The 114,088-nt window shown below is 65.7% G+C and carries 105 protein-coding genes, 3 tRNA genes and 1 pseudogene (2 of these 109 running past the window's edge); 34 read left to right on the forward strand and 75 right to left on the reverse strand.

Features of this window, described 5'->3' with window-relative positions:
- Together O5O53_RS09880 and O5O53_RS09885 are read right to left on the reverse strand one after the other, a co-directional pair.
- Positions 1–84, reverse strand: partial view of a D-alanine--D-alanine ligase family protein gene (locus O5O53_RS09880; protein ID WP_269511762.1) — the start only. Its footprint begins 957 nt before the window's first position; only the first 84 of its 1,041 coding nucleotides appear in the window; the start codon lies at positions 82–84; the stop codon falls past the left edge of the window.
- A 21-nt stretch (positions 85–105) separates the two neighbouring features.
- On the reverse strand, positions 106–1,104 hold the full coding sequence (locus O5O53_RS09885; protein ID WP_269511764.1) for an NAD(P)H-dependent glycerol-3-phosphate dehydrogenase: 999 nt from the start codon (positions 1,102–1,104) through the stop codon (positions 106–108).
- Between the two features lie 102 nt (positions 1,105–1,206).
- Here O5O53_RS09885 and O5O53_RS09890 point away from each other — a divergent pair, with 102 nt between their 5' ends.
- The 3 genes from O5O53_RS09890 to O5O53_RS09900 are packed head-to-tail and all read left to right on the forward strand — an operon-like array spanning position 1,207 to position 3,174.
- Positions 1,207–2,217: an NUDIX hydrolase gene (locus tag O5O53_RS09890; protein ID WP_269511766.1), complete on the forward strand. Its 1,011-nt coding sequence runs from the start codon at positions 1,207–1,209 to the stop codon at positions 2,215–2,217.
- A gap of 25 nt (positions 2,218–2,242) precedes the next feature.
- Complete coding sequence (locus tag O5O53_RS09895; RefSeq protein ID WP_269511768.1) at positions 2,243–2,707, forward strand: YbjN domain-containing protein; 465 nt, start codon at positions 2,243–2,245, stop codon at positions 2,705–2,707.
- A 5-nt stretch (positions 2,708–2,712) separates the two neighbouring features.
- Positions 2,713–3,174: a hypothetical protein gene (locus O5O53_RS09900; RefSeq protein WP_181888319.1), complete on the forward strand. Its 462-nt coding sequence runs from the start codon at positions 2,713–2,715 to the stop codon at positions 3,172–3,174.
- Positions 3,175–3,177: 3 nt separating this feature from the next.
- Here the strand turns inward: O5O53_RS09900 and leuD are convergent, their stop codons facing one another.
- Both leuD and leuC read right to left on the reverse strand, forming a co-directional pair.
- Positions 3,178–3,768, reverse strand: a complete 591-nt coding sequence (gene leuD, locus O5O53_RS09905; protein WP_269511770.1) for a 3-isopropylmalate dehydratase small subunit — start codon at positions 3,766–3,768, stop codon at positions 3,178–3,180.
- 12 nt (positions 3,769–3,780) lie between these two features.
- Complete coding sequence (gene leuC / locus O5O53_RS09910; RefSeq protein WP_269511772.1) at positions 3,781–5,202, reverse strand: 3-isopropylmalate dehydratase large subunit; 1,422 nt, start codon at positions 5,200–5,202, stop codon at positions 3,781–3,783.
- Positions 5,203–5,263: 61 nt separating this feature from the next.
- Between leuC and O5O53_RS09915 the strand changes: the two genes are divergently transcribed.
- Positions 5,264–5,950, forward strand: a complete 687-nt coding sequence (locus O5O53_RS09915) for an IclR family transcriptional regulator (protein ID WP_269511774.1) — start codon at positions 5,264–5,266, stop codon at positions 5,948–5,950.
- 37 nt (positions 5,951–5,987) lie between these two features.
- Here the strand turns inward: O5O53_RS09915 and O5O53_RS09920 are convergent.
- Positions 5,988–6,482: pseudogene (locus O5O53_RS09920) on the reverse strand (type III PLP-dependent enzyme domain-containing protein); the annotation flags it as partial.
- On the opposite strand from O5O53_RS09920, the gene O5O53_RS11815 reads away from it, so the two are divergent.
- The 3 genes from O5O53_RS11815 to O5O53_RS09935 are packed head-to-tail and all read left to right on the forward strand — an operon-like array spanning position 6,451 to position 11,411.
- Complete coding sequence (locus O5O53_RS11815) at positions 6,451–6,606, forward strand: hypothetical protein (RefSeq protein WP_181888315.1); 156 nt, start codon at positions 6,451–6,453, stop codon at positions 6,604–6,606. The pseudogene O5O53_RS09920 and the gene O5O53_RS11815 overlap by 32 nt on opposite strands.
- A gap of 27 nt (positions 6,607–6,633) precedes the next feature.
- Positions 6,634–9,225 (forward strand): YhgE/Pip family protein, encoded by a 2,592-nt coding sequence (locus tag O5O53_RS11785; protein WP_269511776.1) that lies wholly within the window; start codon positions 6,634–6,636, stop codon positions 9,223–9,225.
- On the forward strand, positions 9,222–11,411 hold the full coding sequence (locus O5O53_RS09935) for a YhgE/Pip family protein (RefSeq protein WP_269511778.1): 2,190 nt from the start codon (positions 9,222–9,224) through the stop codon (positions 11,409–11,411). Before O5O53_RS11785 ends, O5O53_RS09935 begins: the two co-directional genes overlap by 4 nt.
- A gap of 88 nt (positions 11,412–11,499) precedes the next feature.
- Here the strand turns inward: O5O53_RS09935 and O5O53_RS09940 are convergent, their stop codons facing one another.
- A complete protein-coding gene (locus O5O53_RS09940; RefSeq protein ID WP_269511780.1) occupies positions 11,500–13,194 on the reverse strand; it encodes an alkaline phosphatase D family protein in 1,695 nt (564 codons plus the stop codon).
- Between the two features lie 136 nt (positions 13,195–13,330).
- Between O5O53_RS09940 and O5O53_RS09945 the strand changes: the two genes are divergently transcribed.
- Positions 13,331–15,322 (forward strand): purple acid phosphatase family protein, encoded by a 1,992-nt coding sequence (locus tag O5O53_RS09945; protein WP_269511782.1) that lies wholly within the window; start codon positions 13,331–13,333, stop codon positions 15,320–15,322.
- A gap of 73 nt (positions 15,323–15,395) precedes the next feature.
- Here O5O53_RS09945 and O5O53_RS09950 read toward each other — a convergent pair whose 3' ends face one another.
- The 11 genes from O5O53_RS09950 to gltX all read right to left on the reverse strand — a co-directional run bounded on the left by O5O53_RS09950 (position 15,396) and on the right by gltX (position 25,473).
- Entirely contained in the window at positions 15,396–16,838 is a 1,443-nt protein-coding gene (locus O5O53_RS09950; protein WP_269511784.1) for an FAD/NAD(P)-binding protein, read from the reverse strand.
- A 10-nt stretch (positions 16,839–16,848) separates the two neighbouring features.
- On the reverse strand, positions 16,849–17,424 hold the full coding sequence (locus O5O53_RS09955; RefSeq protein ID WP_269511786.1) for an HD domain-containing protein: 576 nt from the start codon (positions 17,422–17,424) through the stop codon (positions 16,849–16,851).
- Between the two features lie 80 nt (positions 17,425–17,504).
- On the reverse strand, positions 17,505–18,326 hold the full coding sequence (locus O5O53_RS09960; protein WP_269511788.1) for a PhzF family phenazine biosynthesis protein: 822 nt from the start codon (positions 18,324–18,326) through the stop codon (positions 17,505–17,507).
- A gap of 62 nt (positions 18,327–18,388) precedes the next feature.
- Positions 18,389–18,461, reverse strand: a tRNA-Glu gene (locus O5O53_RS09965).
- Between the two features lie 74 nt (positions 18,462–18,535).
- Positions 18,536–19,585 (reverse strand): ABC transporter ATP-binding protein, encoded by a 1,050-nt coding sequence (locus O5O53_RS09970; RefSeq protein WP_269511790.1) that lies wholly within the window; start codon positions 19,583–19,585, stop codon positions 18,536–18,538.
- On the reverse strand, positions 19,585–21,195 hold the full coding sequence (locus O5O53_RS09975) for an ABC transporter permease (RefSeq protein ID WP_239306866.1): 1,611 nt from the start codon (positions 21,193–21,195) through the stop codon (positions 19,585–19,587). The genes O5O53_RS09970 and O5O53_RS09975 overlap by 1 nt, the downstream gene beginning before the upstream one ends.
- Before the next feature lie 6 nt (positions 21,196–21,201).
- Positions 21,202–22,272 (reverse strand): ABC transporter substrate-binding protein, encoded by a 1,071-nt coding sequence (locus O5O53_RS09980; protein ID WP_269511792.1) that lies wholly within the window; start codon positions 22,270–22,272, stop codon positions 21,202–21,204.
- Between the two features lie 85 nt (positions 22,273–22,357).
- The gene (locus O5O53_RS09985; protein ID WP_269511794.1) at positions 22,358–23,590 is read right to left on the reverse strand and encodes an alpha/beta hydrolase; all 1,233 of its coding nucleotides are present in this window, start codon (positions 23,588–23,590) and stop codon (positions 22,358–22,360) included.
- A 63-nt stretch (positions 23,591–23,653) separates the two neighbouring features.
- A tRNA-Glu gene (locus O5O53_RS09990) sits at positions 23,654–23,726 on the reverse strand.
- A gap of 30 nt (positions 23,727–23,756) precedes the next feature.
- Positions 23,757–23,828: transfer RNA gene (locus tag O5O53_RS09995), tRNA-Gln, on the reverse strand.
- Between the two features lie 157 nt (positions 23,829–23,985).
- Positions 23,986–25,473 (reverse strand): glutamate--tRNA ligase, encoded by a 1,488-nt coding sequence (gene gltX, locus O5O53_RS10000; RefSeq protein WP_269511796.1) that lies wholly within the window; start codon positions 25,471–25,473, stop codon positions 23,986–23,988.
- A 718-nt stretch (positions 25,474–26,191) separates the two neighbouring features.
- On the opposite strand from gltX, the gene O5O53_RS10005 reads away from it, so the two are divergent.
- A complete protein-coding gene (locus O5O53_RS10005) occupies positions 26,192–26,620 on the forward strand; it encodes a hypothetical protein (RefSeq protein ID WP_269511798.1) in 429 nt (142 codons plus the stop codon).
- Between the two features lie 360 nt (positions 26,621–26,980).
- Here O5O53_RS10005 and O5O53_RS10010 read toward each other — a convergent pair whose 3' ends face one another.
- Positions 26,981–28,045 carry a CE1 family esterase gene (locus O5O53_RS10010; RefSeq protein ID WP_269511800.1) on the reverse strand — a complete coding sequence of 355 codons (1,065 nt, stop codon included), beginning with the start codon at positions 28,043–28,045 and terminating at the stop codon, positions 26,981–26,983.
- Positions 28,046–28,130: 85 nt separating this feature from the next.
- Between O5O53_RS10010 and O5O53_RS10015 the strand changes: the two genes are divergently transcribed.
- The gene (locus O5O53_RS10015) at positions 28,131–29,246 is read left to right on the forward strand and encodes an isochorismate synthase (RefSeq protein WP_269511802.1); all 1,116 of its coding nucleotides are present in this window, start codon (positions 28,131–28,133) and stop codon (positions 29,244–29,246) included.
- Between the two features lie 5 nt (positions 29,247–29,251).
- On the opposite strand, the gene O5O53_RS10020 is transcribed toward O5O53_RS10015, so the two are convergent.
- The 8 genes from O5O53_RS10020 to O5O53_RS10055 are packed head-to-tail and all read right to left on the reverse strand — an operon-like array spanning position 29,252 to position 38,630.
- On the reverse strand, positions 29,252–30,043 hold the full coding sequence (locus O5O53_RS10020) for a fumarylacetoacetate hydrolase family protein (protein ID WP_269511804.1): 792 nt from the start codon (positions 30,041–30,043) through the stop codon (positions 29,252–29,254).
- A 34-nt stretch (positions 30,044–30,077) separates the two neighbouring features.
- Entirely contained in the window at positions 30,078–30,638 is a 561-nt protein-coding gene (locus O5O53_RS10025; protein ID WP_269511806.1) for a 3'-5' exonuclease, read from the reverse strand.
- Position 30,639: 1 nt separating this feature from the next.
- A complete protein-coding gene (locus O5O53_RS10030; RefSeq protein WP_269511808.1) occupies positions 30,640–32,505 on the reverse strand; it encodes a DUF294 nucleotidyltransferase-like domain-containing protein in 1,866 nt (621 codons plus the stop codon).
- Between the two features lie 42 nt (positions 32,506–32,547).
- A complete protein-coding gene (locus O5O53_RS10035) occupies positions 32,548–33,996 on the reverse strand; it encodes a cell wall-binding repeat-containing protein (protein ID WP_269511809.1) in 1,449 nt (482 codons plus the stop codon).
- 10 nt (positions 33,997–34,006) lie between these two features.
- Positions 34,007–35,023: a 3-isopropylmalate dehydrogenase gene (locus O5O53_RS10040; protein WP_269511811.1), complete on the reverse strand. Its 1,017-nt coding sequence runs from the start codon at positions 35,021–35,023 to the stop codon at positions 34,007–34,009.
- Between the two features lie 60 nt (positions 35,024–35,083).
- Positions 35,084–35,941 carry a hypothetical protein gene (locus O5O53_RS10045; RefSeq protein WP_269511812.1) on the reverse strand — a complete coding sequence of 286 codons (858 nt, stop codon included), beginning with the start codon at positions 35,939–35,941 and terminating at the stop codon, positions 35,084–35,086.
- Entirely contained in the window at positions 35,942–37,711 is a 1,770-nt protein-coding gene (locus tag O5O53_RS10050) for a DUF262 domain-containing protein (protein WP_269511813.1), read from the reverse strand. It abuts the gene before it with no gap.
- A 22-nt stretch (positions 37,712–37,733) separates the two neighbouring features.
- Entirely contained in the window at positions 37,734–38,630 is an 897-nt protein-coding gene (locus O5O53_RS10055; RefSeq protein WP_239305900.1) for a cation diffusion facilitator family transporter, read from the reverse strand.
- A gap of 270 nt (positions 38,631–38,900) precedes the next feature.
- Between O5O53_RS10055 and O5O53_RS10060 the strand changes: the two genes are divergently transcribed.
- A complete protein-coding gene (locus tag O5O53_RS10060) occupies positions 38,901–39,539 on the forward strand; it encodes a hypothetical protein (RefSeq protein WP_269511814.1) in 639 nt (212 codons plus the stop codon).
- A gap of 130 nt (positions 39,540–39,669) precedes the next feature.
- On the opposite strand, the gene ilvC is transcribed toward O5O53_RS10060, so the two are convergent.
- The 3 genes from ilvC to O5O53_RS10075 form a co-directional block, all read right to left on the reverse strand.
- Entirely contained in the window at positions 39,670–40,686 is a 1,017-nt protein-coding gene (gene ilvC / locus O5O53_RS10065; RefSeq protein ID WP_269511815.1) for a ketol-acid reductoisomerase, read from the reverse strand.
- A gap of 73 nt (positions 40,687–40,759) precedes the next feature.
- Positions 40,760–41,278: an acetolactate synthase small subunit gene (gene ilvN, locus O5O53_RS10070; RefSeq protein WP_181888292.1), complete on the reverse strand. Its 519-nt coding sequence runs from the start codon at positions 41,276–41,278 to the stop codon at positions 40,760–40,762.
- Positions 41,279–41,280: 2 nt separating this feature from the next.
- Entirely contained in the window at positions 41,281–43,143 is a 1,863-nt protein-coding gene (locus O5O53_RS10075; protein WP_437177855.1) for an acetolactate synthase large subunit, read from the reverse strand.
- Positions 43,144–43,385: 242 nt separating this feature from the next.
- Between O5O53_RS10075 and O5O53_RS10080 the strand changes: the two genes are divergently transcribed.
- Positions 43,386–43,934: a PH domain-containing protein gene (locus O5O53_RS10080; protein ID WP_269511817.1), complete on the forward strand. Its 549-nt coding sequence runs from the start codon at positions 43,386–43,388 to the stop codon at positions 43,932–43,934.
- A 5-nt stretch (positions 43,935–43,939) separates the two neighbouring features.
- A complete protein-coding gene (gene ilvD, locus O5O53_RS10085) occupies positions 43,940–45,778 on the forward strand; it encodes a dihydroxy-acid dehydratase (RefSeq protein ID WP_269511818.1) in 1,839 nt (612 codons plus the stop codon).
- On the opposite strand, the gene O5O53_RS10090 is transcribed toward ilvD, so the two are convergent.
- Positions 45,779–46,639: a DoxX family protein gene (locus O5O53_RS10090; protein ID WP_269511820.1), complete on the reverse strand. Its 861-nt coding sequence runs from the start codon at positions 46,637–46,639 to the stop codon at positions 45,779–45,781. It abuts the gene before it with no gap.
- 178 nt (positions 46,640–46,817) lie between these two features.
- Between O5O53_RS10090 and O5O53_RS10095 the strand changes: the two genes are divergently transcribed.
- The gene (locus O5O53_RS10095; RefSeq protein WP_269511822.1) at positions 46,818–48,221 is read left to right on the forward strand and encodes a YkvI family membrane protein; all 1,404 of its coding nucleotides are present in this window, start codon (positions 46,818–46,820) and stop codon (positions 48,219–48,221) included.
- Positions 48,222–48,418: 197 nt separating this feature from the next.
- Here O5O53_RS10095 and gatB read toward each other — a convergent pair whose 3' ends face one another.
- Both gatB and O5O53_RS10105 read right to left on the reverse strand, forming a co-directional pair.
- Complete coding sequence (gene gatB / locus O5O53_RS10100) at positions 48,419–49,921, reverse strand: Asp-tRNA(Asn)/Glu-tRNA(Gln) amidotransferase subunit GatB (protein WP_194560203.1); 1,503 nt, start codon at positions 49,919–49,921, stop codon at positions 48,419–48,421.
- Positions 49,922–49,957: 36 nt separating this feature from the next.
- Positions 49,958–50,905 (reverse strand): GNAT family N-acetyltransferase, encoded by a 948-nt coding sequence (locus O5O53_RS10105; RefSeq protein WP_269511824.1) that lies wholly within the window; start codon positions 50,903–50,905, stop codon positions 49,958–49,960.
- A 76-nt stretch (positions 50,906–50,981) separates the two neighbouring features.
- Here O5O53_RS10105 and O5O53_RS10110 point away from each other — a divergent pair, with 76 nt between their 5' ends.
- Both O5O53_RS10110 and O5O53_RS10115 read left to right on the forward strand, forming a co-directional pair.
- Positions 50,982–51,503, forward strand: a complete 522-nt coding sequence (locus tag O5O53_RS10110; protein WP_269511826.1) for a hypothetical protein — start codon at positions 50,982–50,984, stop codon at positions 51,501–51,503.
- Positions 51,503–52,306 (forward strand): PrsW family glutamic-type intramembrane protease, encoded by an 804-nt coding sequence (locus O5O53_RS10115; protein ID WP_269511828.1) that lies wholly within the window; start codon positions 51,503–51,505, stop codon positions 52,304–52,306. Before O5O53_RS10110 ends, O5O53_RS10115 begins: the two co-directional genes overlap by 1 nt.
- On the opposite strand, the gene O5O53_RS10120 is transcribed toward O5O53_RS10115, so the two are convergent.
- From O5O53_RS10120 to O5O53_RS10145, 6 genes are all read right to left on the reverse strand, one after another.
- Entirely contained in the window at positions 52,264–52,788 is a 525-nt protein-coding gene (locus O5O53_RS10120; RefSeq protein ID WP_269511830.1) for a mismatch-specific DNA-glycosylase, read from the reverse strand. The two genes, O5O53_RS10115 and O5O53_RS10120, sit on opposite strands and share 43 nt — an antisense overlap.
- The gene (locus O5O53_RS10125; protein WP_269511832.1) at positions 52,789–53,820 is read right to left on the reverse strand and encodes a 6-phosphofructokinase; all 1,032 of its coding nucleotides are present in this window, start codon (positions 53,818–53,820) and stop codon (positions 52,789–52,791) included.
- 10 nt (positions 53,821–53,830) lie between these two features.
- The gene (locus O5O53_RS10130) at positions 53,831–55,141 is read right to left on the reverse strand and encodes an MFS transporter (RefSeq protein WP_269511834.1); all 1,311 of its coding nucleotides are present in this window, start codon (positions 55,139–55,141) and stop codon (positions 53,831–53,833) included.
- The gene (gene gatA, locus O5O53_RS10135) at positions 55,116–56,597 is read right to left on the reverse strand and encodes an Asp-tRNA(Asn)/Glu-tRNA(Gln) amidotransferase subunit GatA (protein ID WP_269511836.1); all 1,482 of its coding nucleotides are present in this window, start codon (positions 56,595–56,597) and stop codon (positions 55,116–55,118) included. Before gatA ends, O5O53_RS10130 begins: the two co-directional genes overlap by 26 nt.
- A 6-nt stretch (positions 56,598–56,603) precedes the next feature.
- Positions 56,604–56,903 (reverse strand): Asp-tRNA(Asn)/Glu-tRNA(Gln) amidotransferase subunit GatC, encoded by a 300-nt coding sequence (gatC, locus tag O5O53_RS10140; RefSeq protein WP_070474874.1) that lies wholly within the window; start codon positions 56,901–56,903, stop codon positions 56,604–56,606.
- Between the two features lie 67 nt (positions 56,904–56,970).
- A complete protein-coding gene (locus O5O53_RS10145; protein WP_269511837.1) occupies positions 56,971–58,110 on the reverse strand; it encodes a cytochrome P450 in 1,140 nt (379 codons plus the stop codon).
- 82 nt (positions 58,111–58,192) lie between these two features.
- Between O5O53_RS10145 and O5O53_RS10150 the strand changes: the two genes are divergently transcribed.
- From O5O53_RS10150 to O5O53_RS10165, 4 genes are read left to right on the forward strand one after another with little or no spacing between them, the layout of a single operon-like run.
- Positions 58,193–58,858, forward strand: coding sequence for an ACT domain-containing protein (locus O5O53_RS10150; RefSeq protein ID WP_269511839.1), 666 nt, complete (start codon positions 58,193–58,195; stop codon positions 58,856–58,858).
- A 51-nt stretch (positions 58,859–58,909) separates the two neighbouring features.
- Entirely contained in the window at positions 58,910–59,374 is a 465-nt protein-coding gene (locus O5O53_RS10155) for an ArsR/SmtB family transcription factor (RefSeq protein ID WP_269511840.1), read from the forward strand.
- Positions 59,374–60,387, forward strand: a complete 1,014-nt coding sequence (locus O5O53_RS10160) for a serine hydrolase domain-containing protein (RefSeq protein ID WP_269511841.1) — start codon at positions 59,374–59,376, stop codon at positions 60,385–60,387. Before O5O53_RS10155 ends, O5O53_RS10160 begins: the two co-directional genes overlap by 1 nt.
- A complete protein-coding gene (locus O5O53_RS10165) occupies positions 60,384–60,662 on the forward strand; it encodes a hypothetical protein (RefSeq protein WP_269511842.1) in 279 nt (92 codons plus the stop codon). The genes O5O53_RS10160 and O5O53_RS10165 overlap by 4 nt, the downstream gene beginning before the upstream one ends.
- On the opposite strand, the gene ligA is transcribed toward O5O53_RS10165, so the two are convergent.
- Positions 60,607–62,634, reverse strand: coding sequence for an NAD-dependent DNA ligase LigA (gene ligA, locus O5O53_RS10170; protein ID WP_269511843.1), 2,028 nt, complete (start codon positions 62,632–62,634; stop codon positions 60,607–60,609). The genes O5O53_RS10165 and ligA overlap by 56 nt on opposite strands.
- A gap of 30 nt (positions 62,635–62,664) precedes the next feature.
- Complete coding sequence (locus O5O53_RS10175) at positions 62,665–63,423, reverse strand: cyclase family protein (protein WP_269511844.1); 759 nt, start codon at positions 63,421–63,423, stop codon at positions 62,665–62,667.
- A gap of 372 nt (positions 63,424–63,795) precedes the next feature.
- Here O5O53_RS10175 and O5O53_RS10180 point away from each other — a divergent pair, with 372 nt between their 5' ends.
- Positions 63,796–64,470 carry a 3'-5' exonuclease gene (locus tag O5O53_RS10180; RefSeq protein WP_239356211.1) on the forward strand — a complete coding sequence of 225 codons (675 nt, stop codon included), beginning with the start codon at positions 63,796–63,798 and terminating at the stop codon, positions 64,468–64,470.
- A 7-nt stretch (positions 64,471–64,477) separates the two neighbouring features.
- On the opposite strand, the gene O5O53_RS10185 is transcribed toward O5O53_RS10180, so the two are convergent.
- Genes O5O53_RS10185 through mnmA form a run of 3 tightly spaced genes read right to left on the reverse strand, consistent with a single transcriptional unit; the run spans position 64,478 to position 66,805 of the window.
- Entirely contained in the window at positions 64,478–64,861 is a 384-nt protein-coding gene (locus O5O53_RS10185) for a hypothetical protein (protein WP_239356210.1), read from the reverse strand.
- The gene (locus O5O53_RS10190; protein WP_269511846.1) at positions 64,858–65,715 is read right to left on the reverse strand and encodes a uroporphyrinogen decarboxylase/cobalamine-independent methonine synthase family protein; all 858 of its coding nucleotides are present in this window, start codon (positions 65,713–65,715) and stop codon (positions 64,858–64,860) included. The genes O5O53_RS10185 and O5O53_RS10190 overlap by 4 nt, the downstream gene beginning before the upstream one ends.
- A gap of 10 nt (positions 65,716–65,725) precedes the next feature.
- Complete coding sequence (gene mnmA / locus O5O53_RS10195; protein ID WP_269511848.1) at positions 65,726–66,805, reverse strand: tRNA 2-thiouridine(34) synthase MnmA; 1,080 nt, start codon at positions 66,803–66,805, stop codon at positions 65,726–65,728.
- A 175-nt stretch (positions 66,806–66,980) separates the two neighbouring features.
- On the opposite strand from mnmA, the gene O5O53_RS10200 reads away from it, so the two are divergent.
- Together O5O53_RS10200 and O5O53_RS10205 are read left to right on the forward strand one after the other, a co-directional pair.
- Positions 66,981–69,113, forward strand: a complete 2,133-nt coding sequence (locus O5O53_RS10200) for a heavy metal translocating P-type ATPase (RefSeq protein ID WP_269511849.1) — start codon at positions 66,981–66,983, stop codon at positions 69,111–69,113.
- A 31-nt stretch (positions 69,114–69,144) separates the two neighbouring features.
- Complete coding sequence (locus O5O53_RS10205; protein WP_070844118.1) at positions 69,145–69,432, forward strand: metal-sensitive transcriptional regulator; 288 nt, start codon at positions 69,145–69,147, stop codon at positions 69,430–69,432.
- Positions 69,433–69,491: 59 nt separating this feature from the next.
- Here O5O53_RS10205 and O5O53_RS10210 read toward each other — a convergent pair whose 3' ends face one another.
- Together O5O53_RS10210 and O5O53_RS10215 are read right to left on the reverse strand one after the other, a co-directional pair.
- Positions 69,492–70,154, reverse strand: coding sequence for a hypothetical protein (locus O5O53_RS10210; protein WP_269511851.1), 663 nt, complete (start codon positions 70,152–70,154; stop codon positions 69,492–69,494).
- A 5-nt stretch (positions 70,155–70,159) separates the two neighbouring features.
- On the reverse strand, positions 70,160–70,348 hold the full coding sequence (locus O5O53_RS10215; RefSeq protein WP_269511852.1) for a hypothetical protein: 189 nt from the start codon (positions 70,346–70,348) through the stop codon (positions 70,160–70,162).
- Between the two features lie 187 nt (positions 70,349–70,535).
- Between O5O53_RS10215 and O5O53_RS10220 the strand changes: the two genes are divergently transcribed.
- Complete coding sequence (locus tag O5O53_RS10220; RefSeq protein WP_269511853.1) at positions 70,536–71,357, forward strand: spermidine synthase; 822 nt, start codon at positions 70,536–70,538, stop codon at positions 71,355–71,357.
- Here O5O53_RS10220 and O5O53_RS10225 read toward each other — a convergent pair.
- Together O5O53_RS10225 and O5O53_RS10230 are read right to left on the reverse strand one after the other, a co-directional pair.
- Positions 71,272–73,680 (reverse strand): bifunctional lysylphosphatidylglycerol flippase/synthetase MprF, encoded by a 2,409-nt coding sequence (locus O5O53_RS10225; RefSeq protein ID WP_269511854.1) that lies wholly within the window; start codon positions 73,678–73,680, stop codon positions 71,272–71,274. The genes O5O53_RS10220 and O5O53_RS10225 overlap by 86 nt on opposite strands.
- The gene (locus O5O53_RS10230) at positions 73,677–74,897 is read right to left on the reverse strand and encodes an alpha/beta hydrolase (protein WP_269511855.1); all 1,221 of its coding nucleotides are present in this window, start codon (positions 74,895–74,897) and stop codon (positions 73,677–73,679) included. Before O5O53_RS10230 ends, O5O53_RS10225 begins: the two co-directional genes overlap by 4 nt.
- 20 nt (positions 74,898–74,917) lie before the next feature.
- On the opposite strand from O5O53_RS10230, the gene O5O53_RS10235 reads away from it, so the two are divergent.
- Positions 74,918–75,532 carry a PGAP1-like alpha/beta domain-containing protein gene (locus tag O5O53_RS10235; RefSeq protein ID WP_269511856.1) on the forward strand — a complete coding sequence of 205 codons (615 nt, stop codon included), beginning with the start codon at positions 74,918–74,920 and terminating at the stop codon, positions 75,530–75,532.
- On the opposite strand, the gene O5O53_RS10240 is transcribed toward O5O53_RS10235, so the two are convergent.
- Genes O5O53_RS10240 through O5O53_RS10260 form a run of 5 tightly spaced genes read right to left on the reverse strand, consistent with a single transcriptional unit; the run spans position 75,529 to position 80,582 of the window.
- Entirely contained in the window at positions 75,529–76,593 is a 1,065-nt protein-coding gene (locus O5O53_RS10240) for a glycoside hydrolase family 25 protein (protein ID WP_269511857.1), read from the reverse strand. The two genes, O5O53_RS10235 and O5O53_RS10240, sit on opposite strands and share 4 nt — an antisense overlap.
- 51 nt (positions 76,594–76,644) lie before the next feature.
- Positions 76,645–77,754: a cysteine desulfurase family protein gene (locus O5O53_RS10245; protein ID WP_269511859.1), complete on the reverse strand. Its 1,110-nt coding sequence runs from the start codon at positions 77,752–77,754 to the stop codon at positions 76,645–76,647.
- A 10-nt stretch (positions 77,755–77,764) separates the two neighbouring features.
- The gene (locus O5O53_RS10250; RefSeq protein WP_269511861.1) at positions 77,765–78,904 is read right to left on the reverse strand and encodes a THUMP-like domain-containing protein; all 1,140 of its coding nucleotides are present in this window, start codon (positions 78,902–78,904) and stop codon (positions 77,765–77,767) included.
- On the reverse strand, positions 78,894–79,769 hold the full coding sequence (locus O5O53_RS10255; RefSeq protein WP_269511862.1) for an NUDIX hydrolase: 876 nt from the start codon (positions 79,767–79,769) through the stop codon (positions 78,894–78,896). Before O5O53_RS10255 ends, O5O53_RS10250 begins: the two co-directional genes overlap by 11 nt.
- Before the next feature lie 18 nt (positions 79,770–79,787).
- On the reverse strand, positions 79,788–80,582 hold the full coding sequence (locus O5O53_RS10260) for an ABC transporter ATP-binding protein (protein ID WP_194989535.1): 795 nt from the start codon (positions 80,580–80,582) through the stop codon (positions 79,788–79,790).
- Positions 80,583–80,721: 139 nt separating this feature from the next.
- Here O5O53_RS10260 and O5O53_RS10265 point away from each other — a divergent pair, with 139 nt between their 5' ends.
- Both O5O53_RS10265 and glgB read left to right on the forward strand, forming a co-directional pair.
- Positions 80,722–82,749, forward strand: a complete 2,028-nt coding sequence (locus O5O53_RS10265) for a maltotransferase domain-containing protein (protein WP_269511864.1) — start codon at positions 80,722–80,724, stop codon at positions 82,747–82,749.
- An 8-nt stretch (positions 82,750–82,757) separates the two neighbouring features.
- The gene (gene glgB / locus O5O53_RS10270; protein WP_269511866.1) at positions 82,758–84,947 is read left to right on the forward strand and encodes a 1,4-alpha-glucan branching protein GlgB; all 2,190 of its coding nucleotides are present in this window, start codon (positions 82,758–82,760) and stop codon (positions 84,945–84,947) included.
- Here glgB and O5O53_RS10275 read toward each other — a convergent pair.
- The 19 genes from O5O53_RS10275 to rho form a co-directional block, all read right to left on the reverse strand.
- On the reverse strand, positions 84,944–85,777 hold the full coding sequence (locus O5O53_RS10275; protein WP_269511867.1) for a tetratricopeptide repeat protein: 834 nt from the start codon (positions 85,775–85,777) through the stop codon (positions 84,944–84,946). The two genes, glgB and O5O53_RS10275, sit on opposite strands and share 4 nt — an antisense overlap.
- 1 nt (position 85,778) lies before the next feature.
- Positions 85,779–86,081: an MTH1187 family thiamine-binding protein gene (locus O5O53_RS10280; RefSeq protein WP_034999836.1), complete on the reverse strand. Its 303-nt coding sequence runs from the start codon at positions 86,079–86,081 to the stop codon at positions 85,779–85,781.
- A gap of 10 nt (positions 86,082–86,091) precedes the next feature.
- Positions 86,092–86,379 (reverse strand): Rv1322 family protein, encoded by a 288-nt coding sequence (locus tag O5O53_RS10285; RefSeq protein ID WP_269511868.1) that lies wholly within the window; start codon positions 86,377–86,379, stop codon positions 86,092–86,094.
- A complete protein-coding gene (nucS, locus tag O5O53_RS10290; protein ID WP_269511869.1) occupies positions 86,379–87,071 on the reverse strand; it encodes an endonuclease NucS in 693 nt (230 codons plus the stop codon). Before nucS ends, O5O53_RS10285 begins: the two co-directional genes overlap by 1 nt.
- Positions 87,072–87,093: 22 nt before the next feature.
- Positions 87,094–87,558: a DUF2550 domain-containing protein gene (locus tag O5O53_RS10295; RefSeq protein WP_070474850.1), complete on the reverse strand. Its 465-nt coding sequence runs from the start codon at positions 87,556–87,558 to the stop codon at positions 87,094–87,096.
- A gap of 140 nt (positions 87,559–87,698) precedes the next feature.
- Complete coding sequence (locus O5O53_RS10300) at positions 87,699–88,067, reverse strand: F0F1 ATP synthase subunit epsilon (RefSeq protein WP_194989527.1); 369 nt, start codon at positions 88,065–88,067, stop codon at positions 87,699–87,701.
- An 11-nt stretch (positions 88,068–88,078) separates the two neighbouring features.
- Positions 88,079–89,590 carry a F0F1 ATP synthase subunit beta gene (atpD, locus tag O5O53_RS10305; protein ID WP_236883397.1) on the reverse strand — a complete coding sequence of 504 codons (1,512 nt, stop codon included), beginning with the start codon at positions 89,588–89,590 and terminating at the stop codon, positions 88,079–88,081.
- A 3-nt stretch (positions 89,591–89,593) separates the two neighbouring features.
- On the reverse strand, positions 89,594–90,562 hold the full coding sequence (locus O5O53_RS10310; protein ID WP_269511871.1) for a F0F1 ATP synthase subunit gamma: 969 nt from the start codon (positions 90,560–90,562) through the stop codon (positions 89,594–89,596).
- Between the two features lie 51 nt (positions 90,563–90,613).
- A complete protein-coding gene (atpA, locus tag O5O53_RS10315) occupies positions 90,614–92,278 on the reverse strand; it encodes a F0F1 ATP synthase subunit alpha (RefSeq protein ID WP_269511872.1) in 1,665 nt (554 codons plus the stop codon).
- An 8-nt stretch (positions 92,279–92,286) separates the two neighbouring features.
- Positions 92,287–93,120 (reverse strand): F0F1 ATP synthase subunit delta, encoded by an 834-nt coding sequence (locus O5O53_RS10320; RefSeq protein WP_239356190.1) that lies wholly within the window; start codon positions 93,118–93,120, stop codon positions 92,287–92,289.
- A gap of 5 nt (positions 93,121–93,125) precedes the next feature.
- Entirely contained in the window at positions 93,126–93,698 is a 573-nt protein-coding gene (locus O5O53_RS10325) for a F0F1 ATP synthase subunit B (protein ID WP_269511873.1), read from the reverse strand.
- A 45-nt stretch (positions 93,699–93,743) separates the two neighbouring features.
- A complete protein-coding gene (locus O5O53_RS10330; RefSeq protein WP_034999811.1) occupies positions 93,744–93,989 on the reverse strand; it encodes an ATP synthase F0 subunit C in 246 nt (81 codons plus the stop codon).
- A gap of 97 nt (positions 93,990–94,086) precedes the next feature.
- Entirely contained in the window at positions 94,087–94,881 is a 795-nt protein-coding gene (gene atpB, locus O5O53_RS10335) for a F0F1 ATP synthase subunit A (RefSeq protein ID WP_181888242.1), read from the reverse strand.
- Between the two features lie 355 nt (positions 94,882–95,236).
- Entirely contained in the window at positions 95,237–95,635 is a 399-nt protein-coding gene (locus O5O53_RS10340; protein WP_269511890.1) for a Cg1360 family ATP-synthase-associated protein, read from the reverse strand.
- Between the two features lie 19 nt (positions 95,636–95,654).
- Entirely contained in the window at positions 95,655–96,818 is a 1,164-nt protein-coding gene (locus O5O53_RS10345) for an MraY family glycosyltransferase (protein WP_269511874.1), read from the reverse strand.
- A 6-nt stretch (positions 96,819–96,824) separates the two neighbouring features.
- Positions 96,825–97,481 (reverse strand): L-threonylcarbamoyladenylate synthase, encoded by a 657-nt coding sequence (locus tag O5O53_RS10350; RefSeq protein ID WP_239356187.1) that lies wholly within the window; start codon positions 97,479–97,481, stop codon positions 96,825–96,827.
- Positions 97,482–97,506: 25 nt separating this feature from the next.
- Positions 97,507–98,352 (reverse strand): peptide chain release factor N(5)-glutamine methyltransferase, encoded by an 846-nt coding sequence (gene prmC, locus O5O53_RS10355; RefSeq protein ID WP_269511875.1) that lies wholly within the window; start codon positions 98,350–98,352, stop codon positions 97,507–97,509.
- Positions 98,339–99,418: a peptide chain release factor 1 gene (prfA, locus tag O5O53_RS10360; protein ID WP_181888238.1), complete on the reverse strand. Its 1,080-nt coding sequence runs from the start codon at positions 99,416–99,418 to the stop codon at positions 98,339–98,341. The genes prmC and prfA overlap by 14 nt, the downstream gene beginning before the upstream one ends.
- The gene (gene rho / locus O5O53_RS10365) at positions 99,418–101,142 is read right to left on the reverse strand and encodes a transcription termination factor Rho (protein WP_437177857.1); all 1,725 of its coding nucleotides are present in this window, start codon (positions 101,140–101,142) and stop codon (positions 99,418–99,420) included. The genes prfA and rho overlap by 1 nt, the downstream gene beginning before the upstream one ends.
- Positions 101,143–101,418: 276 nt before the next feature.
- On the opposite strand from rho, the gene O5O53_RS10370 reads away from it, so the two are divergent.
- The 4 genes from O5O53_RS10370 to O5O53_RS10385 all read left to right on the forward strand — a co-directional run bounded on the left by O5O53_RS10370 (position 101,419) and on the right by O5O53_RS10385 (position 105,963).
- Positions 101,419–103,149, forward strand: a complete 1,731-nt coding sequence (locus O5O53_RS10370; protein WP_269511877.1) for a long-chain fatty-acid--CoA ligase — start codon at positions 101,419–101,421, stop codon at positions 103,147–103,149.
- Positions 103,150–103,178: 29 nt separating this feature from the next.
- Positions 103,179–104,324, forward strand: coding sequence for a glycerol dehydrogenase (locus tag O5O53_RS10375; RefSeq protein ID WP_194989515.1), 1,146 nt, complete (start codon positions 103,179–103,181; stop codon positions 104,322–104,324).
- Between the two features lie 331 nt (positions 104,325–104,655).
- The gene (locus O5O53_RS10380) at positions 104,656–104,796 is read left to right on the forward strand and encodes a hypothetical protein (RefSeq protein WP_269511878.1); all 141 of its coding nucleotides are present in this window, start codon (positions 104,656–104,658) and stop codon (positions 104,794–104,796) included.
- A gap of 132 nt (positions 104,797–104,928) precedes the next feature.
- Complete coding sequence (locus O5O53_RS10385; protein WP_269511879.1) at positions 104,929–105,963, forward strand: HNH endonuclease signature motif containing protein; 1,035 nt, start codon at positions 104,929–104,931, stop codon at positions 105,961–105,963.
- Here O5O53_RS10385 and thrB read toward each other — a convergent pair whose 3' ends face one another.
- The 4 genes from thrB to argS all read right to left on the reverse strand — a co-directional run bounded on the left by thrB (position 105,964) and on the right by argS (position 111,361).
- The gene (gene thrB / locus O5O53_RS10390) at positions 105,964–106,893 is read right to left on the reverse strand and encodes a homoserine kinase (RefSeq protein WP_269511880.1); all 930 of its coding nucleotides are present in this window, start codon (positions 106,891–106,893) and stop codon (positions 105,964–105,966) included.
- A gap of 11 nt (positions 106,894–106,904) precedes the next feature.
- Positions 106,905–108,257: a homoserine dehydrogenase gene (locus O5O53_RS10395; protein WP_269511881.1), complete on the reverse strand. Its 1,353-nt coding sequence runs from the start codon at positions 108,255–108,257 to the stop codon at positions 106,905–106,907.
- A gap of 86 nt (positions 108,258–108,343) precedes the next feature.
- Entirely contained in the window at positions 108,344–109,708 is a 1,365-nt protein-coding gene (gene lysA / locus O5O53_RS10400) for a diaminopimelate decarboxylase (protein WP_269511882.1), read from the reverse strand.
- The gene (gene argS / locus O5O53_RS10405) at positions 109,709–111,361 is read right to left on the reverse strand and encodes an arginine--tRNA ligase (protein WP_269511883.1); all 1,653 of its coding nucleotides are present in this window, start codon (positions 111,359–111,361) and stop codon (positions 109,709–109,711) included. It abuts the gene before it with no gap.
- A gap of 166 nt (positions 111,362–111,527) precedes the next feature.
- Between argS and O5O53_RS10410 the strand changes: the two genes are divergently transcribed.
- From O5O53_RS10410 to O5O53_RS10420, 3 genes are all read left to right on the forward strand, one after another.
- Positions 111,528–113,198 carry an L-lactate permease gene (locus O5O53_RS10410; RefSeq protein WP_181888231.1) on the forward strand — a complete coding sequence of 557 codons (1,671 nt, stop codon included), beginning with the start codon at positions 111,528–111,530 and terminating at the stop codon, positions 113,196–113,198.
- A 91-nt stretch (positions 113,199–113,289) separates the two neighbouring features.
- Positions 113,290–114,075, forward strand: a complete 786-nt coding sequence (locus O5O53_RS10415; RefSeq protein ID WP_181888230.1) for a (Fe-S)-binding protein — start codon at positions 113,290–113,292, stop codon at positions 114,073–114,075.
- A protein-coding gene (locus O5O53_RS10420; protein ID WP_269511884.1) for a LutB/LldF family L-lactate oxidation iron-sulfur protein crosses the window boundary here: on the forward strand, positions 114,072–114,088 show its beginning. It continues 1,537 nt past the right edge of the window; only the first 17 of its 1,554 coding nucleotides appear in the window; its start codon is at positions 114,072–114,074; the stop codon falls past the right edge of the window. Before O5O53_RS10415 ends, O5O53_RS10420 begins: the two co-directional genes overlap by 4 nt.

Consider the following 114,088-nt stretch of genomic DNA (forward strand, 5'->3'; position numbering starts at 1 on the left):
GTGGGACATGACCGAGTCGGCGGAGATGCAGGAAATCGAGTGCTCGGTGGACATGCCACCGTACAAAACAGCTATGCGGATCACGGGGAGCTAGCCTACCGGGCGCTACTCCGCTTTCTTGCTGCGACCCATCAGCGCGGCGATGACGTCGGCGACTTTCATGCCTTCGTGGCATACCGAGTACACGCCCTGGGTGATCGGCATCTCCACGGAGTGCTTCTCCGCGAGCTGGAAGATGCTGCGCGAGGACACCACGCCCTCGGCGACCTGGCCCTTGGTGGTGGCCCGGGCCTCGTCCATGGTCGCGCCGCCGCCGAGCGCGGCGCCGAAGGTGCGGTTGCGCGACAGCGGGGAGACGCAGGTGGCTACCAAGTCGCCCATGCCAGCGAGGCCGGCGAAGGTGCGCGCGTCCGCCCCGAGTGCCGCGCCCAAGCGGGTGATTTCCGCCAGGCCGCGGGTGATCAGGGTGGCCAAGGTGTTGTCCCCCAGGCCTTGCCCGGCCGCCATGCCGCAGGCGAGCGCGATGACGTTTTTGGTGGCGCCGCCGATCTCGCAGCCCACCACGTCGGTGTTGGTGTACGGGCGCAGGTAGGTGGTGGCGCACGCGGCTTGGACGAGCTTGGCGCGGTTTTCGTCGGCGCAGGCAATCACGGTGGCGGCCGGCTGTTCCTCGGCGACCTCGCGCGAGAGGTTCGGGCCGGACAACACGGCGATTTGCCCGCTTTCCGCCCCGGTGACTTCCGCGATGATCTCGCTCATGCGCATGTGCGTGCCGGATTCCACGCCTTTGGAGATGGAGACCAAGGTGGCGTCGCCGGGCAAGTCCGGCGCCCAGCGGGTGAGGTTGTCGCGCATGGTCTGGCTGGGCACGCCGAAGACGGCGATCGCCGCGTTTTCGAGGGCTTCGGCGGCGTTCGAGGTGGCCTGGATGGCCGCCGGCAGCTCGATGCCGGGCAGGTACTCGGGGTTTTCCCGCGTGTTTTGGATTGTGCGGGCGAGCTCTTCGCGCCGCGCCCACAGGCTCACGGGGTTGCCCCCGTCCGCGAACACCTTGGCGAGGGTGGTCCCCCAGGAACCGGCGCCCAGTACTGCCACGTTGACCATCAGTGCGTCCTCCCAGCGTTTTTCAACCGCTTCAACGTACCACCCCTCCCGGACCCTGACCGGACCTAGCGCGCCCGCCGAGTCTGCGACACAATGGAACGTATGCCAAATGACGACCGCCAACTGCACGAGCAGGACAAGGACACGCGCGGTGAAATGTTCCTCACCGGGCGCCTGCAGCAAATCCCCAACCACCCGCAAAGCGAGTTCAAGCGCACCACGCTTGCCGCCGGAGCGGTGCTGTGGCGCGGCGACCTGAACAACACCGACTCGCTGGAGGTGGCGTGCATCCACCGCCCGCACTACGACGACTGGTCTTTGGCCAAGGGCAAGCTGGACCCGGACGAGTCCCTGGTGCAGACCGCGGTGCGCGAGATCAAGGAAGAAACCGGCTTCGACGTGCGCCTGGGCAAGCTTTTGGGCAAGACCGTCTACCCGGTGAAGAAGACCACGAAGGTGGTCTACTACTGGACCGGTGAGGTCACCGGCGGCGAGTTCGAGCCCAACGACGAGGTGGACGAGATCCGCTGGTTGCATATCGACGACGCCTGCGAGCTGATGACCTACGACCTGGACCGCCAGGTGCTGCGCAAGGCTCAGAAGCGCTTCGGCACCCCGGCGGACGCGCGCGTTTTGTACGTGCGCCACGCCCACGCGCACGAGCGCGAGAAGTGGTCCGGCGACGACAACTTGCGCCCGTTGGACAAGAAGGGCCGCCGCCAGTCCGAGATGCTGGTCCCGCTGCTCAGCGCGTTTTCTCCTGAGCGGATCTACTCCGCCGCACCGGAGCGCTGCCAGACCACCGTCGCCCCGCTTGCGGACGAGCTGGGCATCGATGTGGCCGTAGACGAGCGCTTCGGCGACGAGGCGTGGCTGTCCGACATGGTCGGCGCGCAGCGCGCCTTCACCGAGGTGATCGAGCAGGGCGGCACATCCGTGGTCTGCGCCCAGGGCGATGTCATCCCCGGCATGATCGCCTGGCTGTCTGCGCAGGGCACCCTGCCCATCGACACCGAGATCCACGCGAAGAAGGGCTCCGTGTGGGTGTTGAGTTTCCACGGTGGCCAGCTCACCGGAGCCGACTACGTCCCGTCCGCACTGCCGGTGCTGTAACAGAAGAAAGGAACGGATTTTTCTTATGACTTCTCCCACCCCCACCGCTTTCCCGCCGGTGACGCAGGAACGCATCGCCTCCACGCTGGAAGGCATGGATTTGAAGTACTTCCGCGAAGACGGTGGCGAGGTCCGCACCGCCTTTCCCGGCCTGGTGGTCTTTTTCGAGGTCGAACGCGAGGGCTTTAAGGCCACGTCCAGGTGGATGGCTGTTGTGGATCAACCGGAGGACGTCGAGAAGCTCCGCGAGTTCGCGAACGTGATGAACCGCACCCTGCCGCTGGTGCGCGTGCACCCGGTGCTGCGCGAGGACGGCACCGCCATCGCGATCATCGAGGCGCCGTTCTTCTCCGGCGACGGCTTCGCCGACACCCAGCTGCGCGAGATGTGTGAGTACTTCTTCTCCGCCATCCACCACGTGGCCGGCCAGCTGCGCGGGACCTTCCCGGGCCTCGAAGAATCCTTCAACGACGGCGCTAAGGAGGCGTAACACCCATGAGCAACGACACCCTCAAGCCCCTGTCCATCCAGCGCGTGAAAGATGTCTTTGCCAAGCAGGGCTGGCAGTACGACGAGGCGAGCGAGTTTGCCATCCGCACCGGGTTTGCCCGCATCGGCCTGGAAATCGCGCACATCGCCCCGAACATCAACGTGATCTCCTCGGTCGCGGTGGATTCCATCGGCGCGGATCGCTACGAGGACATCCGCAACTGGGCCGAGCAGTACAACTACACCAAGGCCTACCCCACCGTCACCGCGCTCAAAGACGAGGAGCGCGGGGTGACTGCCCTAGGCGTGGCCTACAGCCTGCCCGGCCACTGGGAGTACACGGACAACCAGTTCGAGTCCCACATCCTCACCGGCATCCAGGGCGTGGTGGCCGCCTCGCGCGACTTCCTCACCGAGTTCGCGCCGGAGGTCACCCAGCGCCTCGACGAGGAAGCGGCGCAGGACTAGCGCTTACCGCACGGCCGGCTTGAACGCCGGCCGTTTCGCTTCGAAGGCCTCGATCGCGTCTTCGTCGCGAAGCGTCAGCCCGATGTCATCGAGGCCTTCCATGAGGCGCCAACGGGTGTAGTCGTCCACCTCGAAGACGAACGTGTTGTCGCCGACGGTGACCGTGCGGTCTTCCAGCGACACGGTGGCGGTCTCACCCGGGTGCTGTTCCAAGTGCTTCCAGATCAGCTCGATGTCGCTTTCCGGCAGGTTCGCGGCCAAAAGCCCGGCCTTGCCGGAGTTGCCGCGGAAGATGTCGGCGAAGCGCGGGCTGAACACGGCGCGGAAGCCGTAGTCCATCAGCGCCCACACGGCGTGCTCACGCGAGGAGCCGGTGCCGAAATCGGGCCCTGCGAACAGCACGGAGCCGTTGGCGTAAGCGTCCTGGTTGAGCACGAACCCGGGTTCGCTTTCGCGCCAGTTGGAAAACAGGCCGTCCTCGAAGCCGGTGCGGGAGACGCGCTTGAGGTAGCGCGCCGGAATGATCTGGTCGGTGTCCACGTTCGAGCGCGTCAGCGGCACGGCGACACCGGTGTGGGTGGTGAATTTCTCCATCGGGGTGCTCCTTTACAGGTCTGTGGGGCTTGCGAGGTGGCCGGTGACAGCGGTCGCCGCAGCGACCAGCGGGGAGACAAGGTGGGTGCGCCCGCCGGGGCCTTGCCGTCCCTCGAAGTTGCGGTTGCTTGTCGACGCACTCCGCTCCCCCGGTTTCAGTTGATCCGGGTTCATGCCCAGGCACATCGAGCACCCGGCAGTGCGCCACTCGGCGCCGAAGTCCGTGAAGATCTTGTCCAGGCCTTCCTCCTCCGCCTGCTGCTTGACCAGCGTGGAGCTGGGCACCACCAGCATGCGGGTGTTTTCCGCGATGGTGCGGCCCTTGACCACCTCGGCGGCGGCGCGCAGGTCCTCGATGCGGGCGTTGGTGCACGAGCCTAAGAACACGGTGTCGACGGCGATGTCGCGCAGCGGCGTGCCCGGGGTCAGGTCCATGTAGTTCAGTGCCTTGGCGGCGGCCTGCTTGGAGGTCTCGTCGGTGAAGTCCTCCGGGTCTGGCACATTCTCGCCCAGCGGCAGGCCCTGGCCGGGGTTGGTGCCCCAGGTGACAAACGGAGTCAGCGACGCGCCGTCGATCTCCACCACGGTGTCGAACGTGGCACCCTCGTCGGTGGGCAGCGTCTTCCAGTACTCCACCGCGGCGTCCCAGTCGGCGCCTGTCGGGGCGTACTCGCGGCCTTGGACGTAGTCGAAGGTCTTCTGGTCGGGTGCGACCATGCCGGCTCGCGCGCCTGCCTCGATGGACATGTTGCAGATGGTCATGCGCGCTTCCATGGACATCTTCTCGATGGCCTCGCCGCGGTACTCGATAATGTGGCCCTGGCCGCCGCCGGTGCCGATCTTGGCGATAATCGCCAGGATCAGATCCTTCGCGGTGACGCCTTCCTGCAGCTCGCCGGTGACCTCGATGGCCATGGTCTTGAAGGGTTTCAGCGGCAGGGTCTGGGTGGCCATGACGTGCTCCACCTCGGAGGTGCCGATGCCCATGGCAATCGAGCCGAACGCGCCGTGGGTGGAGGTGTGCGAGTCGCCGCAGACGATGGTCATGCCCGGCTGGGTGATGCCCAGCTGCGGGCCGACGGTGTGCACGATGCCCTGCTTGACGTCGCCCATCGGGTGCAGGGTTACGCCGAACTCCTCGCAGTTCTCGCGCAGCGTGGCAACCTGGGTGCGCGAGGTCGGCTCCGCGATCTCGAGCAGTTGGCCGGAGACGATCCCCTCGGTGGGCACGTTGTGGTCCTCGGTGGCCAGGTGCAGCTCCGGGTGGCGCATCGTGCGCCCGGCCAAGCGCAGCCCCTCGAACGCCTGCGGCGAGGTGACCTCGTGCAGAAGCTGGAAATCGATGAAGATGAGGTCGGGCTCGCCGTTTTCGCCCTGCTTGACCACGTGGTCGCGCCACACCTTCTCCGCCAACGTCAACGGTGTATCCGCCATAGCAAACTCCTTCGCGTTTCCTCCCCACCTTCCCACATAATGAGATGATAGGATTCGAACTGTGAGACAGTATAACGAAGGATCAGGCATCAAAGTGCTCGACCGCGCAGTCGCCATCGTGGCGGCCGTAGCCAGCGGCGACAAATCGCTCGCAGAGCTCAGCGACGCCACCGAGCTGCCCCGGGCCACCGCACACCGCATCGCCACGGCACTCGAGGTGCACCATGTGCTCGCCCGCAACGAACGCGGCGAATGGTCGCTTGGGCCCGCGTTGCCCAGCTACACCGGTGGGCCGTCGCCGAGACTGCTCGCGGCCGCGGCCCCGGTGCTTCGAGATCTCGTCGAGACCACTGGCGAGTCCGCCCAGCTCTACCAGCTCACCGGCACCACGCGCACCTGCATCGCCGCCGCGGAACCCGAAAGCGGACTGCACAACGTGGTCCCGGTCGGCTCCCACCTGACCTTATCCGCCGGCTCCGCCGCCCGCGTGTTCGCGGCTTTTGCCCCCGTCGACGCGCCTTTCGACGCCGCTGACCTGCAGCAAGTCCGTGACGACGGCTTCGCTGAATCCGTGGCCGAGCGCGAAGTCGGGCTCGCATCGGTGTCCACGCCGGTGTTCCAACCGGACGGTGCGCTGGTGGCCGTGCTGTCTATTTCCGGCCCGGCCGAGCGGCTCGGACCGAGCCCCGCAGCCAAGTGGGGCGCCGCGCTCAAGGACGCCACCGCTCGGCTGAGCGCCGAGCTCTAGCCGAGCTCCGGCCTGGTACTGGGGGCGCCAACGGGCCTCAGCGAACGTCGATGTCGTCCAAGCGCCCCGCGGGCCACACCACGTTCTTCGCCAGCGGGATCTGGTGCGACGCGCTCGCCAGGATGCGCATGAAGTAACCAGCGGTGTTCGGGATCGCGACGAGGTCCCCCGCCGCCACACCGCGGGGGAAGCGGATCTTCCGCCGCAGGATCAGTTCGTCCTCGATGCAGTAGGCGCCGACCAAGAACACCTCGATCTCCTCACTCGGCGGGGTCCGCTTGACCAGGTAGGGGTCGATGAGGAAGTTATCCGAGGCCGTGCGGCACTGGATGCGGTTCATGGTTAGGCCCACCAGGGGCACGCCGTCGGAACGGGTCTTGGTGAAGGCGACTTCGGCAAGGGTTAGCCCGCAGCCGTCGACAAGCGAGCGCCCCGGCTCAAGATACAGACGCAACCCGCGCTCGCGCAGCGCCTCTGCGACGCCACCGGAGAGTACCTCGGTGAGCCACGCGCCGCGCGTCGGCTCCTGCCAGTCCCGGGCCGAGCACGCCGCGCTCGAGGGCGTCGGCGACGAGGGCGCGGGCTCTGCGGTCCTTGGCGCTGCCGCCGGGGTTGAAGGACTCGAGTTTGGCCCAGACCCGGGGCGTTTCCCCTAACGCTCTATTTGAGGGTACGCTCGCCACGTGAGAAAGAGCGGGCAGATTCTTGTACGGGACATTCGTCGTCTACTGCGCGTTCCCCGGGCCTTCATCATCATCGTCGGCGTGCTCATCATCCCCGCGCTCTACGCGTGGTTCAACATCAACGCCTTCTGGGCCCCCTACAACCACACCCAGAACATCCGCATCGCGGTGGTCAACAACGACCGTGGCGCCTCCGCCGAACGCGTCGGCGAGGTCGACGTCGGCGAGCAGATCACCGAGCAGCTCAAGGGCAACGACAAGATCGGGTGGGTGTTCCTCCCCGAGGACGAGGCCCGCGACGGGCTCATGCGCGGCGACTACTACGCCATGTTCCTCATCCCGCCGGAGTTCAGCGAGGACCTGCTGAGCCTGGTCAGCGGCACCTACACGCAGCCGGTGCTGGAGTACTACGTCAACGAGAAGAGCAACGGCGTCGCCCCCTCGATCACCGACGCCGGCGCCTCCGCCGTCGACACGGCCGTGTCCGAGGCCTTCAAGAAGAAGGTCGGCGAGGCCGCGGCGACCGAGCTGCGCAACAAAGGATTCGCGACGCGCGCTAACGCCGAGGAGGCCCGAGGCAAGGCCTCCGGGAGCTTCGGCCAGATCGCCGCCGACCTCGACGCCTCCCAGGGGCGGGTGGCCACGATGAAGCAGAGCATCATCGGGGCGCGCCCGGTCGTCGCCGAGCTGAACACCCTCGTCGGCTCCGTCGACGACACCCTCCGGTCCGTGGACTCCTCCCTCGGCGAGGCCGAGGGGATCATCGCCGAGCTGCAGAAGTCCTCCGCCGGTTTCAGCGCCGACACGTCGGCCGCGCTCGTCGAGTCCACCAACGCACTCAGCCTCGGCGCCGCCTCCGCCAGCGCCTCCATCGCGGAGGCGACGGGCCAGCTCGGCACCGCCCAGGGGCGGGTGCGCTCGGCCGTCGGCGAAGTCGACGGCGTGGTCAAGCAGGGCGAATCCGCCGCCGCGCAGCTGCGTGCCATGTCGGCCGGGGCGGCCCTATCGCCCGAGGTCCGCGCTCAGCTCGACGCCGCGGCCAGCGCGCTGGAGGAGCGTACCGCCGCCTCCCGCGCCGTCCTCGACGGCCTGAACAACGTGGACCGCAGCGCGGGCGCCGCGCTGGCGTCGATAGGCGAGCTCGGCGACTCCCTCGAGGCCGCGACCGCCGACTCCAACGCCGCAGCGCGCGACGCGAGCAAGCAGCTCGGCGAGTCCGTGCCCGCGATCAACGCCTCGCTCGCGCAGGCCTCCGGCAGCGTCGCCTCCGTGCGCGGCGCGCTGAGCAGCCAGCGTGCCCTGCGCGAGGAAACGACCTCCCTGCTCGCCGGGGTGGACAACCAGCTCGCGGCCAGCCTCGGCATCCTCGACGAGGTCTCGGGCAACCTCGGCACGCTTGCCGACGGCGCCCGCTCCGCCCAGTCCGACATCAACGCCCTCCTGGCCACCTCCGACTCGAAGGCCCTCAACACTGTCACGAACCTCAACTCCGCGAAGATCGGCGAGTACATCTCCTCGCCCGTCACCGTCGAGCAGCAGGCCGTCTTCCCCACGGAGAACTACGGCAGCTCCATGGCCTCCTTCTTCACCAACCTGGCCCTGTGGATCGGCGCGTTCGTGCTGACGATCATCTTCCGCGTCGAGGTCGACACCGAGGGCTTCCGCCGCCTCACCGTCGGCCAGGCCTACCTCGGCCGCTTCCTCCTCTTCGCCACGCTCTCGGTGCTCCAGGCCGTCGTGGTGACGCTCGGCAACGTGGCCTTCGGGGTGCAGATGCAGTCCGTCACGGCCTTTCTCGCCACCGCAATCGCCATCGGGGTCGCCTACACGGCGATCATCTACTCCATCGTCTCCGCGCTCGGCCACATTGGCCGCGGCATCGCCGTCTTCCTCGTCGTCATCCAGATCCCGGGCGCGTCGGGCCTCTACCCCATCGAGCTCATGCCCGACTTCTTCCGCCACATCTACCCCTTCCTCCCCTTCCGCTACGGCATCGACGCGATGCGCGAGACCATCGCCGGGTTCTACGACCACCACTACCTCCGCTTCATGGCGGCGCTTCTCGCCATGTCCGCCGCGGCCTTCGCCCTGGGGTGGCTGTTCCGACTCACCTCCTCGCACGCCAACCTCCTGTTCAACCGCCAGCTCGCGCGCACGAACCTGATCACCAACGAGAAGGTGGAGGTCATGGGCTCGCCCTACCGCGCGTCCGACATCATGGCCGCCCTGTCGGACCGGGATGAGTTCCGCGGTGGCGTCGAGAAGCGGGCGCGGATGCTGCGGGAGAACTACCGCACCCTCATCTTCGGCGGGATCGTCGTGGGCGTTGTCGGCATCGCCATCATCACCCTGCTCACCATGCTCCTGCCCACCGACAAGACGATCATGCTGGCCATCGTCGTCGCCTGGTCGCTGCTGGTCACCCTCTACCTCGGCGCGGTGGAGTACTTCACGCAGAGCCTCGTCGACGCCGAACAGGTCTCACGCCTCGGCGAGGCCGAGCTGCGCGACGCCGTGATCCACCGCCACGACTCCGCCGGCACCAGCGTCACCATCGGGCCCGCGGACGCCGAAAGCGAGGACACCAAGTGAGAACCGTCTTCTCCATCGCCTACAACGACCTGCGCCGGCTCTACACCAACGTCATGGCGGGCATCGTCATGGTCGGCCTCATCGCCATCCCCTGCCTCTTCGCCTGGTTCAACGTGCTGGCCGCGTGGGACCCATTCGGCAACACCGATCGCCTCGAGGTCGCGGTGGCCAACACCGACCGCGGCCACACGAGCGACCTCACCCCGCTGGCCGTCAACGTCGGCGACATGGTGCTCTCCCAGCTCTACCGCGACGACTCGATGGACTGGGTCATCACCGACGTCGACGACGCCATCGAGGGCGCGAAATCCGGCGAGTACTACGCCGCCATCGTCCTGCCTCCCACGCTGAGCGACGACATGTTCACCTTCTACGCCGACGACGCCGAACCCAGCCGGATCGACCTCTACATCAACGAGAAGAAGAACCCCATCTCCCCGCTGCTCATCTCCAGCGGCACGCAGGGCGTCAGCGCCCAGATCAGCGCGTCGTTCACCAGGGCCCTCTCCGAGGTGTCATTCGGGTTGATCGAGACGACCTCGGACTACTTCAACGAGGCGGAGGCCAAGCAGGCGCTCGACTCCATCGCGACCCGCACCGCCAACGCCCGCGACCAGCTGCTCTCCAGCGCCAACACCGTCGACGCGCTCGCCTCGCTCACAGAGTCGAGCGTGCCGCTCGTCGACAGCGCCGAGCGGATCTCCGGGGCGCTGGGCGACTCTCTCGGGCAGGTCCACCCCGTCGACCTCGGGGTCACCGGGGCGAGCCTCGGCGGAGACGGCGCGGCGCTTGCGGCGGCGCTGGGGGCGACGTCGGTAAGCTTCGCCGCCGTGAGCGACCGTGTCGGCCAGCTGCTGGCGGACTCCTCCGCCACCTCCCAGGCCACCGCCGCGAACCTGACGGACATCGCCGCGCGCGTCGATGTCCAGGTGAAGCAGTACACGGCCCTGCGCGACACCATCAACGGGCATGTCGGCCCGGTGCTTCCCCCCGACGCCCAGCCGGGGGTGCGCGCGGTGGTCGGCGACCTCAACGACGCCATCGCCCGCCAGACGGCCGTGCGCGACCGACTCAACGACGCCGCCGCGCACCTCACCGCCGGGCAGGGCGGCCGGGACGGGAAGAACGCAGACCGGCAGGAGATCGAGGACTCGATCGCCCGGGCCCGCGAGGCGATGGACTCGGCCAAGAATTCCTACGACACCGGGATCCGCCCGCGCCTCGAGGCGCTGTCGGGCTCGCTGGACAACGTCCGCGCGAACGTCGACAAGGCCCGCTCGGACATGGACGGCGTCTCCTCTGCCCTGGCCAACCGGCCCGGCTCGCTGCGCGACACCCTCGCAGCCTCCGGTTCAAACCTGCGCGGCACGGCGGAATCTCTGCGCGCCAACGCGGCGAGGATGCAGGAGGCGAAGCAGTCGATCGCGCAGGCGCGCTCGAGCGGGGACCTGACGAAGCTGGCCGACCTCGTCTCCAGCCACCCGGAAGTGCTCGCCGACGCCCTCGTCGACCCAGTCAAGGTGGAGCGCAAGGAGGTCTTCCCCCGCGTCAGCTTCGGCGCCGGCATGGCCCCGCTCTACACGGTGCTCGCCCTGTGGGTGGGCGCCCTGTTGACGTCGGTGGCCGTGCGCACGGACGATCGCTCCATCGAACAGAACGTGGTCGATCCCGACCGCCTCACCGCGGGCCAGAAGTACTTTGGCCGCTACCTGACGTTCGTGACCACCGGCCTGGCCCAATCCACGCTCCTCATGGCGGGGCTCATCGTCTACGTGGGCATCGAGCCCGCGCACCCCTTCCTCCTCTACATGGCGGGGTGGGTCTCGAGCCTGGTCTTCCACCTGATCTGCTACACGCTGGTGCTCTCCCTGAGCAACGCCGGCAAAGCCGTGGGCGTGCTCATCCTGGTGCTCCAGGTCTCGGCTGCGGGCGGAGCCTACCCGCTGCAGCTGCTGCCGGGCTGGACGCAGGCGATCAGCCCCTGGCTGCCCGCGACCTACTCGATCCGCGCTATGCGCGCCGCGGTCTTCGGCACCTACGGCTGGGACTTCTGGCGAGCCCTCGGTTGCCTCGTCCTCTTCGTGCTGCCTTTCCTCTTCCTCGGCCTCTGGCTGCGTCACCGGCTGCACCACGCGATCGGCCGCATGGACGAGGCGGTCGCCCAGACCAAGGTGATGATGACGTAGGCCGCCCGCCTACAGCTCGATGGTGCCACGCACGCGCGCGGTGACCAGCCCGCCCACCCAGATTTCGCGACCGTCGTCGATAAGCAGCTTATGCTTCGACGAACCCCTCGCCGATGCGCCACTGGCGCTTCGTGCCGAGGCTGACCGCGGCGTCCGGGTCCTCCACGTCCGAGACGCGGTAGTACAGCATGTCCACGTAGTCGTAGTGGATGCTGGCGATGCCGTAGCCGTGCGCGTCAAAGTCGATGTGGTTGACCCACGGGTTGTAGTCCCGGATAACCTTCTCCACCAGCAGCGAGGTGGAGTTGTCTTCCTTGTGGTAAGTGCCGAACGCGGTGGTCAGGATCTCGTCCACATTCGGCGCAGAGATGGAAGTGGTGACCATCTCGCAGCCGATCTCGCCGAAGCCGGACGGCGAGGCGATCGAGTTCGCCCACTCCGAGTGAATATCGCCGGTGAGGAACAGTGCGTTCGACTCCTGCTCATCCAACATGGTGAGCAGGCGGTCGCGCTCCGCGGCGTAGCCGTCCCACTGATCCGAGTTCACCGCGATGCCCGTTGCGCGCTCCTTCATATAACCTGCAGCGATGTTGGCCTTCTCGTCGTCCGGGATGGTGACAAATCGCATCGGCGAGACCATCACCGAGTTGCCCAGCACATCCCAGCGGGCCGTGGACTCCTGCAGCTGCTGTGCCACCCAATCGAACTGAGCCTTGCCCAGCATCGTGCGGTCGTCGTTGGCGAAGTTCGCGCCGGAGGTCTCCGCGTCGCGGTAGGTGCGCAGATCCATCATGGTCAGCTTCGCCAAATCGCCGAACGTGAAGCTGCGGTAGAGCAGCTGCTCCTCGCCCGCGGACTGCGCGCGCACCGGCAGCCACTCAAAGTAGGCCTGCTTCGCGGCACTCAGGCGTTCCGGCCACTCGCCCTCCACGCGGCCGTCGGTGTGGTTCTCCGCACCGTTGAGCCAGCTGTTGTTCGCCGTTTCGTGGTCGTCCCAGATGACAATCCACGGGCACGCCGCGTGCGCGGCCTGCAGGTTGAAGTCCGTGCGGTAGCGGCCGTGGCGCTGGCGGTAATCCTCCAGCGTCGTGATCTCCCACTCCGGGTGATGCATGCGCGCGACGCCACTCTTGCCGGCATACTCGCCGGTCGGGTACTCGTAGATGTAATCGCCGAGGAAGACCACGTGGTCGATCTCGCCTGCGCGGGCGCGCTGCGCCATGTCGCCGTACGCGGCGAAAAAGCCGGACTCCCAGTTCGCGCAAGAGGCGATGGCCAGGTTGAGGTTGTCCACGCTCGCGTCAGCCTCAGGCGCCGTGAGGGTGCGGCCGACCGGGGAGGTCGCGCCCTCGAACTCGCCACTCTTGACGACGAAGCGGTAGAAGTACTCCGTCTCCGGCTCCAGGCCCTCCGGGTCCACGTGGACGGTGTGGTCCGAATCCGCCGAGGTGGTCACGGAGCCCGACTGCGGGTTACCAAAGTCCTCAGATGTGTCGATCTGCCACTCCAGCTCCACGTCCTCACCGAGGCCGGAGCCCGGCAGCGCCTCGCGCGACGGGGTCACGCGGGTCCACAGCACCACGCGGTCCGGCAGCGGGTCGCCCGATGCGACGCCGTGGAGGAACGGCAGGTCCCACTCGCTTGCCGGGACCGGTTCTTCAGGGGTGGACACCGTGCCGCGCCGAGCGGCGTAGGCGCCGCCGGTGCCGATGGCGGTTGCGGCGGCTGCCGCTGCGACAGTTTGCAGGAACACACGACGATTGACACGGAACTTTGAGCTCATGGAGCTAACTCTCAACCAGCTGTAAACTTGGTGCAAGAACAGCAGACCGATGTCACCTGATATTCATTTTCAATTCACCGAGGTGTCCGATTACTTGTAACCGCCTGTTAAAAGCGGGTGATTTAAGTGGGCAACCATGACTCTCCTGCGTACCCACCGTTCCCTGCGCCGCAGCGCTGTTTCCACCGCCGTCGTTGTCTCCCTATTCGCACCGATGACCACCGCTGTGGCTGCGGACGCGGTCAACACCAAGATCAGCCGCATCGTGCTCGGCATCGGCTCCGACGCAACCGAGGCCAACCTGGCATGGCAGTCCAAGACCAACGAGCTGCAGTACCTGGAGTACTGGCCGGCAGACAACCCGGGCGACGTCACCAGCGTCGAATCCCCGCGCGGCCCTTACAACGCCGCGATCTTCTACCCGCACGAGGCCACGATGACTGGCCTGAAGCCGGACACGGAGTACGTCTACCGCGTAGGCAACGACGACCGCGGCTGGAGCGAGGAGCGAACCTTCACCACCGGCACTGATTCCGACACCTGGAACTTCCTGGCCATGGCCGACGCGCAGATCGGCGTGGACGCGAAGATCGCGGAGCAGTCCGCCGCATGGAACAAGGCAGTCAACGTCGCCACCGGCGAGCACCCGGATTCTGCATTCCTCATGCACCTGGGCGACCAGGCTGAAGGCTGGGGCGCACCGGTGAAGCAGCTCGAGGAGTTCACCGCTCCGGAGGCGCTGCAGAAGTACCGCCTGGCGGTGCTGAAGGGCAACCACGAGACCTACGCTCCGGACCGCCACTTCCAGGACACGTACTTCCTGCCCAACGAAGACGGCACCAGCGCCAACTATTACTTCAACTACAACAATGTTTTGTTCATCGGCCTCGACGGCAACCGCTCGAGCGCAGCCGACATCGAGGCCCACGCGAAGTTTGTCAACGACGCAATCGCGGACCACGGCGCGGACGCGGACTGGGTGATGGTGGGCATCCACCAGGCCCCGTTCTCGCAGGGCACCCACTACACCGACAGCGATGTGGTGCGCCTGCGCGAGCAGCTCACGCCGAAGCTGTCCGAGGCCGGCGTGGACCTGGTACTGAGCGGCCACGACCACATCTACACCCGCTCCCACCTGATGAACGGCTTTGACCCGGTGATCCCGGAAGGCGCTGCAAAGTCCGGCGATGTGCTCATCCCGGAGGACGGCGAGGTGCTCTACCTCACCTCCACCACCGCAACCGGCGGCAAGTACTACGACTTCCAGGACAAGTTCGGCGAAACCCACCCGCGCGTCCGCGAGGAGTACGCCCGCGACCTGGCGCACGACACCACCGCCCGCTGGCGCCAGGACTACAACCCGGACTACACCAACATCAGCGTCTCCCCGACCGAGCTAAAGCTGACCACCTACAACATCAACACCCCGTACGTGGTGGACCAGGTCACGCTGCAGAAGAAGGACGCGGAGAAGCCGACGACCGAGCAGAACCCGACGACCGAGCAGAAGCCGACCTCTGAACAGGCAACCACCGAGCAGGCAACCGCCGAACAGAAGCCTGCTCCGGAGACAATCACGACGACGCAGACCTCCGAGAAGCTGGTCACCACCACGAAGACTTCCGTCGGCACCGCAACCGAGACCGAGACGTCCGTGCAGACCGCACCTGCAACCAAGACGGTGGAAAAGACCAAGGAAGTGCCGACCACGGTGAAGGAAACCGTGACGAAGACCGAGACGGTTGAGGTACCGACCACCATCACCAAGGGTGCTGAGCCGGAGGTCACCACCAAGACATCCGTCGCCACCGCCACCGTGACGGAGACGTCCACGCAGACCTCGCCGGAAACCAAGGTCGTGGAGAAGACCAAGACGGTTCCTACCACGATCAAGGAGACCATTACCAAGAATGCCGAGCCGCAGGAGCCGACTGAGAATCAGGGCGCAGGCGAGGACACGGAGAACACCGGCAAGGACGCCGCGGGCAGCGTGTCCGGCAGCAGCACCGGCGGCATCATCCTCACCGTGCTGGCGATCCTGATCGCTGTCCTGGGCGCGATCTTCGCGGCACTGTCCTACGTCCACCCGCAGTGGATTCAGGACATCCGCAAGCAGTTCAACATCTAGCGCGAAATGCTTAACCCGTCACCGCGATCACCCGGATCGCTGTGGCGGGTTCTGTGTTTTTCAGCAGCCGTTTCTAGCGCTCTGCTGCAGCGGCGCTCACGCGGTCTGCCCAGCGTTCAATGCCGTGCTGCTTGGTGCGCTTCAGCGTGTCGTGGCCGAGCACCAAGCCTTCGTTCATGCGGCCGGCCGCCGCGAGGTGTTCCTGCCCCACAAGCGTGGCGTCCGGCTTCACGTGCAGCGCATTCGTGTCGGCGTAGCACAGTCCGATGCCGGCCTCCACCAGGTTGCCCACCAGGGTTCCTTCGACAATTCCGGGCGGCGCCTGGACTGCGTCGATGACGACGGTCGCGCCAACCTCCTCGGCCAAGTCGCGGAGGTCCTCCTCACCGCGGGCGATGAGCTCGGTGCGGATCCGGCCTTCGTCGATAAGCTCGAGCATGATCTGCGCGGACTCCACCGGTGGGCCGAAACCGACGCGCTCCAGCGTGGACACGAAGGCGTCGAAGTCCTTCCCACCCAAGGTGTGGCGGCCGCCGTAGGAGGCGCGGTCGATCACCGCGTCGTAGGTGTCGCGGAAAGCCAGCGCCACGGCGAGCGCCGGCGTCCAGGGGCGCTCCCCTCGGGCCGCCGCAACGGATGCGCGGAGCTCCGCCACTGGGTCTCCGGTGAAGTCTTCGCCGCGCAGCACGTTCCGGATGTCGTCTTTCCCGCCTTCGCCACCGGCGATGCGGAGCAGCTCCGTGGCGCAGTCCGCGAGGATGTCTTGTAGCTCGTCGAGGCCTTCGCAGTCGAGGATTTTCTGCGAGGCCGCCTCGATGTGCGGCTGCGCCGCTTCCTTCGCCTCGCCTTCGAAGTACGCCTTGACCTCCATGAAGCGGCCCGACCGGGTCACGGGATAGAAGACTTTCGCGTCGGCGTACTTCACCACGTCAATGAATGTCAGCGCGGCGCCGCGGACCAACGCGACGTCGTCCGGGCTCACCGCGTCCAGGTTCGACGCCGGGTAGGCAGGAGCGACTACCTTGAGGTCGCCGAGGTCCGCATGCGCGAGCGAACCGGGCCAGTCGTGCGCATGGCCGGTGACCACGAGCACCTCGTCGAAGTGCTCGCCGAGCACGTCTACCCCGCTGTCGGTGGGCTCGACCATCTCGATGTTCTCCACCCGGTGGGTGAGGCTGCAGCGCGGCGGCAGGTTCTTCTCGAGCGCGCGCCACGACTTATCCAGGTGTTCGCCGACATGCTTTCGGCTGGGAAAATCGCCGGGAAGCTCATCGTTCGGGTCGAGTGGGCCGAGTTTCGTCTCCACAATGGACTTCGGTGCGTTGAGGATGAACTCCTCCGGCACCGAATCACTAAACGCCCCGGGCGCGGAGGACTCTTCCAGCGGCTTGGCGTCGAACACCGTCACGTCGATAGCAGCGCCACGCTCCCGCGCCCGTTCCATGAGCTCTTCTGACGCCCACAGACCGCGCGGGCCGGCACCAATTATCGCTACCTTCATCACCGAATTTTGCATGCGCCCCAGCTTATGCGCCGCGTGCCTCCAGCCGCTCCACCTGGCGGGCTAGCTCCTCTCCCAGCGGGTTGCCGGGCAGCCGTTCCTGCACCAGGTCCGCCACGGAGCGGTACCACCACAGCTGGCGCTCTTTGCCGGAGTTGAAGCGGCCCCACAACTCGTCGCCGAGCGCATCGAGGTCCGCGTGGATGGACAGCAGGTTGTGCAGTTTGTCGGCGGCGGAGATGAGCACGCTGCCGTCGTCCGCCTCACGCAAGTGCGCCAAGTACGCGTCCGAGCGGTCCTGCCAGCTGGAAAGCGTGCTGTTCTTGGTCACTCCGCGCACCAGCTCCACCACCCGGTCGCCGAACTCTTCGGCCATGCGTTGCGGACTGTACTCCTCGGGCACATCCTCCAAAATGTCGTGGAACAGCGCCGCGATAAGCACGTCCTCGTCGTCGGTGACCTGGGAAACGAGGTGCATCACGCCGACAACGTGGGAGACGTACGGGATGTCGGTTCCTTTGCGGACGTGGTCGCGGTGCGCCCACGCTGCGGTGTTGATTGCCTGGATAAGTCGCGGGGACGCGACGGGAGCATTGGTCATGCCAGACCCCTATCTGTCGGGAACGCTTCACACGATACGAGCGCCGTCGACATCACCACCCCGCTATTCGCACACCCGTTCTATCCCGCCTCCAGCGTCCCCCGCACCCGCACCTGCGCGCGACCACCAACCCAGATGTCCTCCCCGTCGTCGGTAATCTCCACCCGTCCGTCGCGCCCGAGCGCCGTGCCCTGCGAGACCGTGTACTCCGCCGGCACATCTCCCCTCCCTCGCAGCCACTGCGCCATCGCACCGTTGGCGCTACCGGTGACCGGATCCTCGAACGTCGGCGTGAAAGCTCGCAGCTCATAGGCCGGATCCGCACTCCCCGTCAGCGCCACAAACGCCACCTTCAAGCCGCTATCCGCCGGCTTCTCCAGCGCCCGCAACGCGTCCAATCCATCCAGCAGCGCCAGCTTCCAACCGGGGCCGTTGTCACCGAAGGCGGCGTCGACAAGCAATTGCTTCTCGACGCCAAAGGTGTCACACACCTCGTCCTTTTCCTCCTCCGAGAGCTGGTCGTCGCGTTTGAGCGGCGGGGTGGCGAACGCGAGGGAGTCGCCCTGGATGCGGACCTCGACGTTGCCCACGCCGCACTCCTGGATCACGCGGCCCTGGTTGCGCGGCTTGTTACCGAGCTCCAGCCACGCACGCGCCGTGCCGAGGGTGGGGTGTCCGGCGAAGGCGTACTCCTCCACCGGCGTGAAGATACGCACGCGGTAGTCCGCCTCTTCGGTGGTCGGCTCGAGCAGGAACGTCGTCTCGGAAAAGTTGGTCCACGACGCAATTCGCTGCATCTGTTCGTCGCTCAAATCATCCGCGCCACAGATGACGGCGAGCGGATTGCCGGTGAATGCGCCGGTGGCGAAGACGTCGATTTCAAAGAAGTTCAGGGAAGTCACCCGGCCAAGGCTACCAACGCGAAAACTCCCGACCCGGAGTCCGGATCGGGAGTTGTACCTTGTACCCCGTACGGGATTTGAACCCGTGTTACCGCCGTGAGAGGGCGACGTCCTAGGCCGCTAGACGAACGGGGCGCGCTCGCTTGTTTGCGACTTGTTAAAGATAAAGGACGTTACTGCAAACCTACAAATCGCCTGTTCAGACCTCTTTACCTAGGGTAAACGAGCGGATTGTGAATACCGATGCCGACACGATCCCCGACCTTTGGGTTCATACGGGCTGAAGCGCGAGCGCGAAACTCCACCCCGTCCACATCGATGGTGAGCGAGTAGACGGACACCTCAAATAGCGAGGAGGTGACCCGGCCGTTTAGTACGTTCCGCTCCCCTGGTGCTGCCACTTCTACCGCCTCAGGTAACACCGCAACGGTGACATCACCTCTATGGCCTGATGCGCCAACCATCTCCACATGCGCAGTCGGCCATTCCATGGCAGGCGTTGTGACGACCACGCGGCCGTCGATAATTTGTCCCTCTAACAGCGTCGCGTCAGCGATAAAGGAGGCCACCCACGGCGAAGCTGGTTGAGCGACGATATCCCTCGGCGAGGCAAACTGCTCGAGCTCGCCGTCTCGCAGCAATGCGATGCGATCGGCGATGGCAATCGCTTCCTTGCGGTCGTGGGTCACGTGCACTGTAGTTAGAGAAGACCGCTTGGTCAGTGCAACAAGCTCTCGGCGAAGACTGTCTCGCAGTGGTTCGTCGAGGGCCGACAAAGCTTCGTCGAGCAGCAGCACTTGCGGCTTGGCCACAATCGCACGCGCGAGTGCGACTCGCTGCCGCTGACCGCCAGACAACGTTGAAGGTTTCCGGTCTCCGTAGCTCTCCAGCCCCACGGTGCGCAACGTCGATTCGACGAGCTGTTGTTGTTGTTTCTTGCTCGTACCTGCACGTTTGAGCGGGTAGGCGACATTATCCGCAACACTCATGTGTGGCCAGACTGCGTGCTGCTGAAACACCATGCCCATCCGCCGCTTTTCTGGCGGTGTGCGAGTCACGTTTGTGCCGTCGAGGGAGACCGTGCCTGTGGAGGGCTGCACAAACCCGGCGAGGGTGCGCAGCAGCGTGGTTTTTCCCGAGCCGGACGGGCCGACTAGCGCTACGAACTCGCCGCTACCAACGCGTAGGTTGATGTCGTCCAACCCAACGGCACCGTCTGGGAATACGACGCTGAGGCCGTCAATCGCAATGTCACTCATCAGGACTCCTTGTCAGGGTTGCGCACAGTCAGTGCCAGGGCGGCAATACCGATTACTGCAAACATCAAAGCAAGCGCTGAAGCTTGGTTGTAGTTTCCGGACTGTTGGAGGTTGAACAGTTGCACACCAATTGTTGTGGTGCCCGGAGCAACGAGCAGAATTGACACGGTGAGCTCGCGCACCGCGGTAACTGCAACGAGAACTGCCCCGGAGAACGCCGCTGGTACAGCCATTCGCCCCGAAGTATCCACGATTGAGCGCACCCTACCCGCGCCAGAGATTCGTGCCGCTTCTTCCACTGCAACCGGAATCTTGCTCATCGGTGCGCGCACAGCCTGCAGCACCAAGGCTGTGAAGGCGCAGACGTAGGCCAACAGGATCACCCAACGGGTGTTGTAGAGCCCCGTGTACCTGCCCACAATGAGCCACCCGACGCCAATGATCAGTCCAGGGAGTGCAGCCGGAAGCAATGTAGCCAGAGATAGCGGCGTGTTAGTACGCGCGCGGGTGCGGGTGACCAAGATGCCGATCGCCCAACCCAGCAGACCGCACAGTAGTGCGGCACCGCCTGCGAGAGCGACCGAGTTAGTGAAACCATCAACCACCCGCGGGTTGCTCAGGGTGCGCTGAAAATTCGACAGCGAGATTGTCTCCAACGTAAACGGCACACCCGGGGCCGGAAGCAGCGCACGGTGAGCGAGCCCCAAGATCGGACCGAGGGTAACCGCGAGTGCAAGGACCCAGGACACCACGGTGACAGGAACTCTCGCCACACCGAGTGAAAGTTTCATCGTGCTGGCACCACTGACTTGCGAGGAGGCTCGGCGCGACACCGCGTAATCTGCCACCACGGCGATAATGCCCAGCAGCATCAACACTGCTCCAACTGTGGACACGACCTGCAGCGGGTTGCTTACCGTGCCTGATTCCATAAACCGGTAACACATTGTCGCTAATGTCTCGAACTGCACCGGCGACCCCAGAATCGATGGAATACCGAAGTCGGCGAGGTTCGACACTGCCGTCAGGGTGAAGGCGCTCAAGAATGCTGGCCCCAACAGCGGGATGGTCACAGTGCGCAGCACCGTGCCACTGCCCGCGCCACTAACGCGTGCAGCCAGTTCGAGATCAGAGGGGATCTGGCGCAACGCTGCGGCCACAATGACGTACACAACCGGGTACGAGTGCAACGTCATCAGAAAGACAATGCCGTCGGCTCCGTACAGGTCCCACAGCGGCCGGTCGAACAGCGCATTGAGCCCCTGGTTTCGGCCAAACAGCTGCAGCCAGGAAATGGCACCGACGAACGGTGGGACTAACAGCGGCGAGAGCAGAAATAAGCGTAATCCCGTTGCTCCACCAACATCGGTGCGCTCCAAAACAATCGCAATCGTGCCGCCGATTAGTACCGCGCCCATAGAAGACAGCACGGTGGTAATCACGGAATTCCAAGTGGCGCGCGCCAGGCCTTGTTCCACAAGTACCGGAAACTGATTTCCCCCGAGCGCGAGTGAGACCACCATCGCGAGAGGAACAATGAAAATCGCCGCGGCAACCAACCACACCCCTAGGCGAGCGAGGTTGAGCCCCGGCGAAGAAACGCGTTGCATTGCCACCTAGTTCATCGCGCTCTGGAAGAACTCTACGGAACGTGCGCGATCGTCCGTCAGTGTCTGCAGATCAGCATCCATCAACGCGATATCATCAAGCTCCGGGGCATCACCCGGCGTACCGACGCCGTCAATGATCGGCAAGTAGTTCTGCTCGACTGCTAGTTCTTGGCCCTTCTTCGACAGCACAAAGTTAATAAACAACTCCGCCGCAGACTGGTTCTTCGAATCCGCGAATACTGCGATCGGCTCGGTGATGTACGGCGAGCCTTCGGTGGCGTAGACCTCCTTAACCGGGGATCCCTGTGCCGCCAGATCGCGCACGAGGTAGTCCACCACTACGCCGACCGGGTGGCCACCACCCGCAATCTCCTGCGAGGTCGGGCCGTTGGATGCAGCAATCATCGGTGCGTTCTCACCCAGCGCGGTGAGCCAGTCCTCACCGAGCTCGTCGTTGTTCATCCACACCGTGGCGTTGTATGCGGCTGCGCCGGAAACTGCCGGGTCCGGCATGACGATCTTGTCGCGGAACCGTGCGTCGGTCAGATCAGTCCAAGACTGTGGTGCATCAGCTTCATCGATCACTGAGGTGTTGTACGCAAGAACGGTAGAGATGATGCGGGTGCCAACGTAGTACCCTTCCGGGTCCACGGCGCTGTCGATAACCTCACCAGCTTCCACATCATTCAACTGTGCAAGCAGGTCTTCAGACTTGAAGGCCTCAAAAGTTGGTGCGTCCGCCGCCCAGATCAGGTCGGCCTCCACGGAGCCAGATGCCTTTTCTGCCTCGATACGCGCTTTGAGGTCACCGGTGCCTGCACGATAAACCTGCACGTCTACATCCGGGTGCTCCTCATTAAACGCTGCGATAATTTCGTCGACCTTCTCCTCCGGCTCGGAAGTGTAAAGCGTGAGCGAACCGGTGGCAGAATCCTTGGCCGCGTCTTCAGCAGCATTCCCGCCGGAGGTTCCGTTGCTAGATGCTGTGTCCTCTGTAGGCTCAGAGCAACCAGCGAGAGCGAGCATCGCGGCGCTGAGGGTGGCAATTGCAGACAGGGACTTTCGTGTGAATTTCATTAAGAACTCCTTTGCGCACGGTAAAAACAGCGCTTACCTTAACACCGCATCCCACTGCACGCTCGCCGAACAGCAGCGCCAGTTGCTACCCACTCGACCCTGCAGACCCACCGACAGGCTGCGGCGCCTCCTCCGGAACCGGCGTCTTCGTCACCGGGGTCTCCCGCTCGAAGGGCTGTACGTCGAGCGCCGGGCCGATCACCGACCAGCTTTTGCGCATGGACTTCTCAAACAGACCCCAACTGTGCGTGCCCTCCACCTGCGGATACCACTGCACGTCCAGGCCGGCGCGCTGCGCCCTATCCACGAAGTATTCAGAGCACGCGTACGACGCCGACTCAATCGCCACGGGCGGACCTATGCGTTCGGAGGACGTCTTTGTGTCGTCGATCGCACCGGGCACTCCCTGCGCGGCGGAAATGAACAACTTCGTGTTTTCCAGCGCATCGAGGTGCAGCACGGGTGAGTGCGCCATCCACGCCGGGTTGGAGGACATACCCCACATCTTGCGGGGATCCGCCCCGTTGAGCTTCAAGGCCTGGCGCACGTATGTGTCGCCAAGGACACCGGAGGTGGCCGGGCACCCGGAGTACGACGCCGCGGCGGCAAACCGCTCCGGTTCCAACGACGCAATATTGAGTGCCGGCCCGCCAGACATGGAAATGCCCGCGATGGCGTCGGTGCCGGTGCCGTGGAACTGCTCGTCCATAAGCGGAGGCAGCTCTTTGGTGAAGTACGTGAGCCACTTGTTGCGCCCCGTCGCATCGTCCTCGCGGTACCAGTCAGCCTGCATTGAGGAGACTGAGCCGATCGGAGTGACCACATTGACCAGTTTGTCCTGGAAGAACTCCTGATAATCGGACGAGTTGCGCCAGGACCAGCCGTTGGCGGCACCGTCCGCACCCATCAGCAGGTAAAACGTGGGCCGCGGAGTGTCGTTATCCGGCCCGCCGGGCAGGATTACCTCGTTTTTGACCTCTCTATCCATCGATGGCGAGTACACGACGACCTCGTAGACGTCGTTTTCAATGTGCGTCACTGATTTCAGGGTCGCGGGCTTGGCGTCCGGTTCCGGGAACGTCTCGGCGACGTTGCTGGAGCCATCGCCTATCGACGACCCGCTTGCCGTCGACCCCTCATAGAGCGGCGCGCCGAAGACACCCCCGCCCAGCGTCGCGAGGAACAGCGCCGGCACTGCGAGCAGTGGAATCGAAGACGACAGGCTCGACGCTGCCGCCGGCACACTAAACGCGTCGATGAGACTGGATCCACCCTGACGAATTTCACCGCTGAACAGCGACGACAACTTCCAAACCATGCGCTCACAGTACCGGAAGCGAAAAACCTCCGACCCATTTGCTGGATCGGAGGTTTTGCGTTGTACCCCGTACGGGATTTGAACCCGTGTTACCGCCGTGAGAGGGCGACGTCCTAGGCCGCTAGACGAACGGGGCATTAGGACACAGAACTTACAAGCTCTGCAGCTGGCCTACCAGGACTCGAACCTAGAATGACGGTACCAGAAACCGTTGTGTTGCCAATTACACCATAGGCCATCGTTTTCCAGTCTGACCTGCGCTTTCCCTCTCGGTGTTGCGCCTGTCTGCTGAACAACGTGGATTACTATAACCATGGATAGCTAAAGCAACCAAATCCGCAGGCCACCGCGCAAATCGCGGCGGCCTTTGTTGCGCTATAACAACAGCGTTGTAACTACTCCGCTGCCTGGTAGGGAGTCACCTCTCGAGCGGCACGGAGGCGCTTCAGCGTGGACTCGCGTCCCAGCAGCTCCATGGACTCGAACAGCGGCGGGGACACTGCAGCACCGGTTGCGCCGACGCGCAGGGCACCGAATGCGACGCGCGGCTTCAAGCCGAGGTCGTCGATAAGCGCCTTGTTCAACGCCGCCTCGATGTTCGGGGTGGTCCACTCCTCCACCGCTTCCAACGCGGCGATGCCCGCGTCCAGCGGCTCGATGGCGGTGTCCTTGAGGTTCTTCTTCGCGCTCTTCTCGTCCAGCTCCAGGTCCTCGTCGGCGGTGACGAGGAACTTCAGCAGGTTGTAGCCCTCGGACAGCACCTTGATGCGCGTCTGCACCAGGTCCGCAGCGACGGCGAACTTGTCCGCCGGGTAATCCTCCGGAAAGTCGGTGTGCTCGGTCAGGTAGGCGCGCAGACGGTCGCGGAAGTCCTCCGGTTCCAGCAGGCGGATGTGGTCGGCGTTGATGGCCTCAAGCTTCTTCTGGTCGAAGCGGGCCGGGTTGCCCAGCACGTCGTTGACGTCGAAGGCCTTGACAAACTCGTCGACGCTGAAGATGTCCTGGTCCGCGGACAGCGACCAGCCCAAAAGCGCCAGGTAGTTGATCATGCCCTCCGGGATGATGCCGTTGTCCCGGTGGTTGAACAGGTTGGACTCCGGGTCGCGCTTGGACAGCTTCTTGTTGCCCTGGCCCATCACGAACGGCAGGTGGCCGAACTCCGGGGTGAACTCGGCCACGCCGACGCGCTTGAGCGCCTCGTACAGTGCCATCTGACGCGGGGTGGACGACAGCAGGTCCTCGCCGCGCAGGACGTGGGTGATGCCCATCAGCGCGTCGTCGACAGGGTTGACCAGCGTGTACAGCGGCGCGCCGTTGGAGCGCGCGACAACGAAGTCCGGCTGCGTCTCGGACTTGAACATCACCTCGCCGCGCACCAGGTCATTCCAGGTCCAGTCCTGGTCCGGCATGCGCAGGCGCCACACCGGCTTGCGGCCTTCCGCCTCGAACGCGTCGATCTGCTCCTGCGTCAGGTCGCGGTCGAAGTTGTCGTAGCCCAGCTGCGGGTCGCGGCCGGCGGCCTTGTGGCGCTCCTGGACCTCTTCGTTGGTGGAGTACGCCGGATACACCTCGCCGGCCTCAATGAGCTTGTTCAGCACGTCCGTGTAAATCTCGGAGCGCTGGGACTGGCGGTACGGCTCGTGCGGGCCACCCACGTTGATGCCTTCGTCCCAGGTCAGGCCCAGCCACTCCAGCGACTCGATGATCGCCTGGTAGCTCTCCTCCGAGTCACGCGCGGCATCCGTGTCCTCGATGCGGAACACAAACGTGCCGCCGGAGTGGCGCGCCTGCGCCCAGTTGAACAGTGCCGTGCGCACCATGCCCACGTGCGGGGTTCCGGTTGGTGACGGGCAAAAACGTACGCGCATTGAAGAGTCAGTCATGTGCGCAATCGTAGCGCGCAGAGCCCCTTGCTTATCGACGTCCTCCGGTGCACCAGTATTTGAAAGTTCAACTGACTCGAGACCCCCCGATTGGACAAGTCAACTCAACTAGATCCTCCTGCGTCCAAACTGACCCTGCCAACGGCGCGCAATACGGCGACGCCTCATTCTCTAGGGCGTGCCCCACCGCAACTGGTGCCGCTACCGCAACCGCAAGAGCCTGTCACGAACGATCGATGTGGCGGTGCCGAAACTCCGTCACGGCCCATCCTTCCCTTACTACTCGAGCGCCGATCACGCGCAGAGAGCACGCAATCGACTCCGATTCGGCGGCTAGCCTGTCAGAATCCAAAGCCCTGCGAATGCCGAAAGAACTCGACGAGGCGGTCACCGTTTTGAAAAATGCCCGCTCGATACCTACGGTTTCGGCTACCTGTCCCGTAACATGCTCAGCTCGAAATAGGCGCGGACGACCCGATAGTTGCCACTGGAGTCAATCTCTTTTCTGTACAAACTTGAGATGGAAATGGTGCCACCACGAGTTGCAATTGGATATAACGAGGGAGACCCTCCGGAAAAGTGGCGAGCAATGAAACTTACATTGTCTAGATTTATCTATCCCCCCCTCTTCGTTACCCTCGGACACGCTTCTAGTTCAGGTGAACGGATAGAGACGACCACGCCCCGAAATAAATCGACGTGCAGATAAGGAAACATTATGGATGAGACATCTACGTGGTGTTTTTTCACAAAATTCGTGTGTCGGTACGACCAACTTGATGAAGCAAAAGCAAGGCACCAAAGATGCGTCGATGTAGTGCGCGAGAAAAACAGAGTGCACTTCTCGTCTGAACAGGCATACCAAGCTGGACACAGTGAACCAACTTTTGAACTCCTCCTGTCAGAGATCATCCCACCGAGCGAGGAGCTAAGCCCGGAAGAGGAAGCGGAGTACTCAGTATTCTTCTTCGTAACTGTTGCTGATGTTCCCTGTGATCCCAATGAAGTCGATGATGCGGTGCGACTATTATCAGCAAAACTTGAAATTGATTTCGAGCCAGGGATCCCTGCGAAGTTCCCAAGCCGCACACGCGGTATTCGTGTCAGCGAAACCGGTCATGAAATTGAGCAATGCATCTACCAATAGGGGTAGTCACCCCTATTCACCTTGCTAAGCTGGCCACCCTAGACTTTGCGTCTGCTTTACACCGAGTCGAAAGTAAGAAGCAGCAACACCCCCGGGACAGAACCGGCACAACATTATGCGGCCGCAGAACCGGCACAACATTATGCGGCCGCAGAACCGGCACAACATTATGCGGCCGCAGAACCGGCACAACATTATGCGGCCGCAGAACCGGCACAACATGGTTTTGTAAAACTCGGCCTTAAACAAAACCCAAAACCCAATACCCCCAGCTCCCCCTCACCACTGTGGCCGAGTTTTACAAAACCGCGCCTTGACAGGCGCCCCGGGTCGCGCCCCGGGAGGCGCTGAGGTGGTGGGCTACTTGGAGTGGCGGGAGAGGAACGCCCACATTTCGTCGGCAGCGGACGGCGAGTACCACCAGTAGTGGTTGGAGCCGTGCACCTGGATCACTTCGACGCCCTTGCGGCAGCCACGGGCGGAGACGCGGGTAGCGTTATGCAGCGGGGCGCGGTTGAGGCCGGGGCCACAGCCATTGCGGAGGGCGTAGGAGCCGAACAGCTCCGGAACCGGTAGAACGCGTTGGCCGCGACGGGTGGTTCCGTAGTACGGGGTGAGGGTGTCGTTCATGCCGTGCAGGGCCATGAATGCGATGGGCAGGTTCTGGCAGCCGCGGTTCACCGGCGCGTAGTACGCACCGGATACGCCTGCGACGCCGGCGAAAAGGTCTGCCATGTGGCAAGCGGAGACTGCTGCCATGCCGCCGCCGGTGGACATGCCGGTGGCGTAGATGCGGCGGCGGTCGATGTTGTAGTAGCGCTGCACGTCGTTGATCATTGCGCGCACGTAGGCGATGTCTTGCCCGGGCCGGGTGGCTGCGGTCGGCGAGCCTTCCCAGGACGCACCGATGGCGCGCGGGTAGACGATGATGGCATCGCGCCCGACGGAGGATTCGCGCAGTCGGGAGTAGTTGCGGAAGTTCTCGGTGGAGTCTTGGTAGGCGGAGTAGCCGACCATCACTGGCGTCGGGTTCGCCGGGTTGTAGCCTGGCGGCACCCAGATGAGGTAGCTGCGTCCGGCGGCGTGGATTTCGCCGTTAGTGCCGTTAGCCACTGGCGCGGGTGCTTGTGGTGCCCAGGGCCCAGGCACCGGTGCAGGCGCGGGCAACGGATTGCGCGGAAGAGACGAGCTGCCGGGGATGGTGTCGTTGGCCATTTGGACGAACTTGTTCCACTCGGCGTTGGCCTGATTCACAGCGCCGTTCACAGCGTCGGTGGCGGCGCGGTTAGCGTCGTTGATCGCACGGTTGACCTGTCCGTTGATTTGGGACGACATATCTTGGGCCCCGGCCTGCACCGGAGCGACCGCACTACCTGCGATGAGCAAGGCAGCGAAACCACCTGCAAGACTTTTCACAATTTTCACACCGGCCACATTAACCCCGCCTTTATGTAGCGGCAAGCAATGCAGACGTGCGTGCACAAACTAAGGTTCGTTAAAGTATCGTCACATGCCCACTTCCAGACCCGATAGCGCCCCAGACTTTCTGCTCTCGCGTGGCGACGGCTCCGTGCGCACCCAAGGTGCACTCCGCACCTTCGACGACGCGTGGGAGGCCGCGGACGCGATCGCGCGCGGCGAGGAAGAAATGGTTGTCGGCGCCCTCCCCTTCGACCATGACTGCCCAGCGGCACTCACGGTCCCCGAGCACATCATCCGCGAGCCGGGTGCGCTGGAGCCGCACCCGTACTACCGCGTCGGCGAGGGTTCCAAGCTCAACGCAATGCTTATCGACGTTGACCCGTCCCCGGCCGAACACCTGCGCCGAGTCGAAGCCGCCATCTCGACAATCCAAAGCTCCGCCCTGGACAAAGTAGTGCTGGCGCGTGCGGTAGACATCGCCTTTGACCCGCCGGTGGACCCCCGCTTGGTCGCGGCGCGACTGATCGACCTGTCGTACACGCAGGACGGGTTCATCGCGGACCTCACGCCGTCGGGACGCACGGGGCATTTCCTCGTGGGGTCCTCGCCAGAGGTGCTGGTGCGCCGGCGCGGCAACCGAGTCTGGTCGTTCCCCTTGGCCGGCTCCGCCGCCCGCGTCCCCGGCGACCAGGAAGCAGACCAGGCCGCGGCCAACTCACTGCGCGATTCTGCGAAAGACTTAGACGAGCACCGCTTCGTGGTCGACCACATCCGGCGCATCCTGGCGCCGCTGTGCAGCGAGCTAAACGTCCCCGATCTGCCAAGGCTGGAAAAGACCAGCGAGATGTGGCACCTGGCCACACCGATCGAGGGCGTGCTGAAAGACCCCGCGCCGAGCGCGCTCGATCTCGCCTTAAGCCTGTACCCCACCCCGGCGGTCTGCGGCACCCCGCAAGCAGCGGCAGAGGCGCTGATCACCACCGCAGAGTCGGACCGCGGGTTCTACGCCGGCGCGGTGGGATACACGGACGCGGCCGGCGACGGCGAGTACATGGTGGCTATCCGCTGCGCCGAGGTCAACGCCGACGGAACCCGGGCACGCGCCTGGGCGGGCGGAGGCCTGACCGCCTACTCGGACCCGCAGGCAGAGCTCGACGAGACCTCCGCCAAACTGCGCACCATCATGCGCGCACTCGGCCTGTAAGCGCCCTACGCCCGCTCGACCGGGTTGCCCAGCTTGCCGATGCCGGGGATCTCCACCTCGATGTAGTCGCCCGGCACCATCTCCGCGGTGCCGGCGGGCGAGCCGGTGGCGATGACGTCGCCAGGCAGCAGCGTGAAGGATTCGGAGACCCACTCCATCATCTCGCCGACGGACTTGATCATCTGGTTGGAGTTGGAGTCCTGCTTGGTCTCGGTGACGCCGTTGTGGGTGTGGTGCGCCTTGATGGGCAGGTTGGCAAAGTCGAACTTCTCCAGGTCCGTTTCAATCCATGGGCCGATGGGACCGAAGGTGTCGATGCCTTTCGCGCGGGCCCACTGGCCGTCTGCGAACTGCAGGTCGCGGGACGACACGTCGTTGATGATGGTCACGCCGCGGATGACAGACTTCCAGTCTGCAGCCTTGACATTCTTGCAAGGGACGCCAACGACGAGCGCGAGCTCGCCCTCAAACTCCACTCCGGTGGCGTACTCCGGGATCTTGATGGCGGCGCCGGGGCCCACCACAGCCGTGGACGGTTTGATGAAGATCGTCGGTGGCAGGTGCTCTGAGGACTGCTTGAACACCTCCGCCACGTGGTCGGCGTAGTTGCGGCCCACTGCCACCACCTTCGACGGCAGCGTCGGGGCGAGCAGGCGGACGTCCTCAAGCGCGTACTCTTTGCCGGTGTACTCGGGGTCGGTGAACGGGGTGCCAGCGATGGCTTTTGCGGTTGTTCCCTCGTCGTCGATGACGGCGAATGTCATTCCTTCAGGTGTTGCAATTCGTCCAAAACGCATGTGACAGAGCATACAACCAATTGCAAAAGTGGCGTTACCCGGTTAGAGCGAGATAGAGCTCGGCGCACGCCACCGCGTCGGTCAACGCGTTGTGGTTCGCGTACGCCGGCAGGTTATAGCGCTGCCGCACCCTGGGCAAGCGCAGGTCCTCGCCGCGCGGGTAGGTGCCCATGCGCTCCATGTGGCGCCGCTCCATCACAAAGGTGTCCACCACCTCACTGTCGTGCAGCCGCCACTTGGTGCCCCGCACATCCTGGTGCAGCTTGCCCAGAAACCCGGTTTCCATCTGTGTGAAGTGCGCGAGCAGCTTCCGCCCCTCAAGCGCCGCCAGGAACGCGTCGAGCACCTCTGCGGGCTCCCTGCCCAGCGACGCCACGTCGTCGTCGGTTACCCCGTGCAGGGTGGCGGACTCCCCCACGTCCGCGCCGCGTAGCACGAAGTACTCCGCGCCGGAGAGGTCGATCACTCGGCCGTTGACCGGCACCCACCCCACGGACACCAGTTGCGAGTGCACTGGCTTCAGGCCCGTGGTTTCGACGTCCACGGCGAGCAAGGCGTCGTCGATTAGCTGCCGCCTCTTCGGCCCGAACAGCATGTCACACCGCCCTGGTCGGGTACGCGGTGGAAAGCGCGTTCTGCAACGACTTGATCACCCCGAACGCGTCGCGAAGTGCTGCGCGGTCGCGCTCGGGCAGCTGCTTCGGGTCGATGCGGTAGTTCGGCGCCTCGCCCGCGCGCACCTGTGCGGCCTGGTGGCGCATGGCCAGGTCGGCCAAATACTCGTAGGCGTCCAGGAGATCCGCCGCGCCCTTCTCAGAGACCGGCCCGCCGGCGGCGCCGCGCAGGCGCGCGATGGTGTCCACCTCGTCCACCCCGGCCGCGATGGCGTACAGGCGCGCCATCTGCACCACCGCCGCGGTGCCGCCGCGCTTGATGTCCAGCGTGTGGGCGTATTCGCCGCTGCGCTCGAGCACGAATCCGCGGAAGAAGCCCACCGGCGGCTCGCGGAACGTGGCCAGCGCGGCCAGGTGCGTGTGCAGGCGGCGCGAGCCGTGCGCGGACGCCAGCGCGCCAGAGCGCACCCGCACGGCCATGTCCTGCCAGCCCTCGCCGAAACCGAAGACGGCGCGGAAATCGAAAAACACCTGCGCGTTAAGTAGCGCGTCCGGCTTCGGCGCGGTGACCCAGCCGTGGAAGGTGCGGCCCCACTCGCTTTCCGTCATCCGCCACTGCGGCGAAGACGCCATCATCTCGCCCGGGCACAACTCCTGGCCGGCGCGGGCGAGCCCCTCGCAGACGAACGCGCTGAGCTCGGCAAAGTACTCGCCGTGCTGGGCGGCGTCGTACGCGTCGGCGAGCACGAGCGCGTTGTCTTGGTCGCTGGCCGGGCCCATCTCCCCGCGCGCCTGCGATCCCACCGCCACAAACGCGAACGGCACAGGCGGGGGCCCAAGCTTCTCGACGGCTAAAGTGCCCAACCTCTTCGCCACCGCATCCGCGATCGAGGTGAGCAACCGCTGCGTCTCGGCCGCAGACGCGCCGCGCTCGAAAAACCGCACCGCGACACGTGCCGCGTCACGGTAGGCGCCCTCCAGCTCATCCAGCGACGCCCGTGCCACGTCCGCCGCCAGGTAGATCGGGTCCGCCTGGAGCTGGCGCATGATGTCCGCGGCGGTGACCACGCCCACCACTTGGTTGTCGCCGGCCACCGGCAGGTGGTGGATGCCCAACTCGCTCATGGTCAGCATCGCCTCAAACACCAGCGCGTTGGGTTGAATGGTGCGCACCGGGCTGGTCATCACATCCGCCACGGGCCTCGACGTGTCCACGCCGCCGGCGACCACGCGCGAGCGCATGTCGGCGTCAGTGATGATGCCGGCGACCTCCTGCCCGTCGGTGATGATCAGGCTGCTGATGCCCTCCTCGCCCATCGTTCGGGCGGCCTCGGCGATGCTCACGTGCTTGCCACGCGTCACCGGCTCCCGCCCGGCGAAGATTTCGCGCAGCGGGGTGCGGAGCACATCGGTGGCGCCGCTGTCGCGCACTTCCTCGGCGGCGGCGCGCACGCGGCGCGAAGCAGTTTGGAAGTACCGCCCCATGTCCGGAAATTGCTCCAGCAGTTGGAGGAACGCCTCGCGCGGGAGCATGAGCAGGATGCTGTCTTCCACCGCCTGCATGAGGTAGGCGGATTCGCGCTCGCCCACCAGCGTGGAGTAGCCGAAGTTCAGGCCGGCCTCGCGCCGGTCCAGCAAGAGGTCGTCCTCGCTGACGACGTCCACCGCGCCGGAGCGGATGACATAGAGCGTGTCGTTGGGCTGGCCCACCTCCACCACGGCCTGGCCGCGGCGGACGTAGGTGATGCCCATCTGGGCGGGCAGGGCGCGGAGGGTGGCCTCGGGCAGCGTCGAGAACGGCTCGTGCTGGGCGAGAAAACCGCAGACCTCTTCAAGCTCCACACTCATGGAGCAAGAATATCGTGGCGTGATGCCCGATACCGGCGGTTTTTACTGGTAGCTGACAAACCACGGACGCGGGTTGACGTCGCGGTAGGTCTGCTCCGGGGTAAACGTCGGGAAATCCTCGTCGAAGAAGTTCTTCCACGCCATGAAGAAGTTCGGGTCCAGGCCCTCGCGCAGCACGTTCCAAGTGTCGAACTTCTGCTCCGGGCCGCCGTGGCCGTCGGCGTGCAGGACCCAGGCGAGCTCCGGCTGACCGGTGACAATGTTTTCGCGGTCCGGGTACATGGCCACGTTGAACTGGTGCAGGATCATCGCCTTCTGCGGCAGGTTGTTGTCGCGGACGAGCTGGGCGAGCCAATCCGCCACCTCGTTGATCTCGCCCGAAGTTGCGCTGCCGATGCGCGACAGCGGCTCCTCGCCCGGGTTGAGCTTCCACTCGGCGTCCAGCGCGAGACCCACGTTCGGGCGCTTGAGCAGCTCCTCGTAGATCTTGGCCTGCTCGAGGAAGCTGCCCTGGCCCGGCTGCAGGTCGATCACGGCGTAGCCGCCAGCATCCACAATGGCGTCGACGTAGGGGACGAGGTCCTCCATCGGCGTTTCGTTGGAGAAGTTGCCGTCGTCGCCCGGCCCGCCGGAGGCAACGGTGGCGATGATCTCGAAGGCGGGGACGACCGGCTCGTCGCTATACGGCGTGTAGTCCTCGGCGTACTTCTTGGCCAACTCCACCGAGGCCGCCGGATCCTGCTCCCCCATCACGCCCAGATCAGGCCCGTAGGGGTGGCCGTAGAGCGCCACCATGCGGCGGCCCGGGAACACCAGGCCGCCGCCGCCCGGCAGTTCACCGTTGCCTGCGAGCGCCGCACGAGCCTGGAAGTTCTCGTTGTCGCCCCACTGGCGGCCCAGCGCGAGGGTGTCCTGCTCGGTGACCGTGCGCATGCTGTCCGCCGTGGCGCGCGGGTCCGGTGCCGCCAGCACCTGCACGTCCGCACCGGCCGCACGCGCAGTGGCGACGGAGGCGCGCGAGGACAGCGCGGTGGCGAACACCGGCGGCATGGTCAGCTCGCTCGGGTGCTCCGGCTCCAGCGCGGCGATGGCTGCGGCATCCCCAGCCGGCTCGGCGGAGGCGACCGCCTCAGCTTCCTCTTCGTCGCCCGGCACGTTGATCACGCGCGTGGCGCCCAGGCGCTCGACTTCAGCGTCGACGGCGGCATCGGCGCCGTCGAGACGCACGAGCATCGGCGCCCCGAGCTTGACCGCAATCGCCGCAGCCTTGAGCTGCTGATCGCGCTCCTTGGCGGAGACCACGACGGTCTCCGAAGATTCGAAGAGGCGCTGCGAGACCTCTGCACCGGTGCCGTCGGCGTCCTGGATCACCTCGTCGCCGTTGGTTTCGAGCGCGGCCGGTGCGCCGATCCCGCCCTCTGTGCTGCTGCAGCTGGTCAACACCAGTGCGGTTGCGGTCAAAACGGCGGGAATCGTGCGGGTCACATGCATGCGCACAACCCTACTTCAGGGCAGCGGCGATCCTGTCACCCACTTCGGCGGTTCGCACCTTCGCGTCGCCGCGCTCCGCCACATCGCGCTCGACGGCGTCCTCGATGCGCGCGGCGTTGTCCTCGTCGCCAAGGAAGCGCAGCATCATCGCCACCGACAAAATCATGGCGGTGGGATCCGCAATGCCCTGGCCGGCGATGTCCGGGGCGGAGCCGTGGACCGGCTCGAACATGGAAGGGAACTCCTTGGCCGCGTTGATGTTGCCGGAGCTGGCGAGTCCCACGCCACCGGCGACGGCGCCCGCGAGGTCCGTGAGGATGTCGCCGAAGAGGTTGTCGGTGACGATGACGTCGTAGCGCTGCGGGTCCTGGACCATGTAGATCGTCGCAGCGTCGATGTGGTTGTAGTCCACCTCGACCTCCGGGAACTCGGCCGCGACCTCGTCGACGACGCGCTGCCACAGCCCGCCTGCGTTGACCAGCACGTTGGTCTTGTGCACCAGGGTGAGCTTCTTGCGGCGCGCCATCGCCAGCTCGAACGCGTAGCGCACCACGCGCGAAACACCGTGGTAGGTGTTCTGGGAAACCTCGGAGGCCACCTCGTGCTCGGTGCCCTGCCGCAGGGTGCCTCCGTTGCCGGCGTAGAGCCCCTCGGTGCCCTCGCGCACCACCACGAAGTCGATGGCGCCGGGGTTGGCCAGGGGGCTGACTGACGACGGATACAGCCGCGACGGGCGCAGGTTGACGTAGTGGTCCAGCTTGAAGCGCAGCGGCAAGAGCAGGCCGCGCTCGAGCACGCCGGCTGGAACGCGCTCCGGGTCGCCGATCGCGCCGAGCAGGATGGCGTCGTGATCTTTGAGCGCGTCCAGGTCCGCATCGGTGAGCAGCTCGCCGTTTCGCAGGTAGCGGCGGGCGCCGAGGTCGAACTCGGTGGTCTCCACGTCATCGCGGACTGTGCGCAGGACTTTGAGGCCTTGCGCCATCACTTCCGGGCCGATGCCGTCGCCTGCGAGTACTGCAATTTTCATATTCTGAAACCTTCTTCTCACATAGTAGAAAACAGCCCCAGACTAACACCTCGCGCGGCGCTAGTACGCCGCTTCCGCCTCCCGGATCCGGCCAGCTAGGTCCTCCGATGTGCCGAACTGGCTGCCCAGCGCCACCAGTGGCCGCTCCGCCAAACCTGCCATGGCGAACAACGTCTGCTCGCTGGCGCGAGGGTCAGACAGCGGCACAACAGTCACCTCAGCGCCGTAACTGCGCGCATTTGCGACGGACGGAATCGACGACTCCCAGGTGGCAACCACGCGCGGCGCCATGTTCGCGTCGCGGCGGGATTGAATGGGAAACGGCTCGGGCTTCGCCGCGGGCAGCACCACCGGATCCGCCCATTCCGCCCGCAGCCACGTGGGCTCGCGCTGGTACAGCCCGGAGACCGCCCGCACCGCATCCTGCGGGGTGGAAACCGTGCGCTCCTGGTACCGCAGCGCCGTCATCTGCCCCAGCGCCCGCAGCCCGCCAGGGTCCCGTCGCACGCTCACTGCGCCTGACGACGGCGCGATGGCCACGTCCCCGACCGTGAGCACGTTGACAGTGTGCATATCCGCGATCATCTGCACGTACTCGGCGTGGCGGGCGGGCTCGTACACCATCATCGGCGCGTTTGTGGTCACCGCGATGGACGCCGCGCGCAGCTGCGCCTCAATCGACGCGTCGCTGAGCACCAGCGTTTCCGAGGACGGGAAAAACAGCTTGGTGGTCTTGATGCCCAGCACATCGTCGACGACTTCCGGTTCTTCCGCGAACAGCTTTCCCACGTGCTTGGACTGGTTCACGCCGCGGGCGCGCTCGAGCGGGCTTAACTGCGCCTCGGGCGCACACGAAGTCAGCATCGCGGAGGCGGCGAGCACGGCGGCCGCACCCGCGAGAGTTCTCGTTTTCGCCACTTACGCCTCGCCCGGCTCCCAGTCCCGCTCGGCAGCACGGTCCATGGCGTACTCGATCATGCCCACGAAGCGCTCGCGCCTGTCCCTGACAAAGCCTTCCCAGTCGGAGGCGAGAAGGAGCTCCGGATCCATCTCGTGGCCCGCAAGCATTGCGTCGAACTCGTCGTCTTCCAGCAGGGACTTCGACTGCAGGCGGGGCAGGTAGCGCTTCGGCTCGTTGCGTTCGATAACCACGTCGGTGCGCCGCCCCATCGGGGTGCGGTTGAGCACCGATTCGGCCAGCTCCGGGTCATTATCCAGCGCACCGGTGACCGCCAAGTATTCAGTCGGGAACACCTGCCGGAAGCGGGGCTGCAGCTGCCCCACCGTTTCTGCGGTGAAGGGCTCGGCGGTGCGCCAATCGCGTGCGCCGCGCGCCATGAGCAGCGAGTACAGGCCGCGGTAGACGCCACTGTCCGGTCCGGCGCTGCGCAGGCGGGACTCGACAAACCGCGCGTCCGCCACTGTGCGGGGCAGCTCGTCGGTGTCGCCGCGCACCCACGGGGTCACCTCTGTCACGTCCAGGCCAATGCGGATGGTGGGCGCATGAGAGCCGTACAGCTCGCCGAACACGCCGCACCAGAACCATCGGTTGAGCCTGTCAGCCGCCTCCTTGTGCTCCAGTGCGCCAGGCTCGTCCGCCAGACGCGCCAGGATCACCGCGAGCGGAATCAGCTGCGCCGGGTAGGGCACCTGATCAGCCGCAACCACACGGCGCTCCTCCAAAAACGCCGCGGCGGCAAGGAAGCCGTCCAGCATCTCGCCTGCGTGGGCCCGGTACTGCTCCAGCGAAATGTCCAGAATATCGCCGCGGTGGCCACGCGCCTGTCCCCTCCTGCTGGTCAGCAGCAGCGACATCGCTCGCAAGAACTCCACACGCCCCACGCTGTCCAGCACAGGGTGCTCGCGTAGCTTGCGCTCCGTGTCCCGCCAGCGCTCCGCCAGCACGAACGACGGATCCTCGGAAGCGAAGACCGCGGTGAGCAGCTCGAAGACGTCCATCTGCACGCCGGCGGAATTGGCGAACGCGAAGATCTGGCCGACGCCCGCCTGCGTGGTTTCGCGGTCCACGCGGATCACCGGCACGTCGTAAGCCGAGAGCCCCCGCATGACCTGGTTGACAAAGCGTTTAACCGCGCCTCGCAGCTGCTCGTCCTCGGTGCTCGCGGCCATGTCCACGAGCAAGTCGTTGCCCTCCGGCCACAGCAGCATGCTCACCGGGATGACTCCGTTATTTATATAGGCCTCGCGCGAATTCAGGTAGCCGTCGACGCCCGGGCCAAAGTGGGAGCGCACCTGCCCCTGCTCGTCCACTGCGAACAGGGCCTCCACCGGCATCGGGTCCGCGGACGCCGCGGCGCGCACGTCCACCATGAAGCGGCGGCGGATCGGCCGGCCCAGGTAATCCACGGTGCGGACCTCGCCGTCTTTTTTAAATGCCTGGTAGAGCGAGGTCAGGCGCTGCTGGCCGTCCAGAAGCAGAAGCCCGGGAGCCACGCCGTGCACCTCCACACCTTCGAGCGGGCGCGGCTTGAAGCGCTGTTCCGTGTTGCGCGTGTCAAGGGCAAGGAAGGAGCCCACCGGGTAGCCGCGCAGCACCGACGTCACCAGCGTGCGGACTCTGTCGACGTCCCACAGATACTCGCGCTGGAAATCGGGCAGCTGCAGCTCTCCCCGCCCCGCGCGGGAAAACAAGTCCTTGAGTGAGTAGCTCGGCGTGGTGAAACCCATGGCACCAAAGCGTAGTGCAGTTTCAGCACACCTTCTCGTGACCGATGTGCTCGGGCAGCTCAATCTGCACCGTCGCATGCTCTACCCCGAGCTGCGCCAGGGTGACCTGCACCCGGTCCAGCAGCTGGTCCCGGTCCACCCCGGGGGCCGCCACCACGTGCACTGTGGCCAGCACGCTCACCCCGTCCAGCGACCACAGGTGCAGGTCGTGCGTGTCCATCGCCCCTTCGACCTGCCTCAACGCGTGCTCCACCTCGTCTGCGTCGAAGCCTGCCGGCACGTGTTCCAGCATCACGCGGGCGGAACGCACCATCAGCTGCCACGCCCGCGGCAGCACGAGCGCCGCGATGACCAGAGAGGCGACCACATCCGCTCCGGTAAACCCGGTCAGCGAGATCACCGCGCCTGCCGCGAGCACCGCGACCGAGCCGAACATGTCCACCAGCACGTGCAGGTACGCGCCCTGCACGTTAATGGAGCCCTCCCGGTGGCGCGAGAGCACCCACGCCGAGGCCGCATTGGCAAGCAGACCGATCACTGCGATCACCATCATCGGCGCCGTCTCCACCGGCTGCGGGTCGCGCAGTCTGCGCACCGCCTCCACCACGATCCAGACGGAGATGCTCAACACCGCCACCGCGTTAATCAGGGCGGCGAGCACTTCCACACGCCGGTTGCCATAGGTGGCGGTCGCGGATGCTGCCTTTTGGCCGACGATGATGGCGATGAGGGAGATGATCAACCCCGCGGCGTCGGAAAGCATGTGCATCGCGTCCGCGAGCAACGCCATCGATCCAGAGAGCAACCCGCCGACAACCTCCGCGACAAACACCGTGCCGGTGATCGCGAGCGCGGCGGCCAGCGCCCGCAGCGGTGTGCCGTGGGCGGGGCCGTGGTCGTGGTGTGCGTGATCGTGCATCGTCGGTTCCCTTCGCATTGCCTATCGACGACCTACGGTATGCGCCGTTTCACTTAATGACAACTAATTGAAAATGGTTTCGCTTGGGGGCGTCCACCATACGAGCGCAGGGGAAACTCCGGACAAAATGAGACTTGCAGCACAGATCCCGCAGCGGCGGTTGCGAAAGTTTTGTTACAGTGGGCGGTCGTTCACCGAGGATGCTGGCATAGCCCTGCGTCCGACGGAGACGTTATGCCAGCACTTGTGTTAGCACGAAAGGAATTTACAATGAACAACCCCATCGATCCGAAGCGCAACCCGAAGGACTTTGCCAAGGACGCTAAGGAATTCGGCGAGGACAAGCTCCACGACGCCCAGGACAAGCTCCACGGCGCTAAGGACTTCGGCCAGCACAAGCTGGACGACCTGCGCGGCCGCGGCGACGTCGACGGTGTCAAGGAAGTTAAGGACGCTAACGTCGACCGCTCCAACGTCGAGCGCGTCAATGTGGACCGCACCAACGTCGAGCCGGAGAAGGACGTCCGCGTTGAGCGCACCACCACCGAGCGCACCGCTACCACCCCGGCCCGCTCCACCGCTGGCTCCACCGCTGTGACCGAGGAGTCCAACAGCGGCAGCGGCTTGTGGAAGTGGCTGCTCGGCCTGCTGGTCGCGCTGCTGCTGCTGTGGCTGCTGTGGTCCCTGTTCTCCGGCGACAACGGCGAGGGCGAGACCGTCACCTCCACCACCACCGCCGCCACCGAGGTTGTCTCCGAGACCACCACCCTCGACGGCGCTGAGGAGACCGCCGCAACCGGCGCTGCCGATGCCGCAGACGAGACGGTCACCGAGACCAACATCGTCGACGAGATCACCGAGACCCTGGCACCGGAGGGCGCTCCGGAGGGCGCTGCAGCGACCAACTAGTCGTTCACACAACTCACCCCGCGTCTCCCACAATCGGGAGTGCGGGGTTTTCTCATGCGGGACTGCTGCGGGACCGCGCACGAAAAACGCGGCGGAGACCTAAGGCCTCCGCCGCGTTTGCGCTGCTGGTTTAGCGGGCGGTATCGGTGAGCGGGTTCTTCACCCAGCTCATCATGTCACGCAGCTCTTCACCTGTCTTCTCAATTGGGTGCTGGGACAGCTTGTCGCGCAGCCCCTCGAGCTCCTTGTTGCCGCCTTCGACGTTGGCGACGAGGCGCTTGGTGAAGCTGCCGGACTGAATGTCCTTGAGCACCTCGCGCATGCGGTCCTTCGCACCTTCGTCGATGATGCGCGGGCCAGACAGGTAGCCGCCAAACTCCGCAGTGTCGGAGATGGAGTAGTTCATGTTGGCCAGGCCGCCTTCGTAGATCAGATCCACGATCAGCTTCATCTCGTGCAGGCACTCGAAGTAGGCCATCTCGGGCTCGTAGCCGGCCTCGGTGAGCACCTCGAAGCCCGACATAATCAGGCTCTCCAGGCCGCCGCAGAGCACGGCCTGCTCGCCGAACAGGTCGGTAACGGTCTCCGCTTCGAAGGTGGTCGGGATGACGCCCGCGCGGGCGCCGCCGATTGCCGCGGCGTATGACAGCGCGAGCTCCTTGCCGTTGCCCTGCGGGTCCTGCTCCACAGCGATCAGCGCCGGCACGCCCTTGCCGTCGACGAACGTGCGGCGGACCAGGTGGCCCGGGCCCTTCGGCGCGACCATGGCGACGGTGATGTTGTCCGCCGGTGTGATCAGTTCGAAGTGGATGTTCAGGCCGTGGCCGAAGAACAGCGCGTCGCCAGCCTTGAGGTTCGGCTCGATGTCTTCGGTGAAGATCTTGGCCTGGGAGGTGTCCGGGGCCAGCAGCATGATCACGTCGGCCCACTCGGCGGCCTCCGCGTTGGTCTTGACCTCGAAGCCGGCTTCGCGCGCCTTGTCGGCGGACTTGGAGCCTTCGCGCAGGCCGACGACCACCTCGACACCGGACTCGCGCAGGTTCTGCGCGTGCGCGTGGCCCTGGGAGCCGTAGCCGATGATGGCGACCTTCTTCGCCTGGATCAGGGACAGGTCTGCGTCGTTGTCGTAGAGCACGTCGATTGCCATGTGTACGTCACTTCCTTCATTCTGTGAGACGGTCATTTCACATTATGACACAACCGTCCCGGGTTTTTAAGATTTACTCGGACTTTGCCATCGTTTTTGCGCCGCGCGAGAGCGCCACCGATCCGGAGCGCGCCAATTCGCGGATGCCGAAGGAGTCCATCACCTCAAGAAACGCTTTGAGCTTGGCGGAGTTGCCCGTGGCCTCGATGATTACGGAGTCCACCGCCACGTCGATCACGCGGGCGCGGAATAGGTTGGCGGCGTCCACCACCTGCGGGCGGGTCAGGTTGTCCGCGTTGACCTTCACCAGGAGCAGCTGGCGGCCAACCGACGTGGCGTCGTCAAGCTCGAGCACCTTGTGCACCTGGATGAGCTTGTACAGCTGCTTGGTGATCTGCTCGACGGAGTGCGGCGTGGCGTCGACGACGACGGTGAGGCGGTTGATGCCCTCCTTCGCCGTCTTTGCGGAGACGAGGGAGACCAGGTTGTAGCCGCGGCGGGTAAACAGCGCGGTGACGCGGGTGATGATGCCGTCGACGTCGTCGACGAGCACCGACAGCGTGTGGCGGGTGATCGGTTCGGGCTGTGCCATGGTTAGTTTCCCTCCTGGTCGAGCGCTTCGATGGTGTCGTTGATGGTCTCCGGCGACTCCGCCGCAGACTCCTCCTCGCCGAAGAACGGGCGCATGCCGCGCGCGTACTCGATGTCGGAGTTGGAGGTGCCCGCCGCGATCATCGGCCACACCTGCGCGTCCTCGCCGACAACGAACTCGACCACCACCGGGCGGTCGTTGATCTCGCGGGCGCGCTGGATCGCCTCTTCCACCTCGTCGGCGGACGTGACGCGGAACGACACCGCGCCGAGCGCCTCGGACAACTTCACAAAGTCCGGGACGTAGACCTCGCCGCCGAGCTTGGTGTGCGAATAGTGCCCGTCGTAGAACAGGGTCTGCCACTGGCGCACCATGCCCAGGTTGCCGTTGTTGATCAGGGCCACCTTGATCGGGAACCCCTCGAGGGCGGCGGTGGTGAGCTCCTGGTTGGTCATCTGGAAACAGCCGTCGCCGTCGATGGCCCAGACCTCTTTATCCGGCATCGCCGCTTTCGCGCCCATCGCGGCCGGGATGGAAAAGCCCATCGTGCCGGCGCCGCCGGAATTGATCCAGTGGCGCGGCTTGTCGTAATCGATGAACTGGGCGGCCCACATCTGGTGCTGGCCCACGCCCGAGACGTAGATCGCGTCAGACCCGGCGGTCTTGGACAGCGTCTCCAGCACGTACTGCGGTGCCAGCGTGCCGTCGGTGTGCGGCTCGTAGCCGCGCGGGAAGCGTTCCTTCAAATCCGTCAAGCGTTTGATCCACGGTTTGATGCTCGGCGCCTTAACCTTGTCCTTTTCTTCGAAGTAGTCGGTCAGTTCGGACAGCACACGCTTGGCGTCGCCGACGATGGGCACGTCCACCGGGCGGATCTTGCCCACCTCGGCCGGGTCGATGTCGGCGTGGATGACTTTCGCGTGCGGGGCGAAGGTCTCTGTGTCGCCGGTGACGCGGTCGTCGAAACGCGCGCCGATCGCGATGAGCAGGTCGGACTCCTGGAACGCCCCCACCGCCGGCACGGTGCCGTGCATACCGGGCATGCCCAGGTAGAGCGGGTGGTCGTGCGGGAACGTCCCGAGCGCCATCAGGGTGGTCACCACCGGGATGCCGGTGACCTTCACAAACTTGGCCAGCTGCTTGTGCGCGTTCGCCTTGACCACGCCGCCGCCGATGTAGAGCACGGGGCGCTTCGCCTTGGCAATCATCTTCGCCGCCTGCGCGATCTGGCGGTTGTGCGGCTTCGTGTTCGGCTTGTACCCCGGCAGGTCCACCTTCGGCGGCCACGTGAATTCGATCTCGGCGTTTTGCACGTCCTTCGGGATGTCCACCAGCACCGGGCCGGGGCGGCCGGTGGAAGCGATATGGAAGGCCGCTGCGATCGCGCTGGGGATCTCCTCTGCCTTCGCCACCATGAGGTTGTGCTTGGTAATCGGCATGGTCACGCCGCGGATGTCCGCCTCCTGGAACGCGTCGGTGCCCAGCAGCGGCGAGCCGACCTGGCCGGTGATCGCCACCAGCGGCACCGAGTCCAGGTAGGCGTCCGCGATCGGGGTGACCAGGTTGGTCGCGCCCGGGCCGGAGGTGGCGATGCACACACCCACGTTTCCGGAGGCGACCGCGTAGCCTTCCGCGGCGTGGCCTGCGCCTTGCTCGTGGCGCACGAGCACGTGGCGGAGTTTCTCGGCGCGAAACAGCGCGTCGTAAAGCGGGAGCACTGCACCACCGGGCAGACCGAATACGATCTCGGTGCCCAGTTCCTCGAGGCTGCGCACGACGGCGTCCGCACCCGTCATGCGTTCGGGCTTTCTTTTCTCTGAAGCTGCCACGTGAAGGCTCCTTGTTAGCTCGACTCTGCTTGTCATCGCGATCTCATACAACAAAAGCCCCCGGCGAGCGTCTGCTCTCGAGGGCGCTTGGTGTGTCAGCGGCGTGTAAAACGCACCCGCTACGGCAAGCGCCGTCGGGAGAGAATAATTACAAGTCGCTCGTTGATCACGATTCAAAACTGTAGTGGCACAGGCAACTCCGCGGGAGTTTTTATTCAAGTATTTAAATTGCGGGCTATTGCCTATCGACGTTCCAAAGGTGACTACCATCCCCAACTATGACTGACACGCCGGAGCACACCCAGCACGTTTTCAAGCCGACGCGCGAACACATCCTCGCCATCGTGCTTGCCACCGGCATCGCCCTGATGGGCATCCTCTGGGCGCCGAAGTACCTGGCCTGGCTACTGATCTTCCCCGCCGTCTGGCTGGCCTGGGTACTCGCCTCCTCCACCACCGTGGACGAGCGCGGCATCACCGCCAAGTATCTAGTTCGCAAGAACGTCACCCTGCCGTGGCGCGACCTGAAAGGCCTCGCGTTCAAAGGTTCTGCTGTTCATGCCGTCACTGTCGACGGCACGGAGCACCCGCTGCCCGGCGTGACCTTCAACTCGCTTCCCGAACTTGCCGAGGCCTCCAACGGCCGCATCACCGACGTGATCACCGCCGCCCAGGAGGCCGCCGACGGCAAGTACGAAATCATCGACAAGGGCGGCCACAAGGTGCTGCTTTCCCGCGAGGAGTACGACGCCTACGTTGCCGAGCACCCGGACCTGCCGGGCCCGCGCCCGTCCGCGCCTAAGACTTCCCCAGATAATAAGGAGTAAATTCCGTGATCCCACTTCGCTCACGCGTCACCACCATCGGCCGCCAGGCCGCAGGTGCCCGCGCACTGTGGCGCGCCACCGGCACCGGCGAAAACGAGTTTGGCAAGCCGATCGTGGCCATCGTGAACTCCTACACCCAGTTCGTGCCGGGGCACGTGCACCTGAAAGAGGTCGGCGACATCGTCGCGGAAGCCGTGCGCGCCGCCGGCGGCGTGCCCAAGGAGTTCAACACCATCGCCGTCGACGACGGCATCGCCATGGGGCACTCCGGCATGCTGTACTCCCTGCCGTCGCGCGAGATCATCACCGACTCGGTGGAGTACATGGTCAACGCCCACACCGTGGACGCCATGGTGTGCATCTCCAACTGCGACAAGATCACCCCGGGCATGCTCAACGCCGCGATGCGCCTGAACATCCCGGCCGTGTTCGTCTCCGGTGGCCCCATGGAGGCTGGCAAGGCGTTCTCCGTCGGCGGGGTGACCAAGCCGAAGTCCGACCTCATCGACGCGATCGCGCTATCCGCCAACGACGGTGTCTCCGACGACGAGCTCGACTCCATCGCCAACAACGCCTGCCCCACCTGCGGTTCTTGCTCCGGCATGTTCACCGCCAACTCCATGAACTGCCTGACCGAGGCGCTCGGCCTGTCCCTGCCGGGCAACGGCACCACCCTCGCCACCCACACCGCGCGCCGCGAACTGTTTGAAAAGGCCGGCCGCACCGTCATGGAGCTGTGCGAGCGCTACTACGGCCAGGGCGACGAATCCGTCCTGCCGCGCAACGTGGCCAACGTCCACGCCTTCCGCAACGCCATGGCTCTGGACATGGCCATGGGTGGCTCCACCAACACCATCCTGCACATCCTCGCCGCGGCCCAAGAGGGCGGCATCGACTTCGACTTGCACGACATCGACGATCTGTCCCACCAGATCCCGTGCCTGTCCAAGGTGGCGCCGAACGGCGAGGCCCACGTCGAGGACGTCCACCGCGCCGGCGGCATCCCGGCGATTCTGGGCGAGCTCAACCGCGCAGGTTTGCTGCATACGGATGTGCACTCGATCGTGTATCCGTCGTTAAGCGAATGGCTCTCCGACTGGGACATCCGCGGAGGCGCCGCGACCGAGGAGGCGCTGGAGCTGTACCACGCCGCCCCCGGCGGCGAGCGCACCACGAAGGCGTTCTCCCAGAGCGCGCGCTGGGCCGAGCTGGACACGGACGCGGCGAACGGCGTCATCCACGACGTCGACCACCCCTTCACCTCCGACGGCGGCCTGGTGGTGCTGCGTGGCAACCTCGCACCCGACGGCGCGATTTTGAAGACCGCCGGCGTGGAAGAAGGCTTGTGGGAGTTTACCGGCCCCGCACACGTGGTGGACTCGCAGGAGCAGGCCGTTTCGATGATCCTCAACCGCGAGGTGCTCGAGGGCGAGGTTGTGGTCATCCGCTACGAGGGCCCCGCCGGCGGGCCGGGCATGCAGGAGATGCTGCACCCGACGTCCTTCCTCAAGGGCGCAGGCCTGGGCAAGAAGTGCGCCCTGATCACGGACGGGCGCTTCTCCGGCGGCACCTCCGGGCTTTCCATCGGCCACATCTCCCCCGAGGCTGCGGCCGGCGGCCTGATCGGCCTGATCGAAGACGGCGACACAATCTCCATCTCCGTGTCCAACCGCGAGCTGAAACTCGACGTGGACGAGGCGGAGCTGGAAAAGCGCCGCGAAACGATGGAAGCCTCCGACAACCCCTGGACGCCGAACCGCGTCCGTGAGGTGTCGAAGGCTTTGCGTGCGTACGCGAAGATGGCCACCAGCGCCGACAAGGGCGCCGTGCGCCAGGTGGACTAACTAGGCGACCGGGTTGATGCCGGTGCCGAACCACCACATCAGCCCGGCTGCCGCGAGGCCGAGCAGCGCGCAGATCCAGCTGGAGACCAGCGGGCGCTTGGCCCAGCCGCGCGACGCGTCGACGCCGTAGCGGCCCGGGCCGGTGAACTGCACAACCAGGGACGCGGCCAGAAGCATGACCGGCACCCAGGTCTCCGGGGTCCAGGCGAAGACGTTGAAGCCGTCGGACTGTTCAGTGAACGCGTGCAGCGCCATGAAGCCGGTCACGGCGATGGCGACCAGCGCCGCAACCGGGGTGAGCAGACCCAGCACCAGGAACACGCCGGCGGCCAGCTCCAGGGTGGGCACGACAACGGCCAGGCCGGAGCCGTACGGGTAATCCGCGAAGGCGCTCTCCAGGCCGGAGATGCCCTCGTTGCCGCCGAGGCGGAAGAAGGTGCCCACAGAGTCGATGATCAAAAACGCGCCGAGGAACAGGCGCATCAAAAACAGGCCGAAGTCCGTGGTGCCGCGGCGGGTCTCGTCCTCCACCACGACCGGCTCGGCCGTCTCTGCGTAGACCGGCTCCGTGGTGTCGGTTGCGTACGTAGGTGCCGCAGCGGTGTAATCCGGCTCGCGGTTCACAGCCACCGTTTCAGAGGTGCCCGCAAACGAGGTGGTCTCCGGAGACTGCGGGATCAGCGGCCCGTCCGCCTGTTCGCCGCGCGGGAAAATCTCCGTCGGGGCGGCCTTGCCCGTGCGGGTGTACAGGCCGTCCGAGGCGCTCCTCGCGTCGCCGGTGTACTCCGGCACCTCGGGAGAATCCAGGTTTGTCAGGTCGTTTTGCTCGTTGGGGGTGAGGTCACGTGGGTTGTTAGCCATGCCAACAAATGTATGCGAAAGCGCTGCCTGATCCTTGGTAACGCGCCGTTGAAACAGCAAATCCGAGCCTGTGCGCTGCGCTGTTGACAGTGGGAACCTGTGGGCGTCGGCTAGCAATGGCCTGGTAATGGTGTTACCCTCGGCTCCGCTCTTTTTCTAGATTTCATTGAGGAAAATTATGGGTAAAACCTTTAAAATCGCCCTTGCGCTTGTGGGCCTCACTGTCGGCGCGGGCTTCGCATCCGGCCAGGAGGTGATCCAGTACTTCCTGTCATTCGGTTACTGGGGCATCCTCGGCGCCGCGGTGGCCGGCACCGCCATCGCTGTGTTCAGCGGCTGGGTCTACCAGCTCGGCTCCTACTACCTGGCAGACAACCACAGTGTGGTCTTCCGCAGCGTGTCCAGACCGTGGCTGGCCAAGTACATGGACATCACCACCATGTTCACGTTGTTCTGCATCGGCTTTGTCATGGTCGCCGGCGCAGGCGCCAACCTGGAGCAACAGTTCGGCTTCCCCACCTGGGTCGGCTCCGTCATCATGGTCGTGCTGCTTCTGCTGTCCGGTCTGCTCGACGTTGACCGTCTCACCAGCGTGATCTCCTTTATCACGCCGCTGCTGATCATCTGCCTGCTCGGCGCATTCGTGATCACGCTGACGAACATCCCGGACGATTTCAGCTACATCAACGAGATCGCCCAGACCAACCAGCACGCCTCCGGCACCTTCGACAACTGGCTGATCACCGCGCTGAACTACGCCACGCTGGTGATGATCATGGACACCTCCATGATGCTGGTCTTCGCCGGCTCCCACATGAACCCGGCGCAGACCGGCAAGGGCGGCCTGCTCGGCGGCATCATGTTCGCGGTGCTGCTGATGATCCTGGTGTTCATCCTGTTCTGCAACATGGAAAACGTCATGGACGCCGACCTGCCGCTGCTGAAGGTCTTCGACACCATGCACCCGACCGTTGGCGTGTTCGTGTCCATCGTGATCTACCTGATGATCTACAACACCGCCGTCGGCCTCTTCTACGCGCTCGGCCGCCGCCTGAGCAACGACAAGCCGGGCAAGTTCCGCGTCTACTACGGCATCGTGGTGCTGGTCGGCTTCGCGCTGTCCTTCATCGGCTTCGCCGACCTGGTCGGCTGGGTCTACCCGGTCCTGGGCTACCTGGGCTTGGTGCTGGGCATCGTCATGGGCGTCGCCTGGTTCCGCGACCGCAAGAACATCCAGGACGAGACCGGCCGCCGCGAGCGTCTCGCCGAGCTCGCCGGCAGCCAGCTGGACCCCGGGAGCTCGGATCTCACCGGCGCGGAGCGCAGCGAGGTCGACTCGCTGACCTCCGACTCCAACGTCGGCGGCAAGGAGCTGTGGCAGTCCGTGCAGGAGGAAGTGGCGGCTGACATGCACGCCGACTCCTCCAGCGACTTCGACATCAAGACCGTCCCGGCGCTCGACCCCGAGTCCGACTCCTACGCTGGCGCCCCGGATTCCCCGGACGAGAAGATCCACTGGGAGGCGTACGAGGAGATGTACAAGACCGGCGAGTTCCCCGCCGTCAAGCCCGAGGACAAGTAAGCGCGTTTCGCTTTACGACGTCCAGCTCCGCCCCGGCCAACGTTTGTTGGTCGGGGTTTTGCGTGGCGCCTCGGAATCGTCGGGATCCCGCGGCAACGACGCGAAAACCGGCTACCTACACCCGGCTACCAGCAAATATTTCGTGTGGTAGCCGGTTCTAGGTAGCCGGTTTCGTGGTGGGCTAGTGCAGTCGAGCTCTATTCCGCGAGCTTCTTCGCGATGAGCTGGTTGACCTGGCCCGGGTCGGCCTTGCCCTGGGTCGCCTTCATCACGGCGCCGACGATGGCGCCGGTGACCTTCTTGTTGCCGGCGCGGTACTTCTCCACGATGTCCGGGTTGGCGGCCAGCGCCTCGTCGACGGCCTTTTCAATCGCGCCGTCATCGCGCACAACCTCCAGGCCGCGGGCGGCGACGACCTCGTCGACGGAACCCTCACCGGCGATGACGCCGTCGATGGCCTGGCGGCCCAGCTTGGTGGTCAGCTTGCCTTCCTTGACCAGCTCCACCACGCGGGCGACATCGGCCGGGGTGACGCCGAGGGCGTCGAGGTCCTTGCCGGCCTCGTTGGCCTTGCCGTTGATGTAGGACACCCACCAAGCGCGGGCCTCATCCGGCGTCGCACCGGCTTCGACGGTGTCCACGATCAGGTCGAGCGCACCGGCGTTGACCAGGTCGCGGAACTCCTTCTCCGGCAGCTGCCACTCCTCCTGGATGCGCGCGCGGCGCACCCACGGCAGCTCCGGCAGGGTTGCGCGGATCTCCTCGACCCACTCCGGCTTCGCAATCACCGGCGGAAGATCCGGGTCGTTGAAGTAGCGGTAGTCGCTCGCCTCTTCCTTCGGGCGGCCCTTGGAGGTGGAGCCGTCCTTCTCCTGGTAGTGGCGGGTCTCCTGCACCACTTCCCCGCCGTCCTGCAGGACCGCGGCCTGGCGCTGCATCTCAAAGCGCACGGCCTGCTCGACGGACTTCAGGGAGTTGATGTTCTTCGTCTCGGTGCGGGTGCCGAATTCTTCCTGGCCAACCGGTCGCAGGGACACGTTGGCGTCGCAACGCATGCTGCCCTGGTCCATGCGCGCGTCGGAGACGCCGAGGGCCTTGACCAGCTCGCGCAGTGCGCCGACGTAGGCCTTAGCCACCTCTGGGGCGCGCTCGCCGGCGCCGATGATCGGCTTGGTCACGATCTCGATCAGCGGGATGCCCGCGCGGTTGCAGTCCACCAGCGACGCGGTGGCGCCGGTGATGCGGCCGGAGGCGGAGCCTAGGTGGGTGAGCTTGCCGGTGTCTTCCTCCATGTGCGCGCGCTCGATTTCCACGCGCCACTCGGTGCCGTCCTCGAGCACGACGTCCAGGTAGCCGTCGTAGGCGATCGGCTCGTCGTACTGGGAGATCTGGTAGTTCTTCGGCTGATCCGGGTAGAAGTAGTTCTTGCGCGCGAACCGCGAGGACTCGGCGATCTTGCAGTTCAGCGCCAGGCCGATCTTGATGGCCCACTCCACGCCCTTGGCGTTGACCACCGGCAGCGCACCGGGAAGCCCGAGCGAGACCGGGTCGATGTTCGTGTTCGGCTCCGCGCCGAAGTGGGCGGAGGAGGTGGAAAACATCTTCGTCTCGGTGGCGAGCTCGACGTGCACCTCAAGGCCCATCACGGGGTCGTACTTTTCGAGTACTTCGTCGTAATCCATCAGGTCGTACGCAGTCATGCGCATCAGTCTACTGCCCCGCCCCGCGCCCCCGCGCTACAGCTCGCCCCGTCTCTGCACCCACACAAATGCAGCCGTCTTCTCGCGGCCAACAGCGAGCGCATTGCCTATCGACGGCCCATTGCCCACGTGCACCGTCCCCCACAACGTGTCACCGGTGTGGGCCGGCAGGACGTCGCAAAGCAACTGCATCGCCACGGGTGCGAGGCCGCGACCGCGGGCATTGTCGTCGAGGAGAAACTCGTAGACCTGGAAGCCGCGCATGCCGTTTGCATCGTCGCGGGCCGCCGCGATGATGCCCGCGCGCTGCCCGTCTACCTCGATCGCGCACAGCGCACCGGTCTCCGCGCAGCTTTGCAGCTGCTCCAGGGTCGCGGCCTCCGTCCAGGTGCGCACTTCGGGCCGTTGACTTGCGACGTTGCCGAGCACCTCATCGGCATATGGTGCCGTCTCAGAGGGGTCTGCCGGGGTGAGGCGGACGCGTTCGTGCTGCGGACGGCGCGGTTTCTGCCGCAGCTCGGAGACGAGCCCGGCGATGATCCACTGGTCAATGTCCGCGTCCTCGGGCGGGTTCGGCAGCTCGAAACGGATGGCCAGCGGGCCGAAGTCCGCGAATTTGTGGTGCAGCTGCACGGCGTACGTGCCTAGACGGTCGTGCTGCGGTGGCACGGAGGTCGCGACAACGTGCACGAACGGCTTGCGCGGGTCCAGCCCCAGGAAGCGGATCCCGGCGATGCACCAGTTACCGTCCGCAAACTCCACGCGCCGGTTCGCCCACGCCAGCGGGTCGGGCACGTCCGGCCCGCTGAGAGGTTGCAGGTGGTCGCGGAAGCCGGCGCCAAACTCCGCGTTTGCAGTGTGCTCGGCCTGCGGGCGCATCTCCTGCACCGCGAGCTCACGTCGCTCGTCTGCGGTGTACCACTCGCGAAGCTGAAGCGGCATCCACGTCTCGTACGCGCGCGCCATCTGTTCAAGCAGCGTCATGCGGGAAACGCTACTGCATCCCGGCACATATAGGCCCCCGCTGCAACCGAGAGAGGGTTTCCCTATGCTGGCTCAAGTGAATTTCCCCGATTTTTCTGACAAAAACACCCGCACCGGCACCATAGGGATCGTGGCGGCCGGAGCACTCATCTTGGCGGCACCATTCGTGGCCCAAGCGGCGGCGGAGGGAGGCGAGCCCGAAACATCCGAGGTCGCGGCGGCTGGCGTCACGCTGCGCGACGCAAACGGCGCACCCCTGCAGTGCACCCAGACTTTTGCGAACGACAGTGCGGATGACGGCAAAGGCACGTGGAGGTGGGACTGCGACGGCACGACAATCCAGCTGCGCACCGACTACACCGTGACTGACGAGGCGGAGCGCGCCAACGCGGTCACGCGCATGTACTGGCAGGCCTCAAACGGCGAGCGGATTGACACGGACGAGCTCGAGCGCCCCGCGCCCGGGGTGTACGCGGTGCACCGCAACGACATTTCCGTCGCCGCCGTCGAACGCGGCGACCTCACGGTGTATGTCGCAACGTTTTATGCCGCCGGCGAAGAGATCGTCGAGCGTCTTGTCACAGAGGAGGCCCGCTAATGCAAAAGAGCTTCATTCTCCAAGGCATCGTTGGCCTGGCAATCCTCGCGGGCGTGGGACGGTTCGTCTACGCACTCACCCAGGTGCCGTGGACGCCCACGTTCGGCGCTGCGGCGGCGGCATTCGTCCTTATCTCCCTCGCGGCGGCATGGCTACTTTTGCGCCGCCACCCCGGACGGCCGAAGACTCCATGGTGGCTGCCCGCCAGCCTGCTGGCGGGTCCGGCCCTCGGCGGCGTCCTCCCACCGGTCAACACCGCCTATCTCTCCAGCACCGCTGACCTGCCGGACGTGGTGGCGTACCTATTTTCCTCGATTCCGGAGGAGACGGCCAAGCTGCTGGCTGCGTTCCTTGTCATCGCCGCTTTCGCGCCGGTGCGCCGACCGGTCGAGTCGGCGGTGGTCGGCATGGCCGTCGGCGCGGGATACACCGTCGCCGAGACCGTGAACAATTCCGCGATCGCGGCGGCGCTAGATCTGCAGTCCGAGTACTTCGACGGTGTCGCGTCCATGGTCATGCTGGTTGTCACGGGCCCGTTCGCGCACGCTGTCTACACCGGGCTGGCGGCGTGGGGCCTCGGCCAATTCCTGTGCCGCACCGATCAGCCTCTCGGCTGGCGCGTGTCGCGGCTCATCGGTTGGTTCCTCCTCGCCGCCGCGATCCACGGGGCGTTCAACGCCTCCAAAGAGCTCCCCGGCGTCGCGAGTCTCTTCGGCTCGATCGCGGTCACGATCTTGCTGTGGGTGCTGTTGATCTGGCTCTACCGCCGCTCCCGCGCTGTCGCCGCCCAGACCTCCCGGTAGCTCTCGGCGAGCGTGGCCACGGTCTCGTGCGCGTTGAGCCCGCTGGGGTTGCCCACCACCCACACCGGCACTCCGGCGAGGGTCTCGGGCTGGAGGCCGCGGGTGGCCTTTGGTCGTCGATAGGCATCGCGGTACGCCCCGATGCCTGCGAACATGACGGCAGTGGGCTGATGCTTCTCGACGACACTCCGCACGACCTCGCCTCCCTCAACCAACTCCGCCTTGGTCAGGTCGGACGCCTTCGGCGTCATGCGGTTCACCAGATTGGTGAACCCGATGCCGAGCTCGGCGAGCATGGCCGCGTCCTTGTCGGACAGCCCCTCGTTGGCGTGGACGCGGTAGGGCGTGATGCCCGCGGCCTCGAGCGCCGGCCAGAAGCGGTTACCCGGGAACGCGAACGGCGCGTCCACCTCCTCGGTGAGGCGGCCGGGGTTGATGCCGACAATGAGCAAGCGGCAGGGGTCCGGGATACGGTCGTGCATCTACGTGAACATGGCCTTCGCGGTGGTGTAGCGGCGCTCCGGCACGGTCTTGAGGTGCGCTACGGCGTCCTCGAGCGCCACGAGTTCGATGTCCTCGCCGTGCAGCGCCACGCAGGAGCCGAAGTTGCCCTCGTGGGCGGCGCGGGCGGCGTGGACGCCGTAGCGGGTGGCCAGCACGCGGTCGTAGGCGGTTGGCGTGCCGCCTCGCTGGGTGTGGCCGAGCACGGTGGTGCGCACGTCGTAGCCCAAGCGCTTCTTCACCTCGTCGCCGATGATTTGGCCCATGCCGTTGAAGGTCTTGTGGCCGAACTCGTCTTCCTCGCCCAGCCCGGCGTCCATGGTGCCTTCCTTAGGCGTCGCGCCCTCGGCGACGACGATGATGCCGTACTTCTCCCCCATCTGGAAGCGGCGCTCCATGGCCTTGCAGATCTCGGCGATGTCGAACGGCTCCTCTGGGATCACGGTGTAGTGCGCGCCGCCGGCCATGCCGGCGTGCAGCGCGATCCAGCCGACGTGGCGGCCCATGACCTCGACGATGAGGATGCGGTTGTGGGACTCGGCCGTGGTGTGCAGCCGGTCGATGGCGTCGGTGGCCACGGACACGGCGGTGTCGAAGCCGAAGGTGTAGTCGGTCGCGGCGACGTCGTTGTCGATGGTCTTGGGGACGCCGACAACCGGGATGCCGTTGTCGGAAAGCCACTTCGCGCCCTTGAGCGTGCCCTCGCCGCCAATCGCGATCAAGGCGTCCACCCCGGCGTCGTCGATGTTGGCCTTGATCTGGTCCAGTCCGGCCTTGAACTTGTCCGGGTGCAGGCGGCCGGTGCCCAGCACGGTGCCGCCGCGCAGGAGGAGGGAGTCCATATAGGCGTCGTCGTAAAGGTCGACGCGACGATCCTCCATCAGTCCCACCCAGCCGTCGCGGTAGCCCACGACGGTGGAGCCGTACTCCGTGTTGGCGGTGCGGACGATGCCGCGGATGACGGCGTTGAGGCCGGGGCAGTCGCCGCCGGAGGTCAAAGTGGCAAGTCGCATAGCTGCCAGGCTACCCGCGAAGCCGAAGCGACGACACCGCGCCGATCAGCATCGCAGCGCACGGCAGCGCAAGCGCCCAGCCGGCGGTGGATTCGATGGCGCCGGAAGCCAGCACCATGCCCACCAGCGCCACGCCGAGGACGGAGCCAACCTGGCGGGCGGTGTTGTACAGCCCGGAAGCCGCGCCGGTTTCGTGCTCGGGGACACCGCGCATGGTCACCGCCGCATTGGGCGCCCACACGAACGCCCCGCCGATTCCCAACAGCGAGGTCACGGCGGTAAACCACCACGCGCCCGCCCCGGTGTGAATCAGAGCGATCGCAAGTGCCAGCCCCGCCGCGGAAACGCTAAAGCCCGCGGCGCACAGCTTGCCCGGGTCGCGGCGGTCCGTCAGGTACCCGGCAACCGGGGTGAGCACGAGCGCGAACACGGACATGGGTGCGGTCACAGCACCGGATGCCGTCGGCGAAGCGTCAGCCACGGTTTGCAGCCAATACATCAGCGGGATGAACATCGACGCCACGGTAAAGCCCATCGCAGCCACGCCCATCGCGCCGAGCGCAAACGAGCGGTTCAGCATGAGCTCCACGGGCAGGAACCCGTTGTCGGTGCCGTTGCGGGCCGAGAGCACCAACACGCCGATCAGCAGCGCGCCCAAGAGGATCGACGGCCACTGGCCGAACTGAATGCCGTAGACAAGCAGCCCCAATCCGCCGAAGGAAAGCACCACAGGCAACAGCGTCACCCGCTCGTTGCTGCGCGGCAGCCGCGGCAACGCGATCAGCCCGGCGAGCAGCGCCAGCGCACCAAGCGCGGCTTGCGCGAAAAACGCGGCACGCCAGCCAAAGCTTTCCGCCACCGTCCCGCCGACCACCGGGCCGATCAGCGACGCCACCGAGCCGATCACGCCCCAGGCTGCAAACGCCCGGCCTTGTGTGTCTTCTCCGAACACCCGCGGGATCAGCCCAAACGCCTGCGGCAAAAACACCGCGGCGCCCAGACCCTGCAGTCCGCGTGCCACTACCAGCGAGCCGAAGGACCACGATGCGCCGGCGAGCACCAGGGCGGCCACATAGATGGCCAGGCCGATGAGGAAGACGCGGCGTTGCCCGAAGGCGTCGCCGAGTTTGCCCGTGGCCGGCATCGGGGCCACTGTGCACAGCAGGTAGATGCTGGTCAGCCACACGGCGGATCCGACGTCGAAAGGCAAAAGCGGCGTGATCACGGGCATGAAGCCCTGATCGATCAGGACAAGAAAATACCCCGCAGCCAGGGCTGCGAGGGTACTCCAGGGATTAACGGCCGGCTTCAAAAGCGGCACCCACGCGGTACAAGCGCGCGTCCTCGAAGGCCGGGGCGATCAGCTGCAGGCCCACCGGCAGGTTGGTGTCGGAAGCCTCGCCCGCCGGCACCGACATGCCGGGCAGGCCGGCCAGGTTCAGCGGCAGGGTGAACAGGTCGAAGTTGTACATCGCCAGCGGGTCGTCCACCTTGTCGCCCAGCTTGAACGCGGTGGTGGGAGCGGCCGGGGCGGCGATGACGTCGCAAAACTCGAATGCCTTGGCAAAGTCCTGCGCCACCAGGGTGCGCACGCGCTGCGCCTGCAGGTAGTAGGCGTCGTAGTAGCCCACGGACAGCGCGTAGGTGCCCAGGATGATGCGGCGCTTGACCTCAGCGCCGAAGCCCTCGCCGCGGGTGGCGGCCATGACTTCCTCGGCGGAGCGGCTGCCGTCGTCGCCGACGCGCTGGCCGTAGCGCATGCCGTCGAAGCGCGCGAGGTTGGAGCTGACCTCGGAGGTCTGGATCAGGTAGTACGCGCCCATCACGTCTTCAAAGCTCGGGCAGTCCACCTCGACGATCTCCGCGCCCTGTGCCTCAAGCTGCGCGTAAGCCTTATCAATGGCGTCCTTCACGCCGTCCTGCGTGCCGGGGCGCTCGAACTGTTTCACGCGGCCGATCTTCACGCCCTTGAGGTCGCCCTTCGCGCCTTCGCGTGCGGCGTCGGCACACGCCGGCACCTCGCGGTCCACGGAGGTGGCGTCGAACTCGTCGTGGCCGCCGATGATCTCGTGCAAAAGCGCGGTATCCAGCACGTTGTTCGCGCACGGGCCCACCTGGTCGAGCGACGACGCACAGGCGATCACGCCGTAGCGCGACACGCCGCCGTAGGTCGGCTTCACACCAACGGTGCCGGTCAGGGATGCCGGCTGGCGGATGGAACCGCCGGTGTCGGTGCCGATGCCAAGCGGAGCCTCACCGGACGCGAGCGCCGCCGCGGTGCCGCCGCCGGAGCCGCCCGGCACGCGCTGAGGATCGTGCGGGTTCTTCGTCTGCTTGTAGGCGGAGTTCTCCGTGGACGAGCCCATGGCGAACTCGTCCAGGTTGGTCTTGCCCAGAATCGGGATGCCGGCGGCGCGCAGCTTGGCCACCACGGTGGCGTCGTACGGGCTCATGTAGCCCTCGAGCATCTTCGAGGCGGCGGTGGTCGGCGCGTCGGTGGTGACCAGCAGGTCCTTCAGAGCCAGCGGCACGCCTGCAAGTTTGGAGGCCGGCTCCTCGCCGCTTTTCACCTGCTCGTCCACCTTGTCCGCAGCCGCGAGCGCCTCCTCGGCGCCGACGTGCAGGAAGGCACCGAGATCGCCGTCGACCTCAGCGATGCGGTCGAGGAAGGCTTGGGTGACCTCGCGGGAGGTGACTTCGCCGGACTGGATCATTGCGGCGAGCTCGTGCGCTGGCTTTGCGACGAGACCCTCGGCCGGAATCGTGTACTGCGTCATTTCCTTCTAGTCTCCCTCTCCGAGAATCTGCGGAACCACGAAGCGATCGTCTTCCACGGCCGGTGCCTGGTCCAGTGCCTCGGCCTGCGTCAGCGTCTTCTTCTCCACGTCCTCGCGCATACCTGCGTCGATGGAGTGCGGGTGGCTCATCGGCGTAACACCTTCAGTGTCCACACTCTGCACCTTCGAGACCGCGTCCACGATCGTGTCCAGCTGCTGGGCAATGTCGTCCAGCTCCTCGTCCTTCAGCGCGATTCGCGCCAGGCGTGCGATGCGCGACACCTCGTCGCGTGAAATCTCAGCCACAGTCCAATCCCTTCCACATCGCGTGGGTTGCGTATGACGCGCCTTATCTTACGTCAACGCAATTCGCTCACCCGCGAGCGGTGAGGCGCACTGGCAGCGAAGCCCAGCCGCCCACAGGGTGAACCTCCCGTTCGCCTTGTCCGGCGCTGGATAGCTCCGCCACTGCGAGGAGTTCCTCGGTGAATGCTTGAAGCTCAACGATGGACAACGTCTTGCCAGGGCAAGCGTGCGGCCCGGCGCCCCAGACCAGGTTCTCGTCGGCGTTCGTCTCCGGTTCGAAGCCGTCCGGGTCTGCAAACGTTTCCGGGTCGCGGTTTGCCGCTGTCCAGTGGATGCGCACCCTTTGGCCTTCGGGCAGATCGTGCCCGTCGAGCGACACCGGGCACGTGGTCACTCGCCGGTTGCTCACAAACGGCGAGTCGGCGCGCAGGATTTCGTCGGCAATCGCAGTGAACTCCTTTTGCGAAACGCCGCCTGCGAGGCGGTCCTGGAGCTGGGGGCGTTCGATCAGCGCTTCGAGCACAACCCCGATGCAGTAGGCCATCGAGCTCAAATCCCCCGCAGTCCAGTTGCGCAGCACCGAGACCACTTCCTCGAATTCCAGACGCCGACCGAGACTCTCGTCGTGGACAAGGCGCGAGGTGACCGAATCGTCGGGGCTGTTCTGAAGGGGCTGCACGACGGAGCGAATGATGTCGTCGAAACGCTCGGCGACCGCCGCTGTGCGCTCGAGTTCGCCGGACCGCGTTGCCGCGTTGTTGTCGGCCACCCACGCAATGAGGGTGTCGTCGAGTTCGCTTGGCCATCCAAGCCAGGCGGTCATCGCGCGGACCGCATACTGGGCGCCCAAGTCGCCGACGGCGTCGACCCTGCCGTTCGACAGCGCTTCTTCTGCCAACTGACGCGCGATCTTTCGGAACATCGGAGCGAGCTGATCGACCTCCTCCGCCGCGAGGTAACGGTCGATCAACGCACGCATCTCGGTGTGCTTTTCGCCGTCGAGACCGTTGGGCAACTGCAAAAATCGCGACACACCCGACGAGAACTGTTCCGGGTTCTCCGCCACTTCGCGGGCGAGAGCGTTGCCCGTGACGACGACCTCCTTGCCGTCGCGAGCCAACTTCGCGCCGTCGCGAAGCAACGCGTCTCCGACCGCGCGGGGCTCGGCGCCGGCGAGTGTGGTCTGCGTGATTTCGGTGCCGCTCATTGTGTTCCTCCTTAGTTAGAAGACTGCTGCGAATTCGACCGTACACCCGCTGCCGGTGTGCCGAATTGCTATAAATAAGGCCATGTCGTACCTCATCCGCGTTTCCCTCCCGGACGTCCCTGGCAGCCTTGGTCAGCTCGCCGAGGCGTTCGGCATGGTCGACGCCGACATCAACTCCGTGGACATCGTGGAGACCTCCACCGACGGCACCGTGACCGACGACATCGTGGTCACGCTGCCCACCGGCGTGATGGTGGACACCTTGATCACCGCCGTCTCCTCTGTCGACGGCGCGGAGGTGGATTCAATCCGCCCGTTCACCGGCCGTGTGGACCGCCGCGGACAGATTCAGATGCTCGCCCAGATCGCGGCCCAGTCCGGCAGCGTCGAGGACCGCCTCAGCGAGCTGGTCAACGTCATGCCGAGCGCCGTGACCTCCTCTTGGGCCGTGGTGCTGCACGCCACTGACGACGGCCTTACCCGCGCCGCCGCCTCCCCCGCCGCGCCGGAGGACGACGGGTCGCACCCAAAGATGCCGCCCATCGAGGCCGCGCGCATCCTCCAGCCGGACTTCGACGGCTGGGCCCCGGAGTCCTGGTTCCAGCTCGGCACTTCGCTCACCATCACTCCCCTGCCGGGCACCGACATGGTGCTGGTGGTCGGCCGTGTGGGCGGACCGGATTTCCTCGCCTCCGAGGTGCGCGAGATTGGCGACCTCGGCTGTATCACCGGCGCGATGCTGCGGTAGCCGCAATCCACACCGTTGCACACTTTCTAGAATTCTGTAATTCTGGAAACCATGCAACCGATTGAAACGCGCCTCTCTGACCTAGAAGCTCGCGTTACCGCGCTCGAACAGACGGCATCGCTGGAACCCACTACTTTCCCCGCTTCCGACGACAAAACGCACCACGGCACAGTGACCTTCAAAGGCGACGTGGAGCTTCCGACCGGCACCTACTCGTACGAGTGGATCCGCCCCGCAGCCTTGATAGCAGACCAACCGTGGGACGACGCGATGGACCGCATCGCCGCGCTCGCGCACCCCGTCCGCGGCGCCATCCTGCGCCACCTCTTAGCCGCACCAGCGAGTGTCACGGAGCTGGTCGAATCTGAGCTGGTCTCCTCCACCGGCACCGCGTACCACCACCTGAAGGAGCTGCAGGCCGCCGGCTGGGTGCGCAAGCAGGGCGGGATGTTTGAGATTCCCCCGGCCCGCGTCATCCCACTGATGGCGATCGTGATCGCCGGAGAGGACCACTGATGCGCGCTACCAACATTGCCACCGGAGGAATCTCCGCCGTCCTCGCCGCCGCGTTGATGCTCTCCACCGGCCCCCGTGAGATTTCCGTGGCCTCCGAGCACACTGGCGATACCGAGATCTCCTCCGCCCTCGAAAGCTTCTCGGAAAACGGCCACCACAACCTCGCCGCCTTCACCTATGACGACGGAGAGGCCCGCTTCGGCGGCCTCGGCGCCGACGAGCACACCGAATTCGAAATCGGCTCGATCACCAAAACATTCAACGCGGAGCTGGTCCGCCAATTCATCGACGCCGGCGAGCTCAGCCTGGACACCAAGGTGCAGGAGCTTATCGACGTCCCCTCCGCCCCCGTCGCCGATGTCACCATCGAGGAGCTGCTCAACCACACCTCCGGGCTCGCCTCCACCGAAAGTCTGAGCCTCGCGGACATGTTCGCGGCCAACATCCGAGACGGCGGCAACCCCTACCGGCGCGACACTCCGCAGGACATCCTCGAGGCCGCCGGTGCCGCCGAGCTGAACAACCGCGGCGAAGAACAGTACTCGAACTACGGCCACGCGCTGCTCGGCCAACTGCTTGCCAAGCATGCCGGCGTGCCCTACGACGAGTTGCTGCGTACCCGAATCTTCGAGCCCGCCGGCATGACGTCGACCTACGTGGCGCTACCGGGCACCGTCGACGAAGCACCGACAGGCCTGGCCGCCAACGGGCACCCCGCCGGCCCGTGGGACATGGACGGCTGGGCCCCGGCCGGCGCGATCCGCTCCACTGCTGCCGACATGGCGAAGTACGTGGAATGGGTGTCCTCGCACGGTGTGCCCGACTACGGCTGGGCCAGCCTCGACGAAGACGGTGAAGAAATCACGTTCCACAACGGCGGCACCGGCGGTTTTCGGACCATGTTGGTCTGGGACCCCGAGCGCACCGACCACAGCCGCGCCGCGTTTGTCGCGGGCGACACAGACGCCTGGGTGGACGCGCTCGGCATCGATCTCATGGAGGAAACCCGATGATCGCACTCGTCATGATTCTGCTGCTCCTTGCGTCCGCGACTTTCAGCGCCGTGCGGAACGCCAAGGGCCTCAGTTACGCCCTCGTCAACGCGGTGATCTCCGCAGCCGTGGTGTGGTTGCTCTCATTCGGCGTGAACTGGAACGGCCAGTTCCCCATCTGGCTGTGGTGGGCCCTCGCCGTCTGGGCGGCTGCACTGATCGGCCTGAGCGCCGCGCGCCTTACGCAAGCGCGTCGGGGCCGCCCTCGAGCAGCTGCACAAATTGCGCCTCGGTAAGGATGGGCCGGCCCAGCTCCTCCGCCTTCGCGGCCTTCGAACCGGCGTTTTCGCCCACGACCACGTAGTCGGTCTTCTTCGACACCGAACCGGCCGCCTTGCCGCCGCGCGACAAGATGGCTTCCTTGATTTCATCGCGGGTGAAGCCCTCCAACGTGCCGGTGGCGACGATGGTCAGCCCTTCCAGCGTCTGCGGGGCGCGGTCCTCCTCGGCGGACTCCATGGTCACACCGGCCGCGGCCCAACTGTCCACGATGTTCTGGTGCCAGTCCACGGTGAACCATTCTTTGAAGCTCTCGGCGATCACGTCGCCCACGCCGTCGGTGTCGGCGAGGTCGGCCACGGGGGCGTCGATAAGCGATTGCATCGAGTGGAAGCGCGACGCGAGCGCGCGGGCCGCGGTGGGGCCGACGTGACGGATGGATAGCGCCACGATGACGCGCCACAGGTCGGCGTGCCGCGCGGTTTCCAGGTTGGCCAGAAGCTTCTTGCCGGAGGCGTTGACCTCGCCGTCCTTGCGGGTGTACACGCTGGACTTTTTCAGGTCCTCCTCGGTGAGGTCGAACAGTTTCGCCTCGTCCTCCAGCACCCCGGAGGCGATGAGGTCCTGCGCGCCCTTCTCCCCCAGCGCCTCGATGTCGAACGCGCCGCGCGAGGCGATGTACTCCAAACGCGTGGCCAGCTGCGCCGGGCACGAGCGTGTGTTCGGGCAGCGCCAGTCCGCGTCACCCTCCTTCGCGGGCGCGAGCTTCGTGCCGCAGGCGGGGCAGTTTTCGGGGTAGACGAACTCGCGCTCGGTGCCGTCGCGAAGATCCGCCACAGGCCCGAGCACCTCCGGGATGATCTCGCCGGCCTTGCGCACCACCACCGTGTCGCCGATCATCACACCCTTGCGCTTGACCTCGTGCTGGTTGTGCAGCGTGGCCATGGACACTGTCGAGCCGGAGACGAACACCGGCTCCAACACCGCGAACGGGGTCGCGCGGCCCGTGCGGCCGACGGAGACCTCGATGTCGAGCAGCTTCGTGGTCACCTCCTGCGGCGGGTACTTGTACGCGATCGCCCACCGCGGCGCGCGCGAGGTCGCGCCCAGGGCGCGCTGCTCGGCCACGGAATCCACCTTGACCACCAAGCCGTCCATCTCGTGGATGGCGTCGTTTCGGTGCTCGCCCCAGTAGTTGACCGCCTCGATGACCTCATCGGCGGTCTCGGCCCGGCGCGTGTACTCGCTGACCGGCAGGCCCCACTCGGCGAGTTTCTCGTAGGCCTCGTGTTGGCTTTCCGGGGCGAAGCCCTCGCGCGCGCCGATGCCGTGGCAAATCATGCGGAGCTTTCGCTTCTTGACGTCCTCCGGGTTCTTCTGCCTCAGCCCACCAGCCGCGGTGTTGCGCGGGTTGGCAAACGGCTTGCCGCCTTCCTTCTGGCGCAACTCGTTGAGCTCCGGGAAGTCCTCGGGGCGGATGAACACTTCGCCGCGGACCTCGAGGAACGCCGGGGCGTCGCCAGTGAGCTTCTGCGGGATGTCCTCGATCACACGGGCGTTGGCGGTGATGTCCTCGCCGGTGGTGCCGTCGCCGCGGGTGGCCGCGCGGGTCAGCTCGCCGTTTTCGTAGACGAGGTCGATGGATAGCCCGTCGATCTTCAGCTCCGTCAAGTACGGGCCGGGGGCCTTGGTAAGCCACTCGCGCATCTCGTCTTCGTTGAAGACGTTGTCCAGGCTCATCATGCGCTCGGGGTGGGTAACGTCCGCGAACGCGGTGTCGGTGGCGGGTGCGCCGACCTCCTTCGTGGGCGAGTCCGGCACCGCCAGCTCCGGGTGATCCTCCTCCAACTTCTGAAGGCGGCGGAACAGCTCGTCGAACTCGCCGTCGGTGATCACCGGCTGGCCGTTGTAGTACAGGTCCCGGTGCTTGCGGACCTCAGCGGCCAGCTCGTCCCATTCACGGTGCAGATCAGCGGAAATTTCACTCACGGCAAGCCAGTGTAGAGATAGTGCGAATCCCTAGTTGTTGAAGAGGGCGAACACGCGTGAGGTGATGCTCGGCGCACCCTGGATCTTCGGCGGCCCAACGACGATGACGGCACCGGTGGCCGGAACTTGGTCGAGGTTTGTCATGACCTCTACCTGGTAAATGTTCTGTTCGAGTACGTAGAGCTCGCCGTACAAAAAGCCGGTTTCGGCAGCAACAACACCGGGATCCGTGTCCAGCGTCTCGTGGCCGATAGCTGAAACGTTGCGCTCCTCCACTAGGAACTTCAGCGCGTCCAGGGTCCAGCCCGGGGTGTGCTGCACGCCGTTGTCGTCGTGGTTTACAAACGCGTCCGGGTCATCCCACGCGTCCGGGTCATCCCAGCGTTTGTGCCAATTGCTCGAGAACGCAACGAAGCTACCGGCTGGGATTTCACCGTGCTCGGCTTCGAAGGCTTCGATGTCTTCCACGGTCACCCCGTGGTCAGGATTCTGCGCAACCGAGTCTTCCAGGTGCAGTACGAACAACGGTAGGATCAGTTCCTCTGCACCAATCGCATCGACAAGCCGCTTTCCGGCGGCGAAGTGGCCCGGCGCGTCGATGTGCGTGCCATACGGGGTGGCCAGGGTGTACTCCTTGGCGAAGAAGCGATGCTCTTCAATCGTGTTGACTGTCCGTTCAGTCATCGGGTTGAAAGCTGGGAAGCGCGGGATACCGGCGTGGACATCGTGTGAGAGATCCACGCGCTTTGCGCTAAGGATCTGCTTCTGCCATTCGCTGAGTTCTGTCATGGAATTGACTATCAGCCACCTGCCTGCGCCAGACAAGTTTCTATTCATCGGTGCACTGGTGCACCTAGAATGCGTTACAGGAAAGGAGGACAGCTCATGACCGCAGCACGAACAACTGCTACTTCGACCCCGACGGAATTTTCCCGTGAGGCCGCAGTGGCGTCGATGAAGCTCGAGGGCCGAAGTCTTCCGCCTGAGTACTCGCGATCTGAAACGACGGCAACCATTCTTTCTGACCTCCGAAGGGCACGCGGGTGGGATTAAACCCCGGGTACCGCGACCCAGTGCCTCTGTCGGAGTTCATCAGCGTGCGCACGCTCGGCGAATGACTTGCCCGCTGCCCGTGTCGGCGCGCTCATTACAATGTCGCCCATGGCCACTTTCGACGCCTCCCGCATGCTCTCCTTCGACCTGGAGACCACCTCCGCCAACCCGCGCGAGGCCCGTGTGGTCACCTCTGCGATCGTGCGTATCGACGGCTCCGAGGTCGACGCCAACGAAACCCTCGCCGACCCCGGGGTGGAGATCCCCGAGGAGGCCGCGAAGGTGCACGGCATCACCACCGAGAAGGCCCGCGCGGAGGGACGCGACCACGACGAGGTGGTGCGCGAGACCGTGGAGGCGATCAAGCAGGGCTGGGAGGACGGCCTGACCCTGGTGGTGTTCAACGCCCCCTACGACCTGACGGTGCTGCGCCAGCTCACCGGGGACTTCACGGTCACCGGCCCGGTGTTCGACCCCCTGCTGATCGACCGTGCCAAGGACCGCTACCGCAAAGGCCCGCGCAACCTGACGTCGATGTGCGAGCACTACGGCGTGCGGCTGGACAACGCGCACGAGGCCACCGCCGACGCGTTCGCCGCCGCGCGCGTGGCGTGGATGCAGGTACGCAAGCTCTACCCGGAGCTTGCCCAGATGGACGCCGGCGAGCTCATGGAGTACCAGGCGGTGCAGTACTTCACGCTGCAGGAGGACCGGAAGCGCTATTTCGAGTCCCAAGGCCGCGACGCCTCGAACGTGCTGCCCGGCTGGCCCATGCTCGGCTAGTTCTGGGCTAGTTGAGCGCAAGCTCCGCGCGCAGCTTCTCGGCGAAGTTGTGCAGACCCCGGTTGTCGCCCTCGGATTCGACCGAGTACGTCTCCCCCGACTTCGTCTTCACCACCATTGCGCCCGACTCGCTGATGATCACGTCGGCGATGCTGGCGGCGTCGAGCTCTGTGGTCTCTTTCTTCTCCACCAGGCGCAGCGTCTGCCCGTCAAAATCGGCCTCGCGCTTGCCCGACAAAAGCCCAAACGCGGCGAAGAACGCGATGCCGATGGCAATGCCGAAAATCATGTCGTCCATCATGAGGCCGAAGACGACGAAGAACATCACGCCGAAAACGATCCCTGTGGAGAGGTCGGCCTTCTTCTTGTCCCAGTGCAGCGGTGCGCTCATGCCTCCACTGTAAGTGCCTCGGCCATCTCCCGAGCCGCCCGGTAGTTCGCCGCGCTGTCCACCAGTGTGGCGGCCGGCTCGGCGTAGACGTCCACGGTCGTGGTGGCCGGGTCGATCTGCAGCTCGTCGAAGAGGTTGTACAGCTCGCGTGGGGCCATCACCGGAATCGCGATGCGTGTGCCGGCGTCCAACAGCCGGGCCAGCGCGTCTTTGTCGGCGCGGCGCGGGTCGCAGGTCAGCCACGGGACGTCGACAAGCTTGGGCGTATGCAGCAGGTGCTCGCCGAAGCGCGCGAGTGTCTCCCCCGGCTCGGGGATCGCGCGGATGGTCTCGAAGTCGGTGGTGCCTTGCAGCGTGCCAGCGACGACCTCGGGCAGGCGCGGCTCGTCAAGCTGCAGCACGCTTTTGCCAAATCGCTTCTCGACGTCCCTCCGGTGCCCCACGCACACCTCCAACAGCGCGTCCGTGAGGTCGCGAAGCGCGCCAGGGTCGGTGATCATGCGGTGGCCGTTGGCCATCTCAATCTCGGCGGCGAGCGTGAACGGGCCCGCCAGCTGCACCTTCACGGTGTCTGCTTTGCCGTGCCAGAGCTCCTCGAGGTGGTCGAGGTCGCGCTCCATGCGGTCCGCATCCTTGCTCGCCCGTGCCGCCACGCGCCAGCCGCGGGGCCCGCGCGCCACAGGGATTTCCAGCATCGCGGCGGTGCGGCCGATCAGGTCCGAGCCGGCGCCACGGTCCGGCAGCTGCGGGACGTGCGGCAGCGGCGACTCGGAGAGCACCACGTCCGCGGCTTGCGCGAGGTCGGTGCCGGGCAGAGGCCCGAGGCCGAACGCTGTGGGAGGAAGTGTTGTCACGGAGCCGATGTTACGCAGTGGCGCAGATGGTTCCGGAGCCCAGCACGATGTCGCCCAAACCGTCCGGGTCCGGCAGGTAGAGCACCGCAGCCTGGCCGCGCGCCACGCCCTCGAGCGGCTCGTGCAGGGCGAGCGTCATCTGATCGCCGTCGATGCGGGCAGTGCAGGGCACGACCCCGCCGTGGGCGCGGATTTGCACGTTGGCCTCGAACTCGCCCTCCATCGCCGGGTGCAGCACCTTCAGGCGGTCGGCGGTGATCTCGTGGACCTTCAGCGCCTCGCGAGGGCCGACGGTGACCGTGCCGGTGGTGGTGTCCACGTCGGTGACGTAGCGCGGCTTGCCGTCTTCCGCAGGCACACGGATATTCAGTCCCTTGCGCTGGCCGATCGTGTACTGGAACGCGCCGTCGTGTTCCTTCAGCTCGCGGCCCTCGGTGTCCTTGATCATGCCGGGGCGCATGCCGATGGAACGGCCCAAAAACGCCTGCGTACTGCCGTCTGGGATGAAGCAAATGTCGTAGGAGTCTGGCTTGGACGCGGTGGCGAACCCGTGGCGGGCCGCCTCCTCGCGGATCTGCGGCTTTTCAGTATCCCCTACAGGGAAGATGCAGCGGTCCAGCTCGTCGCGCGTGAGCACGCCGAGCACGTAGGACTGGTCTTTCTTCGGGTCGGTGGATCGGCGGAGGTTTCCTTGGTCGTCGATAATTGCGTAGTGCCCGGTGGCGATCGCGTCGAAGCCCAAGGTCACCGCGCGGTCGAGCAGTGCCGCGAACTTGATCTTCTCGTTGCAGCGCAGGCACGGGTTGGGGGTCTCGCCGTGCTCGTAGGACCACACGAAGTTGTCGATGACCTCTTCTTTAAAGCGGTCAGAGAAGTCCCACACGTAAAACGGGATACCCAGGTGGTCGCACACGCGGCGCGCGTCGGCGGAGTCCTCCAGGGAACAGCAGCCGCGGGCAGACTCGCGCGTCTGCTGCGCGTCCTTGCTCAGTGCAAGGTGCACGCCGACAACGTCGTGGCCCGCCTCCACCAGGCGCGCAGCAGCGACAGAGGAGTCCACTCCCCCGCTCATGGCCGCCAATACTCGCATGTCGGCGCAGTGTAGTCCCGTGAAGGCGAAAGGTGAAACGTCCGGCTGGTCGCGTGGAAACACCCCCTCGACATATACCCCCCTGGGGTATTAAGGTGGAAGACGGCCGTCGTGCTAGGGCCCCCGGCACGGCCGAACCGACCACAACGATGAACTGCAACGAGAGGACAGAACCATGAACGACAGACACGCCCACTCCAGCACCGAACCCGGTGGGCACGCCAGCCATCACGAACACAGCAACCACGGAGGCCCTGCCGGCCACAACCACACAGAGCACGCGGGCCACGGAGAACATGGAGGCCATGGCCACGCAGGCCACGGCGATCACGTAGCCCAGTTCCGCAGGCTCTTCTGGATCATGCTGGTTCTCGCGATCCCGGTCGTCGGATTTAGCGAAACCTTCGCCCACCTCATCGGCTACCAGCTACCTGACGCGGAATGGACCCGCTGGATCTCGCCGCTCCTGGGCACGGTCATTTACTTCTGGGGAGGTCGCCCGTTCTTGACGGGTGCTGTCTCCGAGATCCGCTCACGAAAACCCGGCATGATGCTGCTGATCGCCCTGGCGATCACGGTCGCTTTCGTCTCCTCCTGGGGTGCGAGCCTGAACTTGCTGGACCGCGAGCTGAATTTCTGGTGGGAACTGGCGCTGCTGGTGGTCATCATGCTGCTGGGGCACTGGATCGAGATGCGCTCCCTCGCCCAGACCACCTCGGCCCTGGATTCGCTCGCCGCACTTCTGCCCGACGAGGCCGAGAAGATCGACGGCGACGAAGTAGTGAAGGTCACCCCGGCGGATCTTGAGGTCGGCGATGTCGTGATCGTGCGGCCCGGCGCGTCCGTGCCTGCCGACGGCATAATCGTCGACGGCAGCGCCAGCATGGACGAGTCGATGGTCACCGGTGAGTCGAAAACGGTGCGGCGCGGTGAGGGCGAGCACGTGGTCGCTGGCACCATCGCGACAGACTCGGGTCTGCGCATCGAGGTCACAGCCACGGGTGGCGACACCGCGTTGGCCGGCATTCAAAAGCTCGTCACCGATGCGCAAGAATCGTCATCGCGGGCGCAGCGCCTCGCAGACAAGGCCGCCGCGTGGTTGTTCTGGTTCACCCTCGGCGCCGCCATTCTGACCGCCGTGGTCTGGACCGTCGTCGGCATGCCAAACGACGCCGTAGTGCGCACCATTACGGTGCTCGTCATCGCCTGCCCTCACGCCCTAGGTCTCGCAATCCCGCTGGTCGTCTCGATTGCGACTGAGCGCGCCGCCCGCGGCGGGGTACTGATCAAGGATCGGCTCGCTCTCGAATCCATGCGCACCGTCGACGCCGTGTTGTTCGACAAGACCGGCACCCTCACCAAAGGCGAACCCACCGTCACCGCGATCGACACCATCAGCGGATATGAGGAAGCAGACGTGCTCGCGCTGGCAGCGGCCGCCGAGGCGGACAGTGAGCACCCACTCGCTCGCGCCATCACCGGTGCGGCGAAGACCCGTGACGTGGCTGTGCCGAGTGCCAGCGACTTCTCCTCGTCGCCAGCTGTGGGCGTGAAGGCAACTGTTGACGGTGAGGTAATCGAGGTCGGCGGCCCCTACCTGCTTGAGAAGCATTCCGCCGAAGAGCTCCCCATCGCAGACGAGTGGCGAAAGGAGGGCGCGATCATTCTCCACGTCCTCGCCGACGGCGAAGTGATCGGAGCACTCCGGCTTGCCGACGAGATCCGCCCCGAGTCCCGCGACGCCGTCGACGCACTGCACTCTGCGGGCGCCCAGGTCGTCATGATCACCGGCGACGCGCAGGCCGTCGCGGACACCGTAGCCAAGGACCTGGGCATTGACCGGGTCTTCGCGGGTGTGCGTCCCGAGCACAAGGCCGCGAAAGTCAAGGAACTGCAAGGCGAGGGCCACAAGGTCGCCATGGTAGGCGACGGCGTCAACGACGCCCCCGCGCTGGCCCAGGCCGATGTCGGCATCGCGATCGGTGCCGGCACAGACGTGGCCATCGGCTCGGCGGGCGTCGTCCTGGCAAGCTCCGACCCGCGATCGGTGCTCTCGGTCATCGAGCTCTCCCGTGCGACCTACCGGAAGATGAAGCAGAACCTGTGGTGGGCGGCCGGCTACAACCTGCTGTCCGTTCCGCTGGCTGCCGGTATCCTCGCCCCAATCGGGTTCGTGATGCCGATGAGCGTCGGCGCAATTCTGATGTCGGCCTCGACCGTCGTCGTGGCGCTGAATGCGCAGCTGCTCCGCCGCCTCGACCTCACCCCGCAGAGCAGCGCCGACCGGATGCTTAACCGGTCCAAGTGACCCGACACCGTCCACACCACTCAGGAGGCCCATGATGAACGACCACGGCTACATCAGCGATAAAGACCGCTACCTCGCCCGGCTCAAACGAATCGAGGGGCAAACCCGCGGTATCCACCGCATGATCGACGAAAACGCCTACTGCATTGACATCCTCACCCAGATCAGTGCGGTCAACGCGGCGCTGAAGGGCGTAGCACTGGGTTTGCTGGACGACCACTTGAAGCACTGTGTTGCCAATGCGATCAGCGACGGGCAGGAAGCCGACGCCAAGATCGAAGAGGCGTCAGCCGCAATCGCGCGAATGGTGAAATCCTAGACAGCCGTGGGAGGACTCGTGCGTCTGTTGCGTGTCCGTACTCAGCGAAAGGTGAAACGTCAGCCTATGTCTGATGGAGGATGCACAGTAAATCCAGCGGAGCGCAATACCTCAGCTGCTTTGGTGGGGTCCCGACGTATTACTGCTTCCGTTTGCTTTTCTACGAATCGGCTACGTCCCTCTTCCACTCGTTCCTCCCACCCCGGCATTGGTTGTGCATCGAACTCTCTAACAACCAATTCCACAACATCCTCTACTGTGACGCGGAATTGCGGGTCACCGAGGGGGAAATGGATATTCTGCTGCTGCGCCGCGGTCTCGTAGCGCCCGCTTCTTGCCAGGAGCAATCCCAGCGGTACAGATTCCGCGTGAAACTGAAAATGACTTGAGGGCTTGTTTCTGGCTTCGCGGTCGAACTCGAACCGAACAATGGGTACAAAGCGTTGCGTAGCTCTAAATTCGACCTTTATCGAGCTTTTCTCGACGGCTACACCGCTCCCGGAACTGCTTGGACGCAGCCGGAACTCGACAGCAAGATGTAATCGATTGCTTCCAGATTTGCCTATTACGAGTTCCTTCGAGATTTTGAACCACGATCGAAGGCTCTCTTTGGAAGTCTCGAAAATTTCGAGTGTGGTCGCCCCTACTAGTGTGCTTTCGAGCAGATCCTGGATTTCCCCGACGAACGTAGTCGCATGTTGTACCCAGGCTGTGTCGGTCAAAGCACTTACCCGTTAAGCATCCACGACAAGGCTTCGTGACGTTCCAGCAGACGTTCTTCGTCGAACTTCAAGGCACCTGCGTCTCGCAGCCTACATAAGACTTCGACGTTGTAGGGCTGTATCTCTTTTTCGATGTTTGCCAATTCCTGAATAATCTCGTCGTTCGAAAGCATTCGGGTAACCGGAGTCGACATTTGCCCTCCTTTCGCGAATATCCCGCAGACGTCGATCCTCTGGATCAGTAGTAGCGATGGTAGCGCAAGACCTTCATTCTTAGGCGTCATACCGCTGTACGACGCGACTGCTCGCGGCAGCCGGCTGGGCCGCCTCGGTGGCCTACCTGCGCGGGACCGACGCGCGCCTCTAGTACCCTCACCTGCCATGGTCGCAAAAAGCGAGTTTTACGAGATCGACACCGGCGTCGCCGAAGTCCTGCACGAACCCGACGGCTCCATGGTGCTGCTGGTCAACGGCGTGCCCAGCTCCCACATCGTCCCCGGCGAGCCGACCCGGCTGGATTTCGAGTACATGCGCTGGATGGCGGACTTCCTCGACTCCGCCTACCCGGAGACAAAGCGGGCCAAGTCGCGCCTGACGCATCTCGGTGGCGGCGCGTGCACCCTCGCCCGCTACTTCGCCGCCGCGTGGCCCGGCTCGCGCAGCACGGTCGTCGAGATCGATTCGGAGCTCGCCGTCCTTGCGCGCGAGCTTTTCGACGTCCCCCGGTCCCCCACCGTGAAAATCCGCGTCGGCGACGCGCGCGAAGTCACCGACGCGTTCAAACCGGCGACGCGTGACGTGATCATCCGCGACGTATTTAGCTCCGCCACCACCCCGCGCAATCTGACGACGGTGGAGTTTTACGCCGCAGCGTGGACGTCGTTAAGCGAAAGCGGCTTCTACGTGGCCAACTGCGGCTCGCACTCGGACCTCAAGGAGGCCAAAGAGGAGCTGGCGGGGATGTTGGAGGTGTTCCCGCACGTCGCGGCAATCGCAGACCCGCCGATGCTCAAGGGCCGCCGCTACGGCAACATCGTGCTCATCGGCGCGGGGTCACCGCTCGAGGCGAGCGATACGCTCACCCGCAACCTGCTCAAGGGCGGGGTGCCGGCGCAGTTCAAGGACGAGGCGTGGTGCCGCCGCCTGGCGACGCAACCTCGGCACGATCCAACCCCCGATCCCGCCGCTTCAGAAACTCCCTGACCACCGCCGCCACGTCGGCGGTTTTCATGTCCGGCAGGTAACAGTTCACCACCGCCAGCCCGATGGAGGCGAGAGCGAGCTCGTCGTCGTAGGCGAGGTTCCAGCTGGTGTGCGTCGGGTGGAACTTGTGCTTCGACGCGGCCAAAGAACGGAAGCCGTAGAGCGGCTCGATGGTCGCGCCCGTCTTGTCCAGGAGGATATCGAGGAACGCCGAAGGCTCGTCTGTACGCGCAAGCGGCGCACCGGACAACGACACCCAACCCAGTCCTTCGCCGCCTGCGACCACCGCCGCCTCCGCGAGGAGAAATTCGATCACGGGGCGGAATCCGTCCGCGTCGCGCCGCATGAAATCTAGCGTGTAGCCGGCCACCGCGCCGTGTTCGTACACGGGGAGCCAGCTGGTCACGCCATGCAGGCGGCCGGACTCGTCGACGGCGAGCAACAATTTGGTGTCCAGATCCCGCAGCTCCTCCAGGCTGCCGAGGGTAAACCCCATCTCGGGCAGCGCCTTGTCCGCCACCCACTGCTCCGACAGCGCAGCGATCTTCTCCCGCATCTCCAGGCTGCACTCCGCCCACGTGGTCCACACCGCGCGCACCCCTTCCTTCCCTGCGCGGTTTCTCGCGGTACGGATGTTCTGGAACTTCTTGCCCTTGAACTCGAGGTTGTCAGTGTACAGCAGCGACTCCTCCGCCACGTGGACGGTGCGGAACCCAGGCCGCGCGAAGTCCTCTGGGACGGAGTACCAGGCCACGCGCCACCCCTGAGAGGCGGCAAATTGCTCGAACTCGCCCGCCACCTCAGCCTGATTACTTCCAGAGACCACCGGCGAGCCGACCGTCACCGCGACATTGTGGGAGACGCGGTACGCCACGTAACCGGCATCGCCGGCGAAGAAGTAGCGGTTGCCTTCCCACAGCCCCATCCATGCGAGGTGGTCGCCGGTGCCGTGGACGAGGATGTCGCGGGCTCGTGCCCGGTCTGCCTCTGCTGCGGGTGACGGAGCCGAAGACAGCACCCGGAACAGCGCCCACAGCGCCGCGCACCAGAACACGACGCCGACCCACTCGTACAGCACCCACGCGCCGGCAGTGTGCGGGAACATGCGGTGCGGCAGCTCGACGGCCACTGCGGGCGGCAAGTACCGCAACGGCAGCTCGAACAGCGTGTTGCGCAGGTTAGCCTCCCCCACGAACCCGTCCGCGAGCAGCAGCGACCCCGCGACCCATGCGGCAGCCGTCGCAAGGAGCGAAATTGCCAGCGGGCGCACGGCACGCCTCCAGTCCGACGCCACGGTGAACTTCCCCCGTGTTGCCACAAGTACGACGATCGACGCCACCCACGGAAGCACGACCAAGGCGCTGTTCGCCGCGCTGACAACGTCGCTCTCCCTACCTGCGACTTGCCCGACCACCACTGCGAGCGACGCCACGCTCAACGCCATGGCTCCCCACCACGCTAGCCTGCGGCCGCGGACGAGCCCGAGCGCCACAACAAGGGCGAGCGCCACCGGCACGACGTTGAGCAGCAGCGGCGCAATCCCGTGGAGTTGGTTGATCGACATCGCCTCCACGCACGAAGCGGCGGTAGGGTCCCCGCACAGTTTGCGCACGTCCTCCGCGTCAAGAGCGGGCTCCCACATGAGCAAGCTTTCCGCGGCGAACGGACCCTGCGCGGCAGGGTTGAGCGCGGTGAGCACCGGGCCGACGGAAACTGCGACGAATCCGGCGGCGACGAGCACTCTTGACTCGCGCAACGACGCGCTGCGCGTCGGCCTGGTGTGGCCCCACACCACTTCCCCGGCGGCCACGCCGGCGATCACGGCGGTGAGCGCGACGACGTCGGAAAGCGTGCCCGAATACAGCACCAGGGTGCCGGTGAGTGTGGCCAGCACCAGGCGCAGCCTCCTGCGCCACAGCACGCCCATGCGCGCCGTGGCGAATGCGAGCGGGCCGATCATCCAGGCGAGTGGAGTGCAGTACACCTCGTTGACCAGGTCGGTACCCCACCTGTTGAATCCGGCTCGTTCGATGGCTGCGCCCACCACGCAGGCGACGGGCATGACCACTGCCTGGGACGACACGGCAGCGACGGCGAAGGCGCGGGAGCCAAGCGCCCGCTCCGCCGGTGCGGCAATCAGCAAAGCGGCAAACGTGGCGTAGACGGCGGCTGCGAGGTTGTTTCCCGTCACGCCGCAGGTGAGCAGGTGCCACAGATGCGCGTCTGCGGGCAGGTCGTAGCCGAGCTGTCCTCGCACAGGAAAGCAGGCCCACAGCGCCACCACCAATGCGAGGGTGAAGGGAATCGTCCGGACAAGTCTCATCGGATGCCTCCCCGCTGCGCCACAAAGTCGAGGTTCTCCCGCAGCGCAACCCGCCATACCTGGTAGCTGTGGCCGCCGGGCAGGGCCGTGTAGGTGGTGTCCATTCCCGCGGCGCGCGCAAGCCTGTTCAAGTGCGGCAGCGCGGTCCGGCTCATGGGGTCGTTTTCGCCGGCGACAAACCGGCCGTGGATGCCTGCGTACTTCTGCGTCCCCGTCGCGCGGATAAGCAGCGTGGAGGGGTTCACCGCCCGGAAAGCGCCCTCGTCGCCGCCGAAGAGTTGGTTCACGGTTTTCTGGTGGCTGCCCACCGACGGCTCAGGTTCCCCGGAGAAGTCGAGGAAGGATCCGAAAGACTGCGGGTTGTTGGTGACTATCTGCAGCGCGCAGGTGCCGCCGTAGCTCAACCCGCCGACGGTCCACTTGGATTGGTCGGGCTCCACCCGGAAGGTCTGCTTCACCACCTCGGGCACGTCGTGTGCGAGGTAGGTCTGCATCTGCGCGTCTGGCCCGTCGATGCACGCCGGGTTGCCGGTGGTCGATCCGGTGCCGTCGGCGCCGACAATAATCGGTGCCTTCCCGTCGTGGTCTTGCTGGAAGTCGTCCGCCGCTTGTGCGGCCTGGCCGTCGGAAAACCATCCGGCTGGCGAACCCGGACTGCCGGAGAGCAGCATCAGCACCGGCAGGTTCGCACCGTGCCAGTAGGCGGGCGGGATGTATGCCACTAGGTCGCGGAACGGGGCCGCAGGCACCGTCACCAACGCGCCGACTTCGCGGCCGTGCAGCTGCGGCGCGGACGTGGTCTTCTGGAATTGCTCGAGCGTCATGTTCACGGTCACCGGCACCGGGTGGAATGCACCGACCGTTGGGTACTGCTGGTACTGCGTGTTCGTACCCAGGTACGCCAGCAGCACTGCGGGCACCGCCACGCACGCCAACAACACCCGCCGCCGCCCGAAGATTAGCGCCGCCAACGCAAACACGCCGACTGCCCAGCTCGCATAGACGGGCGCCGGGATGCCGTCGGGGAACGGCTTCGGCCACACCGAAAGCGCGAAGACCACCGCGCCCATCACCACAACGGTTGCCAGCACCGCCCACAGCGTTCGGCGGCGGAGCCCCAGCAGGGCCAGCACTGCAAAGGCGGCAAGGCCGAGCAGGGCGAAGATCACCACGGCGGCGTCGTGGCCGACCACCGGGATCGATCGAATTGCTTCCACGGTGAGTAGGTTTACTCCCTATGGCGCTCGCGTCCTACATCCCGAGGTGTCTTCCCGACCCCTCCACAGCAACCTCCCAGCCCCACATCGTGGTCGCGCTTCACGGTACCCTCGGCGAGCCTGCCGCTTTCCGCGCACTCGCGGAAGAATTGGCCGTCCAGGGCGTGGGGCTTTTCGCCCCGTTCTACGGGCGCCGGGGCACCCAGCTTCTCGACGTCTGCTCCGCCGAAATCGCCGCACTCGTCATGTCCCTGCCAGAAGACACGACACGGGTCGACATCGTCGGCCACTCCTACGGCGGCCTGGTCGGGCTGCGCGCCCTTGCGGTGCCCGGAGTGCGCGAGCGCGTGCACACGCTTGTCGGCCTTGGCGCGTCCTGGCGCGGCACCGACACCGGCTGGCGTCCGAAATGGCTGGTCCGCCGCGTACTCGGAAAATCGTTCACGCAGCTGGACCAGCACGACACCGCACCTCAGATCCCGGAAGGTGTGAAGGTCGTCTCGATTACCTCCGACGCGGACCGGGTGGTGCCGGCCGCGTCATCGCGTCTGGGCCGCGTGGTGGAAGTGCACGGAGTCGCGCACAATCGCCTGCCGCAGCAGACGGAATCAATCCTGGGTGCGCTCGGCCTTTAGCCCTTGTTCGCTTCCTTCGCGGCGTTGTCCAGCAGGATGAGCAGGTCGCCGATCTGGTAGTCGCCGACCATCATCTTCTGCAGATCCTCAATCGGCAGCTCGCCCTGGCCCGCGAGCGCGCGGACGAGGTTGGCGATGTTGTCTGCGTCGGTCGGGTCGAAGCCGGCGAGACGGGCGGCGTCGATAAGCTGCTGCGCCCCCAGACCGCCCGCGGCGAGCGCGAGAATGGCCACGACGAGCTTGGTGCTGTCTTGCTCGAGCACCGTCAGCTCGCCGGAATCCGGCGCCTGGAACTGTTCCAGCACGCCCCCGCCTGCGCGCAGGTCGCCGGCCGCGAACTGGCCCAGCTGCGCGGCGTTGCCGTTGAAGATGTTCATGTCCACCGGCGTGTTGATGCCCACCACGCGGCCGGAATCGCTGCGCTGCCAGAAGGAAAGCTTGTCCCAGCCGCCGACCGGGGCCGGCGGGCGGTTCTGGTAAGCCGCCAGCCACAGCGGGTACGAGGTGAAGGCGCGGGTATCGTTCATGCGCTCGTACCAGAAGTAGCGGTAGGTGTAGATCATCGGGCGCTTGCCGGTGCGCGCCTCCAGCTCAGAGAGGAACGCCTGCGTCCAGCCCGCCAGCTGCACCGGGCCCAGGCCTTCGTCGACCTCCAGGTCCAGCACGGGCGGAAGCTGGGTCGCCGGGCCGTCGTTGACCACGGAGGCGAAATACCGCGCCTGCGCGACCGGGTCTTCCGCCGGGCGCGCGTAGTGGTAGGCGCCCACCTTCAGCCCGGCGTCAGCTGCGGCCTTGGCGTCTTCGTCGTAGAAGTCGTTCTTCCAGCCGTCGCCCTCGGAGGCCTTCACGTAGGCGAAGTCCTGGCCGCCGACGGTACTCACGGAGCGCCAGTCAATGGCGGCGCCGCCCGGGCGCTGGTGGCCCGCCACGTCCACGCCGGAGACCACGCCCGGGATGGACTGGGCGTCTGCGGGCCCGGTCACCGGGTTGATCACGCTCAGGCCCAAGGCGAGCGCGGTCACGGCGGCGGCTGCGGTACGGATGCGGCGAGAAATCTGCATGACCGACACACTAAACCACTCAAGTCACACACACCACACGCGACACGCGAGTTACAGCGCGCCGGCGGCGCGGGCCCGCTCCACCACCTCCGGGATCGCGGCGAGGAATTTCTCCACGTCCTCGCGCGTGTTCGTCCGCCCCACCGTCACGCGCAGCGCGCCCATCGCCTCGCGCTCGGAAAACCCCATCGCCTCCAGCACGTGGCTCATGCGCAGCACACCGCTGGCGCACGCCGATCCCGCCGACACCTGGATGCCCTGCGCATCCAGCAGCATGATCAGCGCGTCCGCGTTCGCCCCGGGGAACATGAAGTGCGCGTGCCCCGGCAGGCAGGGCTCATGCTTTGCGACGATCACCTCCGGCACCGCCTCTTTCACCCCAGCAATTACCGCATCGCGCAAGTCCGCGATCCGCTGTTGCTCCTGCCCCATCTCTGCGACAGCTTCCTCCAGCGCCGCCGCCGTGGCCGCGGCCGAGGCCACGTCCACCGTGCCGGAGCGGATGCCGCGCTCCTGCCCGCCGCCCAGGATCACCGGCTTCGGCGCCGGCGAACGACGCGCCAGGAGCAGGCCCATACCGCGCGGGCCGCCGAACTTGTGCGCGCTGGCCGCAAGCGTGGCCGCGCCGAGCTCGTGGAAGTCCACCGGAATGTGGCCTACCGCCTGTACCGCGTCCACGTGCACCGGGGTGCCCGCGGCCCCGGCCCGCGCAACCGCCTCGTGCACCGGCTGGATCGCGCCGGTTTCGTTGTTCGCCCACATCACCGCCGACACCGCGGCCGGGGCATCCAGCGCGGCAAGATCCGAAACCACGCCGTCTCGCCCCACCGGCAGCCATTCGGTCTGGCCCAGAGACTTGACTACCTCGAGCACGGCCGGGTGCTCGATCGGGGTGGACACGACGCGGCCACCGCCGGAGGCGTCGTGAAGCCCGCGCACCCCGATGTTGTTCGCCTCGGTGCCGGAGCCGGTGAACACCACCTCCACCGGGTCCGCGCCAAGGGCGGCAGCGATGCGCTCGCGGGCGTCGGCGAGCACCGCGTTCGCCTTGCGCCCGGCGGCGTGCTGGCTGCCGGCGTTGAGCGCTCCTGCGTGCTCCACCCACGCGTCGATGGCGCTTTGGCGCATGGGGGTGGTGGCTGCGTGATCGAGGTAGACCATGCCCCAAAGGTTAGGCGTGCACGCGCGCGCCGCACACATGCGCCACCGCGTCGTCGCCGACGCGCGCGATCACCACGCCCATCTGCCTGTCCCCGCGCAGCTTGAGCTTCTTGCGCAGCTGGTCCGGGTCCACGTCCACCCCGCGCACGAGGATCTCCGCGCTTCCCGCGCCGTGTCCGGCGAGCGTCTTCTTCAGCGCGCGCAGCGGCACCGCCTCGATGAACTCGAAGCCGCTGTACCCCTCTGGGATCGCGTCGCCCGTGGTGTAGGCGATGTGTTCGTCCAGCATGCTCAGCCCGTGGCGCGCCGCCCACTGCCGAACCAGCCCGGCGCGCACGACCGCCCCGTCCGGCTCGATGATCCATTTGCGCGGGCCGGTGACCTTCACCTCGTCCGGCTCGGCGTCAGTGACGCGCTCGTCGAAGTCCCGGAGCACTACTGCTTCTCTGCGAGCTCCGCCCGCCAACCCCGTCGTGTACAGGCACGCCTCCTTGACTCCCCCGTCCACGGACACGACACTGACCAGCCCGTCCCACCCGGAGTAGTCGATGCCCGGCGCGCATTTGACCGCCATCTCGCGGCCTGCGTGCGCGGCCAGCAGGTCCGGCAGCGGCGGCAGGAGCTTCGCCGGGTCCGTGATGCGCTTGCCGCCGGCCCGGCGCGCCGGGTCGGCCACCACTGCCCCGCCCGCGCTCACCGGCGCAAGCGCGTCAGCGCGGGCCAGCCAGGCGTCCGGCCCGAGGTTGTGGCGGGCCATGACCAGGCGGGCGGCGTCCAGGTCAGAGCCGAGCCAACTCATGCCAACCTCGCGGAACGCCGGCGCCTCTGAACCCACCGAGCAGGTCACGTCGTGGACGAACTCCACCCCGGCCGCCGCAATCCGCTGCGCCCTCACACACGCCACGCGCGCCGGGGTGGCCTGCTGGACGGCGTCGGCGTCGGTGAGCCAATCCCCTGGGAACTTCCCCGCCGCCGCGCGCTGGGAGGAGATGAGCACGCTGACCGCGCGAGCGTACTCGCCGAAGCGGGCGTCCAACACCGCGCGGTCGGCGAACACCGACTGCTTGGTCAGCGCCACCTCCGGCGCAACGTCGGCGATCTCCCCGGCGTGCGCCGCCAAAAAGCGGGCTTCTGCAACGCTAAATCCCACCGCGGCGTCCAATCCTGTCCATCGGCGTGAACGAGAAGAAGTCGTGGTAGCGCAGGTCGTCCACCGGGTCGCCCACCACCGGCGACAAGTCCGCGCGCCACGCGGCGGCCAGCGCCTCTTCCGCTCCGTCGAAGCGCGCCACCTCGTTCAGCTGCGCCCACGTCGAGGGCGCCAGGCGCACCAATCCGTGGCGCCAACCCTCCAAGATCAGTTGCGGCGGAAACCAGTTGGCGTCGTCCGCCTCCTCGGTGTTGGAATCCGGCTCCTGACCCTCCGGGTTGGCGGCGACGAAGGTGAAGGTGTCGAACCAGTTGCCGCTTTCAGACTTGCCTACCCACCTCGCGAGCGGTTTGACCAGGTCGGCGCAGACGTTGAGGTTGGACTCGCGGAGCACGTCGGTAAGCGAAAGCTCGTGCGACTCCAGCTTCAGGCGGTGCTCGTGGAAGGGGCGCGCGTCGCCCAGCAGCACGCCGTCGTCGTCCACTGCGAGCAGCGTGCCGGTTTCCTCGAACAGTTCGCGAACCGCCGCGAACAGAAGCGCGTGCGCCTTGTACTTGGTCACGCCCAGCTGGCGGGCCAGGGAAATGGCGGAGCGGCCGAGCCACAGCTCGCCGTCGTCCCACGCGCGCGGCGGAAAATCGCGCGAATCCACCCCGCCGCCGGGAAAGACGGTGATCCCGGGGTAATTCGGCATGGATAACACGCGCTCCTGCATCCACACCTCGAGCCCGTCCGCACCGTCGCGAAGCAGCATCACCGTCGCGGACAGGCGGGCACCTTGAAACCCGCTGCGCTCGTGGACGTCGATGGTGTCGCCGACGTCGTGCGTCAGCACGCCCTGGGTGCGATTCCTTCTCGTGGGCATGGCCGAAAACCCCCAGGCTTACGCCCGGTGCGCACCCCCGCGCTTGGCGCGAGCCCGGCGCGCAGTAAAGCGGCCCTCATCCACCGTGACTTCGATGGGCTGGTGGTAGGCGCGCGAGACGTTTTCGGAGGTCAGCACGTCGTCGATAAGCCCCTGGGCGACCACCTCTCCCTCGTCCAACAGCATGGCGTGGGTGAAGCCCGCCGGGATCTCCTCTAAGTGGTGGGTGATCATGACAATCGCCGGTGCGTCCGGGTCCATGGCCAGATCGCCCAGGTAGGCCAGCAGGTCCTCGCGCCCGCCCAGGTCCATGCCTGCGGCCGGCTCGTCCAGGATCAGAAGCTCCGGGTTGGTCATCACCGCGCGCGCGACCAGCACGCGCTTCTTCTCGCCGTCGGACAGCGTGCCCCAAGTGCGGTCAATCAGGTGGATCGCGCCGACCTGCTCGAGCACCTCGAGGGCTTGCTCGTAATCCATCTCGTCGTAGTCCTCGCGCCAGCGCCCCAAAATGGCGTAGCCGGCGGAGACGACCAGGTCGCCCACCTTCTCGTTGTCCGGCACGCGCTGCGCCACCGCGGACGACGTCACGCCGATCGCCGCGCGCAGGTCGCGCATGTCGGTGGCGCCGACGCGCTCGCCGATGATGAACACGGTGCCCTTGGAAGGGAACTCCTGGGCCGAGGCCATGCGGATCAGGGTGGTCTTGCCGGCGCCGTTGGGGCCGATGACCACCCACCGCTCGTCCAGCTCAACCTGCCATGTCACGGGGCCCACCAGGGTGTTGCCGCCGCGGATGAACTCCACGTCGCGCATGTCCACCAGCAGGTCCGGATCTGTCACCAATTCCTCACTCGCATTCACGCATCCATCTTTACCTATTTCGGCCCGCGTGTGTGGGAGGCCCGCGCTACCCTGGCTAATGGAATGCAGGCAGGTTGAGAGGGTCTGAAAAATGGTTGCTCGCTTTGGCATCGACGATGTGCGCCCCCAAGTTTCCGGTCGCACGTTGCCCGCGAAGGCGGTGGTCGGCGAGGTAGTGCCTATCTCGGCGCTGGTGTGGCGCGAGGGCCACGACGCCATCGCGGCGACGCTGGTGCTGGTCTCGCCGTCCGGCGAGCAGTTCTCGGTGCCGATGCACCAGGAGGTCTACCGCCCGGATTACGTCCACGGCATCTTCATCCCCCGCGAGAAGGGGCTGTGGCGCTACCGCGTGGACGCGTGGAGCGACGTGATGGCCACGTGGCGCAACGCGGTGGAGAAGAAGCTCGCCGCGGGACAGACGGAGAAAGAACTGGCCAACGACATCGCCCATGGCGCGGACCTGTTCGCTGCGGCCATCGCCCAGACCCCCTCGCCGCAGGTGCTGGAGAACGCGCGCACATTGCTTCTCGACGACACGCTGCCGCTCGCCGACCGCATCGCGCCCTGCGTCTCGCAGGAAGTGCGCGACGTGTTGGCCGAGTACCCGCTGCGCGAGCTTGTCACACGCGGACCCGTGGCCGATATCCTGGTGGAGCGCCGCGAGGCGCTGGTGAACTCCTGGTACGAGCTGTTCCCCCGCTCCACCGGCGGCGTGGACGCGATGGGCAACCCCGTCCACGGCACGTGGGAAACCACCGCGGCGCAGCTGCAGCGCGTGGCCGACATGGGCTTCGACACCGTGTACTTCCCGCCGATCCACCCCATCGGCGAGGTCAACCGCAAGGGCCGCAACAACACGCTGACCCCCGAAGACGGCGACGTCGGCTCGCCGTGGGCGATCGGCTCCAAGCACGGCGGCCACGACGCCTTCGACCCGAACTTAGGCGGCGAGGACGAGTTCTTGGACATGATGGACCACGCCAACGAGCTGGGCCTGGAAATCGCCCTCGACTTCGCGCTGCAGGCAGCCCCCGACCACCCGTGGGCGAAAGAGCACCCGGAGTTTTTCACCGTCCTGGCCGACGGCACGATTGCTTACGCCGAAAACCCGCCCAAGAAGTACCAGGACATCTACCCGCTCAACTTCGACAACGCCCCGGAGAAGCTCTACGCGGAGATCTACCGCGTGCTCATGTACTGGGTGGACCTGGGTGTGACCACCTTCCGCGTGGACAACCCCCACACCAAGCCGGTGGATTTCTGGCACTGGCTGATTGCGAAGGTGCACGAGACCGACCCGGACGTGATCTTCCTCGCGGAGGCGTTCACCCGCCCGCCGCGCATGTACGGGCTGTCCAAGGCCGGGTTCTCGCAGTCCTACACCCACTTCACGTGGAAGACCACGAAGGCGGAGCTGACCGATTTCGCACAGCTGCTCGTGGACGTCGCCGACGTCTCCCGCCCCAACCTCTTCGTCAACACCCCCGACATCCTGCACGCCACGCTGCAGCAGGGCGGCCCGGCGGCGTTCGCGCTGCGCGCCACCCTGGCCGCCACCATGAGCCCGCTGTGGGGTGTCTACTCCGGCTACGAGCTCTACGAGGACCGCCCCATGGCCGCAGGCAGCGAGGAGTACCACGACAGCGAGAAGTACCAGCTGCGCCACCGCGACTTCGCCGCCGCGCTGGAAAAGGGAGCCTCGCTTGAGCCGTACCTCACGCTGCTCAACACCATCCGCCGCGACAACCCGGCGCTGCAGCAGCTGCGCCAGATCCGCTTCCACGACATCGCCAACGACAACATCATCGCCTACTCCAAGGTCGACGCGGAGACCGGCAACGCGGTGCTCGTGGTGGTCAACCTGGATCCCTCCTCCACCCAGGAGGGCATGCTGCGTGTCGACGCCTCCGCGGTCGGCCTCAACGACGGCGAAACCTTCGAGGTGCACGACCAGATCACCGGCGAGCGCTACACCTGGACCACCGCCGAGACCGGCAACTTCATCCGCCTCGCACCCGAGAAGAACGTCGCGCATATTTTCCGGTTGCCGGAGGTGCCTTCGGTTCGTCGAGAAGCACTTGCGTACCGTCAGATCTCAGACCACGACTACCGTCCCTAAGGAAGCTCATGAACACCGACCTGCTCATCCCCGAAGGCGACCGCCAGCGCCTCATCGAGTGCAAGCACCACGCGCCCCACGATTTCTACGGCTGGCACCGCGTGGGCGCAGGATCCGTCGTGCGCACCCGCTTCCTCGGCGCCGAGCGCGTGGAGCTGCTCATCCACAACGGCGCCCGCGCCATGGAGCTCATCGGCGACGACATCTGGGCAATCTCGCTTGACGACGAGCACGCGCCCGACTACCGCTTCCGCGTCACCTACCCGGGTGCCGAACCGCGCATTGTGGCGGACGCGTACCACTTCCTGCCCACCCTGGGCTCGCTGGACCTGCACTTGATCAACGAGGGCCGCCACGAACGCCTCTGGGAGGTCCTCGGCGCGAACGTGCGCTCCTACGAGACCTCCCTGGGCGAGGTCAGCGGCACCTCCTTTGCCGTGTGGGCGCCGAACGCCCAGGGCGTGGCCGTCATCGGCGACTTCTGCGGGTGGAACCCCAACCAGTACCCCATGCGCTCATTGGGTGCCTCCGGTGTGTGGGAGGTCTTCATCCCGGGCATCGGCGACGGCGCCACCTACAAGTACGCCATCCAGACCGCCGACGGCACCCGCGTGGACAAGGCCGACCCGCTGGCTAAGCGGACACTCACCCCGCCGGAGACCGTCTCCGTGGTGGCCGCGCCGAGCGAGTTCGAGTGGACCGACGAAGAGTGGATCAACGCGCGCGCCGGCATCGACCCCACCAACTCCGCTATGAGCGTCTACGAGTGCCACATCGGCTCCTGGAAGCAGGGCTCCAACTACGCCCAGCTGACCGAGGAGCTCGTGCCCTACCTGGTGGAAAACGGCTTCACCCACGTGGAATTCCTGCCCGTGGCGGAGCACCCCTTCGGCGGCTCCTGGGGCTACCAGGTCACCGGCTACTACGCCCCGACCGCGCGCTGGGGCAGCCCGGACGAGTTCCGCAAACTCGTGGACACGCTGCACGCCAACGGCATCGGCGTGCTGGTGGACTGGGTGCCGGCCCACTTCCCCAAAGACGACTTCGCGCTCGCGCGTTTCGACGGCACCGCGCTCTACGAGCACCCCGACTGGCGCCGCGGCGAGCAGAAAGACTGGGGCACCTATGTCTTCGACTTCGGCCGCCGCGAAGTGCGCAACTTCCTGGTGGCTAACGCCCTGTACTGGTGCGAGGAGTTCCACCTGGACGGCCTGCGCGTGGACGCCGTGGCCTCCATGCTCTACCTGGACTACTCCCGCGAACCCGGCGAGTGGCTGCCCAACCAGTACGGCGGCCGCGAGCACTGGGAGGCGGTGCAGTTCCTCCAGGAAATGAACGCCACCGTGCACCGCGAGCACCCCGGCGTGCTCACCATCGCCGAGGAATCCACCGCCTGGCCGGGCGTGACCGCGCAGACCGACGCCGACGGACTCGGCTTTTCGCTGAAGTGGAACATGGGCTGGATGAACGACACCTTGGAGTACTTCTCCCTGGATCCCATCCACCGCTCCTACCACCACAACGAGATCACGTTCTCGCTGGTCTACGCGTTCTCCGAGCGCTACGTGCTGCCCTTTAGCCACGACGAAGTGGTCCACGGGAAGGGCTCGCTGTGGACTCGCATGCCCGGCGACGACTGGAACAAGGCCGCGGGCCTTCGCGCCCTGTACGGCTACATGTTCTCGCACCCCGGCAAGCAGCTGTTGTTCATGGGCTGCGAGTGGGGCCAGACCACCGAGTGGGACGAGGCCCACTCCGTCAACTGGGACAACATTGCCGATAGCTGGGGCCACGGCTACCACCGCGGCATCCAGCGCCTCGTGCGCGACTTAAACCGCGTCTACCGCGACACCCCGGCGCTGTACTCGCAGGACAACACCCCGATGGGCTTCCAGTGGGTCAAGGGCGACGACGCCGCGAACAACATCCTCGCCTACATCCGCTGGGGCGTGGACGCCACCCCGGTGCTCGCCGTGGTGAACCTCTCCGGTGCCTCCCAGCCCAACTACCGCCTCGGGCTTCCCGAGGCCGGCGAGTGGGAGCTTTTGGTCAACACCGACGACGCCGTCTACGGCGGCGCCGGCAACGACCTGCCGCAGGTGCTTCACACCGAGCCGACCGAGTGGGACCGCTTCGAGCAGTCCGCCGAGCTGCACGTGCCGGCGATGAGCGCGCAGTACTACATCCTGCGCCGCTAGAACAGGGCGCTGGCGAGCCGGGTGCGCGCCGCGATCACGCGCGGATCACCCGGCTCCAAAAGCGTCAGCAGCTCCAGCAGCCGCTCCTTGGCGCGCGGCTCGGCCTTGACGTGCTCCAGCAGGCGGTCGAAGGCCGCCTCAGGCTGGCCTGCCACAAACTCCTTGTCCGCGAGCCACAGCAGCTTCTCGACGTCACCCTCCGGCTCCCCCTGCCCCTGCACCCTCTTGAGCACGGCCACGGTCGCTTTCGCCTGCTTGATGTCGGCGTTGGTTGGGTCGTCCGCGAGGATCTCGTCGTAGACCGCCGTGGCGGCGTCGAAGTCGCCGGCGTTGAGCGCCTCCGTGGCGCGGTCCAGGCGGGGGTCCTCGGTGTCCTCGGCGGGCGTGGTGTCGTCGGCAAGCCCCTGCAACTGCGGGCCCACCTGGCTGACCAAAGCGCCAACCCACTGCTCGAGCTCGTCCGCCGGCTGGTTGCCCTCGAAGTTGGCCACCGGCCGCCCGCCCGCGAGCGCGACCACCGTAGGCAGCACGCGCACGCCCATTGCTTGGGCGACCTGCGGGGTGGCGTCCGCATCCAGGTAGCCGACCAAGAAGGCGCGCTGGCCCGCCGCCAACTTCTCAAACTGGGCCTTCAAGCTCTCCGAATCTGGGCTGCGCGGCGTGCCGATGAGCAGCACCACGGGAATCTGCATGGAGCGCTCGAAGATGTCCTTTTCAACGTTGGCCTCGGTGACCGTGATGAACGGCTCGAAGCCGCCCTGCGCCTCGTCGTTGCGGTCCGCGAGCGCTCCCAGGTCGATCGCGCCGCCGGTGAACTGCGGGTTGGTCATGTTACGCCTCCAAGTGCTTGTTCAGGGATTCCACTTTCTGCTGCAGCATGTTCTCGTAGCCGGGGCGGATATCCGCCTTGACCACCAGCGACACGCGCGGGGAGACCTCCTCCACCGCCTGCGTCGCCCGTTTGATCACGTCCATGACCTCGTCCCACTCCCCCTCAATGGTGGTGAACATCGCCGTGGTCTCGTGCGGCAGGCCCGACTCGCGGACCACCTTCACCGCCCGGGCGACAACGTCGGACATCTCCGCGTTGGAATTTTCGGTCATGGTCGGTGCCACAGAAAACGCTGCAATCATGCAGCCAATCCTAGCGCCGCTGCCAGCAGTGCTTGTGCCAGTGTCTCCGGTCGTCCGCGCCCCGGCCGGTATCGCGCGGCCACGCCACCACGTGCGCCACCCCGGGTGGGATGTTCTGGTTGCAGCCCGGGCAGATGTAGTACTTCGTCGCAGCCGCCGACCCGATCTGGCGGACCTTGAAGATCTCCCCGTTGGTCCAGCTCGGCCCCTCCATCTCCTGGGTGCCGATGAACGTGGAGCCGTCTTTGGGCAGCACGTACCGCGGCGCCTGATACTGGCGACGGTTCCTGCGCGGCATCAGAACAGGCGCAGCTCCGCGGACTCGATGCCGCGCAGCTCGTCGTAGTCCAGGGTCACGCACTCGAAGCCGCGGTCGCCCGCGAGCGTGCGCGCCTGCGGCTTGATCTCCTGCGCTGCAAACACGCCGCGCACCGGGCGCAGCAGGTCGTCGCGGTTGAGCAGCTCCACGTAGCGGCTGAGCTGCTCCACGCCGTCGATGCCGCCGCGGCGTTTCACCTCCACCGCCAGCGTGCCTCCGTCAGGGTCGCGCGCAAGGATGTCCACCGGCCCGATCGCGGTCGGGTACTCCCGGCGCACCAGGGTCACGCCGTCGCCGAGCGTGGTGATGTGCTCCGCCAGAAGCTCCTGCAGGTGGGACTCCACGCCGTCTTTGACCAGCCCCGGATCCTGGCCGAGCTCCTTCGTTTCATCCAGCACAACCTCGGAGACCGTGATGCGAAGCTGCTCGCCCTTCGGGTTCTCCACGATCCAGAGTTCTTCGCCGGTGTCCTCGCCGTCCACGTCCACCACGTGCTCCACCCGGGTGGTGCACGGCGGCGTCATCCAGTTCAGCGGCTTGTAGGCGCGGTCGTCCGCGTGGATGGACACAGACCCGTCCGCCTTGATCAGAATCAAACGCATCGCCTCCGGCAGGTGCGCATCCAGGCGGCCGACGTAATCCACGGAGCAACGGGCTATGACTAGACGCATGCCTGTCAGGGTACAGCCGCCCTTAACGCTGGTTTGCATCGCGCTGCGCGCGCTGGGCCAGCGAACGCACGTCGATACGCTCCTGGCGCACATCCGGTGCCGCCTCCACCCACGACACCAGCCCCATCTCCGTGTGGCGGTCCGCCGCGAACTCGAAATCGCCCTGCGGGCCAGTAAAGCGGAGGACGTGACCGATCTCCGGCATGAACTCGCGTTCGCCCTCGGTCACGTCCCTGAACCCCTCGAACTCCACCCCGCGGCGATCCAGCTCCACGTCGTGGTGGAACGTCAGCGAGCGCAGCTTGAAAAACAGCAGCCGCTCGCCGTCGTAGCGCAGCACGCCATGCCGCCAGCCGTGGATCCCCTCAGCCGGCAGCTCGCGCATCATCGCCCGCGCGCCGGAGTTGCGCACCATGGCAAAGCGCCACCCCGCGGCCGCTGCGAGGACTACCAGGACTAGCGCTGCAACACTTGCGACGACCATCATCCCGGCCCAACCTCCTCGACCACGCTGGATAGACATTTGCCAGTGATCATATCGCACAAATGCGAAACACCCCCTCCCGGTTTCCCGGGAAGGGGTGCGTTCGTGGCGGTCGGCGTCTATGCCTTCCTTGCCAGAGACTTTTACTGGCTCTGGCGGCGAACCGCGGCGAGCTCCGCCTCGGAACGTGCCTTGACAACGCGGTCCTCGTCGTGGAGGTGGGACTCCGCGTCAGCGGTGTCAACCTCGTCGGCGAAGATCGCGTAGTCGGCCAAGATGGTCACCTTGTCGCCCACAACGGACAGGAACCCACCCTGGACGGCGGCGACGATGCGCTCGCCGTCGGTCGGGCGGATGGTCACCACACCGTTGTCCTTGAGCTGGCCAAGGAGCGGCTCGTGGCCAGGAAGGATGCCGATCTCACCCTCCGTGGTCTGGGCGGTGACGATGCTTGCCTGGCCTTTCCAGAGCATGCGGTCGACCGCGACCAGTTGAGCGGTAAGTTCAGCCATCTTCTACCCTCCTACGCCTGCAGCTTCTTGTACGCAGCCTCGACGTCGTCCAGACCGCCAAGGCCGTTGAAGGCCTGCTCCGGGTAGTGGTCGAACTCGCCCTCGCAGAGACGGTCGAACGCGTCGATCGTCTCCTCGAGCGGCACGTAGGAGCCCTCGTCGCCGGTGAACTTCTTTGCGACGAAGAAGTTCTGGCCCAGGAAGCGCTGGATCTTACGCGCGCGCTGCACGGTGATCTTGTCTTCCTCGGACAGCTCATCCATACCGAGGATGGCGATGATGTCCTGCAGCTCCTTGTTCTTCTGCAGGATACCGATCACCTTCTGCGCGACCGCGTAGTGGCGCTCGCCGACGATGCCCGGCTCGAGGATACGAGACGTGGAGGTCAGCGGGTCCACGGCCGGGTAGATGCCCTTCGACGCGATCGAACGGGAAAGCTCGGTGGTCGCGTCGAGGTGGGCGAAGGTGGTGGCCGGAGCCGGGTCGGTGTAGTCGTCCGCCGGCACGTAGACGGCCTGCAGCGACGTAATCGAACGGCCCTTGGTCGAGGTAATGCGCTCCTGGAGCACACCCATCTCGTCGGCCAGGGTCGGCTGGTAGCCCACGGCGGAAGGCATGCGGCCCAGCAGGGTCGACACCTCGGAGCCCGCCTGGGTGAAGCGGAAGATGTTGTCGATGAACAGCAGCACGTCCTGGTTCTGCACATCGCGGAAGTACTCCGCCATGGTCAGGCCGGACAGGGCCACGCGCATACGGACCCCCGGCGGCTCATCCATCTGGCCGAAGACAAGCGCGGTATCCGGCAGCACGCCCATGTCCTCCATCTCGAGGAACAGGTCGGTGCCCTCACGGGTGCGCTCGCCGACGCCGGCGAAGACCGAGGTACCGGAGAACTCGCGTGCAATACGCGTAATCATCTCCTGGATCAGCACGGTCTTGCCCACACCAGCGCCACCGAACAGGCCGATCTTGCCGCCCTTGACGTACGGGGTGAGCAGGTCGATGACCTTAATACCGGTCTCCAGGATCTCGGTCTTACCCTCGAGGTCCTTGAACGCCGGCGGCTCGCGGTGGATGCCCCAGCGCTCGCCGTTCTCGCCCACCGACGGGTCGTCCAGGCACTGGCCGAGCGCGTTGAACACGTGGCCCTTCACCTGGTCGCCCACCGGCACGGAGATCGGGTTGCCGGAGTCTGCCACCTTAGCGCCGCGGACGAGGCCGTCGGTCGGCGCCATAGCGATGGTGCGCACGAGGTTGTCGCCCAGGAACTGGGCGACCTCGAGCACGATGGTCTTGGACATCTCGCCGAGGTCGATGTCGACCTCGAGCGCGTTGTACAGAGCGGGCAGCTCGCCACGCGGGAACTCCACGTCGACGACTGCGCCGATGACGCGCACGACACGGCCGTTCTCAGAACCGCGCGGGTTCTGAGTGTTCTCGACCTGAGCCGGTGCGGTGTCGGTCTCAGAAGCCGCACCCGCCAGCTCGTCGTTGCGCTCATCAAAAGAGTGAGCAGTAGTCATGATTTAGTCACTTTCTCCACTACCGGACAGCGCGCCAGCGCCGCCGATAATCTCGGTGATTTCCTGGGTGATCTTTGCCTGACGGGCTTGGTTAGCTTCACGGGACAGGTCGTTAGCCAGCTCCGTAGCATTATCCGTCGCGTTCTTCATAGCCGTGCGGCGCGATGCCGACTCCGCTGCAGCGGACTCCAGGAAGATCGAGTAGAGCAACCTGGAGACGTACACCGGAAGCAGTTCTTCCATCAGCGTGTCAGCGTCGGGCTCGAAGCTCATGTCCGGGCCCACCTCGCCGGAGGTGGTCAGCATGTCCTGCTGCTCGTACTTGAACTCCTCCAGCACCGGCTCAATCGGCAGGAGCTGGGTGACCCGGGCCTCCTGCGACAGCATGGAGACGAACTCGGTGTAGACGACCTGCACGACGTCGAAGCCGCGCACGGATGCACCTTCGGCACCGTCGACACGCAGCGGCACCGAGCCTTCGGAGCCTGCCATGTAGCCGTCGATGATCTGGTGGCGCACGCCGTGGGTGTCATCCCACGACGGCTGCTGCGAGAACCCGGTCCAAGAACCTTCAACGTCCATGTCGCGGAACCTGAAGTGCGTGACACCCTTGTTGCCGGTGACGTAGCGCACTACCTCGTACCCGGCATCGGTGAGCATGCGCTCCAGCTGCGCGGCCTTCTTCAGGACGTTGTGGTTGTAACCGCCGGCCATACCGCGGTCAGAAGTGACCACGAGGATTGCCGCGACCCGGCCGTTCTCACGCTCGTGGAGCATGGGGTGGGCCAGGGAGCTCGCGGACGCGAGGCGTTCCATGACGTCTTTCAGCTCGTCGGCGTACGGCTTAGCCGCCTCGACGCGCTGCTGGGCCTTGGTGATCTGCGCGGTGGCGATCAGCTCCTGGGCCTTCGTAATCTTCTTCGTTGAGTTGACGGACCTGATGCGGTCGCGCAATTCGCGAAGCGTTGCCATGGTGTTTCCTCCCTTCCTTTATGTAGTAGTCCTAGTCGCGTTGCACGCGCACTAGGAGCGGCTGACGTTGAGCTGGTTCTTGGCCACGTGCTTGGAGTCGAGCGGCTCCGCCTCGGCCTCGCGGACGATGCGCTCGCCGGAGGAAGCCTGGAAGTTACGCGCCAGGTCCTCGTTGATGCGCAGGATCGCGGCCTGAGAGTCGTCGTCAAGCTGCTTGCCGCCCGCAATCTGGTCGTAGACCTGCGGTGCGTTGGCGCGGATGGCCTCGTGCAGCTCTTCCTCGTAGCGGCGGACATCCTCGACGGGAACGACGTCGAAAACGCCCTCGTTCGCGGACCAGATCGAGATTATCTGGTACTCGACTGCCTGCGGAGAGTTCTCGGACTGCTTCAGCAGCTCCACCAGACGCTGGCCGCGCTCGAGCTGCTTCTTGGAAGCGGCGTCGAGGTCGGACGCGAAGGCCGCGAAGGCCTCCAGGTCGCGGTATGCGGCGAGGTCAAGACGGAGGTTACCGGCAACCTTCTTCATGCCCTTGGTCTGCGCGGCGCCACCGACACGGGACACGGAGATGCCCACGTCGATAGCCGGGCGCACGCCCTGGTTGAAGAGGTCAGACTGCAGGAAGACCTGGCCGTCGGTAATCGAGATGACGTTGGTCGGAATGAAGGCGCCCACGTCGTTCGCCTTCGTCTCGATGATCGGCAGCGCGGTCAGGGAGCCGGCACCGAGCTCGTCGTTGAGCTTGGCGGCACGCTCCAGCAGGCGGGAGTGCAGGTAGAACACATCGCCCGGGTATGCCTCGCGGCCCGGCGGGCGGCGCAGCAGCAGGGAGATGGCACGGTATGCCTCGGCCTGCTTGGTCAGGTCATCGTAGATCACCAGGACGTGCTTGCCCTGGTACATCCAGTGCTGGCCCAGGGCGGCGCCGGAGAACGGTGCCAGCCACTTGAAGCCTGCGGAGTCGGATGCCGGAGCCGCCACGATGGTGGTGTACTCCAGTGCGCCGTTGTCCTCCAGAGTCTGGCGCACACCGGCGATGGTGGAGCCCTTCTGGCCGACGGCGACGTAGATGCAGCGCACCTGCTTCGACGGGTCACCGGTCTCCCAGAATTCCTTCTGGTTGAGGATGGTGTCGATGCAGACTGCGGTCTTGCCGGTCTTGCGGTCGCCAATGATGAGCTGACGCTGGCCGCGGCCGATCGGCGTCATGGCGTCGATCGCCTTGAGGCCGGTCTGCAGCGGCTCCTCGACCGGCTGGCGGTCGAGCACGCTTGCGGCCTGGAGCTCCAAGGCACGCTCTTCGTTGGACTCGATGGGGCCCAGGCCGTCAATCGGCTGGCCCAGGGGGTTGATCACGCGGCCGAGGAAGTTCTCGCCGACCGGGATCGAGAGAACCTCGCCCGTCCGCTTGACTTCGTCGCCCTCGGAAAGGGTCTCAAAATTACCCAGCACCACGACACCGATGGAATCGGTCTCGAGGTTCTGTGCGACGCCGATGACGCCGTTCGGGAACTCGAGCAGCTCGTTCGTCATGCAACCTGGCAGCCCGGAAACCTGGGCAATACCATCTGCAGCCGAAGTCACCACGCCGACCTCCTCACGGGAGGCCTCCGCGGAGTAGCTCGAGGTGTAGTTCGCTATCGCGCTACGGATCTCATCGGAGGAGATCGTCAGCTCCGCCATGTTCTTCCTGCTCTCGGTAGTTTCTTCCAGCATGTTGTTTTCTATTTGGTCGCCTGGGCCGCCATGTCGGTGCGCAGGCGGTTAATCTTCCCGCGCGTCGAACCGTCGATGACCTCATCGCCCACACGGACAACCATTCCGCCGAGGAGGCTGGGGTCAACCTCAGAGTGGATGGCCATCTCGCGACCGTAAATCTGCTCCAGCTTGCGGGCCAGTGCATCGCGCTGGGTGTCGCTGAGTGCCTCAGCGGCCTTCACGCGTGCGACAGCCTTGCCACGCAGCTCCGCGACGCCCGCGGCCAGCTCGGCCAAGTCGTCGACGGGGTTGTGGTTGGGGCGGCCGATAACCTGCAATGCCAGTGCCTCGGTGAACATCGTCACCTTGCCGTAAATCACGCTAGCCAACAGTCCGCGCTTCTGCGCCGGGGTCGCGGTGCGGTCGGAGAGCAGCTGGGTCAGCTCCTTCTCCCCTTCGAGCAGCGTGGAGAGCTGGTACAGCTCGTTTTCCACCTGCTCCAGCTGGCCCTGCTCCTTGGCACCCAGCTCCAGCGCATGACGGCCGAGGTTGACCAGACCGGCGCGGAACTCGCGCGGGGTCGACCACTCCTGCTGCGCCGCAGCGGTGAGGATGTTCAGGGTGGGCTCCGCAACCTTGTTGCCGAAGACGTCGCGAATTATGCCCTCGCGCTGCGAGGACTCCAGCGACGTGTCGGCCACGGCGATACGCAGCGCGCGCTCGGTGTCGAGCTGGTCCACGGTGAGGAACAGCTCGGTACCGATCTGCGCAGCCACGGCGACGGAATTGTCGGCGTTCCGGATCAGCTCCTCGAGCTTGCCCGTAACGTGCGACTGTGCTTCGCGACTAGCTGCCTTCATCTCGCCTACTTCCTCGTCGACACGTGGTCGAGCTCGCTCAGGAACTCGTCGATCGTGTTCGAGCGGCGGGTCGAATCCGACAGCTCGGTGCCCAGCAGACGCTCAGCCAGCGAGATGGAGTTCTGGCCCATCTCGTTGCGCAGCTCAGCGACAACCTGCTCGCGGGAGGCCTGCAGCTGCTTCTCACCGGACTCGATGATGCGGCGGGCCTCTTCCTCGGCGCGGGCACGAGACTCAGCCTCGATTTCCTTGCCGCGGGTGCGGGCGGCTTCACGGATCTCAGCGGCCTCGTGGCGCGCCTCCGCAAGCTCGGCGTTGTTCTTCTCCAGGGCAGCCTTGGCTTCTTTCTGGGCGACCTCAGCACGCTCGATGCCACCCTTGATTCGGTCTTCGCGCTCCGCCAGCACTTCCTGGAACTTCGGAATGACGTACTTCGCAAAAAGTAGGCCGACGATGATGAAAACGACAAGAGACCAAACCACGTCGTACGCTGCCGGCAGAAGAATGGAAGGTTCCTTCTCCAGCGGCAGCTTCTCGCTGGCCTCTGCGGCAGCGAGGAATGCAGTGACGTCAGTCATTGGTTGCTCCTGATCTAAAAATGTACGGGTTACTCGTTCGTGTTTTTAGAACAGGAAGCCGGCGACGAGGCCGATCAGGGCAAGCGCCTCAACGAAGGCGATACCCAGGAACATGGTGGTGCGCAGCTGGCCAGCCATCTCCGGCTGGCGAGCCATGCCCTCGACGGTCTTGCCGACGAGCATGCCGATGCCGATGCCCGGGCCGATGGTTGCGAGGCCGTAGCCGATGGTGCCGAGACCCTCGTAGCGGTTCACGGTCTCCGCTGCCTGAGCAAGAATGATGTCGTTCATGTGAAAGTCGTTCCCTTTCTAGGTGCTCCCCCGCGGGGTGCGGGTGAGCGAGTGACAGATGGTGGGGTTATTCAGTTGGCCGTGTGGTCGCGCTTTGTTAGTGCGCATCCGCGTGCAGCGACAGCTCGATGTACACCGCAGTCAGCAGAGCGAAGATGTACGCCTGCAGGAAGATGATGATCAACTCGTATGCGGTGAACAGCAGCGCTGCGATGAGGGTCAGGCCACTCACTGCCGTCCATGCGTTCAGCTGCCAGAAGAAGAAGTTCGTGGCGGAGTACAGCAGGACGAGAATGATGTGGCCAGCCAGGAAGTTCGCCATAAGACGAAGAGCCAGGGTGACCGGACGCAGAATAAACGTCGAGAAGAACTCGATCGGCACCACCAGAAGGTGGAGCAGCGGCGGAAGGCCGGGAATCACGGTCGAGTGCTTGAAGTATGCGATGCCGTAGCGCTTCACGCCGGCGTAAATCATCGCGATGTAGGCCGCAACCGCCATGACGATCGGCATGCCGATACGTGCGTTAGGCGAGATGTTCAGGCCCGGGATGATCGTTGCGACGTTCATGAACAGCGTGGTGAAGAAGATGGTGCACAGCAGCGGCAGGAACCGCTTGCCGTCCTTCTTCCCCAGCGTGTCCTCCGCGATATGCACGCGGACGAAATCGACACCGATCTCGGCGACATTCTGCAAGCCCTTGGGAACCAGCTTCGGGTTCCGGAAGGCAATAACAAAGAGGAGCACCAAAATCGCCGCCATGAACAGGCGGACGAGCATGATGCGATCGAGTGCGAACCACCCATTAGCGAAGTCTTCGCCAATGAGCTGGCCGTACGTCTGCCCCGGGAAAAATTCTGGACCAAGCGAAGGTGCGTGGAATTCACCCTTCATGGCCAAAGTTGTAACGCTCAGCGTTCTCTCCCGTTCTCGGGCCGCGCTCCGATGCGCTCGGTGCGCGGTGCGATGGACGTCTTCAACAAAGACTGCCTCCGCGGCGGACTCCGTCGCACATCTGCTTCCGCGGGGGCAGGGGATGTCGTTCTTACGCCGGTTTCCCCTGCTTACGAGGGTTAATATCGACTCGGAACAAACCCAGCGGTAATCCTAACAGGCCGTCCGCGCAAAGTAGGTTTTACCTGTGTAGTTGTCCCCCCGACGCACCACCCCAACCCACGAAACCGGGCAACTACCCAGCTCGGACGCTTTTCCGCCCTGCTGTTAGGTCTGTCACAGCTTGCGCGTACCTCTAATCCAGGTAGGTGGTGCGGGTGGTGATCAAGCCCCAGGTTTCGGCACCCAGAGCGACAACTAGGGCCACCATCGTGGTGATGCCGAACGCCTGGTGGTCGTAGAAGTCGAAGCCGCGGATCCACAGGAAAAACAGCACCAGCACACCCATCTTGAGCAGCCAGCCGCCGAGCACGATCGCCATCGTGGCATTCGGGGTGGAGTTCGAGGTGGCCAACACGGTTGCGGCGGTGAGCAGCACGAAGCTTCCGCCCACTGCGACGCCCATCAGCGCGGCCCAGATGCCGGGCAGGTCGCGGGCGGCGCCCCACCCCATCAGCGCGACCACAGTGAGCACCACGAGCGCCCAGCTGGCCACCTTCAGCGCGCGCACGAGAGGCTTGCGGTGGTCGGTCATGGCGTTAGCGTCGTTGACTTCAAGCGGTTTCACGCTGCGTCATCCTACCTGCCGGGCCGATCTTTCCCTTGGCCAAGGGCACCAGCGTGAGCAAAAACGCAACCAGCAGCGCCGCCACGCTTAACGACGCCGCGATTTTGAACGGCACCACGGAAAAGCTCACTGCACCGAAGGCGACGGCGGAGACCCACATGTAGAGCACCAGCACGGTGCGGCGGTGCGTGTGCCCGAGCCGAAGTAGGCGGTGGTGGATGTGCCCTGCGTCCGCGGCAAACGGGCTCTGCCCGCGCGCGGTGCGGCGGATCACGGCCCACACCAGGTCCAGCACTGGCAGCGCGATCGCGGCCAGCACAACGATGATCGGGCTGACCAGCGCCACTAGGTCGGCGGCGCCGTAGAGCGACATGTTGATCTTGCCGGATGCCGAAATCGACGCCGCGGCGAGCAGCAGCCCGATCAGCATCGCCCCGGAGTCGCCCATGAAGATGCGCGCGGGCTCGAAGTTGTGGGGCAAAAATCCCGCGCAGATCCCCACCAGGATCGCGCAGATGATCGCCGGCGGGTAGGCGGAGACCGCTCCGCCTTGGTCGTGGAGCACCGCCAGCGAGTAGATCAGGATCGCAGAGCCCGCGATCATGCCCAGCCCGGCGGCGAGCCCGTCGATGCCGTCGACGAAGTTCACTGCGTTGATGAGCAGCACCGTAAACAGCGCGCTCAAGACCATGCCCTGGGCTTGATCCAGGATGAGCGTGGTGCCTTCCCCGAACGGCAGATAGAACACGGTGAAGATAATGCCCAGCGCGGTCATGATGATCGCGGCGGCGAACTGCCCGATTAGCTTGGTCAGCGCGCGCAGCTCGTACAGGTCGTCCACCACGCCGACGAGCACGATGGCGAGCCCGCCCACCAGTACCGCAGTCATTTCCGGGGTGACGGGGGCGAACCCGCGTGTCAGCGCCGGCAACTGCTGCGCGAGCCCGTAGGCCGCCAAGAAGCCCGTGAACATCGCCAGCCCGCCTAGCGACGGGGTCGGCTGCGTGTGCACGTCGCGCTGGCGGATCTCCGCCACCCTGCCCGTGCGCACGAGCATGGACCGCACCGGCCCGGTGGCCAGGTACGTGACTGCGGCCGCCACGAGCAGGACAAGTCCCAGCTCACGCAGCGGAACACCGGAGGCGTTCATCGGCGGCTACTTCCTCCGCAAGCTCTCCGGGTCAAGCCCTAAGACCTGACCAATGCGTTCGGCGGAGATCGCCCCCTCGCGCAAGATCCGCGGCACGGGCCCGGAAATGTCGATGATTGTGGACGGCTCCCCGATCTCCGCCGTGCCCCCGTCGAGGTAGATGGGCACCGCGTCGCCGAACTGCTGCCGCGCCTCGGCGGCGGTGGTCGCCGGCGGGTTGCCGGAGATGTTGGCGGAGGACACGGCCATCGGCCCGGTCTCCTGCAAAAGCTCGAGTGCCAGCGGCTGGTTCGGCATACGCAGCAGCACGGTGCCGCGCGTGTCGCCCAGGTTCCACGGCAGGCTGGGTGCCTCGGGCACGACGATGGACAACCCACCCGGCCAAAACGCCTCAACCAGCGTCTTGGCGGTTTCGGTGAATTCGCGCACGAGCCCCTGGATGGTCACCCAGGAGCCCACCAGCACCGGCACCGGCATGTCGGGCCCGCGGCGTTTGGTGGCCAGAAGTGTTTCCACGGCGTCGTTGTTGAACGCGTCGCAGCCGATGCCGTACACGGTGTCCGTCGGCAGCACGACGCAGCGGCCGGCCCGGACGGCGTCGGCGGCCGCGCGCACGCCTTCGATGCGCTTCTGCGGGTCGAGGCAGTCGTACGTTTCCCTCAATGTTCGCTCCTTGGCCGTCGGGCAGTTACCGGGCTAGCTTACTCGCCGTGACAAACCGAGCCCGCCCAGTCATGTCCTCCAGCGGGCGCACGTCCGCGAAACCGCCGGCGCGCAGCTCGGCCTGCACAGCCTCGGAGGTGGTGTCGTCGTGCTCGATGCCCACCGCTCCCCCATCTTTGAGCATTTGCTTGACGACGGGCACGAGCCCGCGAATCGCCGCCATCCCGTCTGCGCCCGAAAACACTGCCTCGTGCGGGTCCGCGTAGACCTCCGCCTGTAACTGAAGCGTCTCCGGCACATACGGCGGGTTGGACACCACCACGTCCGCGCCGATCCCGGCGAGCAGCTCCGGGTCGGTCATGTCCCCCGCCACCACCTTGACCTGGGGCGCTTGTTTTTCGACGTTGCGCTGCAGATAAGCGCGCGCGGTCTCCGAGCGTTCCACCGCGTAGACGATCGCATCCGGCCTGTCGCGGGCCACCGCTATGGCTAAGGCTCCGGTGCCGGACCCGAGGTCGACGACGGTGGGAGCCGGAGGTGCGTCGATAAGCTTCCGCACCGCCCACTCGGCGAGGACCTCTGTTTCGGGCCGGGGGATGAACACGCCGGGGCCGACGGCGAGGTCGACGCCGTAAAACGGCGCGGTGCCGGTGATGTGCTGCAGCGGCTCGCGCCCGGCGCGGCGGTCGACGAGCTCGGTGTAGCGCCCGCCGAAGTCCGCCGGCGCATCGGCGAACATGAGCTGCATCGGCGCGACGCCGAGCACGTGCGCGGCAAGCAGGCGCGCATCCACCTCAGGCGAGTCGACGCCCGCCTCGCGCAGCGTGTTTGTGGCGCTCGCGATCTGGGAGCGGACGCTACTCTGCTTCAAGACGCTCCTGGCGCTCGTGGGTCTGCAGCGCCGTGATGAGGTCGTCCATGTTGCCGTCCAGCACCGAATCCAGGTTGTTGGACTTGTAGTTGATGCGGTGGTCCGAGATGCGGTTCTCCGGCCAGTTGTAGGTGCGGATGCGCTCGGAGCGGTCCATGGTGCGCACCTGGGACGCGCGGCCCTCGGCCTCCTCCGCCTCCTGCTTCTCGCGCTCGAGCTGGTCCAAGCGGGCCTGCAGCACCTGCATGGCACGGGCGCGGTTCTGGATCTGCGAGCGCTCGTTCTGGCAGGTCACCACAATGCCGGTGGGCAGGTGGGTGATGCGCACGGCCGAGTCGGTGGTGTTCACGCCCTGGCCGCCCTTGCCGGAGGAGCGGTACACGTCGACGCGCAGATCCTTCTCGTCGATGTTGACGCTTTCAATCTCGTCGGCTTCCGGGAAGACGTACACGCCGGCGGCAGAGGTCTGGATGCGGCCCTGGGACTCGGTGACGGGAATGCGCTGCACGCGGTGCACGCCGCCCTCGAACTTCAGCTTGGACCAGGCGCCGTCGCGCGACGGGTTCTTGGACTTGACCGCGACGGTCATGTCCTTCACGCCGCCCAGATCGGATTCTGCGACGTCGAGGACCTCCCAGGTCAGGGCGTGCTTCTCGCAGTACTTCTGGTACATGCGCGCCAGGTCGCCGGCGAACAACGCGGCTTCCTCGCCGCCGGCGCCAGCCTTGAGCTCCATGATGATGTCGTCGCCGTCGTGCTCGTCGCGCGGCGCGAGCAGGTCGGCCAGCTCCTCCTCCAGGCGGACAATCTCGCCCTCGAGGCGCTTGGCCTCCTCGGCGAACTCCTTGTCCTCGTTGGCCATCTCGGCGGCGGCCTCGTGGTCCTCCTGCGCCTGGGTCAGGTCGTTGTAGACGTTGATAATCGGTTGCAGCTCCGCGTAGCGCTTGGACAGCTTGCGGAACTGGTCCTGGTCGCCCGCGACCTCCGGGTCGCCCATCTGGGCCTGGATGCCCTGGTATTCGGCCACGTAGTCGTCGACAAGCGAAACCTGCGTCTTGTCTGCCATTAGGAGTAGTCCTCCTCCATCTCGGTCTGCGCCATCGGTGCAGAGTTGGCCACGCCGATGAGGAACTCGCCGTTGGTCTTCGTCTTCTTCAGCTGCTTGATCAGCATGTCAATGGACTGCTGCGGATCCAGAGCGGAGAGGATGCGGCGCAGCTTGTGCATCACGCGCGCCTCCTCCGGGCTCATCAACAGCTCGTCCTTGCGGGTGCCGGACGGGTTGACGTCCACAGCCGGGAACACGCGGCGCTCCGCGATCTTGCGGTCCAGCTTGAGCTCGGCGTTGCCGGTGCCCTTGAACTCCTCGAAGATCACCGTGTCGCCGGCCGAGCCGGTCTCCACCATCGCGGTGGCGATGATCGTCAGCGAGCCGCCCTCCTCGATGTTGCGGGCGGCGCCCAGGAAACGCTTCGGCGGGTACAGCGCGTTGGAGTCCACACCACCGGAGAGGATGCGGCCGGACGCCGGGGATGAGTTGTTGTACGCGCGGCCCAGTCGGGTGATGGAATCCAGCAGGACCACCACGTCCTGGCCCATCTCCACCAGGCGCTTCGCGCGCTCGATTGCGAGCTCGGCCACGGCGGTGTGCTCTGACGGCGGGCGGTCGAACGTGGAGGCAATCACCTCGCCGTTGACGCTGCGCTGCATGTCCGTGACTTCCTCCGGACGCTCGTCCACCAGCACCACCATGAGGTAGCACTCCGGGTTGTTGGTGGCGATCGCGTTGGCGATGTTCTGCAGAATCGTCGTCTTACCGGCCTTCGGCGGGGAGACGATCAACGCGCGCTGACCCTTACCAATCGGCATGACCAGGTCGATCACGCGGGTGGTGAGGATCTTCGGCTCAGTTTCCAGACGCAGACGGCGGTTCGGGTACAGCGGGGTGAGCTTGTGGAACTCCTTGCGCGCCTTCGCCGCCTCCGTGGTCTGGCCGTTGATGGAATCCACGCGCACGACCTGGTTGTAGCTGCGGCGGTTGCGGCCGTTGCCCTGCGAGTGGGACTGGCCGTTCGCGCGCACCTGCGCCGTCACCGCGTCGCCGGAACGCAGTCCGGACTGGCGCACCAGCTTCTGCGGCACGTAGACGTCCGCGTTGGACTGGCGGTAGCCGGTGGTGCGGATGAACGCGGAGCCATTGTCCTGCACGTCCGCGATACCCGCGACATCCTGCAGGTCCTCCGGGTTGAAGTTCTGGTTGTCGTTGTTGTTGCCGTTGTTTCCGTTGTTGCCGCCGCCGTTGTTGTGGTCCCGGTTGCGGTTACGGTTGCGGCGCCCGCGACGGCCCCGGCGTCCCCCGCCGTGGTGGTCGTCGTTGTTGTTTCCGCCGTGGTTGTTGTTGCCGCCGTGGTTGTTGCGGCCGCCGCGGTCGTTGTTGCCGCGCTCCTGGTTGCCGTCCTGCTCGTCGCGGTTGTCCTGCTCGTCCCGGTTGTCCCGGTTTTCGCCGCCCTGCTGCTCGTCGTGCTGCGAGCGCGCGCGGTTGCGGCGGGCGCGGCGTGCCGCGGAGCGCGACGCCCCGCGGGACTCGTCGTCGTCGCCAGGCTGCTGCTTCTCAGCTGGCTCGGCCGGCTTCTCAGCCTTCTCCGCTTTCTCCACCGGCTTCTCGGCGGCGCCGTCCTTGCGCGGCACCTGCCCGGTGACGATGGCCTGGATGAGTTCCCCCTTGCGGAGCCCAGAGATCCCCTTGAGTCCCTTCTCGGCGGCGAGCTTGCGCAGCTCCGGAATCTTCATTGCGGCGAGGTCGGCCGCGGTGCCGGTTTCGGTCACGTGTTTCCTTTCGTCGCTAAGCCAGCTGCTTATTCGCGCAGATATTCGCGTTTGCATGCACCGGTAGCGGTCGTGTGCGGTCTTACGGATCCCGCGGGCCCGGGGAAACGTTCCTCCCGGTTGCTCCGCCAACACCCTCGACCGGAAAAGTTCCGGGACGGGTGCAATTCGCACGATCCACGCAGAAGTGTAGCGCATAGAAGGCCCTGCGCTAATCAGGCCCGCGCTAACATGGCCTGCATGCTTTCAACGATGCAGGAGGTGCCGTTCTCCGTCGCCAGGATTTTGGAGTTCGGCACCACCGCCCACGCCAACACGAAGTGCACGACGTGGCGCGCATCCGGCGCGGAGGAGACTACGTTCGCCGAGATTGGCGCGCGCGCCGCGGCCTTTGCGCACGCGCTGCACAGCGACCTCGGCATTGACGGCGACCAGCGCGTGTCCACGCTGCTGTACAACTGCGCGGAGCACATCGAGGTCATGTTCGCCGTCGCCGCGAAAGGCGCGGTGTTCAACCCGTTGAACGTGCAGCTCATGGCGGATCAGATCGCGTACGTGGTCAACCACTCCGAGTCCGAGGTTGTTGTCGCGGACCCTCGCCTGGCGGAGAAGCTGGGCACGATCTTGCGAGACTGCCCCACCGTGCGCGCTGTGGCGTTCACAGGCATCGCCCCGCTCGACGACGCAGCTTCGCACCTCCCCGATTCAGTCCAGGTGTACAGCTACGAGCAGCTTCTCGACGGCCGGCCCACGTCCTACCCATGGCCCGAACTGCCGGAAAACACCGCCGCAGCGCTGGTGTACTCCACCGCCACCACCGGCGCCCCGAAGGGCGTGGCGTATTCGCACCGCTCCCTGTGGTTGGAGGCCACGGGCCTGCGCGCCACAGACTCGTTGGCCGTGACACACGGCGAGACGTTTTTGTGCTGCATCCCCATCTACCACGTGCTCAGCTGGGGCGTGCCGCTCGCCGCGTTTCTGGCCGGCACTCCACTGGTGCTGCCGGATTCGGACATGTCCGCGCCCACCCTGGCCAAGCTCATCGCCGGCACCCACCCTCGCGTGGCGCACGGCGTGCCCACCCTGTGGATCCAGCTGATGGTGCATTACCTGCATAACCCGCCCGAGCGCATGAGCCTGCAGGAGATCTTCGTCGGCGGCTCCCCCGCCCCGCCCGCACTGATCAAGGTGTGGGAGGAGCGCTACGGCGTGGACGTCGTGCACGTGTGGGGCATGACCGAGACGTCCACCGTCGGCACCGTGGCGCGGCCGCCGTCGGGCGCGTCGGGTGAGGCCCGCTGGGCCTACCGCGTCTCCCAGGGCCGCTTCGCCCCCACCCTGCAGTACCGCGTGGTCAACGACGGCCAAGTCATGGCGCCCACCGACCTCACCCAGGGCGAGATCCAGGTCCGCGGCAACATGGTCGCCGCCAGCTACTACCACTCGCCCACCCAGGAGCCCGGCGAGATCGCCTCGCGCTTCCGCGGCGAAGATGTCGACGACGAGCGCGAGCACTTCACCGCCGACGGCTGGCTACGCACCGGCGACGTGGGCACCGTGACCAACGCCGGCTTCCTCACGCTCTACGACCGCGCCCGCGACGTCATCCGCTCCGGCGGCGAATGGATTTACTCCGCCCAGGTGGAGAACCTGATCATGGAGTCCGAAGAAGTCATCGAGTGCGCCGTCATCGGCATTCCCGACGACAAGTGGGGCGAGCGCCCCCTCGCGGTGACCAAGCTGACCGCCGAGGTCGCCCCCACCGCGGAGACCGCCGCCCGCCTGCGCGCCGGGCTCGCCGACGTGCTGCCGAAGTGGATGGCGCCCGAATACTGGACGTTCGTGGACTCCATCGACAAGACGTCCGTGGGCAAGTTCGACAAGAAGGACCTGCGCAAGCACCTCGCCAAAGACGAGTTCGACATCATCGCCTTGCCCGGCCCCGGCAGCCGGCCGAAGGCGACGTCGTAAAGCGAAAAGTCACGGTACGATGGAGGGGCATGACAGCAAAGCCAAGCATTTTCTCCAGTCCATCCCGCTACGTGCAGGGCAAAGATGCCATCCACGAGCTGGGCAAGTACCTGAAGCAGCTCGGCGAGAACCCGCTGCTGCTTTCCGACGACACGGTGTGGGGCCTCGTCGAACAGTCCCTCACCGACGGGTTTGAAAAGGAAGGCCTCCCGGTCAACCGCGTCAAGTTCGAAGGTTTCGCAACCGCCGAGCGTGTCGACGACACGGTCAAGCTGATCAAGGACAATAACTACGACGTGGTGGTCGGCCTCGGCGGCGGCTCCGCCATCGACTCCGCGAAGGCCGCCGGCTTCGAGGCGGACATCCGCTGGGCTTCGGTGCCCACCGCGGCGTCTTCCGACGCTCCGACTTCCACGCTTTCGGTGATCTACACCGAGGACGGCGCCTTCGACGAATACCGCTTCTTCCCCCGCAACCCCGACTTGGTGCTCATCGACACCCAGCTGGTCGCCGGCGCCCCGGAGCAGTTCCTCGTCGCTGGCATCGGCGACGCCATGGCTACCTGGGTGGAGGCACGCGCGACCGCAAGGGGCAACGGCACCACCATGAACGGCGGCCACCCCACTCGCGCAGGCGCTGCTCTTGCAGAGCTGTGCGCTGACATTCTGCGCAAGGACTCCTTCGCCGCCCTCGATGCGGTTCGCGCAGGCGTAGTCACCCCGGCGCTTGACGCCGTGGTGGAGGCGAACACCCTGCTGTCCGGCCTCGGCTTCGAGTCCGGCGGCTTGGCCGCGGCCCACGCCATCCACGACGGCCTGTCCGCCGCCGAGCAAACCCACGGCCTCTCCCACGGCGAGAAGGTCAACATCGGCACTCTCGCCCAGCTGATCATGGAGGGCGCCGACTCCGAGGAGATCGAAGACTTCATCGAGTTCACCACCAAGGTCGGTCTGCCTACCACGCTGACTGAGGTGGGCCTGTCCCCCGAGGACACCGACGTCCTCGAGGCTGTTGCCAAGGCCGCGACCGCCGAAGAGGAGACCATCCACAACATGCCGTTCCCGGTCGAGCCGGCCCAGGTTGTCGAGGCGCTGATCACCCTCGAGCACACCGCCCGCCGCGTCCGCGAAGAGCGCGGCCTGCCGGAACCGAAGAAGTACGAGGCGAAGCACTAAGCTCGCGCGATCCGGGGCCGCACGATGCTGTCGTGCGGCCCCTTTTTATGCCCGTTTTTATGCCTGTTTCCGCAATTGCAGAACGTTCGGACACAACCGGACATATCGAACATACCCCCGTTTTCCATTTTCCATTTTCCATTCTGCAGTTGCGGAACGATCGGACACAATCGGACATTTCCCTAAATGTGCACTTGAGATGGTTCCGCAATTGCAGGATCCGCCCCCAGATGTCCACTAAAATAAACACAAAAATCCTTTATATCGAACATTTTTGCGTTTACGCTCGACGCCAAACAGCAACCGCCAAACCATCCCCGGGGGACCTGCCATGACAGCAGCCATCGAAACCAAGCGCACATCTCTGCTTATCGACGAGCTAAAGCACCACCACCGCAATTCCCACTTCCACCGCGCCGAAATGCTTAACGCCCTCGGCCAACTCGATGAAGCCGACATCGCCTCCCAGTGAGGTGAGACATCCACCGCCACCTGGCTCAAACGCGAGCTCAACCTTGCCACGGCCACGGCTTACGAATACGTCCACGTCTCCCGGGGTCTTCGCAGATTCCGCCTGCTGTATGAGACGTTTCGCTCCGGCATCATGCCCTACTCCACCATGCGCCTGCTGCTGCGCTACATGCACGAGCAGAACGAGGAAGAACTGGTAGACCTCGCTCTAATTCACGGTTACTCCGAACTCGAGCAGGTCCTTGCCGGCAGCGATCCCGCCGAGGAACGGGAGCCGGAGGAACCAGTGGTCACCGCGAAGTTTCGCACGGACGGCATGCTCGATTTCCGCGCACTGCTTCCGGCTGTCCAGGGCCAGGCGCTGCTCTGCGCGCTGAAACTCGCGCAGTTGGCGAACTACTGCGCAGAACTCCCCGATGTGGACGAGCTTGCAGACCCAGAGGAGCTAGAGAGGCTCATTGACGCAGTAGAAAACGAACCGGAGGCGTGCCCTGCAGACGAGACGGTGGAAACAGAACGCCCACGGACAAAGTTGGACATGGACAGCATCTTGCGGCCCCCGTCCCGCTACGGCAATCCGGAAAGGAAGGACCTCTACCCCGCTTTTGTTGCCATGATGGAGATGGTGCGTACGAACCCAGTCAGCGCCCTGCGCGCACCGGGCGCCCACGTCAATATTGTGCTCACGGAGGACGGCGGGGCATGGATGCCGCAGAACACCTCGGCTCGCTCAGCGGAGGTTCGAAGCTACATCGCAAACGCGAATGTTCGGCTGCACCTGCTAGACAAGAAAGGACTGACTATCCACGTCGGCCGGTCCCGCCGCTTCGCCACGGACGCCCAGGTGCTCGCCTTGCTCACGGCCTGGGGCCACCAGTGCGCGATGCCCGGTTGCAACCACAAGCGTTTCATCGAGATCCACCACATCCGGGAATGGGAAGAAGGTGGCGAGACGAACATGGACAACCTGATCCCACTGTGCTCGAGCTGCCACGCAAAGATTAGCCACGGACTCGCCTATATTCAGCCGCACGGCCCTGACCTGTACTTCCGACTTCAGGACGGAACGCAGTATGTGTCTAGGAACCGCTCCCTGCCGACGAGGACGCGCGACCACACTGGTCCGCTGCGCGACACAGTTACGCCGGGTGACTCGTTCGCGGAATAGTTAGTCGCGCACGAGCTCCGCGGTGGCTGGGCCTGCGACGTCGAGTTCGATGACGCGGAGGCCGGCGGAACGGGCTTCGTCGAGAAGCGAAGGCTCCACCTCGGTCGTGGTGAGCACCAGCGCGGTCGGGCCGGCGCCGGAGAGGTAGGCGGCGTGGCCGCGGTTGCGCAGGCGGTTGACCCACTCAGCCGTCACCGGCAGGACGTCGGCGCGGTACGGCTGGTGGAGGCGGTCGCGGGTGCCCTCGAAGAGCAGCTGCGGGTGATGCTGCAGCGCGGCCGTCATCACTGCGGTGCGCGAGACGTTGAAGCGTGCGTCGGTGTGGGTGACGTGGCTGGGCAGCACCTTGCGCACGGCGTTGGTGGAGGCGTGGAAATCAGGAACGAGGGCGACGGCCTTGATTGACTCGTCCACCGGGATGCGCACGGCGCGGTAAGACGGCTTGGACTGGCCGTCGACGGGGATGTCCGTCCAGGACACTACTGCCCCGCCGAGGGCGGACGCGCCGGCGTTGTCGGGGTGGCCCTCGAACTCGGAGGACAGCTGCACGACCGCATCCTCGTCCAGCGGGAAGCCTGCCAGCGCGTTGGCGGCGACCACCCCCGCGACGGCGGCCGAGGCGGAGGAGCCGAGGCCGCGGGACTGCGGGATGGTGTTGTGGCACACCACGCGCAATCCGGGCGCGGAGACGTCGGCGGCGGACAAGCCGGACTGGATGGCCCGGACGACGAGGTTGGAGCTGTCGCGGGGTAGGTCGTCGGCGCCCTCGCCAAAGATTTCCACCTCGAGGCCGGATTCGGTGACCTCCACCTCAACGGTGTCGTAGATGCTCAGCGCGATGCCGAGGGTGTCGAAGCCGGGGCCCAGGTTCGCCGACGAGCCGGGGACGGTGACCTTGACTTTCAGGCCGGGCTGCAGATCGATAGCCATAGACGGAAACCTTAGGAGTCGAGGCGGATGACGGAGTTGACGGCGAGCACGTCGTCGTGGCCGGAAAGCTGTTCCACGATCGCCTTGAGGTCCTCCTCGAGCGCGGCGTGGGTGACAACGATCAGGTGGGCCTCGTCGCCGGACTCCTCCTGGCGCACCGCGGACAGGGAAATGCCTGCCTTGGCGAAGCGGGCGGTGAGGTCGGCGAGCACGCCGACGCGGTCGTTGACCGTCATGTTGATGGTGTAGCGAGTGGTCACCTGCTCAAACGCGACGACCGGGTAGTCCGCGTAGGGGTTCTCGGCCGGGGCGCGGCCGCCGTGGACCTTGTTGCGGGCGGCGCCGACGAGGTCGCCGAGCACTGCGGATGCGGTGGGGGCGCCGCCGGCGCCGTTGCCGTAGAACATGAGTCGACCTGCTGCTTCTGCCTCTACGAAGATGGCGTTGTAGGACTTGTCCACGGAGGCGAGCGGGTGCTCGTTGGGCACCAGCGTCGGGTGGACTCGGGCGTTGACGCCGGTGGTGTTGCCGGCGTCGTCGACAAGCCGCTCGCAGATGGCCAGCAGCTTGATGGTGTGGCCGGACTTCTTCGCGGCCTCGATGTCGTCGGCGGTGATTTTGGTGATGCCTTCGCAGTACACGTCATCGAAGGTCACGCGGGTGTGGAAGCCCATGGAGGCGAGGATCGCGGCCTTGGATGCGGCGTCGTGGCCCTCCACGTCCGCGGTCGGGTCGGCCTCCGCATAGCCGAGGCGGGTGGCCTCGGCGAGCGCTTCCTCGTAGCTCGCGCCGTTGGAGGCCATGGCGTCGAGGATGAAGTTGGTGGTGCCGTTGACGATGCCGGAGATGCTCTGCACTTGGTCGCCCGCCAGCGAGCGACGCAGCATGCCCACCACCGGGATGGCGGCGGCGACGGCCGCCTCGTAGTAGAGGTCGACGCCGGCGGCATTGGCGGCGTCGGCAAGCTCAGCGCTGTGGGCGGCCACCAGCGCCTTGTTCGCGGTGACCACGGACTTGCCCGCCTTGAGCGCCTCCAGCACGAGCTCGCGCGGGTAGTCGATGCCGCCGATCAGCTCGACCACGATGTCCACGTCGTCGCGGGTGACCAGCTCGCGCGCATCCCCGGTCAAGTACAGGCCCTGGACCTCAGAGGCATCTTTGTGCTTCTCGACGTCCGATACCGCGACACCCTTCACCTCGATCGGGCTGCCAATTCGGTGCTCCAAGCTGGAAGAGAACTCCGACAGCAGGCGCAGCACCTCGGTACCGACGGTGCCCTTGCCCAGCACAGCGATACCCACGGGGGTGCCGATACCCTTGCCCGGGTAGTTGCCGTTGTATCCCTCGGCGGTGGCGGAAGTCATGTTGCGTGTAGCTCCTTCGTCGTACGTGGCGGGGATCAGCGGTGAACCGCTTTGTCTACTATCGCGCAAATGGCACCGACGGTCAATTAATATTCGCGGGCAATGAGATCCTCGACCGTCTCCCTACGCACCATCGGCGTGACTTCACCGCCGCGCACGGAAACCACCGCCGGGCGGCCGAACGCGTTGTAGTTCGAGGCCATCGAGTAGCAGTAGGCGCCGGTAGCGGCGAGGGCGATGAGGTCGCCTGGGGCGATGTCGTCGGGCCAGGAGGCCTCCTCCACCAGGATGTCGCCGGACTCGCAGTGGGATCCCACCAGGCGCGTGTCCGTGAGGGCGCCATCGGTGAAGCGGTTGACCACGCGGGCGTCGTAAAGCGCGCCGTACAGCGAGGGGCGGATGTTGTCGCTCATGCCGCCGTCGACGGCGATGTAGCGGCGCGAGGTGGTGTACGAGGTGTCCACGTCCTTGATCACGCCGGCGGTGTACACGGTAACCGCGGACGGGCCGGCGATCGCGCGGCCGGGCTCGACCACCACGGTGGGCGCGGCGATGCCCAGCTCGTCGGCGACCTCCTGGACGGCGGCGAGCAGGTCGCGCGCCACAGCGTTGACATCCAGGGGCGACTCCCCCGGCATGTAGGCGATGCCGTAGCCGCCGCCGAGGTCAAGGTAGCCCAGCGCCACGCCTTGTGTCTTCCAGATCTCGGCGTACAGGCCCAGCACACGCTCGGCGGCGAGCTTGAAGCCCTCGGCGTCGAAGACCTGGGAGCCGACATGGCAGTGTAGGCCGGTCAGCTCCAGCCACTCGGATGCGATGGCTGCGGTGGCGGCGGAAAGCGCGTCGCCAGTCGCGAGCGAGATGCCGAACTTCTGGTCCTCGTGGCTGGTGGCGATGAATTCGTGCGTGTGCGCGTCCACGCCGGGTTTCACGCGCACGAAGACATCCTGTTTCACGCCAGCTTGCTTCGCGACGGCCTCGAGCTGAGCCAGCTCCTGGTGCGAGTCAATGACCACGTGGCCGACCTTGGACTCCACGCACAGGCGCAGAAACTCGTCCGACTTGTTGTTGCCGTGCACGGTGATGCGCTCCGGTGGAAAGTCCGCGGCCAAAGCGATGCGAAGCTCGTTCTCACTGGCCACGTCGAGGGCGAGGCCCTCCTCATCCACCCAGCGCGCCACGCGGCGGGTCAGAAACGCCTTGGAGGCGTAGTGCACATTGCCCGGCGCCAGAAACGCGGCGGCCATGTCGCGGCAGCGGGAGCGGAAGTCGTCCTCGTCGATGACCACGACCGGGGTGCCGTACTCCGCGGCGATCTCGGAAAGGGGCACACCGGCGATGGTGACCACGCCATCTTCTTCGCGCTTGGCGCAGCGGGGCCAGACGTGTGCGGGCAGGTCGTTGAAGTCGCCGCTGTCTTTCTCGTAGGGCGTGGAGACAAAAACGGTCATTTACATCCGCTCCGGTGCGCTCACGCCGATCATGCCGAGGGCGTTTGCGACGACCTGGCGCGACGCCATCGCCAGCGCCAGGCGCGCGGTGTGGATCGGCTCCGCGTCCTCGCCGGCCTTGGGCAGGATCTGGCAGGAGTCGTAGAACTTGTGGAACGCGCTGGCCAGCTCCTCGGTGTAACGGGCGATGCGGTGCGGCTCGCGCAGCTCGGCGGCGGCGCGCACGACGGCCGGGTACTCGCCAAGGGTGCGGATGAGGTCGCCCTCCTTGTCGTGGGTGAGCAGCGCCAGGTCCGGGTCAGCGAAGGACACACCAGCTTCCTCCGCCTTGCGGCCGATGGAGCACAGGCGGGCATGGGCGTACTGCACGTAGTAGACGGGGTTGTCGGAGGACTGCTTCGTCCACAGGTCCAGGTCGATGTCCAGGGTGGAGTCCACCGAGGAGCGCACCAGCGAGTAGCGCGCGCCGTCGACGCCGATGGCGTCCACGAGGTCCTCGAGCGTGATCACGGTGCCGGCGCGCTTGGACATCTTCACGGCCTGGCCGTCACGCACTAGGTTCACCATCTGGCCAATGAGCACCTCGACAGCGTCCGCGTTGTAGCCCAGCGCCTGCGCCGCGGCCTTGAGGCGGGCAATGTAGCCGTGGTGGTCCGCACCCAGCATGTAGATGGCCAGGGTGTGGCCGCGGTCGAACTTGTCGGCCACGTACGCGATGTCGCCGGCGATGTAGGCGGCGTCGCCGTCGGACTTGAGCACGACGCGGTCCTTGTCGTCGCCGAAGTCGCTGGAGCGCAGCCACCACGCGCCGTCGTTTTCGTACAGGTTGCCGTTGTCCTTCAGCGTCTGCACGGCCTTGTCCACAGCGCCCGACTCGAACAGCGAGTTCTCGTGGAAGTACACGTCGAAGTCCACGCCGAACTCGTGTAGGGACTGCTTGATCTGCGCGAACATCATCTCCACGCCAGCCGCGCGGAAGGTCTCCTGCACCTCGGCGTCGGTGCCGTCGAGAGCATCAGGATGCTTTTCGACGACCGCCTGGGCAATCTCGCGGATGTAATCGCCGCCGTAACCGTCTTCCGGGGTGGGCTCGCCCTTCGCCGCGGCGACCAGTGACCGGGAGAAGCGGTCGATCTGCCCGCCGTGGTCGTTGAAGTAGTACTCGCGGGTCACCTCAGCACCGGCGGCTTTGAGCACGCGGCCGAGCGAGTCGCCCACCGCCGCCCAGCGGGTGCCGCCCAGGTGGATCGGGCCGGTGGGGTTGGCGGAGACGAACTCGAGGTTGATCTTCTCGTCCGCGTACAGGTCGCAGTGACCGAACTTCTCGGCCTCCTCCAGTACCTTCGCCACGAGCTGGCCCTGCGCGCCGGCGGCCAGACGAAGGTTGATAAAGCCGGGGCCGGCGATCTCGGCGGAGTCGATTGCGGGGTTGGCCGACAGGTCGTCGACAAGCCAAGTAGCAAGCTCGCGCGGGTTGGTGCCAGCCTTCTTGGCCACCTGGAGCGCGATGTTGGTGGCGTAGTCGCCGTGCTCGGGGTTGCGGGGGCGCTCCACGGTCACGGTCTCAGGGACGACGGAGGCGTCGAGGTCGTGGGCGGCGAGCACGCGGGTCGCGGCCTCTTTCACGGTGGTTGCGAGTTCAGCTGGCGTCATGGGGCACAAGTTTAAAACACCCGCCGACACCGCACGAAGCATGCCCACAGGCACCGCGGTGCAATAGGTCACACCAAAGTAATACCCCTCTATTGGTCACTTCCGGGGTTATGGTGGCATATTGTTTCCCAGTCATTGCCCGTACTGACTCGAAAGAGCCTCCCCCATGGATCAATTCCAAGTGTTCACCGACGCAATCGGTGGCAGCGTGGGCCTTTCGGCACTGGTTTCCACCCTGCCGTTGCTCACCTTCTTCATCATGCTGCTCGGCCTGAAGGCCCGCGCACACACCTCCGGCGCCGTCGCGCTCGTTGTTGCGCTGCTGGTAGCCATCCTCGGCTTCAATATGCCCACCGGCATGGCCATCTCCTCGGCCTTCCGCGGCGGCCTGTTCGGCCTGTTCCCCATCGTCTTCGTGATCCTGACGGCCATCTGGTTCTACCAGATCACCGTCGCCTCCGGCCGCTTCGAAGACCTGCGCCTGGTCTTCGACAAGATGGGCAACGGCGACGTGCGCATCCAGGCGATGCTCATCGCGTTCTGCTTCGGCGGCCTGCTTGAGGCGCTCGCCGGTTTCGGCGCGCCGGTAGCCATTACCGCCACCATGATCCTCGCGCTGGGCATCCCGCCGCTGAAGGCCGCCACCGTGGTGCTGCTCGCCAACACCGCCCCGGTCGCGTTCGGCGCCGTGGGCATTCCGATCACCACCGCCGGCGAGGTCGGCGGCCGCACGGTCGAGCAGACCGAGAACATCGCGGCGATCATCGGTAACCAGACCCCGATCCTGGCGTTCTTCGTCCCCTTCATCATCGCGCTGATCATCGACGGCAAGCGCGGCGTGCGCGAAACCGCACCGGCCGCGTTCACCATCGGCCTGACCTTCGCCGTGGCCAAGTGGTGGACCTCCCACTACTTCGCCTACCAGCTCACCGACGTCGTCGCCTGCATCGTCGCGCTCGGCGCGGCGTTCCTGCTGCTGCGCTTCTGGCAGCCGAAGGGCATCAACGAGATGCGCCAGCGCCTCGAACTCCCGGAGCGCACCGAGGAAGCAGAACTGCCAGGACACCGTGTGTGGATGGCGTTGATGCCGTACGCAGTTGTTGTGGTTATCTTCGGTCTGGCCAACCTGGGCAGCACCATCCCGGACTGGCTGAACAAGTTCAAGATCTCCTTCCCGTGGCCGGGCCTGGACGGCAAGCTTCTCGACGCCGCAGGTGAGACCGTCAACAGCGACTACAACTTCGCCTGGATCAACAACCCGGGCACGCTGCTGGTCATTTCCGCCCTGATCGTGTCCGTGGCGTACATGGTGTTCAACGAGAACGGCCGCTACAGCCTGACCTGGGGCCAGGTGGGCAAAGAATTCACCGATACTGTGTGGAAGATGCGCTGGTCCGCGCTGACCATCGTGCTCGTGCTGGCGCTGGCGTACGTGATGAACTACTCCGGCCAGACCGTGACCATCGGCGAGTTCTTCGCCAACCTCGGCCCGGCGTTCGCCTTCTTCTCCCCGGTCCTCGGCTGGGTTGGCGTGGCTGTGACCGGCTCCGACACTTCCGCCAACGCCCTGTTTGCCAACCTGCAGGTCACCGCCGCGAACAACCTGGGGCTCAACCCGGACCTCATGCTGGCAGCCAACACCACCGGTGGTGTTGTGGGCAAGATGATTTCCCCGCAGTCCCTCGCCATCGCCGCCACCGCGGTGAACATGGAGGGCAAGGAATCCGAGATCTTCAAGAATGTCGTCGGCTGGAGCTTCGGCTTCTTGGTTGCAGTGTGCGTGATAGTCTTCCTTCAGTCGAACGTTCTGAGCGTGCTTGCGCCGGTCGTTCCGTAACTGACAACCGAATATCGGAGCCCTCGAGGTCATCACAGCCTGCGGGGGCTTTCATTTTTCCCTGTGATCTCACAATTTTAGGAGTCCGAACATGCGAGTAGCGCTGTTTTCTACTTGTATCGGCGACGCCCTCTTCCCCGACGCGCACAAGGCTACGGCCATTGTGCTTTCCCGCTTGGGCTACGACGTTGTCTTTCCCGAACAGCAGACCTGCTGCGGCCAGATGCACGTGAACACCGGCTATAAAGAGCAGGCCCTTCCGATCATCGAAACCTACGTCGACGCCTTCTCGGATCCGTCGATCGACTACGTGGTCGCCCCCTCCGGCTCCTGCGCCGGCGCCGTGCGTGAGCAGCACGTCGAGCTTGCAGAGCGCTTTGGCTCCAAGGCGCTTGTCGACGGCGCGAAGACCGCGTCGAAGAAGACCTACGACCTCTCCGAATTCATCGTTGACGTCGCAGGCACCTACGACGTGGGCGCTTTCTTCCCGCACCGCGTGACCTACCACTCCTCCTGCCACTCCCTGCGCTTCCTCAAGGTCGGCGACCGCCCGACCGAGCTGCTGCGCCACGTCGAGGGCCTGGAGCTGGTGGACCTGCAGAACTCCGAGGAGTGCTGCGGCTTCGGCGGTACCTTCTCCGTGAAGATGCCGGAGGTCTCCTCCGCCATGGTCTCGGACAAAGTGCGCCACATCAAGGACACCCAGGCCGAGTACGTCACCGCCGGCGACTCCTCCTGCCTGATGAACATCGCGGGCGCAATGTCCCGCCAGCACCAGGGCATCCGCGCTGTGCACATGGCGGAGATCCTCGCCTCCACCAAGGAGCACCCGCTGACCCCGACGTCCGCGGCATACAAGAAGGAGAAGATGCTGTGAAGGTCGCACTCGG

Origin of the sequence: Corynebacterium faecium (assembly GCF_027257105.1) — a bacterium.
Lineage (GTDB): Bacteria > Actinomycetota > Actinomycetes > Mycobacteriales > Mycobacteriaceae > Corynebacterium > Corynebacterium lehmanniae.

Coding starts and splice junctions, on each gene's coding strand:
- O5O53_RS10205 (WP_070844118.1), top strand. CDS start 69,145: ATGATGAACGACCACGGCTACATCAGCGATAAAGACCGCTACCTCGCC.
- O5O53_RS10255 (WP_269511862.1), bottom strand. CDS start 79,769: ATGCCCACGAGAAGGAATCGCACCCAGGGCGTGCTGACGCACGACGTC.
- O5O53_RS10295 (WP_070474850.1), bottom strand. CDS start 87,558: ATGATGGTCGTCGCAAGTGTTGCAGCGCTAGTCCTGGTAGTCCTCGCA.
- glgB (WP_269511866.1), top strand. CDS start 82,758: ATGAACACCGACCTGCTCATCCCCGAAGGCGACCGCCAGCGCCTCATC.
- O5O53_RS10395 (WP_269511881.1), bottom strand. CDS start 108,257: ATGACTTCCGCCACCGCCGAGGGATACAACGGCAACTACCCGGGCAAG.
- O5O53_RS10260 (WP_194989535.1), bottom strand. CDS start 80,582: ATGCGCGACGTGGAGTTCATCCGCGGCGGCAACACCCTGGTGGGCCCC.
- O5O53_RS10105 (WP_269511824.1), bottom strand. CDS start 50,905: ATGACGCTGCTTGAACAGATGGCGCGCGCGTACGAGACGTGGATGCCG.
- gltX (WP_269511796.1), bottom strand. CDS start 25,473: ATGACTGACTCTTCAATGCGCGTACGTTTTTGCCCGTCACCAACCGGA.
- O5O53_RS09945 (WP_269511782.1), top strand. CDS start 13,331: ATGACTCTCCTGCGTACCCACCGTTCCCTGCGCCGCAGCGCTGTTTCC.
- leuC (WP_269511772.1), bottom strand. CDS start 5,202: ATGGCGGATACACCGTTGACGTTGGCGGAGAAGGTGTGGCGCGACCAC.
- O5O53_RS10030 (WP_269511808.1), bottom strand. CDS start 32,505: ATGAGTGTGGAGCTTGAAGAGGTCTGCGGTTTTCTCGCCCAGCACGAG.
- O5O53_RS09900 (WP_181888319.1), top strand. CDS start 2,713: ATGAGCAACGACACCCTCAAGCCCCTGTCCATCCAGCGCGTGAAAGAT.
- O5O53_RS10160 (WP_269511841.1), top strand. CDS start 59,374: ATGCGCGCTACCAACATTGCCACCGGAGGAATCTCCGCCGTCCTCGCC.
- gatA (WP_269511836.1), bottom strand. CDS start 56,597: ATGACGCAGTACACGATTCCGGCCGAGGGTCTCGTCGCAAAGCCAGCG.
- prfA (WP_181888238.1), bottom strand. CDS start 99,418: ATGGCAGACAAGACGCAGGTTTCGCTTGTCGACGACTACGTGGCCGAA.
- O5O53_RS09975 (WP_239306866.1), bottom strand. CDS start 21,195: ATGCAACGCGTTTCTTCGCCGGGGCTCAACCTCGCTCGCCTAGGGGTG.
- nucS (WP_269511869.1), bottom strand. CDS start 87,071: ATGCGTCTAGTCATAGCCCGTTGCTCCGTGGATTACGTCGGCCGCCTG.
- O5O53_RS10180 (WP_239356211.1), top strand. CDS start 63,796: ATGGCCACTTTCGACGCCTCCCGCATGCTCTCCTTCGACCTGGAGACC.
- O5O53_RS09980 (WP_269511792.1), bottom strand. CDS start 22,272: ATGAAATTCACACGAAAGTCCCTGTCTGCAATTGCCACCCTCAGCGCC.
- O5O53_RS10320 (WP_239356190.1), bottom strand. CDS start 93,120: ATGAAGGCAGCTAGTCGCGAAGCACAGTCGCACGTTACGGGCAAGCTC.
- O5O53_RS10225 (WP_269511854.1), bottom strand. CDS start 73,680: ATGAGACTTGTCCGGACGATTCCCTTCACCCTCGCATTGGTGGTGGCG.
- O5O53_RS10380 (WP_269511878.1), top strand. CDS start 104,656: ATGACAGCAGCCATCGAAACCAAGCGCACATCTCTGCTTATCGACGAG.
- atpA (WP_269511872.1), bottom strand. CDS start 92,278: ATGCTGGAAGAAACTACCGAGAGCAGGAAGAACATGGCGGAGCTGACG.
- rho (WP_437177857.1), bottom strand. CDS start 101,142: ATGAAGATTCCGGAGCTGCGCAAGCTCGCCGCCGAGAAGGGACTCAAG.
- O5O53_RS10175 (WP_269511844.1), bottom strand. CDS start 63,423: ATGACAGAACTCAGCGAATGGCAGAAGCAGATCCTTAGCGCAAAGCGC.
- O5O53_RS10235 (WP_269511856.1), top strand. CDS start 74,918: ATGGCGCTCGCGTCCTACATCCCGAGGTGTCTTCCCGACCCCTCCACA.
- O5O53_RS10015 (WP_269511802.1), top strand. CDS start 28,131: ATGCCCACTTCCAGACCCGATAGCGCCCCAGACTTTCTGCTCTCGCGT.
- O5O53_RS10240 (WP_269511857.1), bottom strand. CDS start 76,593: ATGCAGATTTCTCGCCGCATCCGTACCGCAGCCGCCGCCGTGACCGCG.
- O5O53_RS10275 (WP_269511867.1), bottom strand. CDS start 85,777: ATGACCAACCCGCAGTTCACCGGCGGCGCGATCGACCTGGGAGCGCTC.
- thrB (WP_269511880.1), bottom strand. CDS start 106,893: ATGGCTATCGATCTGCAGCCCGGCCTGAAAGTCAAGGTCACCGTCCCC.
- O5O53_RS10150 (WP_269511839.1), top strand. CDS start 58,193: ATGTCGTACCTCATCCGCGTTTCCCTCCCGGACGTCCCTGGCAGCCTT.
- O5O53_RS10245 (WP_269511859.1), bottom strand. CDS start 77,754: ATGGTCTACCTCGATCACGCAGCCACCACCCCCATGCGCCAAAGCGCC.
- O5O53_RS10340 (WP_269511890.1), bottom strand. CDS start 95,635: ATGACCGACCACCGCAAGCCTCTCGTGCGCGCGCTGAAGGTGGCCAGC.
- O5O53_RS10075 (WP_437177855.1), bottom strand. CDS start 43,143: ATGACAAGCAGAGTCGAGCTAACAAGGAGCCTTCACGTGGCAGCTTCA.
- O5O53_RS10035 (WP_269511809.1), bottom strand. CDS start 33,996: ATGCATGTGACCCGCACGATTCCCGCCGTTTTGACCGCAACCGCACTG.
- atpB (WP_181888242.1), bottom strand. CDS start 94,881: ATGAAGGGTGAATTCCACGCACCTTCGCTTGGTCCAGAATTTTTCCCG.
- O5O53_RS10345 (WP_269511874.1), bottom strand. CDS start 96,818: ATGAACGCCTCCGGTGTTCCGCTGCGTGAGCTGGGACTTGTCCTGCTC.
- O5O53_RS10375 (WP_194989515.1), top strand. CDS start 103,179: ATGACAGCAAAGCCAAGCATTTTCTCCAGTCCATCCCGCTACGTGCAG.
- atpD (WP_236883397.1), bottom strand. CDS start 89,590: ATGACTACTGCTCACTCTTTTGATGAGCGCAACGACGAGCTGGCGGGT.
- O5O53_RS10055 (WP_239305900.1), bottom strand. CDS start 38,630: ATGCACGATCACGCACACCACGACCACGGCCCCGCCCACGGCACACCG.
- O5O53_RS10415 (WP_181888230.1), top strand. CDS start 113,290: ATGCGAGTAGCGCTGTTTTCTACTTGTATCGGCGACGCCCTCTTCCCC.
- O5O53_RS10325 (WP_269511873.1), bottom strand. CDS start 93,698: ATGACTGACGTCACTGCATTCCTCGCTGCCGCAGAGGCCAGCGAGAAG.
- mnmA (WP_269511848.1), bottom strand. CDS start 66,805: ATGCGAGTATTGGCGGCCATGAGCGGGGGAGTGGACTCCTCTGTCGCT.
- O5O53_RS10025 (WP_269511806.1), bottom strand. CDS start 30,638: ATGCTGTTCGGGCCGAAGAGGCGGCAGCTAATCGACGACGCCTTGCTC.
- O5O53_RS10155 (WP_269511840.1), top strand. CDS start 58,910: ATGCAACCGATTGAAACGCGCCTCTCTGACCTAGAAGCTCGCGTTACC.
- O5O53_RS09950 (WP_269511784.1), bottom strand. CDS start 16,838: ATGCAAAATTCGGTGATGAAGGTAGCGATAATTGGTGCCGGCCCGCGC.
- O5O53_RS09985 (WP_269511794.1), bottom strand. CDS start 23,590: ATGGTTTGGAAGTTGTCGTCGCTGTTCAGCGGTGAAATTCGTCAGGGT.
- O5O53_RS10125 (WP_269511832.1), bottom strand. CDS start 53,820: ATGCGACTTGCCACTTTGACCTCCGGCGGCGACTGCCCCGGCCTCAAC.
- O5O53_RS10215 (WP_269511852.1), bottom strand. CDS start 70,348: ATGTCGACTCCGGTTACCCGAATGCTTTCGAACGACGAGATTATTCAG.
- leuD (WP_269511770.1), bottom strand. CDS start 3,768: ATGGAGAAATTCACCACCCACACCGGTGTCGCCGTGCCGCTGACGCGC.
- O5O53_RS10330 (WP_034999811.1), bottom strand. CDS start 93,989: ATGAACGACATCATTCTTGCTCAGGCAGCGGAGACCGTGAACCGCTAC.
- gatB (WP_194560203.1), bottom strand. CDS start 49,921: ATGACTGCGTACGACCTGATGGATTACGACGAAGTACTCGAAAAGTAC.
- ilvN (WP_181888292.1), bottom strand. CDS start 41,278: ATGGCACAGCCCGAACCGATCACCCGCCACACGCTGTCGGTGCTCGTC.
- O5O53_RS10410 (WP_181888231.1), top strand. CDS start 111,528: ATGGATCAATTCCAAGTGTTCACCGACGCAATCGGTGGCAGCGTGGGC.
- O5O53_RS10120 (WP_269511830.1), bottom strand. CDS start 52,788: ATGCACGACCGTATCCCGGACCCCTGCCGCTTGCTCATTGTCGGCATC.
- O5O53_RS10095 (WP_269511822.1), top strand. CDS start 46,818: ATGGGTAAAACCTTTAAAATCGCCCTTGCGCTTGTGGGCCTCACTGTC.
- O5O53_RS10115 (WP_269511828.1), top strand. CDS start 51,503: ATGCAAAAGAGCTTCATTCTCCAAGGCATCGTTGGCCTGGCAATCCTC.
- O5O53_RS10060 (WP_269511814.1), top strand. CDS start 38,901: ATGAACAACCCCATCGATCCGAAGCGCAACCCGAAGGACTTTGCCAAG.
- O5O53_RS10300 (WP_194989527.1), bottom strand. CDS start 88,067: ATGGCTGAACTTACCGCTCAACTGGTCGCGGTCGACCGCATGCTCTGG.
- O5O53_RS09940 (WP_269511780.1), bottom strand. CDS start 13,194: ATGAGCTCAAAGTTCCGTGTCAATCGTCGTGTGTTCCTGCAAACTGTC.
- O5O53_RS09885 (WP_269511764.1), bottom strand. CDS start 1,104: ATGGTCAACGTGGCAGTACTGGGCGCCGGTTCCTGGGGGACCACCCTC.
- O5O53_RS10220 (WP_269511853.1), top strand. CDS start 70,536: ATGGTCGCAAAAAGCGAGTTTTACGAGATCGACACCGGCGTCGCCGAA.
- O5O53_RS10145 (WP_269511837.1), bottom strand. CDS start 58,110: ATGAGCGGCACCGAAATCACGCAGACCACACTCGCCGGCGCCGAGCCC.
- O5O53_RS10005 (WP_269511798.1), top strand. CDS start 26,192: ATGGATGAGACATCTACGTGGTGTTTTTTCACAAAATTCGTGTGTCGG.
- O5O53_RS10040 (WP_269511811.1), bottom strand. CDS start 35,023: ATGAAAATTGCAGTACTCGCAGGCGACGGCATCGGCCCGGAAGTGATG.
- O5O53_RS10310 (WP_269511871.1), bottom strand. CDS start 90,562: ATGGCAACGCTTCGCGAATTGCGCGACCGCATCAGGTCCGTCAACTCA.
- lysA (WP_269511882.1), bottom strand. CDS start 109,708: ATGACCGTTTTTGTCTCCACGCCCTACGAGAAAGACAGCGGCGACTTC.
- O5O53_RS10080 (WP_269511817.1), top strand. CDS start 43,386: ATGACTGACACGCCGGAGCACACCCAGCACGTTTTCAAGCCGACGCGC.
- O5O53_RS10280 (WP_034999836.1), bottom strand. CDS start 86,081: ATGATTGCAGCGTTTTCTGTGGCACCGACCATGACCGAAAATTCCAAC.
- ilvC (WP_269511815.1), bottom strand. CDS start 40,686: ATGGCAATCGACGTGCTCTACGACAACGACGCAGACCTGTCCCTGATC.
- argS (WP_269511883.1), bottom strand. CDS start 111,361: ATGACGCCAGCTGAACTCGCAACCACCGTGAAAGAGGCCGCGACCCGC.
- O5O53_RS10285 (WP_269511868.1), bottom strand. CDS start 86,379: ATGCCGCGCAGGAACCGTCGCCAGTATCAGGCGCCGCGGTACGTGCTG.
- O5O53_RS10385 (WP_269511879.1), top strand. CDS start 104,929: ATGCCCTACTCCACCATGCGCCTGCTGCTGCGCTACATGCACGAGCAG.
- O5O53_RS10185 (WP_239356210.1), bottom strand. CDS start 64,861: ATGAGCGCACCGCTGCACTGGGACAAGAAGAAGGCCGACCTCTCCACA.
- O5O53_RS10050 (WP_269511813.1), bottom strand. CDS start 37,711: ATGGGTTTCACCACGCCGAGCTACTCACTCAAGGACTTGTTTTCCCGC.
- O5O53_RS09970 (WP_269511790.1), bottom strand. CDS start 19,585: ATGAGTGACATTGCGATTGACGGCCTCAGCGTCGTATTCCCAGACGGT.
- O5O53_RS10200 (WP_269511849.1), top strand. CDS start 66,981: ATGAACGACAGACACGCCCACTCCAGCACCGAACCCGGTGGGCACGCC.
- O5O53_RS10090 (WP_269511820.1), bottom strand. CDS start 46,639: ATGGCTAACAACCCACGTGACCTCACCCCCAACGAGCAAAACGACCTG.
- O5O53_RS10165 (WP_269511842.1), top strand. CDS start 60,384: ATGATCGCACTCGTCATGATTCTGCTGCTCCTTGCGTCCGCGACTTTC.
- O5O53_RS09955 (WP_269511786.1), bottom strand. CDS start 17,424: ATGACCAATGCTCCCGTCGCGTCCCCGCGACTTATCCAGGCAATCAAC.
- O5O53_RS09890 (WP_269511766.1), top strand. CDS start 1,207: ATGCCAAATGACGACCGCCAACTGCACGAGCAGGACAAGGACACGCGC.
- O5O53_RS10265 (WP_269511864.1), top strand. CDS start 80,722: ATGGTTGCTCGCTTTGGCATCGACGATGTGCGCCCCCAAGTTTCCGGT.
- O5O53_RS10020 (WP_269511804.1), bottom strand. CDS start 30,043: ATGCGTTTTGGACGAATTGCAACACCTGAAGGAATGACATTCGCCGTC.
- O5O53_RS09895 (WP_269511768.1), top strand. CDS start 2,243: ATGACTTCTCCCACCCCCACCGCTTTCCCGCCGGTGACGCAGGAACGC.
- O5O53_RS10370 (WP_269511877.1), top strand. CDS start 101,419: ATGCTTTCAACGATGCAGGAGGTGCCGTTCTCCGTCGCCAGGATTTTG.